General features: G+C 53.0%; 110 protein-coding genes, 1 tRNA gene, 1 other RNA gene and 1 pseudogene (2 of these 113 only partly in view). 62 read left to right on the top strand and 51 right to left on the bottom strand.

What is annotated here, in order from left to right:
- The 8 genes from bcsA to oxyR all read left to right on the top strand — a co-directional run.
- Positions 1-55 carry the 3' end of a UDP-forming cellulose synthase catalytic subunit gene (bcsA, locus tag AWR26_RS04465; protein WP_074922547.1) on the top strand. The gene continues 2063 nt to the left of window position 1, outside the view, so 55 of the gene's 2118 nt are visible here — the last part of the coding sequence; the start codon falls outside the window, past its left edge; the stop codon is at positions 53-55.
- Complete coding sequence (gene bcsB, locus AWR26_RS04460) at positions 45-2369, top strand: cellulose biosynthesis cyclic di-GMP-binding regulatory protein BcsB (RefSeq protein ID WP_064563894.1); 2325 nt, start codon at positions 45-47, stop codon at positions 2367-2369. The genes bcsA and bcsB overlap by 11 nt, the downstream gene beginning before the upstream one ends.
- Positions 2366-6064: a cellulose biosynthesis protein BcsC gene (locus AWR26_RS04455; protein ID WP_064563892.1), complete on the top strand. Its 3699-nt coding sequence runs from the start codon at positions 2366-2368 to the stop codon at positions 6062-6064. The genes bcsB and AWR26_RS04455 overlap by 4 nt, the downstream gene beginning before the upstream one ends.
- 12 nt (positions 6065-6076) lie before the next feature.
- A complete protein-coding gene (gene bcsD / locus AWR26_RS04450; protein WP_043956712.1) occupies positions 6077-6538 on the top strand; it encodes a cellulose biosynthesis protein BcsD in 462 nt (153 codons plus the stop codon).
- Positions 6539-6584: 46 nt separating this feature from the next.
- Positions 6585-7544 carry a sensor domain-containing diguanylate cyclase gene (locus tag AWR26_RS04445; RefSeq protein ID WP_064563890.1) on the top strand — a complete coding sequence of 320 codons (960 nt, stop codon included), beginning with the start codon at positions 6585-6587 and terminating at the stop codon, positions 7542-7544.
- Positions 7545-7579: 35 nt separating this feature from the next.
- Positions 7580-8509 (top strand): UTP--glucose-1-phosphate uridylyltransferase GalU, encoded by a 930-nt coding sequence (gene galU / locus AWR26_RS04440; RefSeq protein ID WP_064563889.1) that lies wholly within the window; start codon positions 7580-7582, stop codon positions 8507-8509.
- Between the two features lie 43 nt (positions 8510-8552).
- Positions 8553-9563, top strand: coding sequence for a glycosyl hydrolase family 8 (locus tag AWR26_RS04435; RefSeq protein WP_064563886.1), 1011 nt, complete (start codon positions 8553-8555; stop codon positions 9561-9563).
- Between the two features lie 212 nt (positions 9564-9775).
- Entirely contained in the window at positions 9776-10690 is a 915-nt protein-coding gene (gene oxyR / locus AWR26_RS04430; protein WP_064563884.1) for a DNA-binding transcriptional regulator OxyR, read from the top strand.
- A gap of 2 nt (positions 10691-10692) precedes the next feature.
- Here the strand turns inward: oxyR and AWR26_RS04425 are convergent, their stop codons facing one another.
- Positions 10693-11118, bottom strand: a complete 426-nt coding sequence (locus tag AWR26_RS04425) for a hypothetical protein (protein WP_064563882.1) — start codon at positions 11116-11118, stop codon at positions 10693-10695.
- Positions 11119-11574: 456 nt separating this feature from the next.
- On the opposite strand from AWR26_RS04425, the gene AWR26_RS04420 reads away from it, so the two are divergent.
- Together AWR26_RS04420 and AWR26_RS04415 are read left to right on the top strand one after the other, a co-directional pair.
- A complete protein-coding gene (locus AWR26_RS04420) occupies positions 11575-12291 on the top strand; it encodes a nitroreductase family protein (protein WP_082934070.1) in 717 nt (238 codons plus the stop codon).
- A gap of 200 nt (positions 12292-12491) precedes the next feature.
- A pseudogene (locus AWR26_RS04415) lies at positions 12492-12863 on the top strand (hypothetical protein); the annotation flags it as partial.
- A 43-nt stretch (positions 12864-12906) separates the two neighbouring features.
- On the opposite strand, the gene AWR26_RS04410 reads toward AWR26_RS04415, so the two are convergent.
- On the bottom strand, positions 12907-14028 hold the full coding sequence (locus AWR26_RS04410; protein ID WP_064563880.1) for a ribosomal protein uL16 3-hydroxylase: 1122 nt from the start codon (positions 14026-14028) through the stop codon (positions 12907-12909).
- A gap of 88 nt (positions 14029-14116) precedes the next feature.
- The gene (locus tag AWR26_RS04405; RefSeq protein ID WP_064563878.1) at positions 14117-15025 is read right to left on the bottom strand and encodes a LysR family transcriptional regulator; all 909 of its coding nucleotides are present in this window, start codon (positions 15023-15025) and stop codon (positions 14117-14119) included.
- Between the two features lie 101 nt (positions 15026-15126).
- On the opposite strand from AWR26_RS04405, the gene AWR26_RS04400 reads away from it, so the two are divergent.
- A complete protein-coding gene (locus tag AWR26_RS04400; RefSeq protein WP_064563876.1) occupies positions 15127-16194 on the top strand; it encodes an SDR family oxidoreductase in 1068 nt (355 codons plus the stop codon).
- A gap of 132 nt (positions 16195-16326) precedes the next feature.
- Here the strand turns inward: AWR26_RS04400 and AWR26_RS04395 are convergent, their stop codons facing one another.
- On the bottom strand, positions 16327-16908 hold the full coding sequence (locus AWR26_RS04395; protein WP_064563874.1) for a CGNR zinc finger domain-containing protein: 582 nt from the start codon (positions 16906-16908) through the stop codon (positions 16327-16329).
- Positions 16909-17045: 137 nt separating this feature from the next.
- Here AWR26_RS04395 and AWR26_RS04390 point away from each other — a divergent pair, with 137 nt between their 5' ends.
- The gene (locus tag AWR26_RS04390) at positions 17046-17927 is read left to right on the top strand and encodes an alpha/beta fold hydrolase (protein WP_064563872.1); all 882 of its coding nucleotides are present in this window, start codon (positions 17046-17048) and stop codon (positions 17925-17927) included.
- 36 nt (positions 17928-17963) lie between these two features.
- Here AWR26_RS04390 and AWR26_RS04385 read toward each other — a convergent pair whose 3' ends face one another.
- The gene (locus tag AWR26_RS04385) at positions 17964-18725 is read right to left on the bottom strand and encodes a class I SAM-dependent methyltransferase (protein ID WP_064563870.1); all 762 of its coding nucleotides are present in this window, start codon (positions 18723-18725) and stop codon (positions 17964-17966) included.
- A 109-nt stretch (positions 18726-18834) separates the two neighbouring features.
- Here AWR26_RS04385 and AWR26_RS04380 point away from each other — a divergent pair, with 109 nt between their 5' ends.
- Complete coding sequence (locus tag AWR26_RS04380; protein ID WP_064563868.1) at positions 18835-19614, top strand: helix-turn-helix transcriptional regulator; 780 nt, start codon at positions 18835-18837, stop codon at positions 19612-19614.
- Positions 19615-19657: 43 nt separating this feature from the next.
- Here AWR26_RS04380 and ymcF read toward each other — a convergent pair whose 3' ends face one another.
- A complete protein-coding gene (gene ymcF, locus AWR26_RS04375; RefSeq protein ID WP_071892965.1) occupies positions 19658-19846 on the bottom strand; it encodes a cold shock small protein YmcF in 189 nt (62 codons plus the stop codon).
- Between the two features lie 9 nt (positions 19847-19855).
- Entirely contained in the window at positions 19856-20068 is a 213-nt protein-coding gene (gene cspE, locus AWR26_RS04370; RefSeq protein WP_035887590.1) for a transcription antiterminator/RNA stability regulator CspE, read from the bottom strand.
- A 386-nt stretch (positions 20069-20454) separates the two neighbouring features.
- Here cspE and uxuA point away from each other — a divergent pair, with 386 nt between their 5' ends.
- The 3 genes from uxuA (at position 20455) to AWR26_RS04355 (ending at position 24316) form a co-directional block, all read left to right on the top strand.
- Positions 20455-21522: a mannonate dehydratase gene (uxuA, locus tag AWR26_RS04365; protein ID WP_064563867.1), complete on the top strand. Its 1068-nt coding sequence runs from the start codon at positions 20455-20457 to the stop codon at positions 21520-21522.
- Between the two features lie 61 nt (positions 21523-21583).
- Entirely contained in the window at positions 21584-22918 is a 1335-nt protein-coding gene (locus tag AWR26_RS04360) for a gluconate:H+ symporter (protein ID WP_064563865.1), read from the top strand.
- Between the two features lie 195 nt (positions 22919-23113).
- The gene (locus AWR26_RS04355) at positions 23114-24316 is read left to right on the top strand and encodes an MFS transporter (RefSeq protein WP_064563863.1); all 1203 of its coding nucleotides are present in this window, start codon (positions 23114-23116) and stop codon (positions 24314-24316) included.
- Positions 24317-24355: 39 nt separating this feature from the next.
- Here AWR26_RS04355 and AWR26_RS04350 read toward each other — a convergent pair whose 3' ends face one another.
- Genes AWR26_RS04350 through AWR26_RS04335 form a run of 4 tightly spaced genes read right to left on the bottom strand, consistent with a single transcriptional unit; the run spans position 24356 to position 26341 of the window.
- A complete protein-coding gene (locus tag AWR26_RS04350) occupies positions 24356-24628 on the bottom strand; it encodes a GNAT family N-acetyltransferase (RefSeq protein WP_043956696.1) in 273 nt (90 codons plus the stop codon).
- Between the two features lie 11 nt (positions 24629-24639).
- Positions 24640-24870: a 4Fe-4S mono-cluster protein YjdI gene (gene yjdI / locus AWR26_RS04345; RefSeq protein WP_007370286.1), complete on the bottom strand. Its 231-nt coding sequence runs from the start codon at positions 24868-24870 to the stop codon at positions 24640-24642.
- 36 nt (positions 24871-24906) lie between these two features.
- On the bottom strand, positions 24907-25419 hold the full coding sequence (locus AWR26_RS04340) for an AAA family ATPase (RefSeq protein WP_064563861.1): 513 nt from the start codon (positions 25417-25419) through the stop codon (positions 24907-24909).
- A gap of 28 nt (positions 25420-25447) precedes the next feature.
- Entirely contained in the window at positions 25448-26341 is an 894-nt protein-coding gene (locus tag AWR26_RS04335) for an oxidoreductase (RefSeq protein WP_405055553.1), read from the bottom strand.
- A 963-nt stretch (positions 26342-27304) separates the two neighbouring features.
- Here AWR26_RS04335 and AWR26_RS04330 point away from each other — a divergent pair.
- The 12 genes from AWR26_RS04330 to AWR26_RS04275 all read left to right on the top strand — a co-directional run bounded on the left by AWR26_RS04330 (position 27305) and on the right by AWR26_RS04275 (position 41288).
- The gene (locus AWR26_RS04330; protein ID WP_082934069.1) at positions 27305-28261 is read left to right on the top strand and encodes an HlyD family secretion protein; all 957 of its coding nucleotides are present in this window, start codon (positions 27305-27307) and stop codon (positions 28259-28261) included.
- A complete protein-coding gene (locus AWR26_RS04325) occupies positions 28258-29169 on the top strand; it encodes an ABC transporter ATP-binding protein (protein ID WP_064563857.1) in 912 nt (303 codons plus the stop codon). The genes AWR26_RS04330 and AWR26_RS04325 overlap by 4 nt, the downstream gene beginning before the upstream one ends.
- 29 nt (positions 29170-29198) lie before the next feature.
- Positions 29199-30308 (top strand): ABC transporter permease, encoded by a 1110-nt coding sequence (locus AWR26_RS04320; protein WP_167351138.1) that lies wholly within the window; start codon positions 29199-29201, stop codon positions 30306-30308.
- 767 nt (positions 30309-31075) lie between these two features.
- Positions 31076-31633 carry a fimbrial protein gene (locus AWR26_RS04315; protein ID WP_064563854.1) on the top strand — a complete coding sequence of 186 codons (558 nt, stop codon included), beginning with the start codon at positions 31076-31078 and terminating at the stop codon, positions 31631-31633.
- Between the two features lie 54 nt (positions 31634-31687).
- Positions 31688-32359 (top strand): fimbrial biogenesis chaperone, encoded by a 672-nt coding sequence (locus tag AWR26_RS04310; RefSeq protein ID WP_064563852.1) that lies wholly within the window; start codon positions 31688-31690, stop codon positions 32357-32359.
- 20 nt (positions 32360-32379) lie between these two features.
- Entirely contained in the window at positions 32380-34953 is a 2574-nt protein-coding gene (locus AWR26_RS04305; RefSeq protein ID WP_139227926.1) for a fimbria/pilus outer membrane usher protein, read from the top strand.
- A gap of 20 nt (positions 34954-34973) precedes the next feature.
- Positions 34974-35939, top strand: a complete 966-nt coding sequence (locus AWR26_RS04300) for a fimbrial protein (RefSeq protein WP_064563850.1) — start codon at positions 34974-34976, stop codon at positions 35937-35939.
- 227 nt (positions 35940-36166) lie between these two features.
- Positions 36167-36508 carry a hypothetical protein gene (locus AWR26_RS04295; protein ID WP_064563848.1) on the top strand — a complete coding sequence of 114 codons (342 nt, stop codon included), beginning with the start codon at positions 36167-36169 and terminating at the stop codon, positions 36506-36508.
- Between the two features lie 68 nt (positions 36509-36576).
- Positions 36577-37860, top strand: a complete 1284-nt coding sequence (locus AWR26_RS04290) for an HlyD family secretion protein (protein ID WP_064563846.1) — start codon at positions 36577-36579, stop codon at positions 37858-37860.
- Positions 37853-39967 carry a peptidase domain-containing ABC transporter gene (locus tag AWR26_RS04285; protein WP_064563844.1) on the top strand — a complete coding sequence of 705 codons (2115 nt, stop codon included), beginning with the start codon at positions 37853-37855 and terminating at the stop codon, positions 39965-39967. The genes AWR26_RS04290 and AWR26_RS04285 overlap by 8 nt, the downstream gene beginning before the upstream one ends.
- A gap of 13 nt (positions 39968-39980) precedes the next feature.
- Complete coding sequence (gene yjeJ / locus AWR26_RS04280) at positions 39981-40817, top strand: YjeJ family protein (RefSeq protein WP_064563841.1); 837 nt, start codon at positions 39981-39983, stop codon at positions 40815-40817.
- Positions 40818-41060: 243 nt separating this feature from the next.
- On the top strand, positions 41061-41288 hold the full coding sequence (locus tag AWR26_RS04275; protein ID WP_064563840.1) for a hypothetical protein: 228 nt from the start codon (positions 41061-41063) through the stop codon (positions 41286-41288).
- A gap of 187 nt (positions 41289-41475) precedes the next feature.
- Here AWR26_RS04275 and AWR26_RS04270 read toward each other — a convergent pair.
- The 3 genes from AWR26_RS04270 to AWR26_RS04260 form a co-directional block, all read right to left on the bottom strand.
- Positions 41476-41549, bottom strand: a tRNA-Gly gene (locus tag AWR26_RS04270).
- Positions 41550-41641: 92 nt separating this feature from the next.
- Positions 41642-42382: an amidase activator ActS gene (gene actS / locus AWR26_RS04265; protein ID WP_064563836.1), complete on the bottom strand. Its 741-nt coding sequence runs from the start codon at positions 42380-42382 to the stop codon at positions 41642-41644.
- A gap of 65 nt (positions 42383-42447) precedes the next feature.
- Complete coding sequence (locus AWR26_RS04260; RefSeq protein WP_064563835.1) at positions 42448-43347, bottom strand: LysR family transcriptional regulator; 900 nt, start codon at positions 43345-43347, stop codon at positions 42448-42450.
- 215 nt (positions 43348-43562) lie between these two features.
- Between AWR26_RS04260 and AWR26_RS04255 the strand changes: the two genes are divergently transcribed.
- From AWR26_RS04255 to idi, 4 genes are all read left to right on the top strand, one after another.
- The gene (locus tag AWR26_RS04255; protein ID WP_064563833.1) at positions 43563-45056 is read left to right on the top strand and encodes a UbiD family decarboxylase; all 1494 of its coding nucleotides are present in this window, start codon (positions 43563-43565) and stop codon (positions 45054-45056) included.
- Between the two features lie 10 nt (positions 45057-45066).
- Positions 45067-45654 (top strand): UbiX family flavin prenyltransferase, encoded by a 588-nt coding sequence (locus AWR26_RS04250; RefSeq protein WP_074922549.1) that lies wholly within the window; start codon positions 45067-45069, stop codon positions 45652-45654.
- A gap of 16 nt (positions 45655-45670) precedes the next feature.
- Positions 45671-46387, top strand: coding sequence for a DUF554 domain-containing protein (locus tag AWR26_RS04245; protein ID WP_064563829.1), 717 nt, complete (start codon positions 45671-45673; stop codon positions 46385-46387).
- A 118-nt stretch (positions 46388-46505) separates the two neighbouring features.
- Entirely contained in the window at positions 46506-47057 is a 552-nt protein-coding gene (gene idi / locus AWR26_RS04240; RefSeq protein WP_064563827.1) for an isopentenyl-diphosphate Delta-isomerase, read from the top strand.
- A gap of 47 nt (positions 47058-47104) precedes the next feature.
- Here idi and lysS read toward each other — a convergent pair whose 3' ends face one another.
- From lysS to xerD, 5 genes are all read right to left on the bottom strand, one after another.
- On the bottom strand, positions 47105-48622 hold the full coding sequence (gene lysS / locus AWR26_RS04235) for a lysine--tRNA ligase (protein WP_007370260.1): 1518 nt from the start codon (positions 48620-48622) through the stop codon (positions 47105-47107).
- A 9-nt stretch (positions 48623-48631) separates the two neighbouring features.
- Positions 48632-49730 (bottom strand): peptide chain release factor 2 gene (gene prfB / locus AWR26_RS04230; RefSeq protein ID WP_107147091.1). Its coding sequence is split into 2 segments (ribosomal slippage): positions 48632-49654 and positions 49656-49730, totalling 1098 coding nucleotides; the frame shifts between segments, so codons are not numbered across the junction.
- Positions 49731-49821: 91 nt separating this feature from the next.
- Positions 49822-51555 (bottom strand): single-stranded-DNA-specific exonuclease RecJ, encoded by a 1734-nt coding sequence (recJ, locus tag AWR26_RS04225; protein ID WP_064563825.1) that lies wholly within the window; start codon positions 51553-51555, stop codon positions 49822-49824.
- 5 nt (positions 51556-51560) lie between these two features.
- Entirely contained in the window at positions 51561-52274 is a 714-nt protein-coding gene (dsbC, locus tag AWR26_RS04220) for a bifunctional protein-disulfide isomerase/oxidoreductase DsbC (protein WP_007370257.1), read from the bottom strand.
- A 24-nt stretch (positions 52275-52298) separates the two neighbouring features.
- Entirely contained in the window at positions 52299-53195 is an 897-nt protein-coding gene (gene xerD, locus AWR26_RS04215; RefSeq protein WP_064563824.1) for a site-specific tyrosine recombinase XerD, read from the bottom strand.
- 100 nt (positions 53196-53295) lie between these two features.
- On the opposite strand from xerD, the gene fldB reads away from it, so the two are divergent.
- Entirely contained in the window at positions 53296-53817 is a 522-nt protein-coding gene (fldB, locus tag AWR26_RS04210) for a flavodoxin FldB (protein ID WP_064563822.1), read from the top strand.
- An 18-nt stretch (positions 53818-53835) separates the two neighbouring features.
- On the opposite strand, the gene AWR26_RS04205 is transcribed toward fldB, so the two are convergent.
- Both AWR26_RS04205 and sdhE read right to left on the bottom strand, forming a co-directional pair.
- Positions 53836-54252 (bottom strand): protein YgfX, encoded by a 417-nt coding sequence (locus AWR26_RS04205; RefSeq protein ID WP_043956668.1) that lies wholly within the window; start codon positions 54250-54252, stop codon positions 53836-53838.
- Positions 54233-54499 carry an FAD assembly factor SdhE gene (sdhE, locus tag AWR26_RS04200; RefSeq protein ID WP_064563820.1) on the bottom strand — a complete coding sequence of 89 codons (267 nt, stop codon included), beginning with the start codon at positions 54497-54499 and terminating at the stop codon, positions 54233-54235. The genes AWR26_RS04205 and sdhE overlap by 20 nt, the downstream gene beginning before the upstream one ends.
- A gap of 248 nt (positions 54500-54747) precedes the next feature.
- Here sdhE and ygfZ point away from each other — a divergent pair, with 248 nt between their 5' ends.
- Entirely contained in the window at positions 54748-55728 is a 981-nt protein-coding gene (gene ygfZ, locus AWR26_RS04195) for a tRNA-modifying protein YgfZ (RefSeq protein WP_064563818.1), read from the top strand.
- Between the two features lie 39 nt (positions 55729-55767).
- Here the strand turns inward: ygfZ and trhA are convergent, their stop codons facing one another.
- Positions 55768-56427, bottom strand: a complete 660-nt coding sequence (trhA, locus tag AWR26_RS04190) for a PAQR family membrane homeostasis protein TrhA (RefSeq protein WP_007370251.1) — start codon at positions 56425-56427, stop codon at positions 55768-55770.
- A gap of 348 nt (positions 56428-56775) precedes the next feature.
- Between trhA and AWR26_RS04185 the strand changes: the two genes are divergently transcribed.
- Both AWR26_RS04185 and bglA read left to right on the top strand, forming a co-directional pair.
- On the top strand, positions 56776-57504 hold the full coding sequence (locus AWR26_RS04185) for a MurR/RpiR family transcriptional regulator (RefSeq protein ID WP_007370250.1): 729 nt from the start codon (positions 56776-56778) through the stop codon (positions 57502-57504).
- A gap of 116 nt (positions 57505-57620) precedes the next feature.
- Positions 57621-59054, top strand: a complete 1434-nt coding sequence (gene bglA, locus AWR26_RS04180; protein ID WP_064563816.1) for a 6-phospho-beta-glucosidase BglA — start codon at positions 57621-57623, stop codon at positions 59052-59054.
- Positions 59055-59156: 102 nt separating this feature from the next.
- On the opposite strand, the gene AWR26_RS04175 is transcribed toward bglA, so the two are convergent.
- Positions 59157-60026, bottom strand: coding sequence for a LysR family transcriptional regulator (locus AWR26_RS04175; protein ID WP_064563814.1), 870 nt, complete (start codon positions 60024-60026; stop codon positions 59157-59159).
- 126 nt (positions 60027-60152) lie between these two features.
- On the opposite strand from AWR26_RS04175, the gene AWR26_RS04170 reads away from it, so the two are divergent.
- Together AWR26_RS04170 and AWR26_RS04165 are read left to right on the top strand one after the other, a co-directional pair.
- Entirely contained in the window at positions 60153-60899 is a 747-nt protein-coding gene (locus AWR26_RS04170) for an SDR family NAD(P)-dependent oxidoreductase (RefSeq protein WP_064563812.1), read from the top strand.
- A 139-nt stretch (positions 60900-61038) separates the two neighbouring features.
- Complete coding sequence (locus AWR26_RS04165; protein WP_064563810.1) at positions 61039-62490, top strand: MFS transporter; 1452 nt, start codon at positions 61039-61041, stop codon at positions 62488-62490.
- A 183-nt stretch (positions 62491-62673) separates the two neighbouring features.
- Here AWR26_RS04165 and gcvP read toward each other — a convergent pair whose 3' ends face one another.
- The 7 genes from gcvP to AWR26_RS04130 form a co-directional block, all read right to left on the bottom strand.
- A complete protein-coding gene (gcvP, locus tag AWR26_RS04160; protein ID WP_064563808.1) occupies positions 62674-65547 on the bottom strand; it encodes an aminomethyl-transferring glycine dehydrogenase in 2874 nt (957 codons plus the stop codon).
- Positions 65548-65720: 173 nt separating this feature from the next.
- A complete protein-coding gene (gene gcvH / locus AWR26_RS04155) occupies positions 65721-66110 on the bottom strand; it encodes a glycine cleavage system protein GcvH (protein WP_007370242.1) in 390 nt (129 codons plus the stop codon).
- A 26-nt stretch (positions 66111-66136) separates the two neighbouring features.
- Positions 66137-67231 carry a glycine cleavage system aminomethyltransferase GcvT gene (gene gcvT / locus AWR26_RS04150; protein WP_043956653.1) on the bottom strand — a complete coding sequence of 365 codons (1095 nt, stop codon included), beginning with the start codon at positions 67229-67231 and terminating at the stop codon, positions 66137-66139.
- 422 nt (positions 67232-67653) lie between these two features.
- Entirely contained in the window at positions 67654-68856 is a 1203-nt protein-coding gene (gene ubiI, locus AWR26_RS04145) for an FAD-dependent 2-octaprenylphenol hydroxylase (RefSeq protein ID WP_064563806.1), read from the bottom strand.
- Positions 68857-68871: 15 nt separating this feature from the next.
- The gene (gene ubiH / locus AWR26_RS04140; protein ID WP_064563804.1) at positions 68872-70050 is read right to left on the bottom strand and encodes a 2-octaprenyl-6-methoxyphenyl hydroxylase; all 1179 of its coding nucleotides are present in this window, start codon (positions 70048-70050) and stop codon (positions 68872-68874) included.
- The gene (gene pepP, locus AWR26_RS04135) at positions 70047-71360 is read right to left on the bottom strand and encodes a Xaa-Pro aminopeptidase (protein WP_064563802.1); all 1314 of its coding nucleotides are present in this window, start codon (positions 71358-71360) and stop codon (positions 70047-70049) included. The genes ubiH and pepP overlap by 4 nt, the downstream gene beginning before the upstream one ends.
- A 24-nt stretch (positions 71361-71384) precedes the next feature.
- The gene (locus AWR26_RS04130; protein WP_139227927.1) at positions 71385-71963 is read right to left on the bottom strand and encodes a YecA/YgfB family protein; all 579 of its coding nucleotides are present in this window, start codon (positions 71961-71963) and stop codon (positions 71385-71387) included.
- Positions 71964-72190: 227 nt separating this feature from the next.
- Between AWR26_RS04130 and zapA the strand changes: the two genes are divergently transcribed.
- The 3 genes from zapA (at position 72191) to AWR26_RS04115 (ending at position 73363) form a co-directional block, all read left to right on the top strand.
- Entirely contained in the window at positions 72191-72520 is a 330-nt protein-coding gene (zapA, locus tag AWR26_RS04125) for a cell division protein ZapA (RefSeq protein WP_064563800.1), read from the top strand.
- Between the two features lie 41 nt (positions 72521-72561).
- Positions 72562-72745, top strand: a non-coding RNA gene (gene ssrS, locus AWR26_RS04120) — 6S RNA.
- Between the two features lie 21 nt (positions 72746-72766).
- The gene (locus AWR26_RS04115; RefSeq protein WP_064563798.1) at positions 72767-73363 is read left to right on the top strand and encodes a 5-formyltetrahydrofolate cyclo-ligase; all 597 of its coding nucleotides are present in this window, start codon (positions 72767-72769) and stop codon (positions 73361-73363) included.
- 42 nt (positions 73364-73405) lie between these two features.
- Here the strand turns inward: AWR26_RS04115 and serA are convergent, their stop codons facing one another.
- Together serA and rpiA are read right to left on the bottom strand one after the other, a co-directional pair.
- On the bottom strand, positions 73406-74638 hold the full coding sequence (gene serA / locus AWR26_RS04110; RefSeq protein ID WP_043956642.1) for a phosphoglycerate dehydrogenase: 1233 nt from the start codon (positions 74636-74638) through the stop codon (positions 73406-73408).
- Between the two features lie 267 nt (positions 74639-74905).
- Complete coding sequence (gene rpiA / locus AWR26_RS04105) at positions 74906-75565, bottom strand: ribose-5-phosphate isomerase RpiA (protein WP_064563796.1); 660 nt, start codon at positions 75563-75565, stop codon at positions 74906-74908.
- A gap of 164 nt (positions 75566-75729) precedes the next feature.
- On the opposite strand from rpiA, the gene argP reads away from it, so the two are divergent.
- Complete coding sequence (gene argP / locus AWR26_RS04100) at positions 75730-76623, top strand: DNA-binding transcriptional regulator ArgP (RefSeq protein WP_064563794.1); 894 nt, start codon at positions 75730-75732, stop codon at positions 76621-76623.
- Positions 76624-76662: 39 nt separating this feature from the next.
- On the opposite strand, the gene AWR26_RS04095 is transcribed toward argP, so the two are convergent.
- The 8 genes from AWR26_RS04095 to tkt all read right to left on the bottom strand — a co-directional run bounded on the left by AWR26_RS04095 (position 76663) and on the right by tkt (position 86208).
- Positions 76663-77403, bottom strand: a complete 741-nt coding sequence (locus tag AWR26_RS04095) for an oxidative stress defense protein (protein ID WP_064563792.1) — start codon at positions 77401-77403, stop codon at positions 76663-76665.
- 94 nt (positions 77404-77497) lie between these two features.
- Positions 77498-78133 carry an arginine exporter ArgO gene (gene argO / locus AWR26_RS04090; RefSeq protein ID WP_064563790.1) on the bottom strand — a complete coding sequence of 212 codons (636 nt, stop codon included), beginning with the start codon at positions 78131-78133 and terminating at the stop codon, positions 77498-77500.
- A 138-nt stretch (positions 78134-78271) separates the two neighbouring features.
- A complete protein-coding gene (gene mscS, locus AWR26_RS04085; protein ID WP_007370229.1) occupies positions 78272-79132 on the bottom strand; it encodes a small-conductance mechanosensitive channel MscS in 861 nt (286 codons plus the stop codon).
- 186 nt (positions 79133-79318) lie between these two features.
- Positions 79319-80398 carry a class II fructose-bisphosphate aldolase gene (fbaA, locus tag AWR26_RS04080; RefSeq protein ID WP_007370228.1) on the bottom strand — a complete coding sequence of 360 codons (1080 nt, stop codon included), beginning with the start codon at positions 80396-80398 and terminating at the stop codon, positions 79319-79321.
- 198 nt (positions 80399-80596) lie between these two features.
- On the bottom strand, positions 80597-81760 hold the full coding sequence (gene pgk / locus AWR26_RS04075; RefSeq protein ID WP_064563788.1) for a phosphoglycerate kinase: 1164 nt from the start codon (positions 81758-81760) through the stop codon (positions 80597-80599).
- Positions 81761-81808: 48 nt separating this feature from the next.
- Positions 81809-82828: an erythrose-4-phosphate dehydrogenase gene (gene epd / locus AWR26_RS04070; RefSeq protein WP_064563785.1), complete on the bottom strand. Its 1020-nt coding sequence runs from the start codon at positions 82826-82828 to the stop codon at positions 81809-81811.
- A gap of 343 nt (positions 82829-83171) precedes the next feature.
- On the bottom strand, positions 83172-83921 hold the full coding sequence (locus AWR26_RS04065) for a phage antirepressor KilAC domain-containing protein (RefSeq protein ID WP_064563782.1): 750 nt from the start codon (positions 83919-83921) through the stop codon (positions 83172-83174).
- Between the two features lie 295 nt (positions 83922-84216).
- The gene (gene tkt / locus AWR26_RS04060) at positions 84217-86208 is read right to left on the bottom strand and encodes a transketolase (protein WP_064563780.1); all 1992 of its coding nucleotides are present in this window, start codon (positions 86206-86208) and stop codon (positions 84217-84219) included.
- Between the two features lie 279 nt (positions 86209-86487).
- On the opposite strand from tkt, the gene loiP reads away from it, so the two are divergent.
- Together loiP and AWR26_RS04050 are read left to right on the top strand one after the other, a co-directional pair.
- On the top strand, positions 86488-87246 hold the full coding sequence (gene loiP / locus AWR26_RS04055; protein ID WP_064563778.1) for a metalloprotease LoiP: 759 nt from the start codon (positions 86488-86490) through the stop codon (positions 87244-87246).
- Between the two features lie 374 nt (positions 87247-87620).
- Positions 87621-88889, top strand: coding sequence for an OprD family outer membrane porin (locus tag AWR26_RS04050; protein ID WP_064563776.1), 1269 nt, complete (start codon positions 87621-87623; stop codon positions 88887-88889).
- A 66-nt stretch (positions 88890-88955) separates the two neighbouring features.
- Here AWR26_RS04050 and speA read toward each other — a convergent pair whose 3' ends face one another.
- From speA to AWR26_RS25865, 3 genes are all read right to left on the bottom strand, one after another.
- Complete coding sequence (gene speA, locus AWR26_RS04045) at positions 88956-90932, bottom strand: biosynthetic arginine decarboxylase (protein ID WP_071892602.1); 1977 nt, start codon at positions 90930-90932, stop codon at positions 88956-88958.
- A gap of 8 nt (positions 90933-90940) precedes the next feature.
- Positions 90941-91123: an acid stress response protein YqgB gene (gene yqgB, locus AWR26_RS25885; protein WP_139227928.1), complete on the bottom strand. Its 183-nt coding sequence runs from the start codon at positions 91121-91123 to the stop codon at positions 90941-90943.
- A gap of 93 nt (positions 91124-91216) precedes the next feature.
- Complete coding sequence (locus AWR26_RS25865) at positions 91217-91360, bottom strand: hypothetical protein (protein ID WP_269467832.1); 144 nt, start codon at positions 91358-91360, stop codon at positions 91217-91219.
- A gap of 418 nt (positions 91361-91778) precedes the next feature.
- Between AWR26_RS25865 and metK the strand changes: the two genes are divergently transcribed.
- The 8 genes from metK (at position 91779) to ruvX (ending at position 98968) form a co-directional block, all read left to right on the top strand.
- Positions 91779-92930: a methionine adenosyltransferase gene (metK, locus tag AWR26_RS04030; protein ID WP_007370216.1), complete on the top strand. Its 1152-nt coding sequence runs from the start codon at positions 91779-91781 to the stop codon at positions 92928-92930.
- A 390-nt stretch (positions 92931-93320) separates the two neighbouring features.
- On the top strand, positions 93321-94715 hold the full coding sequence (locus tag AWR26_RS04025; RefSeq protein ID WP_064563772.1) for a sugar porter family MFS transporter: 1395 nt from the start codon (positions 93321-93323) through the stop codon (positions 94713-94715).
- A 79-nt stretch (positions 94716-94794) separates the two neighbouring features.
- A complete protein-coding gene (locus tag AWR26_RS04020; RefSeq protein ID WP_071892598.1) occupies positions 94795-95301 on the top strand; it encodes a SprT family zinc-dependent metalloprotease in 507 nt (168 codons plus the stop codon).
- A gap of 86 nt (positions 95302-95387) precedes the next feature.
- Positions 95388-96086, top strand: a complete 699-nt coding sequence (endA, locus tag AWR26_RS04015) for a deoxyribonuclease I (RefSeq protein ID WP_064563771.1) — start codon at positions 95388-95390, stop codon at positions 96084-96086.
- Between the two features lie 91 nt (positions 96087-96177).
- Entirely contained in the window at positions 96178-96909 is a 732-nt protein-coding gene (gene rsmE / locus AWR26_RS04010) for a 16S rRNA (uracil(1498)-N(3))-methyltransferase (protein ID WP_064563769.1), read from the top strand.
- A gap of 13 nt (positions 96910-96922) precedes the next feature.
- Complete coding sequence (gshB, locus tag AWR26_RS04005) at positions 96923-97870, top strand: glutathione synthase (protein ID WP_064563767.1); 948 nt, start codon at positions 96923-96925, stop codon at positions 97868-97870.
- A gap of 118 nt (positions 97871-97988) precedes the next feature.
- Positions 97989-98552, top strand: a complete 564-nt coding sequence (locus tag AWR26_RS04000) for a YqgE/AlgH family protein (RefSeq protein WP_007370209.1) — start codon at positions 97989-97991, stop codon at positions 98550-98552.
- Complete coding sequence (gene ruvX, locus AWR26_RS03995) at positions 98552-98968, top strand: Holliday junction resolvase RuvX (RefSeq protein WP_007370208.1); 417 nt, start codon at positions 98552-98554, stop codon at positions 98966-98968. Before AWR26_RS04000 ends, ruvX begins: the two co-directional genes overlap by 1 nt.
- Before the next feature lie 152 nt (positions 98969-99120).
- Here ruvX and AWR26_RS03990 read toward each other — a convergent pair whose 3' ends face one another.
- Positions 99121-99813 (bottom strand): IclR family transcriptional regulator domain-containing protein, encoded by a 693-nt coding sequence (locus tag AWR26_RS03990; RefSeq protein ID WP_064563765.1) that lies wholly within the window; start codon positions 99811-99813, stop codon positions 99121-99123.
- A 65-nt stretch (positions 99814-99878) separates the two neighbouring features.
- Between AWR26_RS03990 and AWR26_RS03985 the strand changes: the two genes are divergently transcribed.
- Positions 99879-102137, top strand: a complete 2259-nt coding sequence (locus AWR26_RS03985; RefSeq protein ID WP_064563763.1) for an FAD-dependent oxidoreductase — start codon at positions 99879-99881, stop codon at positions 102135-102137.
- Here AWR26_RS03985 and AWR26_RS03980 read toward each other — a convergent pair.
- The gene (locus tag AWR26_RS03980; RefSeq protein ID WP_064563761.1) at positions 102134-103114 is read right to left on the bottom strand and encodes a type IV pilus twitching motility protein PilT; all 981 of its coding nucleotides are present in this window, start codon (positions 103112-103114) and stop codon (positions 102134-102136) included. The two genes, AWR26_RS03985 and AWR26_RS03980, sit on opposite strands and share 4 nt — an antisense overlap.
- A gap of 17 nt (positions 103115-103131) precedes the next feature.
- Here AWR26_RS03980 and AWR26_RS03975 point away from each other — a divergent pair, with 17 nt between their 5' ends.
- From AWR26_RS03975 to hemW, 5 genes are read left to right on the top strand one after another with little or no spacing between them, the layout of a single operon-like run.
- A complete protein-coding gene (locus tag AWR26_RS03975) occupies positions 103132-103836 on the top strand; it encodes a YggS family pyridoxal phosphate-dependent enzyme (protein ID WP_064563759.1) in 705 nt (234 codons plus the stop codon).
- A gap of 18 nt (positions 103837-103854) precedes the next feature.
- Positions 103855-104421: a YggT family protein gene (locus AWR26_RS03970; protein ID WP_064563757.1), complete on the top strand. Its 567-nt coding sequence runs from the start codon at positions 103855-103857 to the stop codon at positions 104419-104421.
- Complete coding sequence (gene yggU / locus AWR26_RS03965) at positions 104418-104708, top strand: DUF167 family protein YggU (RefSeq protein WP_043956611.1); 291 nt, start codon at positions 104418-104420, stop codon at positions 104706-104708. The genes AWR26_RS03970 and yggU overlap by 4 nt, the downstream gene beginning before the upstream one ends.
- A gap of 8 nt (positions 104709-104716) precedes the next feature.
- On the top strand, positions 104717-105310 hold the full coding sequence (locus AWR26_RS03960; RefSeq protein WP_064563755.1) for an XTP/dITP diphosphatase: 594 nt from the start codon (positions 104717-104719) through the stop codon (positions 105308-105310).
- The gene (gene hemW / locus AWR26_RS03955) at positions 105303-106439 is read left to right on the top strand and encodes a radical SAM family heme chaperone HemW (protein WP_064563753.1); all 1137 of its coding nucleotides are present in this window, start codon (positions 105303-105305) and stop codon (positions 106437-106439) included. Before AWR26_RS03960 ends, hemW begins: the two co-directional genes overlap by 8 nt.
- A gap of 51 nt (positions 106440-106490) precedes the next feature.
- Here the strand turns inward: hemW and wzz(fepE) are convergent, their stop codons facing one another.
- The 4 genes from wzz(fepE) to trmB all read right to left on the bottom strand — a co-directional run bounded on the left by wzz(fepE) (position 106491) and on the right by trmB (position 109657).
- On the bottom strand, positions 106491-107681 hold the full coding sequence (gene wzz(fepE) / locus AWR26_RS03950) for an LPS O-antigen length regulator Wzz(fepE) (protein ID WP_244256226.1): 1191 nt from the start codon (positions 107679-107681) through the stop codon (positions 106491-106493).
- Positions 107682-107835: 154 nt separating this feature from the next.
- Positions 107836-108555, bottom strand: coding sequence for a YggN family protein (locus tag AWR26_RS03945; RefSeq protein WP_064563751.1), 720 nt, complete (start codon positions 108553-108555; stop codon positions 107836-107838).
- A gap of 56 nt (positions 108556-108611) precedes the next feature.
- On the bottom strand, positions 108612-108938 hold the full coding sequence (locus AWR26_RS03940) for a YggL family protein (RefSeq protein WP_043956605.1): 327 nt from the start codon (positions 108936-108938) through the stop codon (positions 108612-108614).
- On the bottom strand, positions 108938-109657 hold the full coding sequence (trmB, locus tag AWR26_RS03935; protein ID WP_043956604.1) for a tRNA (guanosine(46)-N7)-methyltransferase TrmB: 720 nt from the start codon (positions 109655-109657) through the stop codon (positions 108938-108940). Before trmB ends, AWR26_RS03940 begins: the two co-directional genes overlap by 1 nt.
- Positions 109658-109799: 142 nt before the next feature.
- Between trmB and mutY the strand changes: the two genes are divergently transcribed.
- The 4 genes from mutY (at position 109800) to AWR26_RS03915 (ending at position 113832) form a co-directional block, all read left to right on the top strand.
- Complete coding sequence (gene mutY, locus AWR26_RS03930) at positions 109800-110849, top strand: A/G-specific adenine glycosylase (RefSeq protein ID WP_064563748.1); 1050 nt, start codon at positions 109800-109802, stop codon at positions 110847-110849.
- 28 nt (positions 110850-110877) lie between these two features.
- Positions 110878-111153 (top strand): oxidative damage protection protein, encoded by a 276-nt coding sequence (locus tag AWR26_RS03925; RefSeq protein WP_007370193.1) that lies wholly within the window; start codon positions 110878-110880, stop codon positions 111151-111153.
- 104 nt (positions 111154-111257) lie between these two features.
- Positions 111258-112340 (top strand): membrane-bound lytic murein transglycosylase MltC, encoded by a 1083-nt coding sequence (mltC, locus tag AWR26_RS03920; RefSeq protein WP_064568949.1) that lies wholly within the window; start codon positions 111258-111260, stop codon positions 112338-112340.
- Positions 112341-112578: 238 nt separating this feature from the next.
- On the top strand, positions 112579-113832 hold the full coding sequence (locus tag AWR26_RS03915) for a nucleoside permease (protein WP_064563746.1): 1254 nt from the start codon (positions 112579-112581) through the stop codon (positions 113830-113832).
- Positions 113833-114013: 181 nt separating this feature from the next.
- Here the strand turns inward: AWR26_RS03915 and citG are convergent, their stop codons facing one another.
- Entirely contained in the window at positions 114014-114844 is an 831-nt protein-coding gene (gene citG / locus AWR26_RS03910; RefSeq protein WP_064563742.1) for a triphosphoribosyl-dephospho-CoA synthase CitG, read from the bottom strand.
- Positions 114822-115343 carry the 3' portion of a citrate lyase holo-[acyl-carrier protein] synthase gene (gene citX, locus AWR26_RS03905; RefSeq protein WP_064563740.1) on the bottom strand. The gene runs 18 nt beyond the window's last position, so 522 of the gene's 540 nt are visible here — the last part of the coding sequence; its start codon lies off the right edge, out of view — the gene reads right to left on this strand; the stop codon is at positions 114822-114824. Before citX ends, citG begins: the two co-directional genes overlap by 23 nt.

Genomic DNA, 115343 nt, shown 5'->3' with positions numbered 1-115343 from the left:
CAGCCAGATGAAGGTCGTCGCGAAAAAGCAGGAAGAGGTTAACAATGCGCTGTAAGCCTATCGCACTTGCTACCCTGCTTGCCTGTTCGGTGCATACTCCGGCGTTTGCGCTCTCAAGCGATAACGACGCGCCGCCGACGCTGCCAACGCCGCTTTCGCTGCAAGGAAAAACAGCTGTGCAGCCGCAGCAGGCGGCTGTGGCGAATACCAGCAACCAGAATATCGCCAGCACCCTGAGCTTTGGCGATATGGGCGCAACTGGCGGGCTGACGCTCTCCGGCCAGCAGTTGCAAAACGGGGTGTCGTTCAACCTGCCGGGCGATCTGGTGATCACCGACGCACACATCAGCCTGAATGTGCAGGTCAACCGCAGCGATGTCAGCGGCGAAAACCTGCAACTGATGCTGAATGGTCAGCCGCTGGGCGCCATCCCGCTCGATCAGTTGCAGCAGGATAAAGGCTACTGGCAACTGGATGTCCCGGCCTCGATGGTCGCCTCCAGCAACAACCTCAGCTTCCAGCTGAAAACCGGTGACGACATTATTAATAATGTCTGGAGCTGCCAGCGCCCGCTGCCTGCCGATTATAAAGTGACATTACAGCCGGAATCATCGCTGAACTATCAGGGATTGTGGCTGAACGTCCGCAAAACGCTGGGCACATTCCCGCGCCCCTTCGTCGATATCAAACAGACCAAAGATCAGGCGATCAGCATAGCTTACCCGGCGGCGCCGGATGCGGATGTGCTGACCGCATCAGCGATTGTCGCCTCGCAGTTTGGCGCATTAAGCAACGGCAAACCCAGCCGCTTTGACGTGCAGTACGATGCCCTGCCCGTTGGCAACGGCATTCTGATTGGCAAACCGGGCCAGACCATTGGCGGCGTCACCCTGCCGGAAACCAACGGTGCGGCATTGCAGGTGATTGATAACCCGCAAAACCCGGCCTGGAAACTGCTGATCATTAGCGGCCGCAACGAGATGCAGCTACGCCAGGCGGCGTGGCGTTTGACATTACCGGCGCTGCCGGACAGCGACACGCTGGATGTGCCGACACTGAAAATCGCCCAGCGAGCCGCCTACGATGCGCCGCGCTGGATCAACACTGAACATCCGGTTGCCGTGCGCTCGCTGCTGACGGATGAGAGTGCACTGATTGCCCACGGCGTCTGGCACGGCGAGAACCGTCTGCCGTTTCGTACCGCGCCGGATCTGTTCCTGTGGGATGGTTCCTCCGTACCGCTGCACCTCAACTACAGCTTTGCGCAGAAAAACTGGATTGACGATCAGGACTCCTTCCTCAACGTCAGCCTGAACGGCGAGTTCCTTAAACGTCTGCCGGTCAGTAAAGAGGGGATGCTGGCACCGGTGCTGTCGATGCTCGGTTTATCGCAGCGCCAGCAGAGCGCGGTGGTCAACATCGATCCGCGTGCCATTCTCGGCAGCAATCAACTCGGTTTCTGGTTCGGTCTGAAAGCGCAGAAAAACGCTCCCTGCAACGCCATGGCGGATGAGAACATCCAGAGCCGGATTGACGGTGATTCAACGCTCGATTTCAGCCGTGCCTGGCACTTCGGCAAGCTGCCGAACCTGGCGTGGTTCAGCAGTGCAATGTTCCCGTTCACGCGCCATGCTGACCTCGCGCAAACCACGGTGCTGATGCCTGCGCACCCTACGGTTGATGACGCCACCGTGCTGCTCAACCTGATGGCGCAATCCGGGCGCGACACGGGCGTTACCGCCAACTACTTGCACCTCTATACCGGGCTGCCCGGCCAGGAAGAGGCGCAACAACAGTTGGCCGACAGCGATGTGCTGGCGATTGGCAGCCTGAGCAACGGCGAGATGCTGAATCCGCTGCTGCAAAACAGCGCCTTTGCGTTGAATGAAAATACGCTGGAAGTGAAAACCGCCAGTGCCGTAAGCCGCGTGTTATCGCTGCTGCGCGGCGATCAGGCACGCACGGATATGGATGCGGCTGAGTATCTCAGCGACAACAATCAGTGGCGCGGCCTGCTGAGCCTGCGCTCGCCGTGGAACGCGCAACGCGTGGTGGTGATCGCAACAGCAACCGACAACCACCAGCTTTCGCAACTGGCGGAAGACATGAACAAACCGGCCTTTCTCTCCGCCGCCGGGGGGGATTTCACCGCCGTCAACAGCGCCGGGGACGTCAAAAGCTGGCGGGTGGGCGAGCAATTCACCAGCGGCAACCTGCCCGGTTATATGAAAATTTTGTGGTTCGCCAGCGAGCATATTTTCTGGCTGGTCGCCCTTGCCTGCCTGATTGCTGCGGTTTCCGGGCCGATGCTGTTCACCCTACTTCAGCGCCACGCCCAACAACGCCTGCAGGATAAAACAAAAAAATGAATACGCGTAAACAACTGACGCAGGCTTTTTACCTGCTGTGCCTGGTGGGCGCCAGCCATCCTGCTGCTGCCGATACCGCTGACGCCAGCGCGAATGCGGCCGCAGTGAAAAAACTGCTGGCGCAGGCCAGCTACTGGCACAGCAAAGCGCACGACGATATGGCCATCGATGCGCTGCAAAAAGTACTGGCTGCGGATGATAAGAATATCGACGCCATGTATCTGATGGCGCTTTATCAACTGCAGCAAGGCAACGTGCAGCAATCAGAAGTGTGGCGCAAAAAAATCGCCGATATTTCGCCGCAGGACCCGCGTCTGAGCGCGCTGACCAGCGCCAACACCCTGCGCAATATTCCGCAGGATAAACTCAACGCGGCGCGACAGCTTGCGAGCCGTGGGCAGATTAAAGAGTCTATTGCTGCCTGGCGCGCGCTGTTTAATGGCAATCCACCGCCGGATGACGTGGCGCTGGAGTATTACCAGACCATGGCCGGTGACAGCGCCAGTTGGGGCGAGGCGGTCGCCGCCATGCGTCAGCGTGCCAGCGTGATGCCGGACGACGAACCCACGAAAAAGGCGCTGGCGATGGCGCTCACTTATCAGGAATCCACGCGCCGGGAAGGGATCGCCCTGCTCAGCACGCTGGCTGCCGATGATAAAAGCGCCGACAAAGCCTTACAGCAAGCGCTGCTATGGCTGGATGCCAAAGCCAGCGATCTGCCAGCGTATACTGCCTGGGCGCAGCGCCATCCGGAAGACAGCGCGCCGATGGATCACTACCGTAAAAGCGTGGAAGGCGATGCCACCAAAGCGGGCTTTGATGCATTGAACGGCGGCGATCTCGGCAGCGCCAAAGATCGCTTCTCCGAAGCGCTGCAAACCCGCGCCAATAATGGCAATGCGCTGGCCGGGATGGGCTATGTCGCACTGCGGCAGAACAACTTTGCCGATGCCGAGAAATTCCTGCGCCGCGCGGCACAGGAAGATGCCAGCAACCTGAACAGCGCGCAGTGGATAAAAGATGCCGATAACGCCCGTTTCTACGCCGCGCTGGGCCAGGCCCGTAGCCTGAGCCAGAAAGGCAGCTACGACCAGGCACTGGCAAGTTTGCAGAGCGGCAACAGCAGCGATGAAAACCAGCAGCAGGCGGCGGGTATGTTGCGGGCCGATATCCTGCGGCGTCAGGGCAAGTTGTCGCAATCCGAAGAGGTGTACCGCCAGTTGCTGGCGCAGCGCCCACAGAATACCGATATCCGTACTGGTTTGTGGTGGGTGCTGAAGCAGCAGAATAAACAGGCAGAAGCAGACGCCATGCTGCAAACCCTGCCCGCCAGTCTGCGTACCCGTTACGCTGCCGTTGGCGATAACGGCGACAACGAGCGCAAAGCTGCGCAGGCTGCGTTGCAGGCAGGAAATAGCTCACGGGCGATGCAGATCCTGCAAAACGCCTCCGGCAAATACCCACACAATGTCTGGCTGCAACTCGATTACGCCCGCGCACTGCGCAAAGCGGGGCAGAAACAGCAGGCCTCGGCGTTAATGTCTGGCGTGGCGCAACGCGACAGCAGCAATAAAGAGGCGCTGTATGCCGCTGCGGTTTATGCCGCCGAAGAGAACGACTGGTCGCGCGCGCAAAGCCTGCTCGCCCGCGTACCGCGCAGCAGTTACAGCGCCGATATGAGCGCACTGAACACGCGCGTGCAGATCAACCAACAACTGGATATTGCCCGCAACTATCTGCGTCTTGGCAATGCGACAGCGGCGCGCAACTCGTTACTGGCGCTGCAACGTAATCCGCCGCAATCGCCGGTCGATGCGGGCCGTCTTGCTGAATTACTGATGCAGAGCGGCGACAGCGCTGGCGCGCTGCAACTGGTACGCAATAACCAGGCGCAGGGATTACACGGTTCGGTACTGGATTATGCCGGGCAGATCCGCGTGCTAAACCAGGCCGGGCAGTTTGCTGAAGCCGAAAGCTTGCTGAATGCGCCGGTATTGCAAAACGGTGCCAGCGAGCAGGAGATGAGCGCGATCCGCTTAGGCGGTTTGATCGTTCGCGCCGATCGCCTGCGGGAAAAGGGGCAAATCGGCAAAGCCTGGTCGCTGTTGATGCCGGAACTGCAAAACAATCCGACCAATACCGATCTGCTGCTGGCCGTGGCGCGTGTCTACCAGGCCGATCATATGGATGACAAAGCCACGGAAATCTATCAGTACGTGCTGCGTAAGTCGCCACGGGATAAACAGGCGCTGACCGGAATGGTGAATATGGCACTGGCCCGTGGCGATAACGACGAAGCGCGGCGAACCTTTGCCGGGCTGGAGCCGAGCCAGAATGCCGATTATATGCTGCTGGCCGCGCGCGTGGCGGCGGCCAACGGTGAAAACCAGCGGGCGATGTCGCTGCTGCGCACGGCCCAGTGGCATCTGCAACAGAGTGGTGATGACGATAGCGATGAACTGAGTTCGGTGATGTCGCTGCCGTCGCCAACGCGTCAGGCGCAGCTCACGGCAATGAGCGGTATCAACACCATGATGCGCGATCTGCAAGAGAAGAGCGCCACCTGGACCAGCGGCGGCATTTCATTGCGTAGCCGTAATGGCGAATCGGGTCTTGGCGCGCTGGATGAAGTGCAGGCACCGCTGATCCTCTCCGGTGCGGTGGGCGAAAGCACGCGCCTGAGCCTGAACGTCACGCCAACAGCGCTTAACGCTGGCGAGATGTCCGGTGAGGCGGCGAACCGCTTCGGTTCCGGGGCGCTTGAGCATGCGGAGAAACTAGCGGAAGCGGCGGCCAGCACCAGCACCACGACCACTTCGACCAATGCTTCCAGCCAGGGTTCGCAGCAGGCAAACGGCGTGGCGGCAAACCTCAGCCTGAGCGGCGACAGCTACAAACTGGATGTCGGCAGCACACCGACCGGCGGCGAGTTCACCCGTCTGGTGGGCGGCGTGGAGTGGAACCCGAAACTGACGCAGAACAGTTCGCTGAACCTGAAAGCAGAACGCCGTGCCGTCACCGACAGCCTGCTGTCGTATGTTGGGGTAAAGGATAAGAGCACCGGCGAAAGCTGGGGTGGCATTACTCGTAACGGAGTTTCGGCGCAGTACGCCTGGGATAACGACCTGATTGGGCTTTATACCCGTCTGGGCTTCGATACCTACGTCGGAACAAATGTGCCGACCAACCACGCCGTCACCGCGCAGGCGGGCAGCTATCTGCGGCCCTGGAAAACCAGCGACAGCGAGCTGAAAGTGGGGGTGAACGTCAACTATATGAACTTTGACCGCAACCTGAGCTACTACACCCTCGGCCAGGGCGGCTACTTCAGCCCGCAAGATTTTATGGCGGTATCGCTGCCGGTGACGCTGACGCGCCACATTAACGACTGGGATCTGACGCTCAATGGCGCGGTGGGTTATCAATCTTATAAGCAGGATAAGAGCGATTACTTCCCGGGCCACAGCAGCCTGCAAGCAGAATTAAACAGTTACGCCAGCGACGATGACGACGTGGACGCTGTCTACAAAGCCACGTCGAAAAACGGCATTGGCTATACGCTGGGCGTGGATGCGCGTTACCACCTCAGCGACAACCTGGCTCTCGGTGCGAACTTAGGGTACGACACCTTCGGCAGTTATAACGAAGGCAAGGCGTTGGTGTATTTCAAATATTACGTCGATCAAGACAAATAACCCGTGGGATAGATGATGTTTAGCAATCAGGACACTTATTTACAACGCAATTATCAGGCTGGCTGGCATGACCTGGTGTATCTGTTTTTTAACGAATACACCGAAGGCCGGGGTGATAAAGATCCCGAAGCCCTGAGACGTATCGGCCAGATGATGGCCCAGTGGTATCCCATCGATGGTGCCTCCACGGTGAACGAACTGGAAGCGAGCATTAACCGGGTGCTGGAGCTGTTCAACTGGGGCTTTGTCAAAATGGCACCCGCCCAGCGTGAACTGATCCTGCTGCACTGCGCGTGGCCGCATGCGCCGGAATACCGTGACGAAGCGGGCTGGCGCCGCGCCAGCGCCTATGTGCTGGAAGGTGCATATTCGCAGTGGCTGGTTTCACAGGGCGCGGGCAATCAGGTGCCGGTGCGCTGGAAGGATAACGCCACCGAAGACGTGCTGATTTTCCGTTACGCCATTAACGAATGACGTCGCAAAGGCATATCCACCCTATTTCAACGATCAGGTGACCATCATGTTTAATGAAATCATGGTTTCAGGCAGGAAACTTGAAATCGAGGCAGTTAATTATATGGAGGATAATGCCTTTGTTTCGCTGGTTCTCGATACCTCCGGCCAGCTTATTCACGCCAGCCCATTTTTCTATCAATTAACGGGTTTCAGCCGTGATGAAGTGCTGGGCAAAGTACTGTTTCAGTCGACGGATGAAACGGTGGCTATTTCACTGGCGATGGCGATTAATATTGCGAAAAAAAACGGCGATAACTGGCAGGGCGAAATATCGCAGCCGAAAAAAAACGGCGAGATGCTTTGGCTTGATACTCGCTTAATGCCGCGGCGCGATGAAAACGGTGAAATATTTGCCTTTATTCTGCTGGGATTTGATATTACCCGGCATATGGCAATCCGCGAGAAATTACATTTTCGCGCGCACAATGATGCATTAACCAAAACCCTGAATCGCCAGGGTTACTATATTCGCAGCCGCAAAAAAATCCGTGCCGCTAACGCGCGCGGGGCACAGATTGTGGTGGCGATACTGGATCTCGATAACTTTAAAAATATTAACGACGATCTGGGGCATGCGGCAGGCGATGAAGTGCTGCGCTGCTTTATCAGCCGGGTAAAACAGTGTATTTCCCGCACCACACTGCTTGGCCGGCTCGGCGGTGACGAATTCGCCCTCACCTATATTGATGGCGTTGACGAACCAGCCGGTCGCGGCGTGCTGCAATTAATTGTCGAAGCCACGCGCCAGCCGATGTATTTGCATTACCTGCAACAAACCGTGGAATTATCGGTGAGTATTGGTGTTGCCAGTTATCCGGAACACGGGCCGAATTTTTCCTCTATTTTAAAAGCCGCTGATACCGCCCTTTATAAAGTGAAGGCGCGAGGCGGTGATGATTTTATTAACTACCAGGTTCCAGGCGTAAATGAATCGGGTGGCATCATCAACAGCGTTGTGTGTTGATTTTTAAACAGCAAAATAAATAACAGGAAACAATTATGTTAAAGGCTGTAATCCCAGTGGCAGGGCTCGGTACGCGTATGCTTCCGGCAACCAAGGCTATCCCGAAAGAGATGTTACCGATCGTGGACAAGCCGCTTATCCAGTATATCGTGCAGGAGTGCTACGCCTGCGGGATCCGCGAAATCGTACTGGTTACGCACTCTTCCAAAAACGCCATCGAAAACCATTTCGATACCTCTTTTGAACTGGAGTCGCTGCTGGAATCGCGCGTGAAAAATCAACTGCTGGAAGAGGTGCGGACTATCTGTCCGGCGGGCATGAACATTATGCATGTGCGCCAGGGCCACTCGAAAGGTCTGGGCCACGCGGTGCTGTGCGCGGAACCGCTGATTGGCGATAACGACTTCGTGGTGCTGCTGCCGGATGTGTTGATCGACGACAGCCATTGCGATCTGTCGCAGGATAACCTGGCCGCGATGCTCGATCGCTTCACCACGACGGGCGCCAGCCAGTTAATGATTGAAACCGTTAACCACGAAGATGTTTCCCGCTATGGCGTAGTGGATTGTGGCGGCATCAACCTCCCGGCAGGCGGTTTTGGTCTGGTAAAAGGCATGGTAGAAAAACCGGCCGTTGATGAAGCACCGTCCGACATGGCGGTGGTTGGCCGCTATGTGCTGTCGAAAGCGATTTGGCCGCTGCTGCGTAAAACGCCGATCGGCGCAGGCGGTGAGATCCAGTTGACCGATGCCATCGCCATGCTGCTGGAAAACGCGCCGGTGGAGGCTTACGCACTGACCGGGAAATCTCACGACTGCGGCGACAAGATTGGCTATATGAAAGCCTTTGTCGAGTACGGCTTACGTCACGGCGCGACAGGCCCGGCTTTCCGCCAGTGGTTGCAGCACGAATTGACGTTAAAACCCGTGGCTGACGCCGTTGAACGCATCGCCGAAGCGGTATAACGACTGAGCCGGTAACTGCCCTATTTTCACCACAGGATGTCTCATGTTAAGAACCACCTGGCTCATGCCGTGCCTGCTATTGTCGCTGGCCATGACCGCTTTTTCAGCCCACTGTCAGGACAGCAACTGGGGGCTGTTTAAACAGAACTACCTGAGTCAGGATGGCCGCATTATCGACCATGAAAATGGCGATATTAGCCATTCGGAAGGTCAGGGATATGGCATGTTACTGGCCGTCGTTAACGACGATCCCGCCACATTTGAAAAAGTGTGGCGCTGGACGCGCAACACCTTATTACGTCCGTCGCTGTGGCTGTTTGCCTGGCGTTACGATCCGCACGAACGCAAAGTGACGGACGATAATAATGCCAGCGACGGCGACACATTGATTGCCTGGGCGTTATTGCTGGCGGGCAATAAATGGCACGATGAGAGTTATCTCACCGCCTCGGAAAATATTCAGGATGCGATTATCAACTGCCTGGTGATTGAACAGGATTCCCGGACATTACTCCTGCCGGGCCTGACTGGGTTTACCAAAGACGACGGGTATATTCTCAACCCGTCCTATTTTGTCTTTCCGGCCTGGGAGAGTTTCTGGCAGCAACGGCATAACAATATTTGGTTAAAACTGAAAAAATCGAGCCTCGAATTACTCACTAAAGCGCGTTTTGGTAAGAGCCAACTGCCCAGCGACTGGATTTTTGTTAAGAATAGTGGTGAAGTCATGCCTGCCGCGAACTGGCCGGCAAGATTCAGTTACGATGCGATTCGCATTCCGCTTTATTTAAGCCTCAGCGATGCGCAGCAGCATTCGACGGAGAATTTTCGTCATTTTTGGGCGGGCTACACTCGCAATGACACGCCCGCGTGGGTGAATGTCGCAGACAACGAACGGGCAAGTTATCCGATGTCTGGCGGCATTCTGGCGGTGCGTGATTTAACCATGGGCGACTATCCACAGATGGAAACGTCTTTGCGTTCGGGTGAAGGTTATTATTTGTCCGCATTACATATGTTGTCGTTATTTGCGGCTTCATTGAAGACGCATTAGTGGTATTACACGCAATGTCCGGTGCGGGAATGCGCTGGAGTCAGGCAGGATGCCGCTGAAAGTGAAAGCAATAATAAAAACCATCAAATCTCATGTACAGGCATGAGGGGGAAACCTGATGACCGAGTTGAAAATAATAAAACGTCATTTACACAGCACGTTGCTACAGGTGGGCTCTCAACGACGCGGAAATTTGCGCCCCGGGGACCATAATGAACATCCGTAATCTTGAGTATCTTGTCGCGCTGGCGAAGCACCGACATTTTCAGCGCGCTGCTGAAGCCTGCAACGTTAGCCAACCGACGTTAAGCGCTCAGTTGCGTAAACTGGAAAACGAACTCGGTTTACAACTGCTGGAACGTACGACGCGCAAGATCCGCTTTACGCAAACCGGGTTGCGGCTGGTTGAGCAAACCCAGGTGGTGCTGCGGGAGATTGAAGCGCTGAAAAATATGGCCAGCAGCAGCCACTATCAGAGCCTGATGCAGACGCTGGATGTCGGCATTATTCCGACGCTGGCACCCTATATCTTTTCCCATTTGAATGCCGTTTGCCGCGAGAATTTCCCGGAAATTGAGCTGGAGATCCACGAAGCGCAGACCAACCAGTTGCTGCATATGCTGGAGTCCGACACCATCAAATGCGCGATCATGACCTCCAATAAAGACACCAGTAAATACGTTGAACTGCCGCTGTTCGACGAGCCGCTGGTGCTGGGCGTCAGCCATCAACACCCCTATTCGCGCATGACCGAAATCGATATGGGGCATTTGAAAAATAATAAGATTCTGATGATTGATGATGGCAACTGTCTGCACAGTCAGGTGCTGCGCTACTGCTATCAGTTTGAGCTGGAGCCGGATTCACGTTTTGTGGCGATGCATCTGGAAACCCTGCGGCGCGGCGTGGCGTTTAACCGCGGCGTGTCGTTCTTCCCGCTGCTCTCCACCCAGCAAGGGAGTAACGAAAATATTCGTTATATTCGCTGTGTCAGCCCGGAACCGAAACGTAAAGTGGTGATGATATTTCATCGCAGCGATCCGATGCGTAAGAAATACGAAATTCTGCGTAACGCGATCGCGCGTTATATGGAACGCTACCTGGTCGACTATAACGCGATGGCGTAATGCTAACTTCGCGGCGCTGAAGCTGCGGCGGAATCTTGATTATGACGGCAATCTTGCGCCTGCAAGGTTGCCGATTTTTTTATTAGCCCCTGCATTAATTCTTCCGGTAATAACGTCCCCCGGTGGTACATCTCTTCGATATTCAGCCACAGGCTCACCAGCATAATGGTGTAATCCGCCACTGAGGCGGGCGCATGCAGAGGGGCCATAAAAGGAAAATGAACCAGCAGTTGCTGTTTATCCTCTTCCGTCACCACACCGTGATGCCAGGGCGCAGAGAGTTGGCGATAAACGTCGGCTTCCTCCAGCGAACAGGCCCAGCTAAGGCGCACGGCAATGGTTTTCACGAACGGCGGGATCGAGGCGTTTTGCTCCGCAAGCGGACCCAGGCCCGGTGTAAGACCGTAACAGTGCGATTCAGCGTTCATTTTTTTCCTCAATGCCTGGCGGGTAGCAAACTATATTTATCGACCCGTGCGAAAAATACTTTAGGCTTATTATTTAAAATAGAGAATAAAATGAAAATGATCCATACGGATTGTCTTAAATTTGAAAAAAAATCATATAAAGCAATGGGTTATTTTACAACCAATTATTGATAGCATCGATCCAAAATAGCCTTTTTGATTTATTCTATAAATTAAACCACGCCATTAATCGATTCACCTTCAGGATTATTGTGCTTATTTCATTATTTACGTGAAAAACTTTCCGCGCCATCTGTAAGCTGGATGACGTTATCGGCGAGCGGGTTCCGCACGAGGCGTTTTTTGCCGACAAATACCGCGCTTTATTCCATCTATTTGCTGCATCGACGGGCGAGATCCTGTGCTCTGATAACCTGATATTTTTCCCTTTGCCGCTCACAACAGGAACAGTGACTCATGGATCCGTTTCAGCAAATTTTGAAGTCTACGCTCGCCCGCACAGAGAGCGCGCCGCAGACCACCACGCCGCCGACATTGCCGGAAACGGAGCGCGTTCCCTGGAGTGCCACCGTCACGGCGGAGGATTTTCTGGCGCTGGCTAAAGCACGGCGCACCATTTATACGCTGGGCAAAGATCTGCCGGTCACCGAAGAGACGGTGATCGATACCATTAAAGAGGCGATTCGCCAGGCGCCGTCGGCGTTCAATTCACAAAGTTCGCGCGCGCTGATCCTGCTGGGCAAAGAACACGATCGCTTCTGGGGGCTGGTGCGCGAGCAACTGCGTAAAGTGATCCCGGCAGAAAGTTTCCACGCCACTTCCGACAAACTCGACGGTTTTACCGCCGCTGCCGGTTCGGTGCTGTTTTTCGAAGATCAGGAAGTAGTGACCGCACTGCAACGCCAGTACATCGCCTATGCGGATAACTTCCCGGTCTGGTCAGAACAGAGCAGCGGTATTGCCCAGTATGCTGTCTGGCTGGCGCTGACTGAGAAAAGCATTGGCGCGAATCTGCAGCACTACAACCCGCTGATCGATCAGGACGTGCGCGAGACATGGAATATTCCGCCGAGCTGGAAACTGCGTGCGGAGATGAACTTCGGCAGCATCATTGCGCCCGCCGATGAGAAGAGCTGGATTGATGACGACAGGCGTTTTATCGTCGCCAGATAATTCACTATAAATAGCTGCCTGCGGGCAGCTATTTTGTTTTTAGGGTAAATATTCAGTACAGCCTGTCGCGTAAAGCGAAACCCTCTTTTGGTGGTTGCTGAGTTAATTTCGTCACATAAGATGTTTCCAATTTCATTATTCATTGCTGAAGGAAGAAAAATGAACCTGCAAAGCATTTTGGGTAAACAGGTGCTGGGGGTGGTGTATTAATTACCCATGCGCAGGAACAACCGCATACGACGGTGCTGGCTTTTCTCTCGTCTTCAGATAACGACATATTTTTAATCACCTTCCCTGAGACATTTAAATCGAAAGTGCTGAAAAAAGATAACCGCTGCCTTTTCGCCATGGATGAGCGTGCAAATTATATTTTTGAGAATGCCATTCACTGGAATTACACCACCTTTGAAGGCCGCGCATTTTTAATTCCCAACGGCAGCCCGTTATTTCTGCAAGTTCGCGAAGCCTTTATCGAGAAAAACCCGTGGGAGATGGCCTTTTTCCTGCGTGAAGATCTGGAGATGTACCACATCAAGAGCGACCACCTGGTCTGCTCCGGCGAGAGCGCCTGACAGAAAACCCTCCGCGCCCATTGCGCGGCGCGGAGGGCGGAGCTTATTCGTCGAAGAACCAGTAGCCCTGATTTACCAGCCAGGCCAACTCTTCGGCAAAGTCCGGGTTATCCAGAGCCTTACCCAGCTCTTTCTGCCCGATCACCGTATAACGGCACAGCTCGTCGGCGGCCTGCGGCTCGCTCGTTTCCAGGCATTCGCTGTTCACAAAGAAGCTGTCGCCGATATGCAGCATGCGCAGCCCGCTCAGGCGGGTCAGCACCTGCCCTTCCTGCAACGCCGCAACAATCTCTTCGGCGCTGTAGTCGTCCGGCTCCGGCGACACATCCAGTTCGTGGCGCGGCGTGGTAATAAAGCTGCCAAACCACTGTTTGAAATGTACTGGATCGTTGATCATGTCGATCATCATGCCGCGCAGGCGATCGAGTTCATACTCTTCCACCCGTCCCGGATGTTCACGACAGGTTAAATCCGGATCGCTGTAGTGCTCGTTACCGAGATCGTTTTCCAGCGCGTAGTCGGCAAAGCTGCTGATCAGATCGCGACCGTTCGGCCCACGAAAACCGATCGAGTAGTTGAACGCCGTTTCGTGAGTGAAACCATCGTGCGGGAATCCAGGCGGAATGTAGAGGATATCGCCTGGCTCCAGATCTTCATCAATGATCGGTTCGAAAGGATCGACGTGCAGCAGCGCCGGATGCGGGCAGAACTGACGCATCGGTAGCTTATCGCCCACGCGCCAGCGGCGGCTGCCCATCCCCTGAATAATAAACACGTCGTACTGGTCGATATGCGGCCCAACGCCGCCGCCCGGTACGGAATAAGAGATCATCAGATCGTCAAAGCGCCACTCCGGCAATACGCGAAACGGCTTCACCAGTTCGGCGGACGGCGCGTGCCAGTGGTTTACCGCCTGCGCCAGCAGCGACCAGTTGGTTTCGCCCAGATGATCAAATGCTTCGAAGGGGCCATGCCACGCCTGCCATTGGCCATTTTTGTGGCTGACAATGCGGCTGTCGATTTCCGGTTCCATCGCCAGACCCGCCAGCTCATCAGGCGTAATCGGGTCAACGAAGTCCGGGAAGGCGCGCTTCAGAACGACAGGTTTCTTTTGCCAGTATTTTTCAAGAAATTCCGGCCAGTTCAGGTTGAGTTGGTAAGCCATGGATTCACACCAGTAAGAATGGACATCGGCAGATTATAAAGAGCGTGACGGGTTGCCCGCCTTGTCATTGGTCAAGCAGATGCAGGACTCATGATGGCGCGATATCCAGTTGGCTCAACACCGCAAGCAAGGCATCCACCTTCGGCAGTAGCTGTTTGCGTCGCGGCCATACCAGGGTCAGCGCCAGCCCCTCCGGTTGATGCTGGGGCAGGATCGCCACCAGCTCGCCGCGTTGCAATTGCGTATGCACCAGCCAGGTGGGTAACTGACCGACGCCCAGCCCGGCACAAATCGCCTGTACCTGCGCATCGACATCGCCCAACGCCATGCGCCAGGGTACCGTGCGCCACTCCGGGTAACCGTCGGCGGTGGTGAAGATCCAGGGTTTGCTACTGCCATCGACCCGCTCGTAAAGGATCGCTTTATGCCGCAACAGTTGCGCCTCATCCTGCGGCGTGCCTTCACGTTGCAGGTAATCGGGCGATGCGCAAAACACCATCTTTTCACGCCCAATGTGCCGACAACCCAGCGAGGCGGGCAGTTCAGAGGTTTGGCCGATACGCACGGCAACATCGATCCCCTCTTCAAACAGATCGACGAAGCGATCGGAAAAGGTCAGGCTGAGTTCGATCTCCGGGTGCTGCTGGCAAAAAGGGATCAGCAGTGGCATCACGCCCAGCCGTCCATAAGTGTTCGGTACCGCCAGCCGCAAACGACCAGAAGGGATGGTGCGGTGTGCCGCCAGCACCGATTCGGCTTCCGCCAGATCTTCCAGAATGCGCAGGCAAGTCTGGTAATAAGCCTGCCCGGCGTCGGTTAATTCCAGCCGCCGGGTGGTGCGCTCCAGCAGCCGCGAACCCAGCCGGGCCTCCAGACGGCTGACGCTTTTACTGATCGCCGACCCCGTCAGGTGCAGCCGTTCGGCGGCGGCGGTAAAGCTCCCTGCTTCGACGCAGGCGACAAAGGGGATGATATCTTTAAGACGTTGGTCGCGCATGGATTCGTGAATTCTGGTCAGCAATAGCGTGAATTAATACCAGAGATAAGAAATAAATTCTTCATTAGTCTGTACTCATCACGATAGAGGAGAACATTCATATGCAGAAGAAAGCATTAATTGTCGGCATCAGCGGTGTTATTGGCCGCGCGCTGGCCGAACAACTGCTCGGCGAAGGGTGGCAGGTTTCCGGATTATCACGCGGGCGCGGCGCTGTCCCCGCAGGCTGCACCAGCCTGACAGCGGATCTGACCGATGCGGCAGCCGTGGCTGCGGCGCTGCAAACGCAGCAACCGGATGCGCTATTTTTCAGTGTCTGGGCGCGCCAGGAAAACGAAAAAGCCAATATTCGCGTCAATGGCGCGATGGTGAAAAATGTTATTGCAGCGCTGGGTGAACGGCTGGCCGGGAAACACGTGGCGCTGGTCACCGGCATGAAACACTACCTCGGCCCGTTCGAGGCCTATGGCAAGGGCAATGTTCCGGTCACGCCGTTTCGCGAGGAACAGGGCCGCCAGGATGTGGAGAATTTCTATTATGCCCAGGAGGATGAAGTCTTCGCCGGGGCGCAAAAATATGGCTATCGCTGGAGCGTGCATCGCCCGCACAGCATCATTGGTTATGCCGTCGGCAATGCAATGAATATGGGGCTGACGCTGGCGGTTTACGCCACGCTTTGCCGTGAAAAAGGCTGGCCGTTTATCTTCCCCGGCTCGCCGGAACAGTGGAACGGTGTATCGGACGTGACGGATGCAGGCCTGTTGGCAGAACAACTGAGCTGGGCAGCGCAAAGCGAAAACGCGGCAAATGAAGATTTTAACGCCGTCAATGGCGACGTTTTCCGCTGGAACTGGCTCTGGCCACGGCTGGCTGCTTATTTTGCCATTGAATCTGCGCCCTACCCGGAAAGCATGCAACCGCTGGAAGGAAGAATGCAGGATGCGCAAGCCGCGTGGACAGAGATTGCAGCGAAATACCATTTGCGCGAGGCGGATATCAGTAAGCTTGCCTCCTGGTGGCATACCGACGCCGATCTTGGTCGTCCAATGGAAGCGTTCGCCGATATGAGCAAAAGCCGCAAAGCGGGCTTTACCGGCTATCGCAGCACGCTGGATGCGTTCACCGCGTTGTTCGATCGCCTGAAAGCGGAAAATATTATTCCGCGCTAAGGCAATGCCCGGAGGCGCAACGCGCTCCGGGCGCAGTGTCACGAAGCCGGGTTATTGATGCTTGCCGCTTACACTTCAATATCGTTGCCGTCGCGGATCACGAGTGTTGATGAAAAATTTACCGGTTATCTCTCAGCTTTTGGCGCGAAAACGGGCCACTTTCGCCCGGTTACCGCACAGCGCCATGCTGCACCAACGGCGGCGATGCGCTTTGGTACGGTCGTAAAACCAGAGTATGCACTCCGGATGCTCGCACTGGCGAACAAACTCAAATTGCCCGTGCGTGATTAGCTCTGCCGCCTGCTCGGCCACCGGTGCCAACGCCCGTAGCGGCGTATCCTGTTGATACAGACGCTGGATCTGTAACGCGCCTTCGGCGTCAGTATTCACCTGCAAAAAGCTCTGCGCCTGCGCCAGATAATCGTTAAGCTGCATCAGCGACGGCGTTTGGCCGCTTTTTTTCTCTTCTACCAGTTGCAGGATCAACGCGCGCAACTTACGCGCTTCAGCCAGCAGTTCTCCCGGCTTAGCAATAAATGTCGCTGGCAGTTTTCCCAGCCCGCTCTGTTGCAGCCAATTTTTGACATCCTCATCGGAGTGCCAAAAGTCGTGCGTGCCCTGCTCCGCCCAGGCCTGTGTATTGATAAAGTCCAGCGCGCTTTGCTCGGCGATAAACCACGGGCCTTCGGCGCTGGTTGTTGAGGATGTTGCCATGTTTGTCACTCCGCCGTCTCTTAATCTCGTCATTGTAACCGATAAAATTAATTTTACACAGTTACATTAATCCACCATACTCAACCCCGATGTAACCTCTTAAATATCATTTAAACGGTTTCAAGTGAGGTATTAATATGGCTGGCAACACGCATTTCCCTGTTCGTTATCAGTACGTTGACGCCGATGGCGTCCGGGTTTTCTACCGTGAAGCAGGTACGCCGGGTAACCCGGTACTTTTGCTGCTACATGGTTTTCCCAGTTCATCACATCAGTATCGAGAGCTGATCCCGCTGCTGGCGGATCGGTTCCACATCATCGCTCCGGATCTGCCGGGTTTTGGTTTTACGGAAGTGCCTGCCGAACGGAATTATGTTTACCGTTTTGATGCGCTGGCGGCGACGATGGTGGCTTTTGTCGATGCGCTGGATCTGCAACGTTTTGCGATGTATGTCTTTGATTACGGAGCGCCGACCGGTCTGCGTCTGGCGCTGCATTACCCTGAACGCATTAGCGGGTTAATTTCGCAAAACGGTAACGCCTATCTGGAAGGGTTGGGGGATGCATGGGCGCCAGTACGCGCTTACTGGGATGCGCCCACCGCCGAAAACCGCCAGGCGGTGAATGATGCAATTTTGCATTTAGAAGGCACGAAATGGCAGTATCTGCACGGCGTTAGCGATCCTGCGCAGGTTGCGCCGGAAGGTTATCAACTGGATGCACTGCTGATGGAGCGGCCGGGCAATAAAGCGATCCAGTTGGATCTGTTCCTGGATTACGCCAATAACCTGAAACGTTACCCGGAATTTCAGGCTTTCTTCCGCGCCTGGCAGCCGCCAGCGCTGATCATCTGGGGCAAACACGATCCGTTCTTTATTCCGCCCGGGGCTGAAGCCTGGAAACGCGATAACCCAAACGCAGTGGTCGAACTGCTCGATACCGGCCACTTCGCGCTGGAAACCCATGTCGGTTACATCGCGCAACGCATTCGCGAAGTCATCGGCGAAGCGCTGGGTTAAGGAAAGTCTGCGCCCACTTATCGTGGGCGCAGATTGTCAGGCCTGAGTCTGGAACATGATGGTGTCTGACGTAAACGAGCCGTCTTCGCCAATCTGGAAGTGCTGCTTCACCTCTTCCGACGTTTGCTGTTGCAGAAAGCGGATTGCCGCACGCAATACTTCCGGTGTTTTCATGCGTTCAACCCACGAACTGTATTCCAGCGCCAGGCGATCGGTTAACAGCTTATCGACCGTCATCCCGCTCTGCTGCGTCATTTGCAGCCACTCCGCCGCCGAGTAGTTGCGCACGTGAGACGGATCGCGCAGCACTTCGATGGTTTGCAGCCAGATATCCAGCACCGGGCGGCCCGGCGAGGCGATATCCATTAAAATAAATTTACCGCCCGGCTTCAGCACACGTTTTACCTCACGCAGCGCCAGCGCAACATCATGCCAGTGATGGGCAGAGTAACGGCTGATCACCACATCAAACGCGCCATCGGCAAAGGGTAATTGTTCCGCCGCGCCATGTACCGTGCTGATATTGTTCAGCTGACGATCGCGGGCCGCCTGGCGTACCACGTCGAGCATTTTTTCCGACAGATCGTAAGCCGTCACTTCACGGACGACGCCAGCCGCGACAAAACTGGCATGCCCGGCACCGCAGCCCAGATCCAGCACTGCGGCAGCAGGATTTTCGCTGAGCCACTCCGCCAGCCGCACCAAATCTGCGCCCTGCGCGTGAACCTGGCTGGTGAGGTAGGCCTGCGCCTGATCGCCAAACTGTTGTTTCGTTAATTCATGATGATTGACCGCCATTCTCTTGTTCCTTTTTTAGCACGACAAAAATTTGCTCTTTGCCGACTATACGACCCTCTTTATAGGGGTACAATATGGCTACTTATACTGGTATTAACGAGTACCACCCATGGAAAATACTCTCTTTGCCGGGCCAAAAACTCTCGGCGCTTTTTTACGTGCGCAGCGGGAAAAAACCGCGCCGGCCGATATTGGCCTGCCGGCGCAAGGTAGGCGGCGCACCCGCGGATTACGCCGGGAAGAAGTGGCGCAGCTCAGCGGTATCAGCACCACCTGGTATACGTGGATTGAACAGGGGCGCGACATTGTCGTGTCGCCGCAAACCCTGTCGAATATTGCCGGCGTATTAAAAATGACGCAGGCGGAGCGGAAGTATCTGTTCCACCTGGCGCTGCAAAACGATCCGCAGGAAGAGCATGTCATTACCGTGGAAGAATCGGTACTGGCGACGGTGAATCAGGTGCAGTGCCCCTGTTATTTGCTGGATGTCACCTGGAATATGGTGGCGTGGAATACGCCCGCTGAAGCGCTATTTAGCGGCTGGCTGGATAAGGATGCCCAGCCGAATATGATGAGTTTTATGTTTCGTCATCCCCTTGCGCAAACGCTGGTGGTTGACTGGGAGACGCGTGCCAGCCGGATTGTCGCGGAATTGCGTGCCGATGCGATGCACTATCCGCACGATCAGGGATTGAATCATTTAGTGCAGAATCTGAGTAACGACAGCGAACTGTTTCGCACCTTCTGGTCGCGCCAGCAGGTGGTGGTGCGCGAAGGGGGCGAACGCGTTTTTCATCATTCGCAGCAGGGGGAGTTGCATTTCCGGCAGATGACCTGGCAATTAACCAGTAATCGCGCGATCAAAATGATTATGTTAATGGCGGAATAATGCAGAATAAAAAAAGCAGATCAGAAATCTGACCTGCTCTTTTTTATTTACGGAATTCGACAGTATTCGAACCGGCCTGGATAAACGCGGCGATATTATCAAATGTGTTCATTGCAGATTTGCAAAAAATACATTTAGCACCGACCGGGTTTTTCTCAGTGACATCAAAACTGGAAATTCGGTATTGCGACCCGTGGCAGCACGGGCAGCGAAAATGGATACGATTCGTAATGGTAAATCCTTAGCGCGGAACCACGTTGGCCGCAGCCGGGCCTTTCGGACCGTTTTCGATAGTAAACTCAACCTCTTGATTTTCTTCAAGAGTACGGTACGCATTGCTCTGGATAGCAGAGAAATGTACGAATACATCTTTGCTGCCATCTTTCGGAGTAATGAAACCGAAGCCTTTCTCAGCGTTGAACCATTTAACGATACCGTTCATTTTAGTAGACATGCTTGTAACCTTCTATTTTGTTCGCCGAATGCGGCAGTAATGGTCTGAGACATTATTTTTTATCAGAGTGTAAAGCGAAGACCCAAAAAGAAGTAGCAAGGAGGTACTTAGAGATGAGAAAGACTTTAGTGAACTACTGGAGATAATGATTTATCAAACCGACGGCGCATTAACTCATGGTTGCCCCTATTACGCAAGCGTTAATTTAAAAAAATTTGTCAGCGCCTTATTTCTCCCACATAACCAAACACATCGGGCAATCGCCTGCCAACACCCGCAAACCAAACGGCTTATATGTGAAGCCGATCGCAAAATCAGGTACAGGCAAACGCTACTATCAATACTAGTATGGCAGTTGAGTGTTTCTTTTAGAGGTGGCAATGAGCATGCAAATGACAATGCGCTGGTTTGGACCAGTTGAAGACAAAATCCCGCTGGAATACATCCGCCAGGTACCCGGCGTCGAAGGGGTAGTAGGAGCGTTGTACGATGTACCGGTAGGTGAAGTATGGCCAAAAGAGAAAATCAACGCGCTTGCCGGGCAAGTTCGTGATGCCGGGCTTAAGATGGAAGTGATTGAAAGTGTTAATATTCATGACGATATTAAGATCGGTCTTCCCAGCCGCGATCGGCTGATTGCCAATTACCAGCAAACCATCCGCAATCTTGCAGAAGTTGGGGTAAAAGTCATCTGCTACAACTTTATGCCGGTTTTTGACTGGATGAAGACTGAGATGAATTACATGCTGCCGGACGGTTCACTGACGATGGCGTTCGAAAAGAAAGGCATCGATAAAACGCTGGATGAAGTGGTTAAAGAGGTGCTGGAGAACGCCAACGGCTTTGCGCTTCCAGGTTGGGAACCCGAACGACTGGCAAAAGTGCAGGAGTTGTTTGCTAAATATAAAGATGTCGACGATAAGAAATTACGCGAAAATCTGGTTTACTTCCTTGAGCGTGTTATTCCAGTTTGTGAAGAAGTCGGTATTAAAATGGCGATCCACCCGGACGATCCGCCGTATTCTATTTTTGGCCTGCCGCGCATCGTTAAAAATCGTGACGATCTCGACTGGATTTGTAATGCAGTCGATTCTGAAGCCAACGGTATTACCTTATGTACCGGTTCGATCGCCGAGGATCCGGATAATAACGTGTGCCAAATCCTGGCCGAATTTACACGCCGAAAACGTATTCACTTTGCGCATGTGCGTAATATTAAACTGATTAAAGATAAAGATTTCTATGAATCCGCCCACTTATCCCGCTACGGTTCACTGGATATGTACGAAGTCATGAAAGCCTTGCATGACAACGGGTTCGACGGTTACGTCCGTCCAGATCACGGGCGTTTCATCTGGGGCGAAACCGGCCGTCCAGGCTACGGTCTTTACGATCGAGCGCTCGGCGTAACCTATTTACACGGGCTTTGGGAAGCACTCGAAAAACAAAACTAATTTTATTCGGGCCGGTGGTTCCACCGGCTTTTCTTGATAGCCAATCCGTAAGGTATTCTCTATGTCCCCGTTGTTAGCCTTATTCTGGGTGCTGGTAGGTATTGCACTTTTGGTTGTTATGAACCTGAAATACAAATTTCATAATATTTTCGCACTGCTGATTGCAGGTATATTTGTCGCAATCATGGAAGGTATTCCACTCGATAAAATTGTGTCTGTCGTTCAGGACGGTCTGGGCAGTATTCTCGGCCACCTTGCGCTTATTATTTTGTTCGGCGCGATTATCGGTAAATTTATGACCGAATCCGGCGCCAGTCAGAGGATTGCCGATAGCGTTATTGAGCACTGCGGCACACGTTTTCTCACCGTTGGTTTGATGTTTATTGGCGTGATTTTCGGCATCGCCATGTTTTATGAAGTCGCCTTCCTGATTGCCATGCCGCTGGTATTAAACATCGCCCAAAAAGCCCATATTCCCTATATGAAACTGGTCGTTCCAACGGTGGTCGGCGCAACCATGGGACACAGTTTGTTCCCACCACAGCCAGGACCGGTTGCGCTGATTAGCGCGTTTAATGCCGATATTGTTCAGGTCTATCTGTATGGCGTCCTGGTCATTATTCCGGCGCTGTTTTGTGCAGGAATTTTGTTGCCAAAATATTTGCCGGGAATCAAAACGATTCCGCTGAATTCACTGCTAAAACCCGTAGAGGAAAAAACAGCGCAGGATCTGCCGCCCTTTAGCATCAGTATTTTGATTCCGCTGATCCCGGCGGTACTGATGATTGTGGCCTCGCTGGTAAAAGGCCTTATGCCCGCTGGCTCGGAACTGGTAAAAGTCTGTACTTTTTTCGGCAGCGCGGAAATTAGTATGCTGCTGGCAACGCTCGCAGCAATCTGGTTTCTCGGCATTAAACGCGGCATGACGCCGGACGGAGTAACCCATTGCGTCAGCGACGCGATTGCCAAAATTGCCAACGTCCTGTTTGTGATTAGCGCTGGTGGGATCCTGAAGCAGGTGATTGTGGTTTCCGGCGTTGGCAACCATATCGTGGACATTATGAGTAACGTTCCGCTATCACCGTTTATCGTGGCGTGGATTATCACAGCCATCATCCGCATTCTGACCGGGCAAGGCGCAGTTGCGGCAATTACCTCTGCGGGGATCGTCGCGCCGATGGTCAGCGCTTTTCATTTAAACCCCGCGTTGATGTGCCTGGCCGTCGCCTGCGGCAGTAATACCATTACGCTGATGTATGATGGCGGCTTCCTGCTATTTAAAGAAACCTTTGGCATCTCCATGAAAGACACCTTTAAAACCTGGGGATTGCTGGAACTGATTAACTCGGTTGTCGGGTTAGGCATGGTGCTGCTGCTCAGCCTGTTTATCGCCTGACGTTTGCACTTGGGGGAACAGGGAAGTCCCCATCACAATAATCCGCCCTTCTCATTCGCCATTTGGGATGCTACGTTTATCAGCAATAACATCCAAACCGGCCAGCCAATGTAACGACATCTCATTGTAAACACACTTTTTTCATCGTGCGGCGCATGCTGCACGCGGAGCTTTGTTTGCCTGAGAATGTTAACAATGAATACGTTATTGATGGTATTAGTGCAGGCACTACGCCAGCACCGCTGGCTGTGCCTTTTCGGCTGTGCGTATATTTTCTCTTCTGTCGGTAATGGGCTGACGCAGACCATTATTCTGGGCCAGCTTCTGCACTGGCACGCCTCTCCAGCGACGCTCACTCTCACCTATATGCTGGCGACGTTGCCCGGTTTTTTTGGCAGCCTCCTCGGCGAGCAGTTATGCCGCCACGTTCCACCGCTGCGCTTACTACTGCTAAGCGAGCTGGCGGGATTGGCCGGTTTACTGCTGCCACTGTATGGCCTGCTGACACACAGCATCCCCGCACTGCTGGCTTTGCAATCCATTGAAGCATTTGTCGCCGGATTATCCTGGCCCGCCATGAGCCTGGTATTCAAACGTGGTTTAAGTGCTGCGGAGCTGCCTGCGGCGACCAGCATGGAAACCGTGATCTTTGCCGCGCAGGTTCTGCTCGGAACCGGGATTGGCGTTGTGCTGTTCGGCAGAGTGTCGCCGCTCATCCTGCTCGGCATCGATGCCACAAGTTTTGTGTTGGCGATCGCGCTGTTAGGCATAACGTCTCGCTATTTACGGTTGCCCTCGGGAGATGCAGAAGAGATGCGTCGCAAAGTGCGCTGGAGCAGGTTATCCACTTTGCAGCAGCGAAGCCTGCTCATGTTGCCTGCTCTTGCCGCCGTCGGTGCGCCTGCGATGGCATTGTTGCCCGCGTTAATACAGCAAATTCAGCCAGATACCGCTGCCGGGCTGGCGCTGCCGCTGATTTTTGCCCGCAGCCTCGGACAACTGTGCGGTCCGCTACTGTTGAAGGCCAACCGGCTGGAACAGTACGCCGCGAGTAATCGTTATCTGCTCTGTTGTCTGCTGGCTTTTCTTGCCGCCTATTTCCTGTTGCCGGGATTATCGGCATGGACGACTGCTGCGCTGGTGATGATCTTTCTGGCGCATCTGGCGTCGAATGTCGTATTCGCTCTTGGAACCTTCAGCTTGTTGCATACATTCCCGGAAGAGTCGGTCTCTGCCGCCAGCGCAAAAGCGTGGCGCTGGCAGGCGATGAGTGCGGCTCTGGCAACACTGACGGCGGCGTTTTTGTCCGAAAAATGGGGAGCCGCGCAAGCGTTATACAGTGTATCGTTTATGGCGCTGACGCTGGTGATGGCGGTGCTGATTCGCTATCGACAGTAACGATGAAAGGTATGCACCGGCTAACACCGGTGCATATATTTATGCGCGGATATCGTCATATTCACGAGTTTTATCGAACTCGTGTTTGGCAAACGGGCACAGCGGAATAATTTTACGGTTCTCGGCCCGCATTTTTTCCACCACGCGCGCCACAAGCTGTTTACCCACGCCCTGCCCTTTCAGGCTGGGATCAACATCAGTATGTTCAATAATACTGAGATGCTCGCCCGTCGGCACAAATACAATCTCGGCAACCTGAACGCCCTGGGCGTCGTTGACGTAAAATTTGTTGTGACCTTCCAGTATTTCCATCTTTTTCTCCCTCAGTTATGGCGGTATTTGAGCGCACCGCTTGGGCAGGTATCAATCACGTTGATCACCGTCTCAACATCCACTTCGTCCGGAATGATCCACGGTTTACGTTTCAGGTTAAAAAGCTTCGCATTACCGCGTACACAGTTTCCTGAGTGTTTACAAATGGCCGTATTGAAGTAAACATCAATTTTTTCACCGGTATACACGCGATAACCCGCGTCCAGTAGATCTTTATCCACGACATTGCCTCCACTTTTTATCGGATGTTGAAGACATCATAACCTTGTTACATGATTGTGAATATCATGACGCAATATATGAAACCCTTCTTCAGCACCCGGCTCGACAAAATAGCGCGTGATCGCTTCAAACTGTGCATCAGAAGCAGCAAAATCGTGGTTACCCGCCGCATTCCGCCGCCGCAAGCGCGCTTTGCACTCCTCGTCAGCCACCGGCAAATAGTGCAGACAATGCGCCGCGCCTGAAGCGTGAATCAAAGACATCATCCATTGGCGACTGGCAAGCGTATTAGCGGGAAAATCCAGCACGACGCTGACACCCGCTTTAAGCAGCGCAACGGTATGCGGACCGATAGCGTTCCTGAGTTTTTCCGAGTAGTGAACATAGTCCGCCACGCTGCTCATCACATCCTTAAACAGCAATGCCAACCAACGATCTTCACTTAAGAGCACTGTACCCGGTGTTTTGGCCAGCTCAGCGGCAAGCGTCGATTTACCGGACGCAATTTTGCCGCACAGGATATGCAGGGTCGGTGCAGAATGCGCCATCGTTTCTCCTTTATATACGCGATTTTTATCAACCGGGCCCGTCGCTGGCCGCAGCAAGCAGCGGCACAATCAGATCGCTTAACGGCGTTGGAATACCGTGCTTGCGCCCATACCGCTGTATAACGCCATTACGGATATCCCACTCAAGCACTCGTCCGGCCTGGCGATCGGCGAGAATAGAGGTCCCCAGATCCGCCGGTGCACGATGAAAAACATCAACGATCTCCTGCGGCACGTCATCACTTAATACCGCACCTTCCGCACGCGCCACCGCAAGACATTCGCGCAAATAAGCTAATGCCACGTCTGTGATATCGGAGCGTGAAAACATTCCGGCGCGGCGCCCTGACAGCACCATCAAGCCTGCAACCGCATTCTGCAACAACTTGCGCCATGCAATGGAGGTGAAATCAGCAGCGAGATCGACTTCACAGCGCGTACCCTGCAACACCTCGACCACACGTTGGGCTGCTGGCGTATCAGGCAATGTCAGGCGCGGTTTAGCACGCAGCCAGACAGAGGCATCGGGTTCACGCTGTGCAGGGAACCATACCACTGATGGCAGAATCGTCGCACCGGCAACATAAGCGGCAAATTGTAATTTCTGCTCAACGCCGTTTTGTAACACGCAAACCACCGTATGCTCGTCGCACAAAACATTCAGCCAGGCCGCAGTGGCGTCCAGTTGCGTTGTCTTCACTGCGACAAACACCAGATCGAACGGCTGTTTGATTTCGGCAGGCTCGGTCAACACCGGTCCAGGTACAATAATGCGCCCCTCGTCAAAACGTAATTCGAGCTGCGGGTGCGCAGTACGTCCACAAATCACAGGAGTTCGACCTGATTCGTGCAGGGCCGCGACAATAGTCGTTCCGATGGCTCCCGGCCCGATGAGGGCCACTTTAGGATTTTCAGAAATCATGAACTTCCTCCAGTTGATCTTTTACTGCCCTTGCGTCTGTATAAAAGAATGAAAAACAATACCACCGGCAATCAACAGGCTGATAGATGCTCTGCTTATCACGCTCAAATCGACATCGTCTGGTGTTATGAATACGCTTAATCTAATACAACTTTTTTACAAGCGTACGCCAGATGCGCCCAGCAGCTTGTTTCGATAATGCGTTAAAGGCCTGCGATCGGCGCTGGACTCCTGACAGAATAGAGAAAAAAGCGTCAACAGCGCATTCGTATTTATTACCTGTTCATTCTCTCGAAAAAATCTTAATTATTAGTTCTTAAAACCTCATCACCAATTACACACAAACAATTAAGAACCATTTAAAAAATAACCTTAGTTTAGATTTGTAAAATATTCGTAACTATATAAAATCATGATAGAAAAAACCTCATAATAAACATCTGCGCATCATTCTAAACAGTCTATAAATGCTGTAAATGAAGTTTAATTTAATTGATCTCGTTACTCCGCCTGTAATATCATCCTGGTATTGCAACAGCTAAATTGTTACCTACTCTGTTTTTATGGATCTCAAAAACAGAGGTTGTCCCTATTGACATTTGACAAGGAAGATATTTGTGGGCGTATTTAGTTACAAACACCACGGAGAAGAAGAAACATCTTATTATTTTATAACGCGCTGATAATGTTAATAAATCATAACAATAACATTGATGATGGTTTCGCTGACAATCCGGGGTTTTATGTTACAACGAACAACCTTCGTTACGGATTGATGGAAAGCAGAGTGGCTCAATCTTATTGAGTCTCGACGCTCAGGCTCCCGACCTTGATGCGGAATCTATGTTAATTGAAGCGATGAATAATTCAGACTGGCCAGCAGCATCTGATAAAAAATCGAATAACATTACCAGTCTGAATAATACACCTAACATTTACTGAATTTATGAAATAATTAATGCCATGAAACTTTTTTCTCATAAAATGACTGCCATATATTGTATGGCATTGGTTTTTATCACCGGTTGCCGTGATGAAAATAAAAAAAATCTGCAAGGATATATTGAAGGTGAGTTCGTCTATATCTCGTCTGAAAGTTCCGCGCTGATTTCAAAAGTGATGGTTAAGCGTGGTCAGAATGTTGCGGCAGGACAGACATTGATTGTTCTGGATGATGATTATGAAAAAAAACAGGTCGAAATAGCGAATCAAACGCATGCGGGCGAGGTTTCGACTTTGGCCGATCTGGGCAAAGGCGGCCGCGATGCCGAACTGGATATTCTGAAAGCACAACTCTCACAGGCGCAGCATGACGCCGAAGTGTCCCGCTCGAAATTTAGCCGTTACCAAAAGCTACAATCCAAAGGCTACGTGTCCGAGCTGGAACTTGAGCAGTCTGAGGCAGATAACAAAATGAAATGGGACAGAGTGCAGGAATTGACCTCACAACTGAAAAATAAATCCCTGCCTTCGCGCGCCGATCAAATTGAGGCTCAAAAAGCCAGAGTGGAAAGCTCTTTATTGCAGGTCAAGCAGAGTCAAATCGCGCTGAACAAACGAATTTTACGCAGCGCCGCTAGCGCCAAGGTTTACGACATTATGTACCACACTGGCGAAGTGGCCTCGCCTGGCGCGCCGCTCATATCATTACTGCCGGAAGATACCATTAAAATCCGCTTTTTTGTCCGCAACCCTCAGCTTTATAAAATCACGCAGGGTATGCAAATCACAGTCAAAATCGAAGGTCGCGAAGAGCCGATAGCAGCAGAAGTGACCTATATTTCGCCCAAGGCTGAATTCACGCCACCGGTTATTTTCACCTCTGCGCACAAAGAGCGAATGGTCTTTATGATCGAAGCGATGCCGATCGAACCGGGCGAAAAGCTCCATCCTGGTCAGCCCGTCGAGGTCATATTATGATGGATTATTGCATCAAACTTCAGAACGTGAATAAGTCATTCGGGACCAAGCATGTCGTAAAAGATCTTACGCTGAATATCCCTACCGGAAAAATTACCGGTTTTCTCGGGCCAAATGGCAGTGGGAAAACAACAGCAATGCGCATGATGTGCGGTCTACTGAAGCCGGACAGCGGTTCAGGTAGCTGTTTTGATTTCGATATTTTTAAACAGCGAGAATCGATTAAGCCGATGATCGGTTATATGACGCAATATTTCTCACTGTGGGAAAATCTTACGGTCAGGGAAAACCTGCTATTTCTGGCCAAAATACGGAATATTCCCCAACCGATAAAACGTGTCGAAGAACTTATTAACGAATTTGCTCTTCAGCGCTTTCGTGATGTTCTGACGCACCATTTATCCGGTGGCTGGAAACAACGCGTCTCGCTCTCGGCCAGCATCTTACACGATCCGAAGATAATATTACTGGACGAACCGACGGCGGGTGTCGATCCGTATGCCCGGCGGGAATTCTGGAAAATTTTGCATTATCTTTCCAGCAAAGGCATGACCATTCTGGTTAGCACGCACTATATGGACGAGGCTGAACGCTGTAACCATCTGGCGTGGATGTCCTATGGTAATTTGCTGGCCTCCGGTTCGGCCGAAAGCATTATTCAATCCCAGGGGCTGACAACATTCGCTATTAAAGGTCCGAACCTGCACGATCTGGAATATCGCTTCAGTGATATTGACGAGATCGAGCAAACGGTGATCTTCAGCAATACGCTGTTTGTTACCAGCAAACAAAGCAACACACTCAATACTATTGTGGGTGCCTTACCCGATAACTACCACGTTGAAAAAACCGCCACCACACTTGAAGATTCATTCGCGCACTTGATGAAACAGGCTGTACCAATATGAATAATTTAAAATTGATATACGAGCGCGTCATGGCAATTATCGTGAAAGAGATCTTTGAGCTACGCCGCGACAAGGTCAGCTTGCTGATGATCTTTGCGATTCCTTTGATCAACCTCTGTATTATTGGTTTTTCGGTAAATACTGACCCTAAATTTGTACGCACCGCGCTGATCGATCACGACGTCTCATCCTTTAGCCGTACGCTGGTAACCGGGATGACCAATACGGATTATTTTGCCATCCAGCGAGTTACCAGTGAGCAAGAGGCCGATAAGTTATTCCGTGAAGGTGCAGTGCAGTTGGTCGTCATTATTCCAGCCGGGTTTTCCAGAGATCTCATCGCCGCCAGGAAGCCGCAGCTATTAGTCCAGACCGATGCCAGCGATCCCGCTGCCACGGCAAATGCTACCCAGGCACTGACAACACTGCTTAACGATGTATTCAGACACGATATGAAAAACTTACCGGGCCTGCAAAAAGAGAGCACACAACTGGTCGATGTTGTAGTGCATAAACTCTATAACCCGGAGGGAATAACCCGTCTAAATATCGTACCTGGGCTCGCGGGGGTCATACTCTCCATGATCCTGATTCTGATGACCAGTCTTTCCATCATCCGTGAAAGAGAGAAAGACTCCATCATGCACATCATCAATTCGCCAGTCACCGCATGGGAAATCATGCTGGGTAAGATTTTCCCCTATTTTTGTGTTGGTCTGTTACAGGCTGCGTTTATCGTTATGATGGCGGTTTACGTCATGGACGTTCCGGTCATGGGATCGTTTATTTCCCTGGCATTATTGTTAACGATTTTCATCATTCTCTGCCTGGCAATCGGCGTCATATTCTCTACGATCACGAAAAGTCAGCTCCAGGTGATGCAACTGGCTTCGTTTTACTTTTTATTATCGACCATGCTTTCCGGTTTCATGAACACCTTCTATGGCATGCCTTTCTGGTCGCAACTGTTGGGTTCGGCGCTGCCGCTCACATATTTTTTACGCCTTGTCAGAGGGATTATGCTGAAGGGCTACGCTCTGAATGAAATGGCACCGGATCTCATGTCGCTGTTATTTCTTACTTTATTTTTATCGTTACTCTGTTGCATTCTTTTTCATCGCGTGGTTAAAAAGCTTTAAATGATCATTGGTAAATGTGTTATCTGTTCTTGTTTTTTCCGTCCATAATGTGGTTGCGTGTTGCTCGCATCCGCCAATAATATGGAAAAGAACTCAAGCATCCGTTATGAAAATACATATCGGATGCTTACCACTCGTTCAGCCGCCCTCCTATAAAATGTCATCAAACTAAACACGTCCCTTTTTAGTTATCGCCCCCACGTTATTCCCCGTCTTTTAATAAGCTGTGACCAATCGCAAATCAAAATACCCAGCAGTATAAATCATCTGTTGATAGACCCTATAATTTACCATCGTAATATTTATCAACCAAATAAATATGTTAACTATAACAAACAGGCGAAAAAAATAAAATTTAGCCCACAAGCCATTATTAAATGAACTTAAATAAATATAAAAAACGCATGTTAAAACCCCCATCCCTGTCCACCACCACTCAAACTACCCACTGAAAAAGAAGATCTTTTTGAGATAAGAGATAATACAGATGATTTTGACAAGACAATAATTTTCTTAAAAATCGAGTAACTTAGAAAAGACATCTTTGCAATATAAAAAACTGCATATAGAATTCTCACTGCAATCACGAGATGATTCTGCGTAATGGAAAAGTCGTAGCTGAAAATCATAATTCCGCATAAAAAAAAGCGGCAATAAAAATTGATAAAACAGCCCACGATTACCTCTGACGCGCTACACAAATATATCTTTTATATACCTGATGATAATCAGTAGATTCGTCATCTTTATTAAACAAGGACTATGTTATGAAAAATCTGAAAACTACCGCACTGGCATCATTTGTTGTACTGGCATTATCTTCTATTTCTTCTGTAAGTGCAGCAGACGGTACAATTAACTTTACCGGTGAAATTACCGATGCTGGTTGTAATACTTCCATCAACGGTTCTGGTGCTTCTACCGGCGACGTTGATATGGGTAAAGTAGCAAAAACTGCATTTAAAGGCGTGGGTTCAACTGTTGACGGCGCTGCAAGCAGCACTGGCTTCACCATCGAAATGGAAGACTGCCCGTCCACTATCACTTCTGTGACCTTCAAATTTGATGGCCAGAACGAAAATGGCGACGATACTGTTCTTGCTCTGACCGCAGGCGCTAACTCTGCTACCGGCGTTGGCATCCAGCTGTATGATAAAGACCGTAACGTGATCCAGCTGGCTAAAGCTTCTGCACCGTATACCATCACCAACACTGGCGCAGGTACCACCAACTCTCTGCCGTTCTACGCTAAATACATCCAGACTCAGAATACAGTAACCACCGGTCCGGCAAACTCTGTTGCGACCTTTACTGTTAACTACTAATTAATTGCGGCCTGTTCCTTTCGGGGAGCAGGCCTCTTTTTTAAAGATGTAACTATGATAAAAATATCTGCATATACACTTTCCCTTCTCTTTTTATGCACGTCAGCACAGGCGGGTGTAGTGCTTGGCGGCACGCGCATTATTTATGAAGAAGGGAAAAAAGAAGTTTCCATCGACATTGAAAATAAAGGATCTGCCCCGTATCTCATTCAGTCATGGGTCGAAAATAAAGATGGCGTGAAAACGGGTGAGTTTTTAGTGACGCCGCCATTATTTCGTCTGGACGGTGATAAAAAGAATGCTTTGCGCATTTTTAACTTATCAAAAGAATTAGCCGGTGACAGAGAATCACTATTTTTTCTTAACGCAAAATCTATTCCCGGCGGAGAACCAGGCAACAATACATTACAGATTGCTATCCGCAATCGCTTGAAACTAATTTATCGCCCGCGCGCTTTACAAAAAGAGAGACCGGAGAACCGAACTGAGGAATTAAGCTGGACAAGAGTTGGCAGCCAGTTAAAAGTTACAAACCCGACACCGTATTATCAAAATTTCATGTTTATCAAAATCAATGATAAAGACATCGAAATGAAAGATAAAAATTATGCAGCTCCTTTTACAGATACCTGGTTTGATATTGGTGCCATCAACGGTAATCAAATTAGCTGGAAAATTATAAATGACTATGGTTCGGCTGGCCCACTCCATAGGAAAAATTTATAGTAATACACGAGGTTATAAAAATGAAAGATGAGTCTTTCAATGTCCATTATAAGGCTGGGTTAAGCCTGCTGATTCGTGTCACACTTGTGTCATTTTTTTTTTCGGACTGTGTCGCAGCTAAAAGCTTCTTCAACCCTGAATTTTTAAAAAACGGCGATCAGCAAAATGAAATTGGCGACCTCTCTTATTTTGACATGGGGCTGCGCCAGATCCCGGGAATCTACCGTGTTGATATATGGTTGAATGGTAAAGCAATTGAAACAAGCGACGTTGAGTTCATAGCCCAGAAACATGAGGCAAGCGATGCTATTGAGCTGGCACCCTGCCTTAATCTGCAAAAAATGATTTCGTTAGGCTTAAATGAAAATTACATTAAGCAGAATCCCTGGCTGGCAAAAGACCCTCAGCGTTGTGATATTCTATCACTCATCCCTGAAGCTACGGCACAGTACGATACGGAACTCCAGCGTCTTAATTTAAGTATACCTCAAGCTGCATTAGTCCGTAAAAATCCGAATATTGTTCCACCTGAACAATTTGACCAGGGTATTCCGGCATTTCTGCTGAACTATAAATTTCTGGCCAGTCAGACAAGTTCCAGGCAGACCTCTGCTAAACAGGATAGTTATCATTTGAACTTACGCCCGGGCCTGAATATCGGAGCATGGCGCTTACGCCATTATTCAACCTGGTCGAGAACAACCGATAAATATCGTAATGATGATTCATGGGATAATATTTATACTTATGCCCAGCGTGATATTATTCCATTACGTAGCTCCCTCGTGTTAGGCCAGAGTACCTCACCTGGTGATATTTTCGACAGCGTTGGTTTTACCGGTATCCAACTGGCGACTGACGATACAATGTCCCCTGAAAACATCACTGGTTATGCTCCGGTCATTCGCGGTATTGCTAAAAGCAACGCCAAAATCGTTATTCGGCAAAACGGTTACCAGATTTACGAAACCTACGTTTCTCCAGGTGCATTTGAAATTGATGATTTGTATCAAACAAACTCTAACGGGGATTTACACGTTACCGTTCAGGAGTCTGATGGCAGCCAGCAAATCTTCACGGTGCCTTACGCCTCACTGCCTGTCATGCGCCGCGAAGGCAGCCTCAAATACAGCCTGACCTCTGGCGTTTATCGCACCTACGATAACAGTATCGCTGAAACGCCATTTACACAGGCCAGCGCCAGCTATGGTCTGCCGTTTAATGCCACCCTGTATGGCGGGGTACAGGCAGCGTCGAAATACCAGGCGCTGGCTGCGGGTATTGGGAAAAATATGGGTAAGATTGGCGCAGTGTCAGTCGATGCAACGCAGGCATGGTCCACAAAAAAGGATGCCGAAAAAACCAGCGGCCAATCCTGGCGTATTCGCTACAGTAAAAATATTACCCAGACTGGCACCAATTTCGCTATTGCTGGTTACCGATACTCAACCTCGGGTTTCTATACGCTTGGCGACGTGCTGAATACATACCGTGACGATAACCGCAGGTATCAACTGTATCGCGTCCGTAACCGTACCGAAATGAATATCAACCAGAGTATTGGTGAGCGCCTGGGTTATATTTCACTGGGCGGAGTCATTGAAGATTTCTGGGATAATAATCGGCAAAACAGATCGATCAATACCAGCTATAGCAATAGTTGGAACAACATTAGCTACAGCCTTAACTATAGCTATGTGCAATCCATACAGAACAGAGGAAGTTTCGAGAAAAAATATAATGATCAGATTATTAGCCTGACGGTTAGTCTTCCTCTCGATCAGTGGTTGCATACAAATCATAGCCTCTATGCGTTTAATAATATGAATATCGCCAAACCTGGCGAGACCTCGCTTATGGTTGGCGTGGCCGGTACAGCGCTGGAAGAAAATAACCTCAACTGGAGCGTTCAGCAGGGTTATGGGAATAAATCGAATGCCAGCGGCAACCTCGATCTCTCTTACCAGGGAACCTACGGCGAATTGGCCTCCTCTTATGGCTACAGCCAGCAGTCACGTCGCTTCAGCTATGGCGTTTCAGGAGGAATGATCGTTCATGAACGCGGACTGACGTTAAGCCAGTCACTGGGCGAAAGCGTGGCTCTGGTTGAAGCGCCGGGAGCAGCAGGAACCAGCGTGTCAAATCATACCGGCGTGAAGACAGATTTCCGCGGCTATACCGTGGTGCCGTACGTCACCCCGTATCGTCTGAACGATATCGTTCTTAACAGTGAGACTCTTCCCGACAATATGGAGCTGAACAGCAACACCGCAACAGTTGTGCCAACTCGCGGCGCGGTTGTGCGTTCAAGTTTTGACGGCAAAGTGGGGATAAAAGGGTTTATCAGGCTGCTGGATCGCTCAGGGAAAATACTCCCCTTCGGTGCCACGGTGACCGTGCAGAATGCAGAAAATAACGTGTCCAACTTTGTGGGTGAAGAGGGGCAAGTCTATTTAACGGGTCTGAGCGATCATGGTTCTCTTTTCGCCAAATGGGGTAATGAAGCCAATAAGCAATGCAAGGCTTCTTACGATTTCCGTGACAGCCCTGCATCACCAACCGGCATCCAGCAAGCTGAAGCCATCTGCCAGTAAGATTTCAGGAAAGTTAAGATATGAAGAGATCTATTTTTATAACATTTTCACTAATGTTATCAATATTGCACTCTACGGCAATTTATGCTGCGGGATGCAGTGCGTTGGCTTCAGGTATAGGAGCGGATGGCAATAAACGCGAGTACCGTTTGAATAGCCCATTAATTGCCATTGACCCTAATGCTCCCGTGGGTGAAATATTATGGTCCCGTAACATTGATACTTCAGGGAATAAATGGGCCTGTAATTCTACAGCGCAGCGTCCATATGTATCAGCAATGGGCCCCGCCTACTCAACGGTTATTGGCAGCAATTCAAAGGGCAATATTTATGCTACTGGTGTAGAAGGACTTGGCATTCAGATTAGCGATCTTTATCAACCCAACAGATCGGTACCTAATAAAGCCTGGCCTACAGCGCCACAAACATTAAACTGGGCAAGTAATAGCTATACCCGTGTCGACTTTATTAAGGTTGGCAAGATTGGATCCGGAACGATGCCCAATGGTCCTATTGCGACCTATACGATGGACGGCGTCACCGTTATGACAGTTTCTGCATACAGTTCAACGATAAAAATTAAAAGTTGTACCATTGATGGCGTATATAATCGCACGATTAACCTGGGCAGGTTTAATGCGCGCGATATAAACCCAACATCGAAAGATGTTCCTTTTACATTAACTCTGGCCTGCCAGGCCGATTCTGTTCCGGTATATGTACAATTTGATGCGCTGAGTGGCAGCGGCGGCGATGGTTTATTAAACATTGATTCAACTGGTACTAACCCGGCAACAGGCGTTGCAGTAGAAATTGTCGATGCTTATAGCCATGCGCCAGTAAAACTTGGCCAGGAGAGTAAATACCACATGAACAGCGAAACAGCTATTTATATCTCACTTGCTGCCCGGTACAAAAAAATCGCATCCACCATTACTCCTGGACAGGCTAATGCAGGGATGACAATTACTATCAATGAACGTTAAATGCGGGTCGAAACCTTAACAGTATCGTCCCTGCTTAATAACGGAAATTATTATTGGCGGAATTTAAAGATGAAATGACTTGATTTCACAAAATTTAAGTTGCCTTTAAGGTAAGTTAGCTTAAAAAATAACGAACATCAGCGCGGGATCTATTTCTTGACGTTGAATTTTGTTAGTTGAAAAATTTGCAATGCAATTAACTGAAACATATAAAACTAAGGTAAATTATGAAAACATTATCTGTTCAAGAAATGAATAATGTCTCAGGGGCTTACTCCTGGAACAGCTGGACGTCTATTTTCAGCAACACTATTGAAGCGATTGCAAGTGCAACTTTAGGTGCTGCGGCAGGTTTTGCAATAGGTGCAACTATTGGTGGTAAACACGGCGGTGATGGCGGTGGCTTGCTGGGTGTTGGTGCAATTGGCCAGGGCGTTGGTATGGTTGGTGCTGGTGTCATCGGTGGTATCGCTGCTGCTATTGGCGCAACAATTATTGGTTTCGACAAAACCTGGGAATATTCTAAAAAATTCCTGGATGGCCTCTTCAGCGGCACTTTTGTTCCGTGATTAAGTTTTAATCCTGAATCCAGGCCCGACTTGTTCGGGCCTTTTTTTAACTTCCAGGTAATATGCCAATGGGCCAAAAATTATTCAGACAAGAAGCCGTCGATCACCAAAGAAGTTACTGGAAAGGCAAGGTCATTTTATTTAAAGGCGTATCACCTTTTATTATTTCAGCGTGCTGTATTGCTTTTATGGCAGTTCTTATCGCCATGCTTTGCTTCTTTAAATTCACACAACGCATCGATGTTGTGGGTGAAGTGATTACCCTCCCCCATCCATTGAATATTTCATCACCGCAACCGGGATTTATATCGCAACAATTTATTCAGGTTGGTGATACGGTTAAAAAAGGCGATGTACTCTTTGAGCTTGATGTTTCTAAAAGCACCAATGCGGGAAACGTATCCGATACAAATATTTCAATGATAAAAGCTAAAATTACCAATGCTGAAGAAATCATTAATAAACTGAAAGCGAACAAAGATGATTTTATCGCGACCACGCAACGGCAAATTCAGCGTTATGAGTATTCACTTACTGAAACGGATGGGCTGTTAGCTACGGCGAAACAGGGCTTAACAAAAATGGAAAGTGCGCTGCAGAACTACAATCAGTATCTGAAGAAGGGGCTCATTAATAAAGACCAGTACAATAATCAGCATTCACTTTATGTGCAGCAGCAGAATGCCTTTCAATCATTATCGACGCAAAAGATGCAGCTTGAACTGCAACTGACCCAGTCGCGTAGTGATATCACGGTTAAATCTGCTGAACTTGATAACCAAATTGCGGCGCAATATAACCAGCTAAGCGATTTTCAGTCTCAACTGATTGAAACAAATGCCAACGGCAAAATCCTGGTAAAATCGACTATTGGTGGACGGGTGGAATCCGTTGCGGTTACGCCTGGCCAGATGGTTGATGCAGGCAGCAGTCTGGCACAGATTAAGCAATTAACGGATGTTAAGTACTATTTATTGTTATGGCTTCCTGATAATAGTCTGCCGTACGTCAAAATCGGCGATACGGTCAATATTCGCTATGATGCATTTCCATCGGATAAGTTTGGTCAGTTTTCCGGAAAAATAAAATCAATATCATCAATGCCCGCGACGCGCAGAGAATTAGCAGAATACAGTATTGGTCAGTCAAACACGAACTCGGCACAGACGCTTTATAAAGCAATCATCGACATCAAACAAAAAGAATTCATCTATAAAGATAAAAAATTAGAATTATCAAACGGCCTTAAAGCCAAAAGCTTAGTTTTCATGGAAGAAAGACCGCTTTATCAGTGGCTGTTTTCGCCCGTATATAAAGTTGCGCAAAGTTTGACGGGACCTAATAATGAATAAAGATATTCTTGATTCTATTTTCAAGCGAATCAACTTTTCCATTAAGAATAAAGTACCGGTTATTATTCAGTCAGAAGCAACTGAATGTGGTAATGCCTGTTTAGCCATGATCTGCGGATACTATGGTAAAGATATTGACCTGTTTAATTTTCGTACTCACTATGGCTCGCCATCTCAGGGAGCAACGTTAACTGATCTTAACAATGTTGCGCTGAAAACAGGGCTTAAAACACGGGCGCTTTCGCTCGATATTGATGAAATAAAAGAGCTGCGTCTGCCTTGCGTACTGCACTGGTCATTAAATCACTTTGTGGTATTGGTGGCGGTAAAGGGCAAACGCTTCGTGATTAACGACCCGGCAATGGGTCGGCGCATTGTTCATCAGAAGGAGATGTCTGAGAATTTCACCGGCATTGCGCTTGAAGCATGGCCAGACAGCCATTTTAAACAGGAAAAACAGCGCTCGCGGCTCAAGCTGCTGGATTTAATGCGCAATATTGTTGGCCTGAAATCGGCGCTGAGCAAAATTTTTATGCTTTCCGTGGTCATTGAGGCGATTAACCTTCTCATGCCGATGGGTACGCAACTGGTCACCGACCATGTTATCACCGCCCATGACAGCAATCTGCTGCTGGTGATCTGCGCCGGGCTGCTGTTTTTTACCATATTTAAAACTGCGGTCAGCATGATAAGGGCATGGGTATCACTGAAGCTGAATACGCTTACGGATATCCAGTGGAAAACCAGTTTTTTTGATCATTTACTGAGCCTGCCGCTCGCCTTTTTTGAGAAGCGCAATTTGGGGGATATCCAGTCGCGATTTTCTTCTCTGGATACCATCCGCGCCACCTTCACAAATAACATTGTGATGGGAACGATCGACTCCATCATGACCGTGGGCGTATTGGTTATGATGAGTCTGTACGGTGGCTGGTTGGTCTGGGTCGTGCTCGGCTTTACCGTGTGTTACGCGGCAATGCGTATTATCACTTACAAATTTTACCGTACGATCAGCGAAGAGCTGATCGTTAAACGCGCGCGTTCGGGTTCCCATTTTATGGAGACGCTGTACGGTATCGCGACCATAAAATCGCTGAACCTTAAAAACCGCCGCTCTCAACACTGGCTCAATACTAATATCGACGTCAGCAACGCCAGCCTGCGACAGACGCGCTTTGATATGTTATTTGGCGGTATCAATACTTTTATCAACTCTGTTGATCAGGTTGTCATTCTATGGCTTGGCGCACTGATGGTGATGGATAACACCATGACCATCGGTATGTTTATGGCGTTTAATGCCTATCGTGGCCAGTTTGCCCAGCGCGCCTCGTCGCTTATTGATCTGGCAATGCAGTTCAAAATGCTGTCGCTGCATAACGAGCGTATTTCAGAAATAGTCTTCAGCAAACCGGAAGCGGAATCACCACCGAGAAAAGTTTTCGAGAACAGCGCTGGCGTACCGTTGCAGGTTCAGAATTTGTCGTATCAGTATGACAAACTGACCAAACCGGTGTTTTCCAATGTGAATATTAGCGTTGCCGCGGGCGAATCCGTGGCATTAATTGGTGCCTCCGGAATTGGTAAAACGACTCTGCTGAAAGTGATGTCCGGCCTGCTGACACCCGATCATGGTGATATTTTCGTCGGTGATTTTGACGTCAAAAAAATCGGTGTAAATAATTACCGTGCCTGTACTGCCTGTGTATTGCAGGAAGATCGTCTTTTTTCAGGTTCTATTGCCGATAATATTTCCGGCTTTGAAGATAATGCCGATCAGCAACTGATTGTTGAATGTGCCATAAAATGCAATATCCATGAAGAGATCATGCGCATGCCAATGGGTTACGAGACCATTATTGGTGAATTAGGCAGTGGCATCTCGGGTGGTCAGAAACAACGCTTATTGATCGCTCGTGCACTTTATCAGAAACCCAATATTTTATTTATGGATGAGGCCACCAGCCATCTTGATGCAAATAATGAAAGAATGATTAACAACGCGATTGAATCATTAAATATTACGCGCATTATTGTGGCGCACCGTCCGTCTACTATTGCCTGCGCAGACAGGGTTATTGATCTTTCCAAAATATCATCGCTGTAAAGGAGAATGATAAATGAATATGTTAAAGGGAATAAACACGGGAGTTATCAACTCGGCAGATGGTGTACCTGTAATTGCGCTGAAAATGATTGATTCTGGCGATAGCGAGCAGTTACTTTTATTACCTCCTGACCAGTTGCAGGAGGTGATGTTTGCTCTGTTTAGCTGCTACCGCTCATTACATCGGATCTACCAGCAATCGCCGGATCAGATCCGCGAGCAGGTGAACGCTCACTCACAATCGTTGAGTACCAATGTTCCGGCAATTTCTCTCGATGAGGTACAAAGTATCAGCGCTGAACGTTGCGTAACGAACTTTGTGCTCAAGCAGCGGCAGGACAGGATTAATTTCTTGTTTTTATTACAGAACAATGAAAATCTGTTATTGGCTTTAGACTATACGCAAATAGAATATGTTCTCAGTCTGCTGGCAAACACCATCCAGAACGCGGGTAACGAGCAATTAATGGCGCTGTGTTTGACTATGAATGACTTTATTCCGCTGTATGTCACCACCTTTAATAAGGATGAAAATAAAGGGATCGATTACAATCAATTTTCGGTGCCGGACTGGAAATCGGAGACTTTTGACACATTTCATTCTATTTTATTTATCCAGCCGGATGGCACAATTGCCTGTGGCGCGATCATTAAAGCAGAACCTGCATTCCCGGCAGGTCGCATTGAATTCATTGCACAAATTTTACTGCAGAATAATAAAATGCTCGTACCCTATAAGAATCACACTATGATTATCGATCATACCCGGCTGGATATACCTGTGGGCGATGAGAGTATGGAAACGCTATTACGCGCGCATATAGCTCATCGGACAACGAAACTGGGATAACAGGCTAACGGTGGAATATGGAGCGGTGAAGAAACATCACCGCTTCAAAAATTTTCCAGCCCACTATTTCGACAACGAGATGTTACGTTTAATGGCTCTCCAGCGCCTTTCCCTTCTTCATTACATCCGCAAACGAGCCAATCAGGAATCATCTTCAAATAATGCAGTTCTCACCATAGCCTTGATGTGGTCTTTCGATTAGGCTGTTTCCTTCCATGGACAGACAAGGAGAGCTTACTCGTCGTGGATAACATCCTGGTTTTGAAAGCAATCGTTGCGGCAATTCTTGCCCTGTGGGCAATTGATGTACTCAGAACAAAGCGAAGAAAAGAGCACAGCGACCGCGCTATTGCCGAGGCTAACGCCAGAGAACGCCATGACTGGCGCTATTTCAGATGGGGGCTTCGGATAATGCAGATCGCATGTGCGCTCTATTTCATCCTGTCAGCGATAAAATTCATACAGACGTAGTCGCATCAACTGGAGGCTGCAAGGTTAGGTAAATCGATTACGCGCCATTCTTTAGGGCACAATAACGAGACGTAACAGTTAACCGCAGAACGTAGTTCCTGGCGGCATATCATCAACAACATCGCTTCGCAGCCAGCGATAATCATGTTTCAGGGAAGCTTGTAGAATAAATACGGCAGGAGATTTCTGGAGCGGGCGAAGGGAATCGAACCCTCGTATAGAGCTTGGGAAGCTCTCGTTCTACCATTGAACTACGCCCGCGTCGAAGTGCGTAACGCATTATAGTCTTTACGCACCGTCTGGCAAGATACGCCTGCGCTAACAGGTTAATTTATCGTCTGTTCGGCGCATATTTAACATTTGGGTGGGCTGCCCTGCGGCGGTAAATAACGCAGCGGATCAATCGCTGTTGCCCGGTAGCGCAACTGGAAGTGCAAGCGAACAGAATCCGCATCACTGCTGCCCATGGTGGCGATCTTCTGCCCCGCCTTCACGTTCTGCCCGTTATTCACCAGCATCGTATCGTTGTGCGCGTAGGCCGTAATGTAATCTTCGCTGTGCTTAATCATGATCAGATTACCGTAGCCACGAAGCTGGCTACCAACGTATACCACCTTCCCTGCACCAGCGGCATAGATGGCTTGCCCGCGCGAACCTGCAATATCAATCCCCTTATTGCCGCCGTCGGAGGTGGAGTAACCCATAATCACCTTCCCGCTGGTTGGCCATCGCCAGCAACGTTGCCCTACCGGCGGCCATGAGGATTGCGGCACGGCGGAGGACGGCGTGACTTTAGCGGTTTTCGTGCTGGTTTTACCCGAGGATGCGCTGGCTTTAGAACCATTAACCTTCAACCTCTGCCCCACTTCGATGGTATATGGCGGCGAGATCCCATTCATACTGGCGAGATCTTTCACGCTGGTTCCGGTAATGCGTGAAATACGGTACAGCGTATCGCCCCGCTTCACCGTATAGGTGGAGCCGGAATAACTGCCTCCGGAAGAGGATTTCCCGGCGCAACCTGCCAGCAGCAAAGCGATCGCCAGGCAAAAGGCAATACGGAACGGGTTACTCATCAGGCGTCCTGCGCGCAAAACAGCTCCTCGATTAGAATAAATGGCGACCTATGATAGCAGCCACAATCCGGATGCCAATACTTTCACGATGAATGGCGCGGCATCGGATAGCCCTGAGCAATGATTTCCATCATTTCCGGCAGATACGGCATTGCCGGCATCTTCACCAGAGCCGGGTAAAATACCTGCGGCGACGGAAAAACATCTACTACGTGGCAGTTGATTAATTTAGCTGCATCCACCTCTGATGACGGCAGCAGCGTCGCCGCTGCGAGACCAGACTCAAGCCATTCCAGAATCACGCCTGGCTGGGTGATATGCATGATCACCCGCGGATTCCCACCCGCTTTACGGAACAGGTCGATTAACATCTCATACGTTCCGGCATCTTTTGCCCGGTGCAGCAACACCAGCGGAAATGCCGCCAGCGCCTGGTAATCAAATGGGCTCGCTGGCATTTCAGGCAAACACTGTTTGCTGATCACCGCAACCAGCCGTACCGGATCGAAGGAGACATAATCAAAACCTTCACTACGATAGGGGCGCTGGATCAATGCCAGATCGATTGCACCTTCGTTAAGCATGGTTTCCAGATGGCTGGAATCCGTTACCGAAATATTAATCTCCGCATCAGGATGACGCTTATAAAGCTCCAGCAACAATGGCTTGAAATACGATTGGAAAAGATGGGTTAAGCCGATTCTTAACTTGAATTTCTCTTTATTAGCAATAGCGACCGTTTCGCGGGCGGTGTCTTCAACCTGACGTAATATTTCGCATGCTTTACGATAAAGAAAATATCCAGCATCAGTTGGCTCAATACGATTTCCCTGGCGGGTAAACAGTGAAACCTGTAGCTCTTCTTCCAGTTCCTGGATCCGTTTACTCAATGGCGGCTGCGCCATATTCAGCACTTTCGCGGCCTGGCTTACGGAACCCTGCTCTACAACGCGGCAAAAATAGCGCAACCTTTTCAAATCCATACAGATCTTCTCCACGATCTCCCGGCGCTCAGTATCACACTTAGCGCAGAAAAGGAAAAGTCTGGTTTCTCAATCAAATTAGAAACCTAAATTTAACAATTTTATAAATAGTACTTTTTTGATCTGGTCTGAATCAGGAAAACGGTATTTGTTTAATGTTCACTGGAAAAATAAGGTAGCCACGACAGTAAACCCTTTTTTCGATGGAACAGACTATGTCAAATAGCACAAATAAAAATACCAGCGGCGTTACAGATTTACGCTCGGCGATTGAATTATTAAAAACACTGCCCGGCGAATATGTCGAAACCGATACTGAAGTTGATCCACACGCCGAACTTTCCGGTGTTTACCGTTACGTTGGCGCGGGCGGCACTTGCCAGCGCCCAACACGTAAAAACGGCCCGGTGATGATGTTCAATAAAGTGAAGGGCTTCCAGGATATCAGCGTGGCTATCGGCCTGAACGGCTCGCGTAAACGCGTCAGCCATTTTCTCAACTGTGCGCCGGAAAAATTGGGCCACCTGCTGAAAGATTCCGTGCAGAACCCTATTCCGCCAGTGCTGACCAAAGACAATGCCGTCTGCCAACAGGTAGTCCATCTGGCCAGCGACGCTAACTTCGATCTGCGCAAACTGCTACCAGCACCCACCAATACCGAAGAGGATGCCGGCCCGTACATCACAATGGGTCTGTGCTACGCTTCCGATCCTGAAACACACGAATCCGATATCACCATTCATCGCCTTTGCGTACAGAGCCGCGACGAGCTGTCGATGTGGTTAACCCCGGGCCGCCATATCGATGCATTCCGCATGAAAGCGGAAGCTGCCGGGAAACCACTGCCGATCTCGATCAGCATTGGCGTCGATCCTGCTATCGAAATCGCTGCCTGCTTTGAGCCGCCAACTACCCCGCTGGGTTATGACGAACTGAGCGTTGCCGGTGCCCTGCGCGGCAAGGCTGTAGAAATGGTGCAGTGTAAAACCATCAACGAACGCGCCATTGCGCATGCGGAGATCGTTATCGAAGGCGAACTGCTGCCGAACGTACGCCTGCGTGAAGATCAGAACACCAATACCGGTAAAGCGATGCCTGAATTTCCCGGCTATACCGGCGAGGCCAAAGATGCGCTGCCGGTAATCAAAGTCAAAGCCGTCACCCATCGCTACAATCCGATCTGGCGTACCACTGTGGGTCCAGGCGAAGAACACGTCAATATGGCGGGCATCCCGACGGAAGCCAGTATCCTTGATATGGTGGGCCGCGCAATGCCGGGCAAGCTGCTCAACGTGTTCGCACACTCTGCGGGCGGCGGTAAACTGCTGGCGGTGATGCAATTCAAAAAATTCTCCCCGGCGGATGAAGGTCGTCAGCGCCAGGCAGCCCTGCTGGCATTCTCTGCCTTCCCGGAACTGAAACACGTGATTCTGGTTGATGAAGACGTAGATATTTTCGACAGCGACGATGTGCTGTGGGCAATGCAAACCCGATATCAGGGTGATGTCGATACCGTCACGATTCCCGGGGTTCGCTGCCATCCGCTCGATCCCTCGCAGATCCCGGCTTACAGCCCGAGCATTTCACAGCCGGGCATGTCCTGCAAAACCCTCTTTGACTGTACGGTGCCATTCCATCTGAAAAGCCATTTTGAACGCTCGAAGTTTAAAGAGATTGATGTGAAACGCTTCCTGCCTGATTTCGAGTAAGGGGAACAATGTGGCGGCATCTCAACGCATCATTGTCGGCATTAGCGGTGCTTCTGGTTTTCAGTATGGCGTAAAGGCACTTGAGCTTTTACGTGCGCAGGATCTTGAAGTCCATCTGGTTATCTCAAAAGGGGCGGAAAAAACCTGTGAGCTGGAAACGGACTATCAGCTGGATGAGGTGCTGGCACTGGCAGATGTGGTTCACCCTATTGGTAATCTTGGCGCAGCCATTTCCAGCGGATCGTTTAAAACAATGGGCATGCTCGTTGCCCCCTGTTCTATGCGTTCGCTGGGATCCATCGCAAACTGCCTGACAGATAACCTGCTAACCCGGGCCGCCGACGTGGTGCTTAAAGAGCGCCGCCGTCTGGTGCTGCTGGCGCGCGAAACGCCACTTAACCTCGGACATATTCGCAACATGCAGGCGGTAACAGAAATGGGCGGAATTATTTTCCCGCCGGTTCCGGCGCTATACCAGCGCCCGCAAACCACTGATGAAATCATTACCCACAGCGTCAGCCGCGCGTTAGACCTGTTTGGTATTGATGTGAAAAACCTTCCGCGCTGGGGCGAGGGCAACCTGGCTCATAACGCGTAATCATGCAGGAAATATTATGTTAATCGGTCCTTATGTGAATGGCGTTGCCGTTATTGTCGGCGGTTTGCTGGGTTCACTCGTTGGCAAGCGTATTCCGGAGCGCGTAAAAGTGGCGCTGCCCCTGACCTTTGGTCTCTGTTCGGTCGGTCTTGGTATCAACCTGGTGATAAAAGTGAAGTTTATGCCTGCCGTGGTTCTGGCAATGGTGCTGGGCGCAGTCATTGGCGAAGCATTCTTTCTGGAAAAACAGATCGGTAGGGCGGCAGGCACAACGCGCGGCTTAATCAACCGCGTGTTCCCACCGGTTCAGGGCCTGAGCCACGATGAATTTACGGAGAAATTTGTCGCGATTCTGGTGCTGTTTTGCGCCAGTGGCACAGGTATCTTCGGTGCGATGCATGAAGGCATGACTGGCGATCCCTCCATCCTGTATATCAAAACGGTGCTCGATTTGTTTACCGCCGCCATTTTCGCCACCATGCTGGGCTTCTCAGTAATGACCATCGGTTTACCACTGATTGCCGTGCAGGTTGCGCTGGCAACGCTGGCGGTTTACATCCTGCATATGATCACTCCGAACATGATGGGGGATTTTTCCTGCGCGGGAGGGCTAATCATGGTCGCAACGGGGCTGCGGATTTGTAATATCAAGCCGTTCCCGGTGGCGAATATGTTGCCCGGACTGGTACTGGTAATGCCCTTTTCCGCTCTCTGGGCAAAACTTTTCGCCTGATAGTTGGTTATAATCGCGTTTGCCCGGTGGCGCTGTGGCTGGCTGGTTTGCAGGGATCGTGTTCCGTGTAAACTGGCTAAGTCCAGCGCCACCCGGCGTTTTATGTTCGGGAGTCGTTATGGGTACACAAGAGCACGTTATTTTAGTGAATGAGCAGGGAGTGGTAACCGGTACGCAGGAAAAGTACGCCGCACATACATCGCAAACGCCGTTACATCTGGCTTTTTCATGCTGGATTTTTAATGCCGCAGGGCAGTCTCTGGTGACACGGCGTGCATTAAGTAAAAAAGCCTGGCCAGGCGTCTGGACGAACTCCGTTTGCGGGCATCCGCAAAAAGGGGAAACCACCGAACAGGCCCTTATTCGCCGCTGCCGTTATGAAGTCGGCGCCGGGATCGGGCGCATTACCGCCATCGCACCAGAGTTCCGTTACCGTGAAACCGATCCTTCCGGCATCGTGGAAAACGAAATCTGCCCGGTCTTCGCCGCGCAAATCACAACGCCGTTGACGATTAACTACGATGAAGTGATGGAATATCAGTGGGTGGATCTGCAGGCGTTATTGCAGGCGCTCAATGCTACGCCCTGGGCTTTTAGCCCGTGGATGGTGGCAGAAGCAGCCACTGCGCAGGCCGCGCTCAGAGATTTTGTCGCCACATTGCAGGTATAAAAAAGCCCCGTCGTTGTTCACGCGGGGCTTTTTTTATCGCCGGGCGATTACTTCACCGGACGCATTGCCGGGAACAGGATCACATCGCGAATGGTGTGGCTGTTGGTAAACAGCATTACCATACGGTCGATACCAATGCCCAGGCCCGCCGTCGGCGGCAGACCGTGTTCCAGCGCGGTCACGTAGTCTTCGTCGAAGAACATCGCTTCGTCGTCGCCCGCATCCTTTGCTGCAACCTGGTCAGCAAAACGCTGCGCCTGATCTTCCGCATCATTCAGTTCGCTAAAGCCGTTACCAATTTCACGACCGCCGATGAAGAACTCGAAGCGATCGGTAATTTCCGGATTAACGTCGTTACGGCGCGCCAGCGGGGAAACTTCCGCCGGGTATTCCGTAATAAAGGTCGGTTGAATCAGATGCGCTTCGGCCACTTCTTCGAAGATTTCGGTCACGATACGGCCCAGACCCCAGCTCTTCTCAACTTTGATACCGATGCTTTCAGCAATTGCTTTCGCGCTGTCGAAGTTATCCAGATCCGCCATGTTGGTTTCCGGACGGTATTTCTTGATCGCTTCGCGCATGGTCAGTTTTTCGAACGGTTTGCCAAAGTCGAAAACTTCATCGCCGTAAGGTACTTCGGTTTTGCCGAGAATATTCTGCGCCAGCGTGCGGAACAACGATTCGGTCAGTTCGATCAGATCTTTATAATCCGCATACGCCATATAGAGTTCCATCATGGTGAACTCAGGGTTATGGCGAACGGAGATACCTTCGTTACGGAAGTTACGGTTAATTTCGAACACGCGCTCGAAGCCGCCAACCACCAGACGTTTGAGGTACAGTTCCGGCGCAATACGCAGATACATGTCCAGATCAAGCGCGTTGTGATGGGTGATAAACGGACGCGCGGACGCACCGCCCGGGATCACTTGCATCATCGGCGTTTCAACTTCCATAAAGTCGCGGCTCACCATGAACTGGCGAATACCGGCCAGGATCTGCGAACGCACTTTAAAGGTATTGCGGGATTCATCGTTAGAGATGAGATCCAGGTAACGCTGGCGATAGCGCGCTTCCTGATCCTGCAAGCCATGGAATTTATCCGGCAGCGGACGCAGAGCTTTGGTCAGCAGACGCAGTTCGGTGCAGTGAATGGAAAGTTCGCCGGTCTTGGTTTTGAACAGCTTGCCGCGCGCGCCGAGGATATCGCCGAGGTCCCATTTTTTGAACTGTTCGTTATATACGCCTTCTGCAAGATCATCGCGCGCAACGTACAGCTGAATACGACCGCCCACATCCTGCAAGGTTACGAATGAGGCTTTACCCATAATGCGGCGGGTCATCATGCGGCCAGCAACGGCCACTTCAATACCCAGGGCTTCCAGTTCTTCGTTCTCTTTGCCATCAAATTCAGCGTGCAGCTTGTCAGAGGTCTGGTCACGACGGAAATCGTTCGGGAACGGCACACCCTGCTCGCGCAGTTGCGCCAGCTTCTCGCGGCGGGTTTTCAGTTCATTGTTAAGATCGACTGCCGCGTCAGCGCCCTGTGCTTGTTGTTCAGACATGTTGGTTCCTCATAACCCTGCTTTCAAACTTGCTTCGATGAATTGATCCAGGCTGCCGTCCAGCACCGCCTGCGTGTTGCGGGTTTCAACCCCGGTACGCAGATCTTTGATGCGGGAATCATCCAGGACATAAGAACGGATCTGGCTTCCCCAGCCGATATCGGACTTGGTGTCTTCCATCGCCTGTTTCTCCGCATTTTTCTTCTGCATTTCCAGTTCATAAAGCTTCGCTTTCATCTGCTTCATGGCCTGGTCTTTGTTTTTATGCTGAGAACGATCGTTCTGGCACTGCGTTACCAGCCCGGTCGGAATATGGGTAATACGTACCGCGGATTCCGTACGGTTAACGTGCTGGCCGCCCGCGCCAGATGCGCGATAGACGTCAATACGCAGATCCGCCGGGTTAATCTCGATATCAATATCGTCTTCCACTTCCGGGTAGACAAATGCGGAGCTAAAGGAGGTATGACGACGGCCGCCGGAGTCAAACGGGCTCTTACGCACCAGGCGGTGAACGCCGGTTTCGGTACGCAGCCAGCCGTAGGCGTAATCGCCGATGATCTTGATGGTCACAGATTTAATACCCGCGACTTCACCTTCAGACTCTTCGATAATTTCAGTTTTGAAGCCGCGTGCTTCCGCCCAGCGCAGATACATGCGCATCAGCATGCTCGCCCAGTCCTGCGCTTCGGTACCACCGGAGCCCGCCTGGATATCGAGGTAGCAATCGGCGCTGTCATACTCGCCGGAGAACATGCGACGGAACTCAAGCTGCGCCAGCTTCTCTTCCAGCCCGTCCAGCTCGGCGACCGCTTCGTTAAAGGTTTCTTCGTCGTCAGCTTCTACTGCCAGCTCCAGCAGACCGGAGACATCTTCCAGCCCCTGCGACATTTGATCGAGGGTATCGACGATAGCTTCAAGTGAGGAACGCTCTTTGCCCAGCGCCTGTGCGCGCTCTGGCTCATTCCAGACGTCCGGCTGTTCCAGCTCGGCGTTTACTTCTTCCAGACGCTCTTTCTTGGCGTCATAGTCAAAGATACCCCCTAAGAACGTCGGAGCGCTCCGTGAGGTCCTGAATACGATTTTTTACCGGGTTAATTTCAAACATGGTCTGATTTCTTTTAATGGACTTGTCAAAATGCGGTGATAAGGGCGGGAGTTTACCGGATCCACGCCCTTTTTTGTAGCGAATACTGGCGCTAAAGTGGCCAGAGATTTTCGATGATAAGCTGTACGCTACGATTCCCGCGGAACTCGTTGACATCAAGTTTATAAGCAATATTCACCTGCCGCACGCCGTTGTCCGGCCAGCAGGTGGTATCGACGTTAAACGCTATGCCATCAAGCAGCGGGCCGCCACCGACCGGCTCGAGCATGACCTTCAGGTGACGCTCGCCCACCAGCCGCTGCTGCAACAGCCGAAACTCGCCATCGAACAGCGGCTCCGGGAACATTTGCCCCCACGGCCCGGCTTCACGCAGCATTTCGGCGACATCCAGCGTCATCTCTTGCGGCGTTAGCGGGCCGTCAGAAACAATCTCACCCTGCAACAGCGCCGGATCCAGCCATTCCGTCACCAGTTCGCCGAAGCGTTGTTGAAACTCTTCGAAACGATGCTCTTCCAGTGTCAAACCAGCAGCCATCGCATGACCGCCAAACTTAAGCATCATGCCAGGGTAGAGCATATCCAGGCGCTCCAGCGCATCACGCATGTGCAGCCCCTGAATTGAACGCCCGGAACCTTTCAGAACGCCATCGCCAGCAGGCGCGAAGGCAATCACCGGCCGATGAAAACGCTCTTTGATACGCGAGGCAAGGATCCCCACCACCCCCTGATGCCATTCAGGATGATACATCGCCAGCCCGCCGGGCAACGTATCGCGGCTTCGTTCAAGCTGCTCGCACAAGGTTAGCGCTTCGGCCTGCATCCCTTGTTCAATCTCTTTGCGCGTCTGATTCAGCGCATCCAGATCGTTAGCCAACTGACGCGCTTCGCCGAGGTTATCGCATAACAGCAGCGCGACGCCCACCGACATATCATCCAGCCTGCCCGCCGCGTTCAGCCGTGGGCCCAGCGCAAAACCCAGGTCGCTTGCCGCCAGTTTCTGCGCGTCGCGATTGGCGATTTCAAGCAGCGCTTTAATGCCAGGACGACAGCGCCCGGCGCGGATCCGGCTCAGGCCTTGCCAGGTGAGAATACGGTTGTTGGCATCAAGCGGCACCACGTCTGCTACCGTTCCCAACGCGACGAGATCGAGCAGTTCCGCAAGATTCGGCATTGCCAGACCGCGCGATTCAAACCAGCCGTTGTCGCGCAGAAAAGCGCGTAGCGCCAGCATCAGATAAAAAGCGACACCGACGCCCGCCAGCGATTTCGACGGGAAATCACAGTCGCGCAGGTTGGGGTTCACAATGGCTTCCGCATCCGGCAGGGTATCGCCAGGCAGATGGTGATCGGTCACGACCACAGGAATACCCAGTTCGTGCGCCCGCGCCACCCCGGCATGCGAGGAAATACCGTTGTCCACTGTCAGGATCAACTGCGCGCCGCGCGCATGCGCCTGATCGACCACTTCCGGGCTGAGACCGTAACCGTCGTCAAAACGGTTCGGCACCAGGTAGCTCACATTTTCACAGCCCAGCGCACGCAGCGCCAGGACGCTGAGCGCCGTGCTGGTTGCGCCATCGGCATCAAAATCACCGACCACGATAATGCGTAAATCTTCGCGCAGCGCCTGATAAAGGTGCGAAACTGCCTCATCAATACCGGTAAGTTGCTGCCAGGGCAGCATGCCTTTTACGCTGCGCTCCAGTTCGCTGGCCTTACGCACGCCGCGGCTGGCGTAGAGCCGACGCAGTAACGGCGGTAAGCCTTCCGCCAGTTCCGCAGAATCATCCACCTTACGGCGGCGAAGTTGTATCTGAGCTTTCACGCGTTTTATTTACCGCTGGTGGCTTGCTGATGTTTGTCGAGGAAGGCTTTCATCTCAGCCGGTGCCTGATAGCCCGGAACAAGGTAGCCATCGTTCAGCACAATGGCCGGTGTTCCGTTGACGCCAAACTGCACGCCCAGCGCATAGTGGTTAGCAATATCAATATCGCAACTGGCCGGTTTGATGCCTTTGCCATCCATCGCGTCATCAAAGGCTTTATTGCGATCTTTGGCACACCAGATCGCTTTCATCTGGTTTTCAACTTCACTCGGCACGCCCTGACGCGGGAACGCCAGATAGCGGACGGTGATACCCAGCGCGTTGTAATCCGCCATCTCACTGTGCAGTTTCTGGCAATAACCGCAGGTGATGTCGGTGAACACGGTGATCACGTGTTTTTCTTTCGGCGCCTTGTAGACAATCATCTCTTTTTCCAGCGCGTTAAGATGCGGCAACAGCATTTGCGTGGTGACATTCACCGGCTGCGCGCCGCTGACATCGTACATCGGTCCCTGGATAATATGTTTGCCGTCTTCGGTCACATACAGCACACCGCTGTTGGTCAATACCGCTTTCATTCCGGCGACGGGAGCGGGCAATATCTCAGAGCTCTGTACACCCAGTTTTGCCAACGACTGCTTGATAGCGGCGTCGTCGGCATGCGCAACGCCGGAAAAAGCCGCTGCCAGCAGGGTGAACATAATCAAACCATTTTTCATAAAACATCCTTTAATTATCAGCCATCACGCCCGCGGGTGATGCTGTTCATGAAGCTTACGCAGCCGCTCGGTGGCCACATGCGTATAAATTTGCGTTGTAGAAAGATCCTGATGCCCCAATAGCATTTGCACCACGCGCAGGTCCGCACCGTGATTAAGCAAATGCGTGGCAAAAGCATGACGTAAAACGTGAGGGGAAAGCTTTTCGCTGTCAATCCCCGCCAGCACGGCATAGTGCTTGATACGGTGCCAGAAAGTCTGGCGCGTCATCTGCTGAGCACGCTGGCTGGGAAACAGCACATCAATCGATACACCATTCAGCAGCCACGGACGCCCGTGTTCAAGGTAGTTTTCCACCCAGTACACCGCATTTTCACCCAACGGTACCAGCCGTTCTTTATTACCTTTACCAATCACCCGCAACACGCCCTGGCGCAGGCTAATATCGCTCATGGTCAACCCGACCAGTTCAGAGACGCGAAGCCCGGTGGCATATAAAACCTCAAGCATGGCTTTATCGCGTAACTCCAGCGGTTGGTCAACTACCGGAGCCTGTAAAAGTCTCTCAACCTGCGCTTCCGTTAAGTCTTTTGGCAGACGCTGCGGCAGCTTCGGCGAGGCCAGTTGCGCGCTGGGATCGTCACTACGGATTTTCTCCCGGTACAGGTACTGGAAGAGTCTTCGTACAGCGCTGAGCAGACGCGCTGAACTGGTAGCTTTGTAGCCGCCATCCACGCGTTCGGCCAGCAACGCCTGTAAGTCATCGCTTCTCGCCTGCATCAGACTACTTCCACGATGATGCAGCCACTCGGCCACACCTTGCAAATCGCGGCGATAGGCACTGAGCGTATTGTCCGCCAGATTGTTTTCCAACCAGAGCGCGTCAAGAAATTGTTCGATACGTGCGAAATCCTGCTCCATTGAAACGCCTCCGTTTCTCAATCGCTGCATTATGCCTGATAGCCGTACGATTCTGGTACACTGCTCACAAAGACACATCCGGAATTGAGACGTTTACGTTATGAATATTGGCCTGTTTTACGGTTCCAGCACTTGCTATACCGAAATGGCGGCGGAGAAAATCCGCGAAATTATCGGGCCGGAACTGGTGACACTGCACAATCTGAAAGATGACGCACCCGCACTGATGGAGCAATACGATGCGCTTATCCTCGGCATTCCGACCTGGGATTTTGGCGAATTGCAGGAAGACTGGGAAGCCATCTGGGATCAGCTTGATGACCTCAACCTTGACGGCAAAATCATCGCGCTGTACGGCATGGGCGATCAGCTCGGCTACGGCGAATGGTTCCTTGATGCGCTGGGCATGCTGCATGACAAACTGGCACCCAAAGGCGTGACGTTCATCGGCTACTGGCCGACGGAAGGCTACGAATTTACCAGCAGCAAACCGGTGATTGCCGATGGTCAACTGTTTGTCGGCCTGGCGCTGGACGAAACCAATCAGTACGACCTGAGCGATTCGCGCATTCAGTCATGGTGTGAGCAAATCCTGACAGAGATGGCGGAACGGCTGGTTTAAAGGCAGCCATTTCCCCTGTTAATGCAGCCCCTGCGCCGGTTTCTGTGATATTACCCGGCGCAGATCGCGCCACTCCTGCGCATCCATGCTGTCTGCCGCCAACCATAAATGTTGACGACGCCCATCCTCTTCACGGCGCAAGCGCAGCATCATTCCACTGCGTAACATCCACGGCGTTCCGATAATATCCCATTCCACGCCCTGCCAGCGCAGGCGGGAATCCATCAGCAGTTTGAGCTCGCCATGGCAGGCATTGATCCGCCGCTGGCTGCGCACGCAATCAAAAACCACCAGCGACAGCAACAGCAGCCACAGCGGTGTGTAACTCAAAGGCCAGGGCATCAGCAAAATGAGTGCTGCGCCCAGACCGTGGAGCAAAAGCGAGATCCATTGTGCGCGCCAGGAGACGCGTAACTCAGATTGCCACAGGACCACGATCCCGATTCCGTGTCTGGATTAACCGCACCATTTTTTGTAACCCCGCGTCCTGAGGCTCTCCATGATTCATTAACCAGTTGAATAAATCAGGATCGTCACTTTCCAGCAGACGAACAAACAGCTGTTTGTCATCATCGCTCAGCGTGTCGTACTCATGTTCGAAAAAAGGCATTATTGAGATGTCGAGTTCACGCATTCCACGGCGGCACGCCCAGTGGATACGGGCTTTGTTGTTAATATCCATGATCTTCTCCCTGCATCAGCATAATGGGCCCATTGTAACGTGTTTTTAATATTCCTTTTGCGGAATATTTCGCTTCGCGGGGCCGCTTCCAGAATTAATCGCACCCACTGCAAAAAATATCACTGTGCTGCGTAATGCTGCGCAACGCGTGCACAATGGCACAAAACGCATGCTTTATTACTTGCATTGAACAACGGCTCTTTTACCATTAAGAACCAACACAGCGTTAAGCTAATCAGGACATTATTATGCCTTTTACTCCGTTTCCTCCGCGTCAGCCGACCGCATCATCACGTCTGCCGCTGACGCTTATGACGCTCGATGACTGGGCGCTGGCAACGATTACCGGCGCAGATAGCGAAAAATACCTGCAAGGCCAGGTGACCGCAGATGTCACCACGATGACGGCTGAACAGCACCTGCTGGCAGCGCACTGTGATTCTAAAGGGAAAATGTGGAGCAATATGCGGTTGTTCCACTTCCAGGACGGTTTTGCCTGGATCCTGCGCCGCAGCGTGCGTGAAGCGCAGCTTCGTGAACTGAAGAAATACGCCGTATTCTCTAAAGTCGCCATTGCACAAGACGATGAACACGTGCTGCTGGGCGTGGCCGGCTTTCAGGCGCGCGCGGCGCTGGCGAATCTCTTTACCACCCTTCCGGACAGTGAAAAACAGGTTATTCAGGAGGGTGATACCACTCTGCTGTGGTTTGCGCATCCTGCCGAGCGTTTCCTGCTGGTAACCAGTGCCGCAACGGCGCAACAGGTGACCGAAAAACTGCGGGGCGAAGCGCAGCTTAATAACAGCCAACAGTGGCTGGCGTTGAATATCGAAGCAGGCCTGCCGGTTATTGATGCGCCGAACAGCGGGCAGTTTATCCCACAGGCCACTAACCTACAGGCGCTGGGCGGCATCAGCTTTAAAAAAGGCTGTTACACCGGCCAGGAGATGGTGGCTCGAGCAAAATTCCGCGGCGCCAACAAACGCGCATTGTGGTATCTGGCAGGGACAGCCAGCCGGGTGCCGGAAGCGGGAGAGGACCTTGAGTTGAAGATGGGAGACAACTGGCGCCGTACCGGTACCGTGTTGGCCGCGGTGCAGCTTGATGACGGGCGCCTTCTGGTTCAGGTGGTGATGAACAACGATATGGAACCCGGCAGCGTGTTCCGCGTGCGCGACGATGCGAATACGTTAAGCATCGAGCCGCTGCCTTATTCACTGGAAGAGTAAACGCGCTAAGCCGGGGCGAAAACCGCCACCGGCTTTAACTTAAAGCTGTCCGACGTACAAATAAATCGCCAGGAAGTGGCAGACACTGCCGCCCAGCACGAAGCCGTGCCAGATTGCGTGGTTATAAGGAATGCGTTTGCAGACGTAAAAAATCACGCCAAGCGAATAGACCAGGCCGCCCACGGCCAGTAGCGTTACGCCTCCAACCGACAGGCGCGTGGCAAGCTGGTAAATCACAATTAGCGACAGCCAGCCCATGGTCAGATAAGTCACCAGCGACAGCACTTTAAAACGATGGGCAATGGTGAGTTTAAATAAGATCCCCAGCAGGGCGAGGCTCCAGATGACAATCATCAGCCCACGCGCCAGCGGCGAGTCCAGCCCAACCAGCAGAAAGGGTGTATACGTTCCGGCAATCAGCAGATAAATGGCGCAGTGGTCAAATTTCTTCAGCCACGCCTTGGCACGCTGGTACGGAATGGCATGGTAAAGCGTAGAGGCGAGGAACAGCAAAATCATGCTGCCGCCATAAAGCGAGTAGCTGGTGATTGCCATTGTACTGGCCTTTGCATCTACTGCCTGTACCAGCAGTAGCACCAGCCCGACGATACCGAACACCAGCCCAATTCCGTGGCTAATGCTGTTGGCAATTTCTTCTGCCAGTGTGTATCCCTGTGCGATTAAGGGTTTCTTGGCCATAGCTAACTCCGGGAGAACTCAAAAAAACTTTGCGTTAATAGAGTAACTGAGAATGATTCCAGTGCACACCTGTACGCTAAAAAAAAATTCGTATCAATATATATGTAGTATTTAAGCCGACGACTGGCGTTACAACTGTTCAATCTTCTGGCAAGGAACATACGCCCATAAAACGTGAATGTAGGATGAAAGTATGAAGCGGAAATGACAATATGCAGGCCGCGAAATCAGATTCTTATGCCGGGGACAAAACTCAGGGCAAGCCAGCCAGAGTTATGGCAGCATGTAGTCACGCAATTACACGCTGGCTGGCAACGTTAACAGAGAGTAAAGGACACCACCGTGACGATGTTTACCCACTCCGCCATCGCCAGCCTCAATAATCTGGAGATGATGGTCTATCACTATGTGGTCAAAAACCGCGACAAAGTGATGTATATGACGATCCGCGAGCTGGCCGATGCGGCGGGCGTCTCCACCACCACGGTGCTGCGCTTTTGCCGCAAGCTTAACTGCGAAGGCTATTCGGAGTTTCGCGTCCGCTTCAAATTATATTTAGAGCAAAATGAGTTACCCCAGGCGAATTTTGGTGCCAGTGAAGTTATTAGTTTTTTTAAAAGCGTAAATAACGATGAATTTGATGCCCTGCTGAATAAAGCCGTCGATATAATATTATCTTCAGAGCGTATTATTTTTGTTGGCGCTGGAACATCCGGTGCACTGGCAAAATATGGCGCCCGTTTTTTCTCTAATATCGGAAAATTCAGCAACCATATCGACGATCCTTATTTTCCGGTCACCAATGATATGGCAAAAAATGCCCTGGCGATTGTCCTTTCCGTCTCTGGCGAGACCGAGGAGATCCTGCGTTTTGCCGGGCAATTCAGCCTGCATCACTGCAAAGTGCTGTCGATTACCAGCCACGAACAATCACGCCTGGCGAAACTGGCAGATTTTAACCTCTCCTGGCATATTCCTCCCACGCGTATTCCAGGCGGCTACGATATTACGACGCAGATTCCGGTTATTTATATTCTGGAATCACTGGGGCGTAAGCTGGCGAAGAAAATAGCATAAAAAAACAGGGCGTTTTTCTGGTGTAACAAATTACCCCGACGGCAATTTGTTATATCGTGACATTTAATTCACCTTTGTTAGACTCGTTAATAGCCAATATGACGAGAAGAGCAAAGATGAAAAAACTGACCTTACCAAAAGATTTTTTATGGGGCGGCGCCGTTGCTGCGCACCAGGTTGAGGGTGGCTGGAATAAAGGCGGCAAAGGCCCAAGCATTTGCGACGTGCTGACCGGCGGCGCGCACGGCGTACCGCGAGAGATCACCACCGAAGTAGTGGCCGGGAAATATTACCCGAACCATGAAGCGATCGATTTCCACGGTCACTACAAAGAAGACATCAAGCTGTTCGCCGAGATGGGCTTTAAATGCTTTCGCACCTCGATCGCCTGGACCCGTATCTTTCCAAAAGGGGATGAGCAGCAGCCTAACGAAGAAGGGCTGAAATTCTACGACGATATGTTCGATGAACTACTGAAATATAACATCGAACCGGTGATCACCCTCTCCCACTTCGAGATGCCACTGCATCTGGTACAGGAATATGGCGGCTGGACCAACCGTAAAGTGGTCGATTTCTTCGTACGCTTCGCGGAAGTGGTTTTCGAACGCTACAAGAGCAAGGTCAAATACTGGATGACCTTCAACGAAATCAACAACCAGCGTAACTGGCGTGCGCCGCTGTTCGGCTACTGCTGCTCCGGCGTGGTCTATACCGATCATGAAAACCCGGAAGAGACCATGTACCAGGTGCTGCACCACCAGTTCGTCGCCAGTGCCCTGGCAGTGAAAGCGGCCCGCCGCATCAACCCGGAAATGAAAGTCGGCTGTATGCTGGCAATGGTCGCGCTCTATCCCTTCTCCTGTAAGCCGGAAGACGTCATGTTTGCGCAGGAATCAATGCGCGAGCGCTATGTCTTTACCGATGTACAATTGCGAGGTTACTACCCGTCCTATGTGCTGAACGAATGGGAACGCCGCGGCTTCTCCATCAAAATGGAACACGGCGATGAACAGATCCTGCGTGAAGGCACCTGCGATTACCTGGGTTTCAGCTACTACATGACCAACGCGGTAAAAGCGGAAGGCGGCAGCGGCGATGCTATCTCCGGCTTCGAAGGCAGCGTACCGAACCCGCATGTCAAAGCCTCCGACTGGGGCTGGCAGATCGATCCTGTCGGGCTGCGCTACTCTCTGTGCGAACTGTATGAACGCTACCAGAAACCACTGTTCATCGTTGAAAACGGCTTTGGCGCTTACGATAAAGTCGAAGCCGATGGCAGCATCAACGATGACTACCGCATCGATTATCTGCGCGCACACGTTGAAGAGATGATGAAAGCGGTCACTTACGATGGCGTGGATCTGATGGGCTATACGCCGTGGGGCTGCATCGACTGTGTCTCCTTCACCACCGGCCAGTACAGCAAGCGTTATGGCTTTATCTATGTGAACAAGCATGACGACGGTACAGGGGATATGTCCCGCTCCCGCAAGAAGAGCTTTAATTGGTACAAAGAAGTGATCGCCAGCAATGGCGAAAAGCTGTGATGTTTTGAGGCGTTGCCGGATGCCAGTGGCACAAAGCATCGTGGGCTAACCAGAGCGGGACATGTTTTCTCTGTGGCGTGCTAAGTAGAATGGCACGCGGGTTCACGGTGCTCTCGTCGCCGGGTCGGCAAGCAGCGTATCGGCGATATCCAGCATGGCGCGTAAGCGGTCCATATGCCGGAGATCCTGGTGGTAGCCGACCCATATCTCTCTGGATGGCAGTTGCTCCTCAGTCTGAATGCGTTGCAGACCGGAAACAGCGTCTCCCAGCGGCCGTGGCAACACGGCCACCCCCATCCCCTGCAGGCACATTTGCGCCTGGACAGCCCGGCTTGTGCTGGTGAAAACACGCCTGGAGCGGGGGAATCTGTCGAGCAACCACGAGACATCAGGAAAATGTGACTGGGCGGTGTTCATCAGAATAAGCCCCACTGACGCCGGATCGTTGTGCAGTGTCTGTGCGGTTTCAGGCGTACCGTAAAGACCATAGGAAATGGTCATCAGGCGACGCTGGACAATGTCCGGCTCGGTAAAAGGCACGAGACGAAAGGCCACATCGGCATCGCGCCGGGATAAATTAAGTAAGCGGTAGCTGGCGATGACCTCCGGTACCACGGCCGGATGACGACGCGTCAATTCGACCAGCACCGGTGACAGCACATAACCCGCAAACCACTCAGCACATGAGATCCGCAAAATACCTTCGAGCCGTTGGTGATTACCCGCCAGGCGCCTTTCTAGTGCCAGCGCAGAATTTTCCATCGATTCCGCCAGGTTCAGCACCGTGTCTCCGGCATCGGTCAGCACCAGACCCTCACGCGTGCGGCGAAACAGCGGCTGTTGTGCCTCATCTTCGAGTGCTTTGATCCGTCGGCCCACCGTCGGATGGCTCACGCCCAGGCTTCGGGCGGCCTCGCCGAACGATCCCTTGCGGATCACCGCCAGAAATATCCGTACATCACTCCATTCCATATCCGCCCCCGTTCAAAAATGAACATCAAATATACATAAATGGCAGTTCCCTAACAATTATGCAGGCATCACCATAATGTCTCTTCACTGAACAGGCTGCTATGGCCTCATCCGGGATCTGAAAGTATGAACAAATTAAAAAACAAAGTTGCCATCGTCACAGGCGCATCCAAAGGTATCGGTGCCGGGATTGCCCGCCAACTGGCGGCGGAGGGTGCGAAGGTTATCGTCAACTACGCCACCGGCAAAACCGGTGCAGACAGCGTGGTTGCGGATATTGAAGCCGCAGGCGGAGAGGCCATGGCGGTCGCCGCAGACGTTACCAACCAGCGTGAGGTTGAGGCGCTGGTTAGCTCGGCGATTGAACATTTTGGGCGGCTGGACATTGTGGTGAATAACTCGGGAATTTATCAGTTCGCCCGGATCGAAGAAACCACCGAAGCGCTGTACCGCAAACAGTTCGACATCAATGTGCTTGGCCCGCTACTGGTCTGCGCCGCTGCCGTGCCGCATCTGGAGAAAGGCGGGAGCATCATCAATATCAGTTCGTTCGTCACACGCGTGTTCATGGCAGAGAGCGCTATTTATAGCGGCTCCAAAGGTGCCATTGACGCCATTACCGGCGTACTCGCGCGCGAGCTTGGTCCGCGCGGCATCCGCGTTAACGCCGTTAACCCTGGCCTTGTCGAAACGGAAGGTACGCACGCTACTGGAGCGATGGGTTCGGACTTCCAGACCTGGAACGAAGCGCAGACGCCGCTTGGTCGTATCGGTCAGGTGCAGGACATCGCGCCGATCGTCTCTTACCTTGCATCAGACGACGCAGGATGGGTGACCGGCGAGGTCATTATGGCGTCTGGCGGCATGCGCTAACGCGCCGCATTTCAATAAAGGCCGCCAGACAGTTCGCATGCAGGAAAGAGCCGGGATACCTCGCGCACCTGAATCCACATGTTTCATTTGTTCTACCCATTTTGCTTGATTGGAAACCGCAGGGTTTCCGGGAGGGGTTATGTCAGCACATAACATAACGCAAGCTGAACCTCGTCGCTGGGCGATGTTCGTTGTCTTATTGGTGGGAGCTTTCCTGCCACCGCTCGATTTTTTTATCGTTAATGTGGCGCTCCCGTCAATCCAGAGCGATTTAGCCTCTTCGTCTTCCGCGGAGCAACTGGTTATCTCATCGTATGCCGCAGTGTATGCGACCACGTTAATCACCGGCGGACGGCTGGGTGATCTGTATGGTCGTGGCAAGATGTTTTTCCTTGGGCTGATTGGTTTTGCGGTTGCATCACTGTTGTGCGGGATCGCCGGATCGCCGTGGGTGTTGATTGTCGGGCGCGCACTGCAGGGCGCTTCGGCCGCCGTCATGGCACCGCAGGCGCTCGCTTCCGTGCAGGCGATCTTTCCTGAAACAGAGAAGCCATTAGCGCTGGGATTATATGGTGCCGTGTTTGGCCTTGCCTCCGTTATCGGACAGGCGCTGGGCGGCATCCTGATTACATTGAACCTGTTCAACCTCGGGTGGCGGGCTATTTTTCTTGTTAACCTGCCAGTGGCGCTGTTGGTCATTGTTTTTGGTATTCCATTGTTGAAAGAGACACGGGCGCCACATGCCCGCAAACTTGATCCCGGCGGTATGCTGCTGGCAACAGCAACGTTGAGCGCGCTAATTATTCCGTTGATTGAAGGCCGAGAGGCGGGCTGGCCCTGGTGGACGTGGCTATTATTCCTTGCCGCTCCGCTGCTGGCCTCGCTTTTATGGCGTTATGAAATACGCCTCAGCCGTCATGGCGGCTCTCCGCTGCTGGATCCTGTCGCGTTACGTGCGCCGGGGCTGGGTTGTGGGTTGGCGATCGCGCTGTTGTTCTATTCCATCGCCGCATTCTTTTTGCTGTTCTCGGTTTATCTGCAAAGCGCACTGCATGTCGATGCGCTAACGGCTGGCCTGATTTTTCTGCCGTTTGGTGCCGGTTTTCTGATTGGGCCGTTGCTCACCCCGTACCTGCGGCGCTTTGCCGGAAATTATCTGAGCACGATCGGGATGGGATGCGAAACCGTCGGGTTAGCAGGCCTGGCATGGCTGGTGACCACCACGGCGACGGGCGCGACTCCCGCAATAACGCCACTCGCCGCGCTGCTGTTTATCACCGGTTTTGGCCAGGGTCTGGCGATGCCAATGCTGATGCGCATGCTAACAGGCCGCGTCGCACCGGAATTTGCTGGCATGATTGCTGGTATCACCAGCTCCGCTTTGCAAGTCAGTACTGCGCTCAGCGTCGCGGTGATGGGCGGCATTTTTTACAGCGTTGTGGGCGACAGCCATAGCGCGACGGATATCACCCATGCGTTTGTCGTCGCAGTCCTGACAATGGCGTGCTGCCTCGCTGCGGGAGCAGGGTTAAGTATCAGGCTTATCCGGCAACCTGTTGGGTTAACGCCTGTGACGAAGGGTTTTCCCTGAGCGGTTGAAGTTGCCCTGCCGTTGCAGAGTAAGACATCACGAGCAGCGCAGTATGTGAATTCTGGAAAGCATCCAGTTGCGCCTTTCCCGACCTGACGCAGCGCGCGTCACTACTGCAATCGTCACCGTTCCCCAAAAGAAAAGGGCGCCGAAGCGCCCTTAAAAAATAGATGAATCAGTGAATTACTGGTATTCGCTCATCGGCACACAGGAGCAGAACAGGTTACGGTCGCCGTAGACATCATCCAGACGTTTGACGGTTGGCCAGTATTTGTTTGCGAAGCCTGCCGGGAACACGGCCAGTTCACGGGTATAACCGTGGTTCCACTCCGCCACCAGTTCATTCTGGGTGTGTGGCGCGTTCACCAGCGGGTTATCTTCCAGCGTCCATTCGCCCTGCTTCACACGGTCGATTTCGCCACGGATCGCCAGCATCGCATCGATAAAACGATCCAGTTCGACTTTGCTTTCCGATTCTGTCGGTTCCACCATCAGCGTACCGGCAACCGGGAAGGACATGGTCGGAGCATGGAAACCGTAGTCGATCAAACGTTTAGCGATATCCAGTTCACTAATCCCGGTCTCTTCTTTCAACGGACGAATATCGAGAATGCATTCATGCGCTACACGTCCATCACGACCGGTATACAGCACCGGGAACGCCTCTTTCAGACGGCTGGCGATGTAGTTAGCATTAAGGATCGCCACCTGGCTGGCCTGCTTCAGCCCTTCCGCGCCCATCATCCGGATATACATCCAGCTAATCGGCAGAATCGACGCGCTGCCAAACGGTGCGGCAGAAACCGCCCCCTGGCGCGTCAACATGCCTTCGATTTGCACCACGCTGTGCCCCGGAACAAACGGTGCCAGATGCGCTTTCACGCCGATCGGCCCCATACCCGGACCGCCACCGCCGTGCGGAATACAGAACGTTTTATGCAGGTTGAGGTGAGAAACATCCGCGCCGATAAAACCCGGCGAAGTGATGCCCACCTGGGCGTTCATGTTTGCGCCATCGAGGTAAACCTGGCCGCCAAACTGATGCACCACTTCGCACACTTCACGGATTGTCTCTTCATATACGCCGTGAGTGGACGGATAGGTGACCATAATGCAGGAGAGGTTATCACCCGCCTGTTCAGCTTTCGCGCGCAGATCGGCAAGGTCGATGTTGCCATTTTTATCACAGGCAACGACTACCACCTGCATCCCCGCCATCTGCGCCGACGCCGGGTTAGTGCCGTGCGCGGAACTTGGGATCAGACAGATATCACGATGACCTTCGTTGCGGCTTTCGTGGTAGTGGCGAATGGCCAGCAGACCTGCGTACTCTCCCTGCGCGCCGGAGTTTGGCTGCATGCAGAGCGCATCGTAACCGGTGAGCTTGACCAGCCACTCGGAAAGCTGAGTAATCATTTGATGATAGCCTTCAGCCTGTTCCGGCGGGCAGAACGGATGCAGTTCCGCGAACTCCGGCCAGGTGATAGGAATCATTTCGGCTGCCGCGTTCAGTTTCATGGTGCAGGAGCCCAGCGGGATCATCGCCTGATTCAGCGCCAGATCTTTGCGTTCCAGAGAGTGCATATAGCGCATCATCTCGGTTTCGCTGTGATAACGGTTGAACACCGGGTGCGTCAGGAACGCATCATCGCGCAGCATCCCCTGCGGAATGGAACGGCTATCGAGCGCAACATCTTTGTCCAGCGCATCAATATCCAGACCATGATTGTCACCCAGCAGGACACTAAACAGTGCCAGCACATCTTCGCGGGTGGTCGTTTCGTCCAGCGTAATACCCACCGCGTTCAGAATGTCGCTGCGCAGGTTGATCTCTTGCGCCTGGGCGCGCGCCAGCACAGCGGCTTTATCCGCGACCTCAACGCACAGCGTATCGAAGTAGTGCGCATGACGCAGTTTCAGCCCCTTATGCTGCAAACCGGTAGCGAGAATGTCGGCCAGGCGGTGAATGCGGCCCGCAATGCGTTTCAGCCCTTCCGGGCCGTGGAACACCGCGTACAGGCTGGCGATATTGGCCAGCAGCACCTGTGAAGTACAGATGTTGGAGTTGGCTTTCTCGCGGCGGATATGCTGCTCGCGGGTCTGCATCGCCATGCGCAGCGCGGTGTTACCGGCAGCATCTTTGGAAACCCCGATAATGCGCCCAGGCATGGAGCGTTTGAATTCATCTTTGGCAGCAAAGAACGCCGCGTGCGGACCGCCGTAGCCCATCGGCACGCCGAAACGCTGAGCGGAGCCAAACACAATGTCGGCGCCCTGCTTACCTGGCGCCGTCAACTGCACCAGCGCCATAAAATCGGCGGCGACGCTGACCACGATTTTGCGGGCTTTCAGCTCCGCAATCAGCGCGCTGTAATTGTGTACTTCGCCGGTGGTGCCAACCTGTTGCAGCAGAACACCGAAAACATCCTGGTGATCCAGCACTTTGTCAGCCGCATCAACAATTACCTCAAACCCGAAGGTTTCGGCACGCGTGCGCACGACATCCAGCGTTTGCGGGTGCACATCATCGGCAACGAAGAAACGGTTAGCGCCTTTCAGTTTGCTCACGCGCTTCGCCATCGCCATCGCTTCAGCGGCAGCGGTCGCTTCATCCAGCAGGGAAGCAGAGGCGATATCCAGGCCGGTCAAATCCAGCGTCACCTGTTGAAAGTTAAGCAGCGCTTCCAGGCGCCCTTGCGATACTTCCGGCTGATACGGCGTATACGCGGTGTACCAGCCTGGATTTTCCAGCATATTACGCAGGATCACCGGCGGTAACTGCACTGCGGTATAGCCCATGCCAATGTAAGACTTAAAGCGCTTGTTGCGGCCCGCGATGGCTTTCAGTTCGGCAAGCGCGGCGAATTCGGTGGTAGCTTCACCCACCTGTGGCGGCGCGGCGAGCTGAATATCTTTCGGTACGATCTGCGCAATCAGGGCATTCAGCGAATCTGCCCCTACGGTGTTCAGCATCTCCTGCTGTTGCGATGCGTCCGGGCCAATATGCCTGCCGATGAATGCGGTGCGATTTTCAAGCTGGCTTAACGTCTGAGTCATGAGCGATGGTTCCTGAAACGTGCGGTGAATCGTATTCGGAAATTATCTGAATACGCTAAAGCATTCGCGTTGCAGGAAGTCGGCGATGCTGCAAATCCCCAAACGCTACATCAGTAAGTAACCGGGATGAGCGAGCAAGCCAACGCGCCTGCAACGTGAAGGATGACGCGTATTTATTCGTCTTCTAACAATGCGGCGTATGCCGTTGCATCCAGCAGCGCAGCAACTTCCGATTCGTCACTGGCTTTGATTTTGAAGATCCAGCCTTCGCCGTACGGCTCGCTGTTAACCAGCTCCGGAGAGTCATTCAGCGCATCGTTAACGGCTACGATTTCACCGCCAATCGGCGCATAGATATCAGAAGCGGCTTTTACCGATTCGGCAACGGCGCAGTCATCGCCAGCGCTAACGGTCGCGCCCACTTCCGGCAGGTCGACAAACACCATATCACCCAGCAGTTCCTGAGCATGTTCAGTGATGCCAACGGTATAGCTACCGTCTGCTTCTTTGCGCAGCCATTCGTGTTCTTTGCTGTATTTCAGTTCGCCCGGTACGTTGCTCATTTTATTCTCTCCAGATAAAAATTACGTTACGCGACAGCTTTGCCATTGCGCACAAAAACAGGTTTGGTCACTTTGACCGGCATTTCGCGGTTACGGATCTGCACAATTGCCGTTTCGCCAATCCCGGCCGGAACGCGCGCCAGTGCAATACTGTAGCCAAGCGTCGGCGAGAAGGTCCCGCTGGTGATCACACCTTTTTGCACGTTGCCGTGCACATCAGTAAAGTGCACCGGTAACTCATTCCGCAGCACACCTTTTTCCGTCATCACCAGGCCAACCAGCTGTTCGGTGCCTTTTTCACGCTGTTGCTCCAGCGCTTCACGACCAATGAACTGGCGATCCTGCGGTTCCCAGGCAATGGTCCAGCCCATATTGGCAGCCAGCGGAGAGATGCTTTCATCCATCTCCTGGCCATACAGATTCATGCCCGCTTCCAGGCGCAATGTATCGCGCGCGCCGAGCCCGCAAGGTTTTACGCCCGCTTTCAGCAGATCCTGCCAAAAGCTGGCAGCTTTTTCGTTCGGCAAAGCAATCTCGTAACCCGCTTCACCGGTATAGCCCGTGGTCGCGATAAACAGGTCGCCCGCTTCCACGCCGAAGAACGGTTTCATTCCCTCAACCGCGCTGCGCTGCGCATCGGTAAACAGGCTGGCGGCTTTCGCCTGCGCGTTTGGCCCCTGAACCGCGATCAGCGACAGATCATCACGAACGGTGATATCGATGGCAAAAGGTTCGGCGTGTTGGGTGATCCAGGAGAGGTCTTTTTCGCGGGTGGCGGAGTTTACAACGAGGCGGAAGAAGTCTTCGGTGAAGTAGTAGACAATCAAATCGTCAATCACGCCGCCCGAGGCATTCAGCATGCCGGTGTAGAGGGCTTTGCCGGGCTTCGTGAGTTTAGCCACATCGTTTGCCAGCAAATATTGCAGAAACTCCCGGGTGCGGCTGCCTTTCAAATCGACGATGGTCATGTGCGAAACATCGAACATCCCGGCATCGCTACGTACTGCGTGGTGCTCATCAATCTGCGAGCCGTAATGCAGCGGCATCATCCAGCCATGGAAATCCACCATGCGGGCACCGCATAACGTGTGTTGTTCATACAAAGGGGTCTGCTGAGCCATCTTGTCCTCGTCGAATAAGCTGCGCTATCACGTTTTTCGGCGGCGTTCATTTCGCCAAAACGACCAGCGTCAACGGCCATTTCGGACGCCGACGCAAACGTTATCTTTTGCCTGAACTTAACACTGAAAGCGGCACTTAACCATAAGAGAAAATGGGCCATCACATTAGCTTATGACCTGTTTAGCTAAAAACAGCAACAGAGTTTTGTGCCAGATAAAAACGAAATCATCCACATAAAACATCAATAAAGCGACGTAACTGCGCCTTATTTCAATATTTCACTCCGCAAAAACATCATTTTTTCTGCAGTGAGAAAAATCACACATGAGTAAATCTAATCCGAAAAACGAGGTGAAATTAGAATATTTCAAATGAGGCAGGAAGTCCCCTTCCCGTTTGAGGGAAGGGAAATGTGATGGGGTTAACGCAACCACTCCGGAAGGTCATTCAGGCCGAGCGCCTGGCGCAGCAGTTGTGTTTTTACCCCTGGAAGGGTATCCGCCAGTTTCAGACCAATATCACGCAACAGCTTCTTCGCCGGGTTCGACCCGGCAAACAGTTCGCGGAAACCCTGCATTCCCGCCAGCATTAGCGCCGCACTGTGCTTACGGCTGCGCTCGTAGCGACGCAGATAGAGATGCTGGCCGATATCTTTGCCTTCGCGGCGCAGACGGCGCAGCTCGGTAATCAATTCCGCAACATCCATAAAGCCCAGATTGACGCCCTGCCCAGCCAGTGGATGGATGGTATGCGCAGCATCGCCCACCAGCGCCAGACGATGACCGGCGAAGTGGCGCGCATAGCGACCGGTAAGCGGATAAACCTGACGCTCGCTTGCCACACTGCACAGACCAAGACGATTATCAAAGGCCACGCACAGCGCCTGATTGAACGTCTCATCGCTGGCCTGTTGTAGCGTTTTCGCTTGATCCGGCGGCAGCGACCAGACGATCGAACACAGATGCGGATCGTTCAGCGGCAGAAATGCCAGAATGCCATCGTTATCGAACACCTGCCGCGCGACGGCCTGATGTGGCTCCTCGGTGCGAATGGTCGCCACCAGCGCATGATGGTGATAATCCCAGTAAGTTAGCGGAATATCCGCTTTGTTGCGCAACCAGGAGTTCGCGCCATCCGCCCCGACCACCAGCCGGGCCGTGAGCATCGTGCCATCTTTTAAGGTGAGAAACGCGTCGTTCTCGCCCCAGGCCACCTGCTGTAATTCGGCGGGGGCAATCATGGTGACATCCTGACACTGCTGCGCTTTATCCCACAGCGCCTGATGAATCACTGCGTTTTCAATAATATAGCCAAGGTGAGGATAGCCCATGCTTTGGTCGTCAAAGGAGATGCGGCCAAAGCTGTCTTTGTCCCACACTTCCATGCCGTGATAGCGCCCTGCGCGGTGGGCAATGATGTTTGACCACACGCCAAGATGCGTCAAAAGTTTTTCGCTGGCGGCGTTAATCGCCGACACGCGCAGCGCCGGTGGTGCATCTTCCGCCAGCGGCTGCGGAACATTCTGCTCCAGCACCGCAACCCGTAAACCGCTCCCCTGCAACCCGCAAGCCAGCGCCAGACCTACCATGCCGCCGCCGACAATCGCAACATCAACACTCTGCACTCTTTGCTCCTTTGATTAACGGGCTACCCAACCGAGGGTGCGCTGCGCCAGTACATCGCGCGCCGGGGTAAATAGTTCCATCGCCATCAACCCGATATTGCGCCCGACGACAAGCGGCGCCCAGCGGTTGGCAAAAAGATGCACCAGCCCGTCGGTAACGCCTATGGTTGCACTTTTGTCCGCCTGACGCTGGTGACGGTAGCGCGTCAGCACCGGATAACAGCCGACATCTTTCTGCTCCGCCCACGCCTCTGCTAACGTTTCCGCCAGCGTCATGACATCGCGCATGCCGAGGTTAAACCCTTGTCCGGCAATAGGATGCAGCGTCTGAGCCGCATTGCCGACCAGCACCGCGCGATGAGAAACCGGCGACGACGCGTTAGTCAGCGTCAGGGGATAAACGCTGCGTTTTCCGGCGTGCTCAATTCGCCCCAGGCGCCAGCCGAAAGCCTTTTGTAGCTCATGACAAAAACGTTCGTCAGACCAGCCAGCTACCTGCTGCTGTTTTTCCAGCGGATGACACCACACCAGTGAACAACGCCCCTGCGACATGGGCAACATCGCCAGCGGCCCATGCTCGGTGAAGCGTTCGAATGCACGTCCCTGATGCGGAACAGAGGTAGTGACGTTGGCAATGACCGCTGCCTGGTGATAGGGGGTTTTCTGCCAGAGGATCCCCAGTTGCTCGCCCATGTCCGAACGTGAACCGTCCGCCGCAACCAGCAACTGGCCACTAATCAGTTCGCCGCTTTCCAGCGTTACCGATACTTGGTGCTCATTACGGGTCAAATTGCTGACCCGATCGGGGCAATGTAGCGTCACGCCCGGCGCATTTTGCAGCAAGGTAAAGAGCCGCTGGCCGATATCATGCAGTTCAACCACCTGGCCCAGCGCCTCAAGGTGATAATCCTGTGCATCCAGCGTGACAAAACCGGCGTGACCACGATCGCTGACATGAACGGTCGAAATGGGCGTTGCACAACGGGCTATCGCCTGCCAGATCCCGACGCGCGCAAGCTGCTGGCACGTGCCTGCCGCCAGCGCAATGGCACGGGCATCAAAACCAGGATGATGGTGAGAACCCGGCGCTATCGCCTCCACCAGGTGAACCGGTAATTTTCCCTGCGTCAGATGTGAAATGACCAGCGCGAGCGTCGCACCGGCCATGCCGCCGCCAACAATAATCACGCTCATGAACGGCTCGCCGCCATCAGTGCTTCAATATCATCCGCCTTTTTAACCACGCTGGCGGTGAGATTCTCGTTACCCTCTTCGGTAATAACGATGTCATCTTCGACGCGGATGCCAATGCCGCGATACTGCTCGGGAACATCTGCATCCGGGGAAATATAGAGGCCCGGCTCAACGGTCAACACCATGCCAGGTGCCAGCTCGCGCGAACGATCCTGACCGTAAACGCCAACGTCATGAACATCCAGCCCCAGCCAGTGGCTTAACCCGTGCATAAAGAATGGGCGGTGGGCATTTTTTGCGATCAATTCATCGATATCGCCCTGCAGAATGCCAAGCTTTGCCAGACCTGTGATCATAATGCGCACCACTTCGCCGGTGACGGTCTGAATGGAGGTTCCCGGACGGAATAGTTCTAGCGCACGTTCCAGCGATGCCAGCACAATGTCATAAATTTCACGCTGTGCCGGGCTGAATTTGCCGTTTACCGGGAAGGTGCGGGTAATATCCCCGGCGTATCCCATATATTCACAGCCAGCATCAATCAGCACTAAATCGCCGTCACGCATCTGGCTTTCATTTTCAGTGTAATGCAGGATGCAGCCGTTCTCCCCCGAACCGACAATGGTGTTATAGGACGGGAAACGCGCGCCGTGGCGGTTAAATTCATGCTGAATTTCACCTTCAAGCTGATATTCAAACATTCCTGGACGGCAAACCTGCATGGCGCGGGTATGCGCCAGCGCGGAGATCTCCCCGGCGCGACGCATCACTTCGATCTCTTCGGCCGATTTAAACAGACGCATCTCGTGGACGATCGGACGCCAGTCAGTCAGCGTGGCAGGCGCTGTCAGATTCTGCCGCGCGCCTTTGCGCAGCTTCTCCAGCGCAGTGAACAGGATATTATCCGCATACTCATATTCACCCTGCGCGTGATAAACCGCGTCGAGGCCATTGAGCAACTGGTAAAGGTGCGTGTTGATTTCCGGGAACGCCAGCGCACGGTCGACGCCCAGCTTCGCTGGCGCGGCTTCCTGACCAAGACGGCGGCCAAACCAGATCTCGGCGGTTTTATCACGCACGCGGTTGAACAGCACGCTATGGTTGTGGGTGTCATCGCTCTTTATCAGCACCAGCACCGCTTCGGGTTCGTTAAAACCGGTGAAATACCAGAAATCGCTGTTTTGACGATACGGGTATTCACTGTCTGCGCTGCGGGTCGCTTCCGGTGCGGCAAAGATCAACGCCGCGCTACCCGGAACCATCTGCGCCAGCAATGTCTGGCGACGACGGAGAAACTCAAGCTGTGTCATGACACCTCCTTCCTACAAGACGAATTAATGTAACGTCGGCTTACGCACTTCTGGCGCGGTCGGCTGCGGGTGCGTGAACGTGTCGTGGCATAGCAGCGCAGCGACGCGGACGTATTCGATGATCTCTTCAAGCGACATTTCCAGCTCTTCCTGATCTTCTTCTTCGTCATAACCCAGTTGCGCGATGTTACGCAAATCGTCAATCGCTTCGCCGGTTTCGCCAGTCACTTTGTCGAGCTTCGGCTGCGTGACGCCTAACCCAAGCAGGAAATGGTTTACCCAGCCGGCGAGCGCATCGGCTCGGTCGAAAACGCTGACGTCATCGCCCTCCGGCAAATAGAGTTGGAACAGAAAGCCGTCGTCTTCCAGTGAATCGCTGGTTGCCGCATGCATTGCCCGCAGTGCCTGTGCCAACTCATGACCAAAAGCCAGCCCGTCGTTAGTTAAATCATGCAGCAGCGGCTGCCAGGAGCTGTCATCGTTGCCACCGCAGATCATCCCTGCGATAAGCCCATGCATTTCAGCAGGAAGCAGCCCCACGCCCTGTTGGTTGAGCAACTGGCCTACATCGTTGTAACCAGGTATTTCGTTCTGTATAGACATACGCATTCGTCGTCGTTGGTGGGAATATTCATGATATGCTACCACTTTGGCCCCTGGTGATATACCCGTGATGCTTCACGTTACATGCCATTGCATGCGACATCAGTCATTAAGGTATAGACGCAAAAAACTTGAAAGTGCTCACCAGGCTAGCTTATAGTGTCGCCCCTTCGCAGCCCAGGACTCGGATGCGAAGGCAGAGCGCAGTCAAACAGCAGGAAGGTGGCATGTCTGCACAACCCGTCGATATCCAAATTTTTGGTCGTTCACTGCGAGTGAACTGCCCGCCTGAACAGAGGGATGCTCTTAACCAGGCTGCGGAGGATCTGAATCAGCGGTTGCAAGATCTGAAAGTTCGCACTAGAGTCACAAATACTGAGCAGTTGGTGTTTATCGCCGCGTTGAACATCAGCTACGAGCTGGCTCAGGAAAAGGCAAAAACCCGTGAGTACGCAGCCAACATGGAACAGCGTATCCGAATGTTACAGCAGACCATCGAACAGGCATTGCTTGATCAGGGTCGCATAACAGACAGGCCGGGGCCTAAGTTTGAATAACACTTCAGGATCAACTGTGGTAGAGTGATCGTGAAGACAAAATTTCTCTGAGATGTTTGCAAGCGGGCCAGTCCCCTGAGCCGATATTTCATACCACAAGAATGTGGCGATCCATGGTTGGTGAGCATGCTCGGTCCGTCCGAGAAGCCTTAAAATCATGACGACGCATTCACCTTGAACCAAGGGTTCAAGGGTTACAGCCTGCGGCGGCATCTCGGAGATTCCCTTCTTTTTCTACCCAAAACCATGACGCAACTTCCTGATTTTCCCTCTTCACGACAAGAAATCCGCAAACTTATCCGCCAGCGCAGGCGTGCGCTAAGCAGCGAGCAACAGGCGCATTTTGCCCAGCAGGCAGCCGCGCGCATGATGGCGTATCCACCCGTCGTGATGGCGCATACTGTGGCATTGTTTCTCTCTTTCGACGGTGAACTGGATACTCAACCGTTGATTGAACAGCTCTGGCGCAGCGGAAAACGGGTTTACCTGCCGGTGCTCCACCCGTTTAGCCCGGGCAATCTGCTCTTTCTGCATTACCACCCGCACAGTGAACTGGTGATCAATCGCCTGAAGATTCATGAACCGAAACTGGACGTGCGCGATGTCCTGCCGCTTAATCAGCTTGATGTGCTGATTACGCCGCTGGTGGCGTTCGACGAACAGGGCCAACGTTTAGGTATGGGCGGAGGTTTTTACGATCGCACACTGCAAAACTGGCGCACTTACAACTTACAGCCCGTGGGCTACGCGCATGACTGTCAGGGCGTTCAGGCTCTGCCGGTGGAAGAGTGGGATATTCCGCTGCCTGCGGTAATCACGCCATCAAAAGTGTGGGAGTGGTAGCAGGTTTCCCCTCCCCTGCGGGAGAGGAAACCACAATACTTATCAGAACAGCAGACGGGCGCGAATCGTTCCAGGAATCGCTTTCATGCTCTGCAACGCTTTCTGCGCGACGTCTTCATCCGCTTCGATATCAACCACGACATAACCCATATACGGCGTTGTTTGCAGGTACTGCGCCGCGATGTTGATATTCTGGCTGGCGAAGATTTGGTTGAGTGCAGTCAGCACGCCAGGACGGTTTTCGTGGATGTGCAGCAAGCGACGGCCACCGTGCATCGGCAAAGAAACTTCCGGGAAGTTAACCGCCGACAGCGTAGAACCGTTGTCAGAATATTTAATCAGTTTACCGGCTACTTCAAGACCGATATTTTCCTGCGCTTCTTGCGTTGAACCGCCGATGTGCGGCGTCAGCAACACGTTGTCAAATTCGCACAGCGGGGAATCAAACGGATCGCTGTTGGTGGCGGGTTCCGTCGGGAAGACGTCAATTGCCGCACCGGCCAGATGTTTGCTTTTCAGCGCATCGCATAGCGCCGGAATATCGACCACCGTGCCGCGAGAAGCGTTGATCAGCAGCGCGCCAGGCTTCATCAATTTCAGCTCTTCAACGCCAATCATATCTTTGGTTGACGGGGTTTCCGGCACATGCAGGCTCACCACATCGCTCATGTTCAGCAGATCGGAAAGATGTTGTACCTGCGTGGCGTTGCCCAGCGGCAGCTTACTTTCGATATCATAAAAGAAGACGTGCATCCCCAGCGATTCAGCCAGAATGCCCAACTGCGTACCGATATGACCATAGCCGATAATGCCGAGTTTTTTACCGCGCGCTTCGTAGGAACCGACTGCGAGTTTGTTCCAGACACCACGGTGCGCTTTCGCGTTCGCTTCAGGAATACCACGCATCAACAGCAACAGTTCGCCAATAACCAGTTCCGCCACGGAACGGGTGTTGGAGAACGGCGCATTAAACACCGGAATGCCACGCTTTGCGGCCGCGTCCAGATTCACCTGGTTAGTACCAATACAGAAACAGCCCACAGCGACTAATTTTTCCGCCGCCGCGATAACATCTTCAGTCAGTTGAGTACGGGATCGCAGGCCGATAAAGTGGGCATCACGGATGGACTCTTTAAGCTGCTCGGTGTCCAGCGCACCTTTGTGGAATTCAATGTTGGTATAACCCGCCGCACGGAGGCTATCCAGCGCTTTCTGGTGCACTCCTTCGACGAGCAGAAATTTAATCTTGTCTTTCTCCAGTGATACCTTTGCCATTTACCCGACCCTGTTTTTTGTCTTGACTGTGATGTTGTGCGAAATGCAATTTTCTTCAGTCAACATATCAAAAAAAACTATTGCAGCAATATGAACGTTTGCGTGCGCACTCTGAAGAAATGTCATCCAGCGGGAAATGGCAGATAAAAATGCTGTTAAAGCGAGGAATGATGGCAGGTAGTGCATAGCCAGCGGATAAATGTGACAGATATCACCAAATTTACCGATCGCGTTTTTTTACAGGGAGGCGAGCGCCTCCCCGTCAGATCATTTTATGATGGTTTTCACACCGTCGGCGGTGCCGATCAGCGCCACATCCGCGCCACGATTGGCGAATAACCCTACAGTGACTACGCCCGGGATGCTATTGATGCTGTTTTCCAGCGCAATCGGATCGATGATCTCCATCCCATAAACGTCGAGGATCACGTTGCCGTTATCGGTGACAACGTTCTGACGATATTCCGGACGACCGCCCAGCTTCACCAGTTGACGCGCAACGGCGCTGCGAGCCATTGGGATAACCTCCACCGGCAGCGGGAATTTCCCCAGGATATCAACCTGCTTGGATGCATCAGCGATACAGATAAATTTATCCGCTACCGAGGCGATAATTTTCTCACGCGTCAGCGCTGCGCCGCCGCCTTTGATCATCTGCATCTGGCCGTTGATTTCGTCCGCGCCATCAACGTAGATACCCAATTTATCCACTTCGTTGAGATCGAACACGGTAATGCCAAGGCTTTTCAGTTTCGCGGTGGAGGCATCCGAACTGGAAACCGCACCTTCGATCTGGCCTTTCATCGTGCCGAGCGCATCAATAAAGTGCGCCGCAGTGGAGCCAGTGCCTACACCGACAATGGTTCCGGGCTCAACATACTTGAGTGCTGCCCAGCCCACTGCTTTTTTGAGTTCATCCTGCGTCATGGTCGTTCGCCTGTGGTGTGAAATTTCAGGCGCATTATAGACCACCCTTCCCCTAAATGTCCCTGTGACCAGTGTCACATTACGCGACGTCCAATTTCGTCTGATTCTAATAAAAATTTATGTCATAGTGCTGAGTAATCATTTTTCAGGAGATTGGCCGAGCAATGAAACGTCCGGACTACAGAACCTTACAGGCGCTTGATGCGGTCATTCGTGAGCGTGGGTTTGAGCGCGCCGCGCAAAAACTGTGTATTACTCAGTCCGCCGTGTCGCAGCGCATAAAACAGCTCGAAAACATGTTCGGCCAGCCATTGCTGGTACGTACTGTTCCGCCGCGCCCCACCGAACAAGGGCAAAAACTGCTGGCGCTATTGCGTCAGGTTGAGCTGCTGGAAGAGGAGTGGCTGGGCGATGAGCAAACGGGTTCGACGCCGCTGCTGTTGTCGCTGGCGGTCAACGCCGACAGCCTGGCAACCTGGCTGCTGCCTGCGCTGGCCCCGGTGCTGGTGGATTCCCCCATCCGGTTGAACTTGCAGGTTGAGGATGAAACCCGCACCCAGGAGCGACTGCGTCGTGGTGAGGTGGTTGGCGCGGTCAGTATTCAGCCGCAGGCGCTGCCGAGCTGCCTTGTCGATCAACTTGGCGCACTGGATTACCTGTTTGTCGGTTCCAAAGAATTCGCCGAACGCTACTTTCCTAATGGCGTAACCCGCTCAGCGCTGCTGAAAGCCCCGGCGGTGGCGTTCGACCATCTGGATGATATGCATCAGGCATTTTTGCAGCAGTATTTCGATTTACCGCCGGGCAGCGTGCCCTGCCATATCGTGAATTCATCAGAAGCGTTTGTGCAACTGGCGCGCCAGGGCACGACCTGCTGTATGATCCCGCACCTGCAAATCGAAAAAGAGTTGAAGAGCGGCGATTTGATCGATCTGACGCCAGGCCTGTTACAGCGCCGTATGCTCTACTGGCACCGTTTTGCGCCGGAAAGCCGGATGATGCGCAACGTGACGGATGCGCTGCTGGAGTATGGACACCGGGTATTAAGGCAGGATTGATCAGAGAACCTCTCCCCGACCGGGGAGAGGACGAACAACTTACTTCGCCGCGGTTGCTGCCGGCTGTTCAGCCTGAGCTGGCTCAAGCTGGAACACCACATCAACCTGATCGTCAAACTGAATCGTCGGCTGCTCGTAGGTTTCCTGTGCGGAAACCGGCGCGGCATCCGCTTTCATCATCCGCACCATTGGGCTGGGCTGATAATTAGAAACATGGTAGCGAATGCTGTAAACCGGGCCGAGTTTGGCATTAAAACCGGCTGCCAGCTGCTGCGCCTGACGGGTCGCATCATCAATCGCCGCTTTGCGCGCTTTATCTTTGAAGGACTCCGCTTGCGCAACACCCAACGACACGGAGCGAATCTCATTCAGACCCGCTTTCAGCGCGCCATCCAGCAGTGAGTTAAGTTTATCCAGCTCGCGCAATGTCACTTCAACCGTACGCACAGCGCGATAACCTTTCAGGATGCTTTTGCCGTTCTGGTAGTCGTAATCTGGCTGGGTGCGTAAGTTTGCGGAATTAATGTCTTTTCTGGCGATACCATTTTGCTCAAGGAAACTCAGGTATTGCGCAACGCGGTCATCGGCCTGTTTTTTCGCTGATGCGGCGTCTTTAGCGGCGACGTTCACTTCGATCGCCAGCGTGGCGATATCCGGAGTTGCATCCACGCTTGCCGTGCCTGAGGTGACAATATGCGGGCCGTCAGGCAATTCGTTTGCCTGTACTGCCATTGCGCTAAAACCGACTGCCGCCGCCAGGGCCATCACTTTAAATTTCACAGTTGCTCCTCCATGTTGCGTTAATACGTCCGAATACGCAGACGCCTTGGCAGCAAGCTTAGCGGCTCAGCGTGAATTGTCCATCGGACTTACCCTAACTGAATAATCCCTGTACATGATGAATACCTTCATGTGCAAGCTGGAAGGCAATAAACCACATTACCAACCCAACCACAGCGTTGATTAGCTGCTGCGCTTTCGCCGTGCGCAAACGAGGAGCAAGCCAGGCGGCGAGCAACGCAAGGCTGAAAAACCACAGGAAAGAAGCGCTCATCGTGCCCAGCGCGAACCAGCGCTTTGGCTCAGCATCCAGTTGGCCGCCGAGACTACCCAGTACCACAAAAGTGTCGAGATAGACATGCGGGTTGAGCCAGGTAACCGCCAGCATGGTCGCAATGATACGCCAGCGCCCCTGGCGTAATGCTTCGGCGCTTGCCAGTTCGAGATGACTACTCAGTGCCGTTTTCAGTGCGCCAAAACCGTACCATAGCAGAAACGCCACACCGCCCCAGGTCACCAGCGCCAGCAGCCACGGGGATTGCATCAACAGCGCGCTGCCGCCAAACACGCCAGCGCAGATCAGCACCACATCGCTCATCGTGCATAAAAAGGCAGTCATGATGTGATACTGCCTGCGGATCCCCTGGTTCATCACAAAAGCGTTTTGCGGCCCAAGCGGCAGGATCAACGCGGCCCCAAGCATAAGGCCTTGAAAGTAATAAGATAACACGTCGTAATTCCGTCAGATTGTTTCGGAAGCAGACTATAGCGCGGGAACATCATTAGCGGAAATTGATAATTTTAATCGCTAAGTAGCAATGCTAATGTTGATGAGCAAAAAGAAGGCCGGCGCTGCCGGCCCCATATCTTACTGCTCTGTCTGCTCATGAGAACGTTTGAGGTTTACGTCCATCTGCGGGAACGGGAAGCTGATGCCGTTCTCGTCAAAGCGACGTTTGATCAGCTCCAGCACATCCCAGTAAACGGCTTGCAGATCGCTGCTCTTACTCCAGACACGCACCACAAAGTTAATGGAGGACGGCCCCAGTTCATTCAGACGCACCGTCATTTCGCGATCTTTGATGATGCGTTCATCAGCCTGGATAATTTCAGTCAGAATGCGTTTTACCTGGTCGATATCAGAATCGTAAGCCACACCGATAATAAACTCGTTGCGACGTACCGGCTCACGAGAGAAGTTCACGATATTTCCGGCAATGATTTTACCATTTGGGATCACCACGATACGCCCGTCCACCGTACGCATAGTGGTGGAGAAAATCTGCACCTGCAACACGGTTCCGGCAACGCCGCCCAAATCGACATATTCCCCCGAACGGAACGGGCGGAAAGTCACCAGCAGCACGCCAGCGGCGAGGTTCGAAAGTGACCCCTGCAACGCCAGACCGATGGCTAAACCGGCGGCACCCAGTACGGCAATCACCGAGGCCGTCTGCACGCCGACGCGGCCCAACGCGGCAATCAGGGTAAAGGCAATAATGCCATAGCGTACCAGCGCGGAGAGAAAATCAGCTACGGTGGCGTCGATGTGTCGCGCAACCATCACGCGATTTACCGTATTCGAGACAATACGCGCCACAATCATACCGACAATAATGATGGCGATAGCCGCCACAATGTTAACGGCATAGCTCAGCAGCAGCGCCTGATTGTTCACCAGCCACGAGCCTGCGTCGTTAATGCTGTCAACAACGTTAAGATCTTCCATTCGTGCTTCCTTATGTTGTTCCAAAATGGGAAAACCACCCCTTCAAGCAAGGAGAGATCCCTAAAGGGTAAACAAAAAGCCGCATTTACGCCAAGTAGATCACACTTTGTGCTCTACGCCAGCTTATTGAAATGGCAATAAAAAAGGCCCGCATTTTGCGGGCCTTTTCAGATAAAGCAGCGAAGATTACAGAACGTCTACTGCATTCAGTTCTTTGAAAGCCTGCTCCAGACGAGTCACCATGCTGGTCTGCGCTGCACGCAGCCATACACGCGGATCGTAGTATTTTTTGTTCGGCTGGTCAGCGCCTTTCGGGTTGCCCAGCTGGCCCTGCAGGTAGCCTTCGTTTTCTTTGTAGTACTTCAGGATACCTTCCCAGGTCGCCCATTGGGTGTCGGTATCAATGTTCATTTTGATAACGCCGTAGCTTACAGAGTCTTTGATTTCCTGAGCAGTAGAACCGGAACCGCCATGGAATACGAAGTTCAGGCTGTTGTGCGGCAGGTTATGTTTTTTGGAAACATATTCCTGAGAATCGCGCAGGATAGTCGGGGTCAGTTTCACGTTACCCGGTTTGTAGACACCGTGTACGTTACCGAAGGAAGCTGCGATGGTGAAACGCGGGCTGATTTTGCTCAGCTCAGTGTAAGCGTAATCAACGTCTTCCGGCTGGGTGTACAGTGCAGAAGCGTCCATATGGCTGTTGTCCACGCCATCTTCTTCACCACCAGTACAACCCAGTTCGATTTCCAGAGTCATGCCCATTTTGGACATGCGAGCCAGATATTTGGAGCTGATGGCAATGTTCTCTTCCAGAGACTCTTCGGAAAGGTCGATCATGTGAGAAGAGAACAGCGGTTTACCGGTTGCTGCGAAGTGTTTTTCACCCGCGTCCAGCAGGCCGTCGATCCACGGCAGCAGTTTTTTCGCGCAGTGGTCAGTGTGCAGAATAACCGGAACGCCGTAATGTTCTGCCATCTGATGAACATGATGCGCGCCAGAGATTGCGCCGAGGATTGCTGCACCCTGAGGCACATCAGTTTTCACGCCTTTACCGGCAATAAACGCAGCACCGCCGTTAGAGAACTGAACGATAACCGGTGCTTTAACTTTGGCAGCAGCTTCCAGAACGGCGTTGATGGAATCAGTACCCACGCAGTTAACCGCTGGCAGAGCAAAGTTGTTTTCTTTAGCTACCTGGAACACTTTCTGAACGTCATCACCAGTGATCACGCCAGGTTTTACGAAATCAAAAATTTTAGACATGTACGTAGTCCTGTATCTTCGGCCGTTTCAGCTCGTCATAATTCGTGCTGCCAGTGCGCTGGCTTCTCTCGCGCCTCCAGTGACTCACTATGGCGAGTTTTTGGAGTTTCGCTGCGCCACCTTCTGGCAGCGCGAATTAGTTAGAGCAACAATTGAATCGTTTTGAAAAACAGGCGGGGTTATCCCGCCTGAACAATTTTACTTCTTAGCACGCTCTTCGAGCATGGCTACTGCAGGCAGAACTTTGCCTTCCACGAATTCGAGGAATGCGCCGCCGCCAGTAGAGATGTAGGAAATCTTGTCAGCAATACCGAACAGGTCGATAGCAGCCAGAGTGTCACCACCGCCTGCGATGGAGAACGCGTCGCTGTCGGCGATAGCGTTAGCCACGATTTCAGTACCTTTACGGAAGTTAGGGAATTCAAACACGCCAACCGGACCATTCCACAGAATAGTTTTGGCATTTTTCAGGATTTCAGCCAGTTTTTCTGCAGATGCATCGCCCAGATCCAGAATTTGCTCATCATCTTTGATGTCATTGACGGATTTCAGGGTTGCCGTTGCGGTTTCAGAGAACTCGGTAGCAACGCGAACATCAGTCGGAACCGGAATATCGCAAGTACCCAGCAGACGTTTTGCTTCGTCAACCAGATCCGCTTCGTACAGGGATTTACCTACGTTGTGGCCCTGGGCAGCAACGAAGGTGTTAGCGATACCGCCACCCACGATCAGCTGGTCAGCAATTTTGGACAGCGAGTCCAGAACGGTCAGTTTAGTGGAAACTTTAGAACCGCCGACAATAGCAACCATCGGACGAGCCGGTTCTTTCAGCGCTTTACCCAGCGCTTCCAGTTCGTCAGCCAGCAGCGGGCCTGCGCACGCTACGTCAGCGAATTTGCCGATACCGTGAGTAGAAGCCTGCGCACGGTGAGCAGTACCGAATGCGTCCATAACGAATACATCGCACAGCGCAGCGTATTTTTTCGACAGCGCTTCGTCGTCTTTCTTCTCGCCTTTGTTGAAGCGAACGTTTTCCAGAACAACCAGTTCACCAGCAGCAACTTCAACGCCGTCCAGGTAATCTTTAACCAGACGAACCGGGTTGGAGAGTTTGTCTTTCAGATAGTTAACAACCGGCAGCAGAGAGAATTCTTCGTTGTACTCGCCTTCGGTCGGACGACCCAGGTGGGAAGTTACCATCACTTTCGCACCCTGCTTCAGCGCCAGTTCAATAGTTGGCAGGGAAGCACGGATACGCGCGTCGCTGGTGACTTTGCCATCTTTAACTGGCACGTTCAGATCAGCACGGATGAAAACGCGTTTACCAGCCAGATCCAGATCGGTCATCTTAATTACAGACATGGTGAATCCTCTCAATGATTCTTAAAGTTTTGCGAGCGCTGTCGCGCCCTACCTGAAACCAATAGCCGACATTGCTAACGTCGTGTCGAGCATTCGGTTAGCAAAGCCCCATTCGTTGTCGCACCACACAAGGGTTTTAATAAGGTGCGCACCACTGACCCGCGTCTGAGTACCATCAACAATGGCGCTGTGCGGATCGTGGTTAAAATCGGTTGAAACCAACGGTAATTCCGTATAATCAACTATACCATGAAATGTTCCACGCGCTGCTTTTTGCAGCAACATGTTGACTTCCATAGCTTTTACAGGTTTTTTCACCGTTACGCTCAAATCGATCGCGGTCACGTTAATTGTCGGTACGCGCACCGCTATCGCTTCAAATCTGTCATTAAACTGCGGAAAAATTCTCGTGATGCCCGCCGCCAGTTTGGTATCCACCGGAATGATCGACTGGCTGGCCGCACGCGTACGCCGCAGATCGGGGTGGTAAGCGTCGATCACTTGCTGGTCATGCATCGCGGAGTGGATAGTTGTCACCGTTCCCGACTCAATGCCATAAGCATCGTCGAGCAGTTTTATGACCGGAATAATACAGTTTGTCGTACAGGAAGCATTAGAGACCAAACGGTCTTCAGAGCGAAGGGTTTCCTGGTTGACCCCGAAAACAATTGTTGCATCGAGATCGTGGCTGCCAGGGTGGGAAAAGAGCACTTTTTTCGCGCCCGCCGCCAGATGCGCCTCGCCATCCTCACGGTTGCCGTATACGCCGGTACAGTCGAGCACAACATCCACGCCCAGTTCGCGCCACGGCAGCGCCGCAATTGAGCGCTCATGCAGGATGCGAATTACATCGTCGCCCACAAACAGTTGCTCGCGCTCCTGGCGAACATCCCAGGCAAAACGCCCGTGGCTGGTGTCATATTTCAATAAATGCGCCATGCCCACAGCATCGGCCAGTTCATTGATTGCCACCACGGTGATTTCCGCCCGACGCCCGGATTCATATAAAGCACGAACCACGTTGCGCCCAATGCGACCGAAACCATTAATCGCTATGCGTACGGTCATAATTCTCCTGCAAGGCTAGCTAGCCTGAAGTGGATGACAGAGTAATCCAGCCACCACAGAAGGGGAATCCTCGCCTGCCTCAAACTGCGTCTGTTTGGTTAATTGTCGAACATTTAATCGACTGAAACGCTTCAGCTAGAATAAGCGAAACAAGGAATAAAAGGAATGATTGTCCAGACGGTTTCGCCAGTAATCTGACTTGCATCACATTTTCGCAGGAATAATCAGTGCGGCCAGAAAGTACTTTCATGAGGGAAATAACTGACAGAAAGAGGATGAGCGCAACAAAGCGTCCCTGCATGATTGGTTTATGAAGAAAAGCAAATTCCTTTTCCGACGTTGATTAAAACCAGCTATGCTCTGGCGCCTTCGGCTCGGCTCGTTCTTCGCGCGGCATCTCAACCGGCAGCGAAGAGAGTTGTTTAGCCCACAGATCGGCCACCCACTTCACACCCTTCGCGGTGAAACGCGCCTGAGACCAGCTACGTTTGTTTTCCCCGACACCGTCATGGACGGTGAAGTAACCTGCATCAATATGGTACGGCTGTGGCATCAACGCGCCGTTTACACGCTGCATAATATTGCGCTCAAGCAGAAAGCTGCGGAACAGAGACTCTTTCACGCGCAGCATCTTGCAAAGCTGACGAAAACCAAGCGACTCTTCAACCCTGACATAGCGATCAAAGAACTCCGCCTTTGGCGCTGAGAGAGCAAGCAACTCTTCCGCTCGCTGACGCTTTTCATACTGCTCAGCCCAGGCGCGCGCTGCGGCGGCAGGATTCGTAAAATCGGGCAGACTGATAAGCTTCTCTTTCTCCTGCCAGCGATCGAGCATCTCTGCCGTAAAGGCCGGTGAGAGGCGTGAAACCGTCAGCAATGAGTCGCGTTTATTAAGCAAAAATTCTTGTCGCATCTCGCCTTCTCGCTCGTACGAGTGCTCGTTCACCGGCTGGGAGAGCCGCTGCGCGGTTTCCAGACTTTTGACCATCCGCTTCACTTCGCCATGCGTCACGCCTGTCAATTTTGCAATTTCACGGCTGCTGATTGTTGCCAACACTGGCTGAGAATTGAGATTGTCACCAGGAATTATCATAGGTTCACTCCTTACTCACATTCACCCTGGATAATTTGCAGAATTATTATACAACTTACTGGATGCATATCCAGTATATTTTTCATGCATGGATCAATGCCGTTTTAATCGAGTCATTAAGAAGAGAGTATTGGGTCAGAAAGCAGAAAATTAGGGGGATAGCTGAATAGCAGATGGCGCCTCGCTTATCCGGTCTACATTTTCCGCAACCTTGTAGACCTGATAACGCTTAAGCGCCATCCGAAATGACTTTTGATGCAGGCCCGGCAGGCGAAGCGCCGCCGGGCAAGAGTGATTACAGCAGCGCTTTCGCTTTTGCCACCACATTGTCAACGGTGAAACCAAACTCTTCAAACAGCAGTTCTGCCGGAGCAGATTCGCCGAAGGTGGTCATGCCCACTACCGCGCCGTTCAGGCCGACATATTTGTACCAGAAGTCCGCAATGCCGGCTTCGATAGCCACACGCGCAGAAACTGCTTTCGGCAGCACAGATTCACGGTATGCCGCATCCTGTTTGTCGAAGGTGTCGGTCGACGGCATGGAAACCACGCGCGCCTTCACGCCTTCGGCAGTCAGTTTTTCATAAGCAGCGACCGCCAGTTCCACTTCGGAGCCGGTAGCGATCAGGATCAGTTCCGGCTGACCGGCACTCTCTTTCAGCACGTAGGCGCCACGGGCGACATCTGCCAGTTGCTGTGCCGTACGCTCCTGCTGCGCCAGGTTCTGACGGGAGAGGATCAGCGCCGTCGGACCGTCTGCACGTTCAACGCCATATTTCCATGCCACTGCGGATTCCACCTGGTCACACGGACGCCAGGTACTGACGTTCGGGGTCAGGCGCAGGGAAGCCACCTGCTCGACCGGCTGGTGCGTCGGGCCGTCTTCGCCCAAGCCAATGGAGTCGTGGGTGTAAACCAGCACCTGGCGCTGTTTCATCAGCGCCGCCATACGCACCGCATTACGGGCATATTCGACGAACATCAGGAAGGTCGAGGTGTACGGCAGGAAACCGCCATGCAGCGAGATACCGTTGGCAATCGCCGTCATACCGAACTCGCGCACGCCATAGTGAATGTAGTTACCGGCAGTATCTTCGTTAATCGCTTTCGAACCGGACCAGAGAGTCAGGTTGGATGGCGCCAGGTCAGCGGAGCCGCCGAGGAATTCCGGCAGCAGCGGGCCGAAGGCTTCAATGGCATTCTGCGACGCTTTACGGCTGGCGATTTTCGCCGGGTTAGCCTGAAGCTTCTCGACAAACGCCTGCGCTTTGGCATCGAAATCAGACGGCAGTTCGCCCTTCATACGGCGAGTAAATTCAGCGGCCTCCTGCGGGAAGGCTTTGGCATAAGCGGCGAATTTGTCGTTCCACGCCGCTTCTTTGGCCTGACCGGCTTCTTTCGCATCCCACTGCGCATAGATTTCAGACGGGATTTCAAACGGCGCGTATTTCCAGCCGAGCGCTTCGCGGGTCAGGGCGATTTCAGCATCGCCCAGCGGCGCGCCGTGGGAATCGTGGGTACCGGCTTTGTTCGGCGAACCGAAACCGATGATGGTTTTGCACATCAGCAGCGACGGTTTATCGGTGACAGCACGGGCTTCTTCCACCGCACGTTTGATGGCGTCCGCATCGTGGCCGTCAATGCCGCGCACTACATGCCAGCCGTAAGCTTCAAAGCGTTTCGCGGTGTCATCGGTGAACCAGCCTTCAACATGGCCATCGATGGAGATGCCGTTGTCATCGTAGAACGCAATCAGTTTGCCCAGTTTCAGCGTACCGGCCAGGGAGCAGGCTTCATGGGAGATGCCTTCCATCATGCAGCCGTCACCCATAAAGGCATAGGTGAAGTGGTCAACAATGTCGTGCCCAGGACGGTTGAACTGCGCCGCAAGGGTTTTCTCCGCAATCGCCATGCCCACGGCGTTGGCAATGCCCTGACCCAGCGGACCGGTAGTGGTCTCCACACCCGCGGTGTAACCCACTTCCGGGTGGCCCGGCGTTTTCGAGTGCAGCTGACGGAAGTTCTGCAGCTCGGACATCGGCAGGTCATAGCCGGTGAGGTGCAGCAGGCTGTAAATCAGCATCGAACCGTGGCCGTTGGACAGCACAAAGCGGTCACGATCGGCCCAGGCCGGATTCGTCGGGTTGTGGTTCAGAAAATCACGCCACAGGACTTCGGCGATGTCCGCCATACCCATCGGGGCACCCGGGTGACCGGATTTGGCTTTCTGTACCGCGTCCATGCTCAGCGCACGAATAGCATTGGCAAGCTCTTTACGTGATGACATTTTGACTCCAGATCGGACTGTTAAGGGCTGTTCCCGTAACGACTTGACGACAGCGCGTTTTGGGCTACGCCGGAAAAAAGTGCCAACAATGTAACCCAAGCGGCATGCCATGTACATGGAGCATCCTTTTGCCGATTCAGAAATCTCTGGAAGCCGCTCGCATGTTGCGCAATCTCCTCGCCTCGCACTCTGACTCTTCCTTATACTGACAATCTGCAGGTTCGTCTTGAGCCGGCGTAGTTAGCAGCATATTGACTCAACCATTACGGAAAATAACAAATGAAAATTCGCCCGCTTCTCTTTGCTCTGGGAATAACAACCGTCCTTGCCGGTTGCCAGAATATGGACTCAAATGCTTTTCTCAGCTCCGGCGCGGAGGCTTTTCAGGCCTATACGCTGAGCGATGCGCAAGTAAAAGCATTAAGCGATGACGCCTGTAAACAGATGGACAGCAAAGCAACCATCGCGCCCGCCAGCAGCACCTACAGCCAGCGCCTGACTAAAATTGCTGCAGCGCTCGGCGATAACATCAACGGCCAGCCGGTCAACTACAAGGTTTACGTGGCAAAAGACGTGAATGCTTTTGCCATGGCAAACGGCTGTATCCGCGTCTACAGCGCGCTGATGGATATGATGACCGACAACGAAGTTGAAGCGGTGATTGGTCACGAAATGGGCCACGTTGCGCTGGGCCATGTGAAAAAAGGGATGCAGGTGGCGCTGGGCACTAATGCGATACGCGCAGCCGCAGCATCGGCAGGCGGTATCGTCGGCAGCCTGTCGCAGTCGCAGCTCGGCGCACTGGGCGAAAAACTGGTCAATTCACAATTTTCCCAGCGCCAGGAATCCGAAGCGGATGACTACTCCTACGATCTGTTGCGCAAACGCGGCATTAACCCGGCAGGGCTGGCGACCAGCTTTGAGAAACTGGCAAAAATGGAAGAGGGTCGGCAGAGTTCGATGTTTGACGATCACCCGGCATCGGCGGAGCGTGCGCAGCATATTCGCGATCGCATGGCCGCAGACGGAATTAAATAATCACATTGGGAGGCAATATTGCCTCCCTTTTTGCTAAGACTGAAAAATATTCACTCCAGACAAAACGCATTAATTGCCAAAATAATCGCACAGAACGCTAAATATAAACCACACTGACACAAGCGTATTATTTTTTGAAAATTTATCCCGCAGCAATTTATTTCGCATAGCACAATTACGAACATATTTTCCCACTTATATAGAGGGAAATGTCCAGATAATAAATAATCTACCCCCCTGCCCTGTTACTTTCCTGGACAAGCTGATGGCAAGCCTGCCGCGCGTAGACAATAATTGCTTTCGGGATCGTTTCAGGTAACTATAAATCAGTAAGTAGTTTCTTTTGGCATTCGACAGACAGAGAAGTTCCCTCAGTGAAAAAACAATTATCCTTACTCGCTTTAAGTATTATGCTGGCAGCTCCGGTATTTGCCAGTCAGCAATCCTCCAGCCAGGGTTTTATTGACGACAGTCATTTAGATCTCTTTTTACGCAATGCTTATATCAATCGTGATTATCGCAGCGGCGCAGATAATAAAGCGGAATGGGGGCAGGGATTTATTACTACCTTTCAATCCGGCTTCACTCAGGGATTGGTAGGTTTTGGTGTTGACGGCATTGCGCAATACGGAGTACGCCTCGACGGCGGCCGTGGCCGCAGCGGCGCAGGCGGTATCGACTTCTTTGCTCAGGATAATGATGGCAAAGCAAAATCCGATCTGGCGAAATTTGGTGCGACCGCCAAAATGCGCATCTCCAATACCGTACTGAGCTATGGTACCCAGCGCCCGGAACTGCCCATCCTGAATGCCGACAGCTCCCGTTTACTCTACGAAACCTATACCGGTACGATGCTGACCTCGAAAGAGGTTGAGGGTCTGGAAGTGAACGCCGGTTACTTCACGGATGAGCAGCGTAAAAGTGATGACAGCCACAACACCGGGCTGAAAAGCCTGAGCTTCGGCGGTGCCAGCTATCAGTTTAACGATCAGTTCAGCGGTGCGCTCTATGCATCCCGCGTGGAAGACGTACTGAATAAGCAGTACCTCGGTCTGAATTTTAAACAGCCGTTCAGCACCGGTCAGCAGGTGGTTCTGGATTTCAACGGTTATAACTCGCGTCTGGATCAGGGTTACGCAGATAGCCAGAATACCGGCCGCAGCAACAGCATCTGGAGCCTGGCCGCCAGCTACATTTGGGATATTCACACCTTCAAACTGGCGTACCAACAGAGCAGCGGCAGCACCGGCTATCACTACGGCAGCTACAAAAACGTGGGCGGCGTTGGCGATGGTGGCAACACTATCTGGCTGGCGAACTCCTACTGGTCTGATTTTAACGGTGAAGATGAGCGTTCGTGGCAGGCGTCTTACGGGCTGGATTTTGCCGGTCTCGGCTTACCGGGTCTGAGCTGGACGACCGCCTATGTGCGCGGCGACAACATCAAAACCGCCGAAACCAGCAACGGTAAAGAGCATGAATGGTTCAACCAGCTTCAGTACCAGGTGCAGAGTGGTCCGGCGAAAGATCTGAAACTAAAAGTGCGCTACTCCGTACTGCGCGTTTCCGGCAATGCCAGCGATTACAATATTGGCGGCAATGAAGTTCGTCTCTACGCAGAATATCCGTTCAACGTATTCTGATAAAAAAATCCCTTCCGCGCCTGCTGGCGGGGAAGGGATTCATTTCATCACAGCGTCATTACTGCGTTATTCGTCTTCCAGATAGGTGTAACCGTAGAGACCCGATTCGAACTCTTCGAGGAACTGCTGTTGCAGCGCTTCGTCCAGACCGGTCTGCTTCACCTGATCGCGGAACTGCGTCAGTAACGTATTCGGATCGAGCTGCACATACTGCAACATATCCGCCACCGTATCCCCTTCGTCAGACAGTTCAACTTCCACACTGCCATCCGGGAAGACAAACACGTCAACCGCTTCGGTATCACCAAACAGGTTATGCATGTTACCGAGGATCTCCTGGTACGCGCCCACCATAAAGAAGCCCAGCATTGGCGGGTTCTCCGGATCGTATTCCGGCATCGGCATAGTAGTCGCGATGCCGTCGCCATCCACGTAATGATCAATGGCACCGTCAGAATCACAGGTAATATCGAGCAGCACCGCGCGGCGTTCCGGCGCATGGTTCAGCCCTTCCAGCGGCAATACCGGGAACAGTTGATCGATACCCCAGGCATCCGGCATCGACTGAAACAGCGAGAAGTTGACGTACATTTTGTCCGCCATACGTTCCTGTAGTTCGTCGATAATCGGGCGATGCGCTCGGTTGCTCGGATCGAGCTGCTTCTGCACTTCATGGCACATATTCAGATAGAGCTGCTCAGCCCAGGCGCGTTCTTGCAGGCTGAAAGTGCCAGAGGAATAGCCGACATGAATATCATGCAGATCCATCTGACTGTCATGCAGCCATTCACGCAGAGAACGGCGGGTGCCAGGCTCATGCATCTCCTGCCAGGTTTCCCACATGCTTTGCAGCGCACGCGGCGCATCTTCCGCTGGTGGAGTCGCTTGCGTGTACTCGTTACGCTCAACGCCAATAATGTTAGAAACCAGCACGGTGTGATGCGCCGTCACCGCGCGGCCGGATTCGGTGATCACCGTCGGATGCGGCAAGCCATGCTCTTCGCAGGCATCGCCAATCGCCCAAATGATGTTGTTGGCATACTCATTCAGGCCATAGTTGACTGAGCAGTCGGACTGCGAGCGCGTACCTTCATAATCCACGCCCAGACCGCCGCCGACATCGAAGCACTGGATATTGACGCCCAGCTTATGCAGCTCGACGTAGAAACGCGCCGATTCACGCACGCCCGTCGCGATATCACGGATGTTGGCCATCTGCGAACCGAGGTGGAAATGCAATAACTGAATGCTGTCCAGACGTCCGCGCTCGCGCAGGATCTCTACCAGTTGCAGCACCTGCGTTGCCGCAAGGCCAAATTTCGATTTCTCGCCGCCGGAGGATTGCCATTTGCCGGAACCTTGCGATGCCAGACGCGCGCGTACGCCGAGGCGCGGCACCACGTTCAGGCGTTCAGCTTCTTCCAGCACGATGGCGATTTCGGTCATTTTCTCAATCACCAGATAGACCTTGTGGCCCATCTTTTCGCCAATCAGCGCAAGACGAATGTATTCACGATCTTTATAACCGTTACAAACAATCACCGAACGGGTCATGCCGGCATGTGCCAGAACGGCCATCAATTCCGCTTTGGAACCGGCTTCCAGCCCCAGCGGTTCACCGGAATGGATCAGGGATTCAATCACACGGCGATGCTGGTTCACCTTGATCGGGTAAACCAGGAAGTAATCGCCGTTGTAGCCGTAGGATTCACGCGCGCGTTTGAACGCGGCATTAATCGAGCGCAGACGGTGTTGCAGGATCTGCGGGAAGCAGAACAATGCAGGCAGACGTTGCCCCTGTGCTTCACGTGCTTTTACCAGCTGTGCCAGGTCGACACGGGCTTCCGGGACGTCCGGATCCGGGCAAACGCTGATATGGCCCAGCTCGTTGACGTCGTAGTAGTTATTGCCCCACCAGGCAATGTTATAAGTACGAAGCATCTTGCTGGCTTCCTGGGAGCTCATCGCAACCTCCTGCATGGAACGTAGTACACCCTGTTCGCCTGCTGACGAAGGCGAAAACGAAGACATGTCGTCAGACATAGCGAACCTCAATCTATAAAAGTGTATACCCTGCGCACATCACGCTGAGCGATTGCCGAAGCGCGAAGAGACACAGGTATAAAATAGTTGACTACTATCGCAGTGACACATAGCGATAACAACCCATAAACAGCCTGGCTTAGCCTGATTTCAGCCCAACACCACGCCTGTGCGACCGGTTTCTTTTTCATATCATTGTAAAACACGCATCCGAACGTCTGTATGACAGCCCGGCGAAACCACGAGAAAACCCCTGTATTAGCAGGAGAGCCCTTGTTCAGGTATCACAACGCCTTACCGGCCCTGGAGTCCTGGGAAGCGCCGAAATGGGTATAACATCGGCAGGTTTGCAGATTAGAAATGCAGGTTGCGGGGAATAAACGCACGCCAGAACGGCGCGACAGATTCTGCGGAAAACAACGGTTCATTATTTCTTATCACCTCCAACGCAAGCCATAGCGACCTGCGACAAGCCAAAGCCCTGAATCAACTGCTTAACCCGGCTGGAAGTGGCGACATGGCGTTTTGACCATGCGCTTTTTTTTAAGAGCCGCGCGCGGCGTTTTATACCGACAACGGGGTGAAAATGCAAAATAAAAAAGCTATGTTTGCCGCATTGTCAGGAAAAATTTCCGTCACTATTTGTGTCAGGATGAGGTCAGGATCAAAAAAAGGCTGGCAATGGGTTCAACAAGTGACCTAAAATAGCCATCCAGATGTTAATCCATCCAGATTGATTAACTCTCAGACTTCTTGTGCCATCATCTGCAATCTGCGCCGCCAGGCGTGAAAACATCCGGGCACAGAATTCGAGCTAACCGTATTACTCCAGGGTGAAAACTTACTATGGCAAAACACCTTTTTACGTCCGAGTCCGTTTCTGAAGGGCATCCTGACAAAATTGCTGACCAAATTTCAGACGCCGTGCTGGATGCCATCCTCGAACAGGATCCGAAAGCGCGCGTAGCATGCGAAACCTATGTTAAAACCGGTATGGTGCTGGTTGGCGGTGAAATCACTACCAGCGCATGGGTCGATATCGAAGAGATCACCCGTAACACCGTGCGCGAAATCGGCTATGTGCACTCCGACATGGGCTTTGATGCCAACTCTTGTGCCGTACTGAGCGCCATTGGTAAGCAATCTCCGGACATCAACCAGGGTGTTGACCGTGCCGATCCGCTGGAACAGGGCGCTGGCGACCAGGGGCTGATGTTTGGTTACGCGACCAATGAAACTGACGTGTTAATGCCAGCACCGATCACCTACGCCCACCGTCTGGTAGAGCGTCAGGCTGAAGTGCGTAAAAACGGCACCCTGCCGTGGCTGCGCCCGGACGCAAAAAGCCAGGTCACTTTCCAGTATGATGATGGCAAAATCGCCGGCATCGATGCTGTCGTTCTGTCTACGCAGCACGCTGAAGAGATTGACCAGAAATCGCTGCAGGAAGCGGTTATGGAAGAGATCATCAAGCCGATCCTGCCAGCCGAGTGGCTGAACGCATCCACCAAATTCTTTATCAACCCGACCGGCCGTTTCGTTATCGGCGGCCCAATGGGCGATTGCGGTCTGACCGGCCGTAAAATCATCGTTGATACCTACGGCGGTATGGCTCGTCACGGTGGCGGCGCATTCTCCGGTAAAGATCCGTCGAAAGTGGACCGTTCCGCAGCGTATGCCGCACGTTACGTGGCGAAAAACATCGTTGCTGCGGGTCTGGCCGATCGTTGTGAAATTCAGGTTTCCTACGCTATCGGTATCGCAGAACCCACCTCCATCATGGTGGAAACCTTCGGTACGGAGAAAGTGCCGACCGAACAACTGACGCTGCTGGTCCGTGAATTCTTCGACCTGCGTCCGTACGGTCTGATCCAGATGCTGGATCTGCTGCACCCGATCTACAAACAAACCGCTGCATACGGTCACTTTGGTCGCGAAACTTTCCCATGGGAAAAAACCGACAAAGCCGCCCTGCTGCGTGAAGCTGCCGGCCTGTAATAATCCGCTGACAGTTTTCTTCTAAAGGCCAGCCTCGTGCTGGCCTTTTGCATTTCTCGTCCGGTTATTTTCGCCGTCTATACTGTTAACGCCTGCCTGATATTTTTCTGAAAGCGATTACACGTCACCGCTTCGCTGATTTTTTTCAGAGTTTTCCTTTTGAAAAAGGAGTGAAGCAGAGTTGTTACATTACGTTTCGGCTTAGTCTGAAACTTCTCCCTGGCACTCACCTTCCAACGTAAACAATCCTATAATATTTAACACTTTTATTTACATTACCGACTTTAGCGGAATGTAATCGATTACACTCATGTGATGTAAATCACGTAATTTTGCCGGTAACTGGCCTACTTTTGTCACCGGAAAACCAATACACCAATGGAGGGCATCATGCCTGACAATAAAAAACAGGGGCATTCAAATAAGGCGATGACCTTTTTTGTTTGTTTCCTCGCTGCACTGGCAGGGTTACTTTTTGGTCTGGATATTGGGGTTATTGCGGGTGCGCTGCCCTTTATCACCAAAGATTTTCAAATTAGCTCACATATCCAGGAGTGGGTGGTCAGTTCAATGATGTTCGGCGCCGCCGTCGGCGCTGTCGGCAGCGGCTGGCTCTCCTGGCGCCTGGGTCGTAAAAAAAGTTTGATGATTGGCGCCGTACTGTTTGTCGTGGGTTCGCTGTGCTCTGCCGCCGCGCCGAATGTGGAAGTGTTAATTATTTCCCGCGTGCTGCTTGGCCTGGCGGTTGGGATCGCCTCCTATACCGCGCCGCTCTATCTTTCCGAGATCGCGCCGGAAAAAATTCGCGGCAGCATGATCTCAATGTATCAGTTGATGATCACCATCGGGATTCTCGGCGCGTATCTCTCGGACACGGCCTTCAGCTACAGCGGTGCATGGCGCTGGATGCTGGGCGTGATTATCATTCCGGCGATTTTGCTGCTGATTGGCGTCTTCTTCCTGCCGGACAGCCCGCGCTGGTTTGCCGCCAAACGCCGTTTCCACGATGCAGAACGCGTGCTATTACGCCTGCGTGACACCAGCGCGGAAGCGAAAAATGAGCTGGAAGAGATCCGCGAAAGCCTGCAAGTGAAACAGACCGGCTGGGCGCTGTTTAAAGAGAACAGCAATTTCCGTCGCGCGGTGTTCCTCGGCGTGCTGTTGCAAATCATGCAGCAGTTCACCGGTATGAACGTCATCATGTACTACGCGCCGAAAATCTTTGAACTGGCGGGTTACAGCAATACCAACGAGCAGATGTGGGGCACCGTTATCGTTGGTCTGACTAACGTGCTTGCTACCTTTATCGCTATTGGTCTGGTAGACCGCTGGGGACGTAAACCGACGCTGGTGCTGGGCTTCCTGGTGATGGCCGCCGGGATGGGTATTCTCGGTACGATGCTGCATCTGGGCATCCACTCACCTTCCGCGCAGTACTTTGCCGTCGCCATGTTGCTGATGTTCATTGTGGGTTTTGCCATGAGCGCCGGTCCGCTGATCTGGGTGCTGTGCTCCGAAATCCAGCCGCTGAAAGGCCGCGACTTCGGTATTACCTGCTCCACCGCCACTAACTGGATTGCCAATATGATCGTCGGCGCAACCTTCCTGACGATGCTGAACTCGCTGGGCAATGCCAACACCTTCTGGGTTTACGGCGCGCTGAACCTGCTGTTCATCGTACTGACCCTGTGGCTGGTGCCGGAAACCAAACACGTTTCGCTGGAGCACATCGAGCGTAACCTGATGCGTGGTCGTCCGCTGCGCGAGATCGGTTCCCACAATTAACCCTTCAGGCTTCCTCTACGGAGGAAGCCTCTGTTTTGCCTGTTGCACTCGCGCTTCGCCGATCCTATTCTCTGCAACTATGAAAACTCCCCGTCTTCCCATCGCCATCCAGCAAGCCGTCATGCAGAGCCTGCGGGATAAACTTGCCCTTGCGAACCAGAAACTGGGGCGCAGCTATCCCGAACCTAAAGTGGTGTATCAACAGCGCGGCACGGCTGCGGGCACCGCCTGGCTGGCGGATTACGAAATCCGTCTCAACCCCGTGCTGTTGCTGGAAAACCAGCAGGCATTTGTTGAAGAAGTGGTTCCGCATGAACTGGCGCATCTGCTGGTGTGGAAACACTTCGGTCGCGTTGCGCCGCACGGTAAAGAGTGGAAATGGATGATGGAGAGCGTGCTTGGCGTCCCTGCCCGCCGCACGCACCAGTTCGAACTGGAATCGGTACGGCGCAATACTTTCCCATATCATTGTCGATGCCAGCAACACCAGCTTACGGTACGCCGACACAACCGCGTACTGCGCGGCGAGGCGGTTTACCGCTGTGTACGCTGTGGCGAACCGCTCATTGCCGACGCGACTAACTGAATCCATTAAGAAATTTTCTGCTCTTACTGATTGCATCAGACAACGCCTTCCGCTACGTTGCGAACTCGTTTCACAGGGAGTTCGCTATGTTTCGTCTTTTCTCACTATTCATCACATTGTTCGCCATTCCCGCTTTCGCAGCGGAGGGCATAAACAGCTTTGCCCAGGCAAAAGCGGCGGGAGCCAAAGTTAACGCCGACGCACCGGGCGACTTCTACTGCGGCTGCAAAATTAACTGGCAAGGTAAAAAAGGAGTGGTTGACCTCGCTTCCTGCGGTTACAAGGTGCGAAAAAATGAAAATCGCGCCAGCCGCATTGAATGGGAGCATGTGATGCCTGCGTGGCAGTTCGGCCATCTGCGCCAGTGCTGGCAGGATGGCGGTCGGAAAAACTGCGCCAAAGATCCGGTCTACCGCAAAATTGAAAGCGATATGCACAACCTGCAACCCGCCGTTGGTGAAGTGAATGGCGATCGCGGCAACTTTATGTATAGCCAGTGGAATGGCGGCGACGGCCAGTACGGCCAGTGCGGTATGAAGATTGATTTCAAAGCGAAGCTCGCTGAGCCGCCAGCCCGCGCCCGCGGTGCGATTGCCCGTACCTACTTCTATATGCGCGATCAATATCAGCTCAACCTTTCACGCCAGCAAACGCAACTGTTTACCGCGTGGGATAAGCAGTATCCGGTGACGGACTGGGAATGCACGCGCGATGCACGCATTGCCGAGGTGCAGGGCAACCACAACCCTTACGTGCAGCGCGCTTGCATGGCGCGAAAGAGCTAACCTACACTAGCGACAATTGATTATCGACAGGTGCAGCGGCCCACTTTCCCCCCATGAGCCGCTGCATCGCCTGACAGACGGAATTTCAAACATGCGTATTCCCCGCATCCATCACCCTGAACCTCTTCAGCCGGGCCATGAAATCGCGCTGAGCGAAGATGCCGCCAACCACGTTGGCCGCGTGCTGCGTATGGGGCCGGGCCAGGCTATTCAACTGTTCGACGGAACCAACCAGGTGTTCGATGCCGAGATTGTTCGCGCAGATAAGAAAAGCGTGGTGGTGAACATTTTGCGTAGCGAAGTGGACGACCGTGAATCCCCGCTGCATATCCATCTGGGCCAGGTGATGTCGCGCGGCGAAAAGATGGAATTCACCATTCAGAAGTCGATAGAGCTGGGCGTAAGCCTCATTACGCCACTTTTTTCTGAGCGCTGCGGGGTTAAACTGGACGCCGAGCGCCTGAACAAAAAGCTCCAGCAGTGGCAGAAAATCGCTATTGCCGCTTGCGAACAGTGCGGTCGTAACCGTATTCCGGAAATTCGCCCGGCGATGGATCTGGAAGCGTGGTGCGCCGAAGAAGATGCCGGTCTGAAACTGAACCTGCATCCGCGCGCCAGCCAGAGCATCAACACGCTTCCGCTGCCGGTTGAGCGCATTCGATTGCTGATAGGCCCGGAAGGCGGCCTCTCTGCTGATGAGATCGCCATGACCGCAGGCTATCAGTTTACGGACATTTTGTTAGGGCCACGCGTACTGCGTACAGAAACTACGGCGCTTACCGCCATCACCGCGCTTCAGGTCCGCTTTGGCGACCTGGGTTGAAAGGAGAAGCAGAATGATCAAGCTTGGCATCGTGATGGATCCCATCGCGGACATTAACATCAAAAAAGACACCAGCTTCGCCATGCTGCTGGAAGCACAGCGCCGCGGCTATGAGCTGCACTATATGGAGATGGCGGATCTTTACCTGATCAATGGTGAAGCCCGCGCCCGCGCCCGCACGCTTTCCGTCGAACAGAACTACGACAAATGGTACGAATTCGGCAGCGAGCAGGATATTGCGCTGGCCGATCTGGACACCATCCTGATGCGTAAAGATCCGCCGTTCGACACCGAATATATCTACGCCACCTATATCCTTGAGCGTGCGGAAGAGAAAGGCACGCTGATCGTTAACAAGCCGCAGAGCCTGCGCGACTGTAATGAAAAATTGTTCACTGCCTGGTTCCCGGATCTGACGCCGGAAACGCTGGTTACACGCAACAAAGCGCAGTTGAAAGCGTTCTGGCAAAAGCACACCGACATCATCCTTAAACCGCTGGACGGCATGGGCGGCACGTCGATTTTCCGCGTCAAAGAGGGCGATCCGAACCTGTCGGTGATTACTGAAACGCTGACCGAACTGGGTAGCCGTTACTGCATGGCGCAAAACTATCTGCCAGCGATCAAAGACGGTGACAAGCGCGTGCTGGTGGTTGACGGTGAACCGGTGCCTTACTGCCTGGCACGCATTCCGCAGGGCGGCGAAACCCGCGGCAACCTGGCGGCGGGCGGCCGCGGCGAACCGCGTCCGTTAAGCGAAAGTGACTGGGCGATTGCGCGCAAAGTTGCGCCGGTGCTGAAAGCCAAAGGGCTGATTTTTGTTGGCCTGGATATCATCGGCGATCGTCTGACCGAAATTAACGTGACCAGCCCGACCTGCGTGCGTGAAATTGAGGCTGAATTCCCGATCTCCATCACCGGCATGCTGATGGATGCCATCGAAAAACGTCTGGGTAAATAATCTCAGCGCACAGGGCGGGAAGGATCCCGCCCATGACAGCATTGCCAGGTGACAGCTCTGCGCTTTCCCCCCATACTAGGCTGTCGCTTTTTTGAACCAGGAAACAGAACCTCTGACAATGAATTTACAGCATCACTTTCTTATTGCCATGCCTGCTCTTCAGGATCCTCTCTTTCGGCGCTCGGTAGTCTATATCTGCGAGTACAACGACGAAGGTGCAATGGGGCTGATTATTAATAAGCCGCTGGAAAACCTGAAAGTTGACGGTGTTCTGGAAAAACTCAAAATCCAGCCAGAAGCGCGGGATCCGGCCATCCGCCTGGACAAACCGGTGCTGCTGGGCGGCCCGCTGGCGGAAGATCGTGGTTTTATCCTGCATACGCCGCCCGCCACATTCGCTTCCAGCATTCGCGTTTCGGATAATACCGTGGTCACCACCTCACGCGATGTACTGGAAACCCTTGGAACGGCAGAACAGCCGAGCGAAGTGCTGGTCGCGCTGGGATACGCCTCGTGGGAAAAAGGGCAACTGGAGCAAGAGATCATGGATAACGCCTGGCTTACCGCCCCGGCCGATCTCAACATTCTGTTCAAAACGCCGATCGCCGACCGCTGGCGCGAAGCGGCAAAACTTATCGGTATCGATATCTCCACTATGCCTGGCGTAGCGGGGCATGCCTGATGAGCGGAACCTTGCTGGCCTTTGATTTTGGCACCAAAAGCATTGGCGTCGCCATTGGGCAACGCATCACCGGCACGGCGCGTCCGCTCACCGCGCTGAAAGCGCAGGACGGCACGCCAGACTGGAAGCTTATCGAAAAACTACTGAAAGAGTGGCAGCCAGAAACGGTCATCGTCGGTTTGCCGCTCAATATGGATGGCACCGAACAGCCGCTGACGGCGCGCGCACGCAATTTTGCCAATAAAGTGCACGGTCGTTTTGGCGTGAAAGTTACACTGCACGATGAGCGGTTAAGTACTGTAGAAGCGCGTGCCGGTTTGTTCGAACGCGGCGGTTTTCGCGCCCTCGACAAAGGCAGCGTTGATTCCGCCTCCGCCGTGATCATCCTCGAAAGCTATTTCGAGCAGCACGCCTGATCCTCGCTTCAATTCAGTTGTGTAACAACTTCTTCTGAAAAAGCCGCGCCTCGACCGCGGCTTTTTGCCGATCGTTTTCACAGTTTCCGCCTGCCCTTTTTGCATTTCCATTATTGTTTCTATAAAAGAAACATAACAGAGCAATAAATCTGTCAGGCCTTTTCCGTCAGATGGCTGACCAGCGTATGAAGCGCCTGCAAGCGGGTTTCGACTTCAGCGTCTTCGATGTTCCACATCCCGGCAAAGGCCAGCGCCGCAGAGTGCGCGCCGAGGGGTTTGGCCATCGACACTTCGCCGTCGTCATGATGCCAGACCACATGCCCCTGCTGACGCTGAAGAGCGACATGTGGGCCAAGCTGCTGCCACTGCTCGTCGGTAAAGCGTTTTTGCAGTTCATCATCGCTTTCCGCCGCCAGCAGCGACATGCCGATGACAGATTGCCAGGCGGGCAGCATATGAAAACCGGCCAGCGCCTGGCTGACCTGGCTGCCGGGTTCGGAGTGATAGATATAGATGACCTGATCCTCCCACAGCACGCCCATCGCCACCACGATGTCTTTCGGGGCGTGGCGTTCTAGCAGAGGGAGCGCCTGGGAGAAAAGCGCCGAGCCGCGAATCGCCTGCGCCGCCAGCGCATGGATGCCAGGCCCTGGCAGATAGCGGCGCTGAGCATCCTGCATGGTCAGGCCGATCGACGCCATGGTCATCAGCAACCGGTTGACGCGCGTGGTGTTAATGCCCATCAGGCGCGCCAGCTCGCGGCAACCAATGGCGCGACCACTGGAAACCAGGTACTGCAGGCAGCGGATACCGTCAATCAGGCTTTGGTTTGGTTGTGAGGACATTCAGGATTCGCTTATCAGATTGCTCAAAATTCGATTTTACCGTCAGTAAAGAAGGATACAAGGTTATGAAGATCTTTCCCCATAGCGAGGCGAGAACCTTTCCGACGCAGCATCTGCGCTGCGATCTGTTGGTCGCAGGCGGCGGGCTTGCCGGTCTTTGCGCCGCTCTTGCGGCTGCCCGCGACGGTTTACAAGTGGTGCTGATTCAGGACAGGCCAGTGCTTGGCGGGAATGCTTCCAGCGAAGTAAGGCTATGGGCGAATGGCGCCACGTCGCATATGGGGAACAATAACCGCTGGGCGCGCGAAGGCGGCATCATGGGCGAAATCATGGAAGAGAACCTTTGGCGCAACAAAGAGGGCAACCCGGTGATGTTCGATCTGGTCCTGCTGGATTTGGCAAAAAGCCAGCCGGGGTTAACGCTTCTGCTGAATACCGCCGTTTATGAAGTAGAAAAAGAGCAGCAGCGCATTACCCAGATCAAAGCCTTCAATCCGATCAACGAAACCTTTTATCGCGTAAATGCAGCGCAGTTTTGCGATGCCACCGGCGATGGCGTACTGGGTTTTCTGGCGGGCGCTGAATATCGCGAGGGCGCGGAAGAGGCACAAGAACTGGGCGAGAAGATGGCGCCGGGGGATCATTTTGGTCATAAGCTGGGCCATTCGATCTACTTCTACACCAAACAAACTGATGGTCCGGTCAACTTTGTACCGCCCTCTTTTGCACTGCAAGATATTACCGAAATCCCGCGCTACAAGCGGCTGACATCAACGCTGAACGGTTGCGATTTATGGTGGCTGGAGTGGGGGGGCCGCCTGGATACCGTGCATGAAAGCGAAGAGATCAAATGGGAACTGTGGAAAATCGTCTGGGGCGTTTGGGATCATATTAAAAACTCCGGCAACTTCCCGGAAGCCGCCAATATGACCATCGAATGGGTGGGCGCAATTCCTGGCAAGCGCGAAAGCCGCCGCTTCCTCGGCGATCATTTACTGTGCCAGCAGGATATTATCGAACAACGCGATCACTACGATGCCGTGGCCTACGGCGGCTGGTCGATCGACCTGCATCCAGCGGATGGCGTTTACAGCACACACGACGGTTGCCGACAGTTTCACAGCAAAGGCACCTACACCATTCCATTTCGCTGCCTTTATAGCCGCTCGCTGGACAATCTGTTCCTCACCGGCAGGTTAATTTCCGCCTCCCATGTCGCGTTTGGCAGCGCCCGCGTGATGTGCACCTGCGGTCTGCTGGGGGAAGTGGTGGGACGCGCCGCCGCACTTTGTAACACAGAGCGCCTTACCCCGCGTGAACTGGCGGAGCCTGCGCACATCGGCCTACTGCAACAGCAGTTACAGGCTAACGGCTGCTATATTCCGCGACGCTGGCTGAACGATCCGGCGGCCGGAGCGGAGGTCAGCGCCAGCAGCGAATATCAACTGACTGAACTGCCTGCCAATGGTCGCTGGCACGCATTAACCGGGCGGATGGCGCTGCTGCTGCCGGTACAGGCTGGCGCAAAATTGCCTGATTTCGCGCTGTTTCTACGGGCCAAAACGCCGCAAACGCTGGCAGTATCCCTGCTTGGCAGCGCGCGAGCCGGAAATTTTACCCCCGATTATCAACACGATGAGTCTGTGTTACAGGTTTCCGGCGAAGCCTGGCACACCTTGTCATTCCGCTGGAAGAGCGAGCGCGATCAGTATCTGTTTATCGCTTTCGACGCGCAGGATGCGATCGAGATCGCCCTGACGGACACGCATCTGCCCGGCATGATGACGGTATTTAACAGCCTGAATGCACGCGTAGCGAAACACACTCGTCAGGTTGTCGATGGCGATTATGGCGTCGATGAGTTTGACTTCTGGCTGCCGCGCCGTCATCCGCAACAAATTATGCCAGCCCTGCGCTTTAGCCAACCGTTAACAGCCTGGAGCGTACAGAATGTGCTTAACGGACGCCTGCGCCCGGAGCAGCAAATCAATGGCTGGACGCCAGATGCTCATGATCCAACGCCGAAGATCGTCTGGCGTTGGGCCACACCGCGCCAGATCCGTCATCTGACGCTGGTGCAGGACAACGATTTTGATAACGCCATGGAGTCGGTGCAAATGGGCCATCACTACGCTGTTACGCCACACTGTATTACGCACTACCGCCTGTGGGCGGACGATAAACTCCTGGCTGAAGTGCGGGATAATCACCACTCCGTCTGCCAGCACCGGTTCCCCGAACCGCTGACGGCATTGAGCATTCGGCTGGAAATCCTCGCGACTGCGGGCGCCCTGCCTGCGGTTTATTCGCTAAACGTGCGTTAAAGCCAGCCTTGCTGAACGCGTTGTTGGTGGCTTTGTGCAAAGGTCTGCATGCCCGCCTGCTGCCCGGTCTGCATCACGCCGGGCAATTGGTGCGTTTTGCCTTCGCGAATCAGATTCGCGACCGCCGGAGAGTTAATCAGCAGCTCAAACAGTGCGATCCGCCCTCCCCGCGTGTCTACTTCCAGCCTCTGCGCCAGCACCGCTTGCAGGCTTCCGGCCAGTTGGCTGCGCACCGGATCTTTCTCCTGCGCCGGAAACGTATCCACCAGACGTTCTACCGCCTGCGCAGCACCACGCGTATGTAGCGTTGCCAGCACCAGATGCCCGGTTTCCGCGGCGGTCAAGGCCAGACGGATAGTTTCGCTGTCGCGCAGCTCACCCAGCAGGATCACATCGGGATCTTCACGTAGCGCCGCACGCAAACCAGCAGCGAATGAGCAGCAGTGCTGGCCGATCTCCCGCTGCTGGATCAGGCACCGCTTGCTGGTATGGACAAATTCGATCGGATCTTCCAGCGTCAAAATATGCCCGTCATGATGTTGGTTGAGATGATCAACCATCGCTGCCAGCGTCGTGGATTTGCCGCTGCCGGTGGCGCCGGTAACCAGAATAAGCCCGTTATCCCGCTCCAGCAGCGTGTTCAGCGCGGCGGGCGCATCCAGTTCTGCGAGCAACGGGCTGCTTTGCGCCAGCAGTCGCAGCGCCAGCGAGACACCCTGATGATGGCTGAACGCGCCAGCACGCAAGCGCTGTCCGCGCGCGGTGGTCAGGGCGAAATCAACCTGCCCCTGTTCCCGCCATTGCTGCTGTAGTGCGCTGCTCAGATGCGCATTGATAAACCCGCTGACGTCAGGCGTGGGAAAAGGCGCAGGCACCAGCCGTCCCTGCTGTCGCCAGCGCGGTGGACAATGACTGCACAGGTGTAGATCCGAGACATTATGCTTTACACTAAGCTCCACTATTTCATCTATATCCATAACGCTATCCTGGAAACATGAACGATATTGCGCATAACCTGGCACAGGTCCGGGACAAAATCTCCGCTGCCGCAACACAATGCGGCCGTGCTCCAGCAGAAGTTACGTTACTTGCAGTGAGCAAAACTAAGCCTGCGAGCGCTGTCGCAGAAGCCATCGCCGCCGGACAGCGCGCGTTTGGGGAAAACTATGTTCAGGAAGGGGTCGATAAGATCCTTCACTTCCGCAAGGCGGGCGTGGATGACCTGCAATGGCACTTTATTGGGCCGTTGCAGTCCAACAAAAGCCGTCTGGTAGCCGAACATTTCGACTGGTGCCACACCATCGATCGTTTGCGCATCGCCAGCCGCTTAAGCGAACAGCGCCCCGCCGACCTGCCGCCGCTGAATGTGCTGATTCAGGTCAACATCAGCGACGAGCAGAGCAAATCGGGCATTGCCCTCAGCGAGCTGGATGCGCTGGCGGCACAGGTCGTTGAATTACCGGGTATTTGCCTGCGAGGTTTGATGGCTATCCCCGCGCCGGAAACGGAGTACGCGCGGCAGTTTGCCGTAGCACGGCAAATGGCTGTAGCATTTGAAGCGCTCAAAACACGTTATCCAACGGTGGATACCCTGTCGCTGGGCATGACGGACGACATGACCGCCGCGATTGCGGCTGGCAGCACGATGGTGCGCATCGGGACAGCCATTTTTGGTGCGCGCGATTACACGAAAAATTAAGGAATACTGAGGAACGCCATGAAGACGTTGACTTTCCTGCTCTCGACAGTGCTTGAACTCTATACGATGGTTCTGCTGTTGCGCGTCTGGATGCAGTGGGCACGCTGCGATTTTTACAACCCGTTTTCGCAGTTTGTAGTGAAAGCTACACAGCCGATTGTCGGGCCGCTGCGCCGTGTCATTCCGCCGCTGGGGCCGCTGGATAGCGCCTCGTTGCTGATCGCTTTTGTACTCAGTCTTATCAAAGCGATCGTGCTGTTTATGGTGATCACGTTCCAGCCGATCATCTGGATCTCCGCGCTGCTGATTTTATTGAAAACCATCGGTCTGATGATTTTCTGGGTACTGCTGGTCATGGCGATCATGAGTTGGGTTAGCCAGGGCCGTAGCCCAGTCGAGTACGTTTTAATACAGTTAACAGAACCGCTGCTGCGCCCAATCCGCAATCTGCTGCCAGCGATGGGCGGCATCGACTTTTCGCCGATGATTCTGGTGCTGCTGCTATACGTCATCAATATGGGCGTTGCGGAGCTGCTGCAATCCACCGGCGATATTCTTCTGCCGGGGTTGTGGATGGCACTATGAGTGCCGTTTCTACCTGTGAAGAGGGGCTGGTTTTGCGGCTGTACATTCAGCCGAAAGCCAGCCGCGACAGCATTATCGGCTTGCATGGCGACGAACTGAAAGTCGCCATCACCGCTCCGCCTGTAGACGGCCAGGCAAATGCGCACCTGGTCAAATACCTCGCAAAGCAGTTTCGCGTGGCAAAAAACCAGGTGGTGATTGAAAAAGGCGAGCTGGGCCGCCATAAGCAGATTAAAATTACCCACCCGCAACAGATCCCGACGGAAGTCGCGGCGCTAATCGATTAGGATCCACTATGCAAAAAGTTGTCCTCGCGACCGGTAATGCCGGTAAAGTGCGCGAGCTTGCCTCGCTATTGAATGATTTCGGCCTCGACGTGGTCGCTCAAACTGAACTGGGCGTTGAATCCGCAGAAGAGACCGGGCTGACGTTTATTGAGAACGCCATCCTTAAAGCCCGACACGCGGCGCAGGTTACCGGTTTGCCCGCCATCGCTGACGATTCTGGCCTGGCGGTTGATGCATTGCAGGGCGCTCCGGGGATCTATTCGGCGCGCTATTCTGGCGCGGATGCGACCGATCAGCAGAATCTGGAAAAGCTGCTCGATGCGCTGAAATCTGTTCCGGATGAACAACGTACCGCACAGTTCCACTGTGTGCTGGTCTATATGCGCCATGCGAACGATCCGACGCCACTGGTATGTCACGGTAGCTGGCCTGGCGTGATCGCGCAGCAGCCGGCAGGCAATGGCGGTTTTGGCTACGATCCAATTTTCTTTGTTCCTTCCGAGGGGAAAACCGCGGCGGAACTTACCCGCGAAGAGAAAAGCGCCATTTCCCATCGCGGTCAGGCGTTAAAATTGTTACTGGAAGCACTGCGTAATGGCTGATTTGCCACCTCTGAGCCTTTATATCCATATTCCCTGGTGCGTGCAGAAATGTCCGTACTGCGACTTCAACTCGCACGCGCTGAAGGGCGAAGTGCCGCACGACGATTACGTTCAGCATCTGCTGAACGATCTCGATGCTGACGCGCCTTGGGCACAGGGACGTGAAATAAAGACCATCTTTATTGGTGGCGGCACTCCGAGCCTGCTTTCCGGCCCGGCGATGCAAGCGCTGCTGGATGGCGTGCGCGCCCGGCTGCCGCTGGCGGCCGATGCGGAAATCACCATGGAAGCCAACCCGGGCACCGTGGAAGCGGATCGTTTTGTCGATTACCAGCGCGCGGGCGTAAACCGTATCTCCATCGGCGTGCAAAGCTTCAGTGAAACCAAGCTTCAGCGACTCGGGCGAATTCATGGCCCGCAGGAAGCCAAACGTGCAGCGAAACTGGCAAGCGGGCTGGGATTGCGCAGCTTTAACCTTGATTTGATGCACGGCCTGCCGGATCAGTCGCTGGAAGAGGCGCTGGACGATCTGCGTCAGGCCATCGAACTTAATCCGCCGCACCTGTCGTGGTATCAACTGACTATTGAACCTAATACGCTGTTTGGCTCGCGCCCGCCGGTGCTACCGGATGACGATGCATTGTGGGATATTTTCGAACAGGGGCACCAGATCCTCACTGCGGCTGGCTATCAGCAGTATGAAACCTCAGCCTATGCGAAACCGGGTTATCAGTGTCAGCACAACCTCAACTACTGGCGCTTTGGTGATTACCTGGGCATTGGTTGCGGCGCGCACGGCAAAGTGACCTTCCCGGATGGTCGCATCCTGCGCACGGCGAAGACCCGCCATCCGCGTGGGTATATGCAGGGAAAATACCTTGATAAACAGCACGATGTTGAAGCGCAGGATAAACCGTTCGAATTCTTTATGAATCGCTTTCGCCTGCTGGAGCCTGCGCCGCGTGCTGAATTCACCCGCTACACCGGGCTGGATGAAAGTACGATACGCCCGCAGATCGAGCAGGCGCTGGCATTAAATTATTTGCATGAATGCGACACGTACTGGCAAATAACCGAACACGGTAAGCTGTTTCTCAATTCCCTGCTTGAGTTATTTCTGACTGAATAAAAACTTTGGTCCTCTGCACGGAATGCAGAGGGCCAAAGTGCTACAGAAATATTACTGATCCCGTTGCTGAAAAGCGTGTCGCACTAATACCACCGCGCTGGCAACAATCCCACCGCACAGCGCGGCTAAAATAATAAAGAAGACTTTCCCCGCCCCCTCTTCTTTTGTAGGTAAAGATGGGGAAAGCTGATATTTAAACGGCGTAAAAGTAATATCTTTAATATCCAGCTTTTCCAGTTCCGCCAGACGATGTTCGCGATAACGGAAATCCGCATTAAGCCAGGTAACATCGGCAATCGACTGTTCGATTTTAAGCTTTTCAGCAATGCCATCAGCCCCTAAAGCAATGGAATAATCAGGATCATCCTGTACGGATTGCCCATTACTGTAAACAGGACGTTTAATACCGGCAGCATTGGCCACTTCCAGCGAGTAAGATAATCGCTTCAACTTAGTGTCATGGAGCGCATTCATCCGCTCACGCTCCATCGCCAGCGATTCCCGCTCGGTATCCTTTTTTAAATCCACCTCTTCACGCAGATAATCTACTGTCTCTTTAACAACCAGCGCAGAAATATAATTGATGTAGCTGTTAAGGATTTCCTTAGACTCGCCAGCCGTCGGGGCGGTGAAGCTTAGCGTCCAGGACTGGTAAGGCACATTATCAGCGCTTTTCCCTGGCGTGTTATTGACTGCCTTGATCTTCCCGGCCAGCAGAACAATACCGCGGCGCAACTCTTCGGCGTCAGGATTAGAGGCCATCAACTTACCGGCCACCAGCGGAAACGATGCCAGGAACTCTTCACGCAGCGATTCAGAATTAAACTTTTTCAGGAACAGGTTAAATACTTCTACCTTATCAAGAGAAGGTTTAACGTTGAGAACCTGCAAAGTAGAAAGGGTCTTTTGCAACTGGCTCCATTGTGGGTTTTCTGCTGGCGTGATTTCTGCCTGGCTGGTCCATTTTGGCGTTAATAACGCACTAATAAAGAATCCCACCAGAGAAAATATCAGAATAGTCGAGATAATGATTCGCTTACTTTCCCACAAGGTACTCATTAAACCGAGCAGATCAATCTCCGTATTTCTGTCCCGCTCAGGAAAGTCTTTATGAATTGAGGCGTCATCTTTCGATTGAATATGTAGTGATGTCATACAGGTAATCATCGAGTCCATGATGTGAAGTTTGATATTATCACCAACATGAAAACTCTCAAAGTAAAATAACCCCCCTTGTTTCAATCACATTAACACCCATAGCAAACCACCTTAATTAATATTATAAGGCAGATTAAAAGCCTTTCAGCAATATAATATAGCGAGCAAAATAAGAAACCCGACCAATATAGCCGGGCTTTATTTGACTATTCCGAAAATAAAAAACAATAACAGTGGATCACTTTAATCCGGCGGTTAATGCTTTGCGATTTTCTTCCAGCGAAACGACGCGCTTACAAACGTCTTTGCCAAACTGCTGGAAATCCGCTTCCTGGTTTTTCCATTCATCCTGAATAGCCGTCTGCAAACCACCGAGGCTCCCCAGCACGCTCTGTAGCGGATTACCACCGCTCTTCAGCACGGCTTTAGCCCCCATTTCATTGATGCTGTCCTGCAAAATGCCGCCCATTGCCTGATTCACCAGTTGCTGACCATTGGCGCGCACTTCATCAATCGCTTTGTAGTGGAATGTCAGGCCATCGCTGCGATGTTCAATAATGCGGTTCATCTGATCTTTCAGCTGCGCATCCAGCTTGGTCAGACGGTTGCGCATGCTGCTATTCTCTCCCACCTGTTTGACAATGATCGTATCCAGCGCCGCGCGGCTTTTCTCCACGCGGCTGCGCGCGCCATCGTCAATCCATGGCAGAGCGCTGCGCAATTCAGCCTGGTAATCCTTCGCCTGCTCGCGCTGCGCTGCGGTTAGCGAAGGCTGCTTGCCATTAAACATGACATTGCCGTCCGGGGTGATCACCAGGTTACCGTTCTCACCTTTCACCTGCACGGTTTGCGGGCTGATGATCACATCGTCACGCGGCGTCACACCACATTGATAATCAGCCTGAGCCGCAAATGCGGTAACCGTAAGAGCCGCCGCCAACAGCGTTTTGCGCATCATAAAAAAACTCCTGTAGAGACAAAACGGGCCAGCTAATGCTGGCCCCTTATGCTTTATTAGTCCCACCAAACGTCGAAAAGTTCGCTGACGCGTACCTCGCTCAGTTTGCGGTCTTCCAGCCACTTACGCACAATGGCCTGATGTTCTTCGGTACATTTACCGATTTCCTGCAAACAAATCAGACCGTCCCAGGCCAGATAACCACTGCCATCAAACGCCAGCTTATTCGGTTCGATCACTTCCTGAATAAAGTCATCAACGGTTTTATCGATCTGCTCTTCGCTGGTGCCTTCCGGAAAACGCCATGCAACGGAAAAACCCAGTTCCTGGAACTCGTCGATATGCATTTTTTTACGCAAGCGACGACTGCGGTTTGTTGCCATTATTTCACCCTCTCGAACATTAAGTCCCATACGCCGTGACCAAGACGGTGGCCACGCTGTTCAAATTTAGTCACTGGACGCGAATCCGGACGCGGCACAAAGTCATTCGTCGCCGACAGGTTTTTATAACCGTCGATAGAGGACATCACTTCAAGCATATGTTGCGCATAGGCTTCCCAGTCAGTCGCCATATGGAACACGCCGCCCAGCTTGAGCTTGCTTTTCACCAGTTCAGCAAACGGTACCTGAACGATGCGGCGTTTATTATGACGCGCTTTATGCCACGGGTCAGGGAAAAACAGCTGCACCATATTTAAAGAATTGTCAGGAATCATTTTATGCAGCACTTCGACCGCGTCATGGCACATCACGCGCAGGTTCTCAACGCCCTCTTCATGCGCAGAAGAGAGACAAGCGCCGACGCCCGGCGAGTGCACTTCAATGCCAAGAAAGTTCTGTTCCGGACGCATTTTCGCCATCTCCACCAGCGAAGCGCCCATGCCGAAGCCAATTTCCAGCGTAACCGGCCCCGTGCGGCCAAACAGCGCAACGAGATCCAGCGGCTGTTCGCTGAACTCAACGCCCATCACCGGCCAGTAATTTTCCAGCGCGTGCTGCTGCCCCTTGGTCAGGCGGCCCTGGCGACGGACAAAGCTACGAATCCGGCGCAATGGGCGGCCGTTTTCATCAAATTCCGGTGAAATGACGTCGTTATTCATAAAGTGATCTGCTCGTGAGAGTGTTCAGGAAACGGGCATTATCCAAAGTTAATCGCATGATGCAAGCACCGGAAAGTTCCGGTTTACAGGCCAACGCCTCTGTGCTGCAATCTTTGCCCCTGACAACGCGATTCTGGTGACCATGCAAGCGTCTCAATTTTCAGCCCAGGTTCTGGACTGGTACGATAAATACGGGCGAAAAACCCTGCCCTGGCAAATTGAAAAAACGCCTTACAAAGTATGGCTGTCGGAAGTGATGTTGCAACAGACGCAGGTTGCAACCGTTATTCCTTATTTTCAGCGCTTTATGGCCCGTTTCCCGACGGTGACCGATCTGGCGAACGCTCCGCTGGATGAAGTGCTGCATCTGTGGACCGGGCTCGGTTACTACGCCCGCGCCCGCAATCTGCATAAAGCCGCACAGCAGGTGGCGAACCTGCACGGCGGTCGTTTCCCGGAAACCTTTGATGAAGTGGCCGCGCTTCCCGGCGTTGGCCGCTCCACCGCAGGCGCGATCCTCTCCCTGTCACTGGGTAAACATTTTCCCATCCTCGACGGTAATGTTAAACGCGTGCTGGCACGCTGTTACGCCGTTGCGGGCTGGCCGGGTAAAAAAGAGGTGGAAAAGCGGCTGTGGGATATCAGCACTGAAGTCACACCGGCAAAAGGGGTGGAGCGCTTTAACCAGGCGATGATGGATCTCGGTGCTATCGTCTGCACTCGTTCCAGACCAAAGTGCGAATTGTGCCCGTTGCAAACAGGCTGTGAAGCAAAAGCGGCGCAGTCGTGGTCCCAATATCCCGGTAAAAAACCCAAACAGACGCTGCCTGAACGCAGCGGCTATTTCCTGCTGATGCAGCATGACGGCGAAGTTTATCTTGAACAGCGTCCGCCCAGCGGGCTGTGGGGCGGTCTGTTCTGTTTCCCGCAGTTCAGCGATGAAGCGGGTCTGCGCGACTGGCTGGCACAGAGGAACATTAGCGCCGATAATCTCAGCCAGCTTGTGGCGTTCCGTCATACCTTCAGCCATTTCCATCTGGATATTGTGCCTATGTGGCTTGGCGTGTCCTCGTTTTCATCCTGCATGGATGATGGCGCGGGTCTCTGGTATAACTTGGCGCAACCGCCATCCGTCGGTCTGGCGGCTCCCGTGGAACGCCTGATACAGCAATTACGCGCCGAAGCGAAGTAGCGCGGCGCGCAAGTAGAGAGGATTTTTTATGAGCAGAACTATTTTTTGTACCTTCCTGCAACGCGAAGCAGAGGGGCAAGACTTCCAGCTCTATCCGGGCGATCTGGGTAAACGCATTTATAACGAGATCTCGAAAGAGGCCTGGAAGCAGTGGCAGCAGAAGCAAACCATGCTGATTAACGAGAAAAAGCTCAACATGATGAATACCGAGCATCGCAAGCTGCTGGAACAGGAGATGGTGAATTTTCTGTTTGAAGGTAAAGACGTGCATATCGAAGGCTATACGCCGCAAGAGAAAAAATAAGCAGCTGAACACCTGCACGGCTGGCAATGTCGCGAAACAGGGAGATATTGCCAGCGCCCGGGCGTCACAGGCGCGTTCCTCCCAATACAACTGCATCCGGAATGATGAAAAAATTTTTAGCGCTAGTGATGATCGCGCCGTTACTGATTTCTTGTTCCAGCTCTAACAAATCGGGCGAAGCCTATAACGAAGCCTGGATTAAAGACACTAACGGTTTTGATATTTTGATGGGGCAGTTCGCCCACAACATTGAGAATCTCTGGGGATTTAACGAAGTCCTGATTGCCGGGCCGAAGGACTACGTCAAATACACCGACCAGTACCAGACGCGCAGCCACATCAACTTTGATGAAGGTACCATCACCATCGAAACGATCTCCGGCACCGATCCGGCTGCACATCTGCGCCAGGCCATTATCAAAACCCTGCTGATGGGTGACGATCCGGGATCTATCGACCTCTATTCCGATACCGATGATATTCAAATCTCGAAAGAACCGTTCCTCTATGGCCAGGTGCTGGATAACAACGGCGAAGCGATCCGCTGGGAGTGGCGCGCGGCGCGCTTTGCGGATTACCTGCTACAAACCCGGCTGAAAAACCGCAGCAACGGCTTACGCGTTATCTATAGCGTAACGCTCAACCTTGTGCCGAACCATCTGGACAAACGTGCGCATAAATATATCGGTATGGTACGCCAGGCCTCGCGGAAATATGGCGTCGATGAGTCGCTGATTCTGGCGATTATGCAGACTGAGTCGTCGTTTAACCCGTATGCGGTGAGCCGCTCTGACGCGCTGGGCCTGATGCAGGTGGTACAACACAGCGCCGGGAAAGATGTCTTCCGCGCGCAGGGCAGATCAGGTACGCCGGATCGCAGCTATCTGTTCGATCCGCAGAGCAATATTGATACCGGCACCGCGTATCTGGCGATGCTGAATAATATTTATCTCTCCGGCATCAGTAACCCGACATCCCGGCGTTATGCGGTGATCACCGCCTATAACGGCGGTGCGGGCAGCGTACTTCGCGTCTTCTCCAGCGATAAAGTGCAGGCCGCGAATATCATCAACACCATGACTCCAGGTGATGTTTACCAGACCCTGACCACCCGCCATCCGTCGGCGGAATCCCGTCGCTATCTCTATAAAGTCAATTCGGCGCAGAAGACCTGGCGTCGCAACTGATCCTGTGCCTCTTTCGTGCGTTTGTGCGAAAGAGGCATAAGGTATTCGTCTGCGTGATGCAAACGGTTGCGCTAAAGTGTGATATCCGTCACCATATATAAATGCAATCAGAGGAAGTTTGCATTTTTATGTCGGGCATAACAAATTCACCGCCCAGGTGATGATAGAATCCTGACACATAACAATATTAATTGTGCCCATTCCAACATCTGTCCGTCTCCTTTGTGAGGAAATTAGCATGAATCTTAAGCTGCAGCTGAAAGTCATTATCTTTCTGCAGTTCTGCCTGTGGGGAAGCTGGCTGACGACGCTTGGCTCGTATATGTTCGTCACGCTGAAATTTGATGGTGCATCCATTGGTGCGGTGTATAGTTCGCTGGGCATTGCCTCGCTGCTGATGCCGCCACTGCTCGGTATCATTGCCGACAAATGGCTGAGCGCGAAATGGGTTTATGCTCTGTGCCACCTGGTCGGTGCGATCACCCTGTTTATTGCCGCAGGTGTTACCACGCCGGGCGCGATGTTTGCCATTATTCTGCTGAACTCGCTGGCCTATATGCCAACGCTGAGCCTGGTAAACACCATCTCTTACTTCCGCCTGAAATCCGCCGGGCACGATATCGTTACCGATTTCCCGCCAATCCGTATCTGGGGCACCATTGGCTTTATCCTGGCGATGTGGGTGGTGAGCTTCTCCGGCTTCGAACTGAGCCATATGCAGCTCTATATCGGTGCCGCGCTGTCGCTGGTGCTGAGCCTGTTCTCTCTGACGCTGCCGTACATGCCGGTGGCGAAAAGCACCGAGAAACAGACCTGGGTGGAAATGCTGGGTCTGAACGCTTTCGCGCTGTTTAAAAACAAGCGCATGGCGATCTTCTTCATCTTCTCAATGATGCTGGGCGCCGAGTTGCAGATCACCAACATGTTCGGCAACACCTTCCTGCACAGCTTCGATGCCAACCCGCTGTTTGCTGATAGCTTCATCGTGACCCATGCGTCAGTAATGATGTCTATTTCGCAGATTTCCGAAACGGCCTTCATCCTCGCGATTCCGTTCTTTATGAGCCGTTACGGCATCAAGAACGTAATGATGATCAGTATCTTCGCCTGGGTGCTGCGTTTTGGTCTGTTCGCCTATGGCGACCCGACACCGTTCGGCACCGTGCTGCTGGTGCTGTCAATGATTGTCTACGGCTGCGCATTCGACTTCTTCAACATCTCCGGTTCGGTGTTCGTTGAGAAAGAGGTTAACCCGGCAATCCGCGCCAGTGCGCAGGGTATGCTGCTGATGATGACCAACGGCTTCGGCTGTATCCTCGGCGGTATGGCCAGCGGTAAAGTGGTAGAGATCTACACCACCGCAGGCGTTACCGACTGGAAAACCGTATGGCTGATTTTTGCCGGTTATTCGCTGGTACTGGCTTTTGCCTTCGTGACACTGTTTAAATACAAACATGTGCGCGAACCTGCGGCAGTCGCGCAGAAAGCGTAAGACAAAGAACCCGGCCTGAGCGCCGGGTTTTTTTATGCCTTTTTAATACCTTCGGCCTGTTCCGGCCGGGTAAATCCACAGACCGGAGAATCCAGCGCCATCCGGCAATGGTTGCAGCCGCTATCTCAATCGACTTATCCGTGCCGGAAAGCCCGGTTGAATAACGCCGCCCGATGCAGCGCTATGGAAGTTGCGCCAACACGTACGCGACCGCCAGCAAATCGGCGCTGCCGCCGGGGCTTAAGCGTCGGGACATCAGCGCCCTGTCCATTTCAGACAACGCATCGTTATCCCAGCCGACCGCCAGTAAAGTCGCCGCATAATCCTGCACATAGCGCAGCCCGGCAATGCCGCCGCGCGACACCAGATTGCTGTCCGGGTTTGCCGCCATCAGACGCAATAATGCATGCTGCAGCCGCCGTTCGCCCTGCTCCTGATGCCAGAACGGCAATACTGCGCGGCGCACGGTGGCAAAACCCTGTTCGGCCTCGCCGCGCGCCCCGGTAAGACCATACTCCAGAAACTGTTTCTCGCCTGCCGTCACGGCCTGCGGCCGGGCCGCCAGTTCACGCGCCACCAGCCCGCGACAAATTTCACTGACCTGCCGGCACAACGTTTCGGCCTGTAGCGGTCGACGTTGTCCCTGCAGTCGTCCGGCGGCAAAACAGAGCAGACCCAGCGAAAAAATTCCGCCTTTGTGGGTATTCACCCCACCGGTGGCAGCAAACATCGCCTGTTCGCACGCAATGCCGGCCGGTCGCAGCAGGCGCAACTGGACACCTGCCGCCTTGTGGGCATGTTCACGCCCGGCCTGCTCAAAGACGGAAAACCATGGCGTGATGGCCGCAATGCTGCGTAAAAACAGCGCATGATCCATATCCTGGTGCGAGCCGTTGTTCGCCCGGTCCACCAGCCCCGGTTTCGGCGTGAGATCCAGTTCGAGGCGCAGCGCCCGGGCAGCAAGCTCCGGTACGCTGATAACCACGGATTCAGTCGCGGGCAAACCAGCCATCAATCAGTTTCTCCACGCGGGCAACCACTTCATCTACCGGGTGGCGGCGCGAACGCGCGCAGCCGTGCGCCGGCTCATCGCATACCAGGCAACGGCGCGTAGTCAGATCCAGTGAATGCCGTCCGACCTGTCCCGCCTGCGGGCACAGCACATCAAAGTCCCACAGACGTCCCAGCGGATGCGTCTGTTCCATCTCAACGCACTGCGCCTTGATTTCCACCGCCGGATGCGCAACACACCACAGGGCTTCTGCGCCGGTCGGCAGCCACAGCACCTGTCGGTCCAGCACCTGCCAGCGGTTCTGCCACAGCAGTTGATCGCAGGCCTGTAACGCCACTCCCATAGTATTGCGATAGCGAATACTGTCTTTTACCGCGCCAGGTGTCACCAGCGTCAGTGAAATGACCGGTTGTTGATAGTGAGCGAGCCAGTCAGCCTGACGCGCTGCACGGCTGTCTTTCGCCGCCAGCAGCGCTTCAAGGCTGACGCCCGGTCGAAC

Origin of the sequence: Kosakonia oryzae (assembly GCF_001658025.2) — a bacterium.
In the GTDB taxonomy this organism is placed as follows: Bacteria; Pseudomonadota; Gammaproteobacteria; order Enterobacterales; family Enterobacteriaceae; genus Kosakonia; species Kosakonia oryzae.
Note: the sequence above shows the minus strand (reverse complement) of the source record. Positions and strands in the feature narration are given on the sequence as shown.

What these genes read in the sequence shown, in the direction of transcription:
- mutY (WP_064563748.1), top strand. Translation starts at nt 109,800, where the DNA reads ATGCAAGCGTCTCAATTTTCAGCCCAGGTTCTGGACTGGTACGATAAA.
- uxuA (WP_064563867.1), top strand. Translation starts at nt 20,455, where the DNA reads ATGCAAATGACAATGCGCTGGTTTGGACCAGTTGAAGACAAAATCCCG.
- AWR26_RS04445 (WP_064563890.1), top strand. Translation starts at nt 6,585, where the DNA reads ATGTTTAATGAAATCATGGTTTCAGGCAGGAAACTTGAAATCGAGGCA.
- AWR26_RS03975 (WP_064563759.1), top strand. Translation starts at nt 103,132, where the DNA reads ATGAACGATATTGCGCATAACCTGGCACAGGTCCGGGACAAAATCTCC.
- AWR26_RS04175 (WP_064563814.1), bottom strand. Translation starts at nt 60,026, where the DNA reads ATGGAATGGAGTGATGTACGGATATTTCTGGCGGTGATCCGCAAGGGA.
- gcvT (WP_043956653.1), bottom strand. Translation starts at nt 67,231, where the DNA reads ATGGCTCAGCAGACCCCTTTGTATGAACAACACACGTTATGCGGTGCC.
- metK (WP_007370216.1), top strand. Translation starts at nt 91,779, where the DNA reads ATGGCAAAACACCTTTTTACGTCCGAGTCCGTTTCTGAAGGGCATCCT.
- AWR26_RS04290 (WP_064563846.1), top strand. Translation starts at nt 36,577, where the DNA reads ATGGGCCAAAAATTATTCAGACAAGAAGCCGTCGATCACCAAAGAAGT.
- xerD (WP_064563824.1), bottom strand. Translation starts at nt 53,195, where the DNA reads ATGGAGCAGGATTTCGCACGTATCGAACAATTTCTTGACGCGCTCTGG.
- gcvP (WP_064563808.1), bottom strand. Translation starts at nt 65,547, where the DNA reads ATGACTCAGACGTTAAGCCAGCTTGAAAATCGCACCGCATTCATCGGC.
- AWR26_RS25865 (WP_269467832.1), bottom strand. Translation starts at nt 91,360, where the DNA reads ATGAACCGTTGTTTTCCGCAGAATCTGTCGCGCCGTTCTGGCGTGCGT.
- AWR26_RS04335 (WP_405055553.1), bottom strand. Translation starts at nt 26,341, where the DNA reads ATGATTTCTGAAAATCCTAAAGTGGCCCTCATCGGGCCGGGAGCCATC.
- AWR26_RS04065 (WP_064563782.1), bottom strand. Translation starts at nt 83,921, where the DNA reads ATGATAATTCCTGGTGACAATCTCAATTCTCAGCCAGTGTTGGCAACA.
- ruvX (WP_007370208.1), top strand. Translation starts at nt 98,552, where the DNA reads ATGAGCGGAACCTTGCTGGCCTTTGATTTTGGCACCAAAAGCATTGGC.
- AWR26_RS04260 (WP_064563835.1), bottom strand. Translation starts at nt 43,347, where the DNA reads ATGGATTTGAAAAGGTTGCGCTATTTTTGCCGCGTTGTAGAGCAGGGT.
- AWR26_RS03960 (WP_064563755.1), top strand. Translation starts at nt 104,717, where the DNA reads ATGCAAAAAGTTGTCCTCGCGACCGGTAATGCCGGTAAAGTGCGCGAG.
- AWR26_RS04400 (WP_064563876.1), top strand. Translation starts at nt 15,127, where the DNA reads ATGCAGAAGAAAGCATTAATTGTCGGCATCAGCGGTGTTATTGGCCGC.
- AWR26_RS04025 (WP_064563772.1), top strand. Translation starts at nt 93,321, where the DNA reads ATGCCTGACAATAAAAAACAGGGGCATTCAAATAAGGCGATGACCTTT.
- bcsD (WP_043956712.1), top strand. Translation starts at nt 6,077, where the DNA reads ATGATGTTTAGCAATCAGGACACTTATTTACAACGCAATTATCAGGCT.
- bcsB (WP_064563894.1), top strand. Translation starts at nt 45, where the DNA reads ATGCGCTGTAAGCCTATCGCACTTGCTACCCTGCTTGCCTGTTCGGTG.
- galU (WP_064563889.1), top strand. Translation starts at nt 7,580, where the DNA reads ATGTTAAAGGCTGTAATCCCAGTGGCAGGGCTCGGTACGCGTATGCTT.
- mscS (WP_007370229.1), bottom strand. Translation starts at nt 79,132, where the DNA reads ATGGAAGATCTTAACGTTGTTGACAGCATTAACGACGCAGGCTCGTGG.
- AWR26_RS04020 (WP_071892598.1), top strand. Translation starts at nt 94,795, where the DNA reads ATGAAAACTCCCCGTCTTCCCATCGCCATCCAGCAAGCCGTCATGCAG.
- AWR26_RS04355 (WP_064563863.1), top strand. Translation starts at nt 23,114, where the DNA reads ATGAATACGTTATTGATGGTATTAGTGCAGGCACTACGCCAGCACCGC.
- AWR26_RS04165 (WP_064563810.1), top strand. Translation starts at nt 61,039, where the DNA reads ATGTCAGCACATAACATAACGCAAGCTGAACCTCGTCGCTGGGCGATG.
- AWR26_RS04185 (WP_007370250.1), top strand. Translation starts at nt 56,776, where the DNA reads ATGTTTACCCACTCCGCCATCGCCAGCCTCAATAATCTGGAGATGATG.
- loiP (WP_064563778.1), top strand. Translation starts at nt 86,488, where the DNA reads ATGAAAATTCGCCCGCTTCTCTTTGCTCTGGGAATAACAACCGTCCTT.
- pepP (WP_064563802.1), bottom strand. Translation starts at nt 71,360, where the DNA reads ATGACACAGCTTGAGTTTCTCCGTCGTCGCCAGACATTGCTGGCGCAG.
- tkt (WP_064563780.1), bottom strand. Translation starts at nt 86,208, where the DNA reads ATGTCATCACGTAAAGAGCTTGCCAATGCTATTCGTGCGCTGAGCATG.
- yjeJ (WP_064563841.1), top strand. Translation starts at nt 39,981, where the DNA reads ATGAATATGTTAAAGGGAATAAACACGGGAGTTATCAACTCGGCAGAT.
- AWR26_RS04360 (WP_064563865.1), top strand. Translation starts at nt 21,584, where the DNA reads ATGTCCCCGTTGTTAGCCTTATTCTGGGTGCTGGTAGGTATTGCACTT.
- AWR26_RS04350 (WP_043956696.1), bottom strand. Translation starts at nt 24,628, where the DNA reads ATGGAAATACTGGAAGGTCACAACAAATTTTACGTCAACGACGCCCAG.
- AWR26_RS04390 (WP_064563872.1), top strand. Translation starts at nt 17,046, where the DNA reads ATGGCTGGCAACACGCATTTCCCTGTTCGTTATCAGTACGTTGACGCC.
- rsmE (WP_064563769.1), top strand. Translation starts at nt 96,178, where the DNA reads ATGCGTATTCCCCGCATCCATCACCCTGAACCTCTTCAGCCGGGCCAT.
- AWR26_RS04170 (WP_064563812.1), top strand. Translation starts at nt 60,153, where the DNA reads ATGAACAAATTAAAAAACAAAGTTGCCATCGTCACAGGCGCATCCAAA.
- rpiA (WP_064563796.1), bottom strand. Translation starts at nt 75,565, where the DNA reads ATGACGCAGGATGAACTCAAAAAAGCAGTGGGCTGGGCAGCACTCAAG.
- AWR26_RS03925 (WP_007370193.1), top strand. Translation starts at nt 110,878, where the DNA reads ATGAGCAGAACTATTTTTTGTACCTTCCTGCAACGCGAAGCAGAGGGG.
- cspE (WP_035887590.1), bottom strand. Translation starts at nt 20,068, where the DNA reads ATGTCTACTAAAATGAACGGTATCGTTAAATGGTTCAACGCTGAGAAA.
- lysS (WP_007370260.1), bottom strand. Translation starts at nt 48,622, where the DNA reads ATGTCTGAACAACAAGCACAGGGCGCTGACGCGGCAGTCGATCTTAAC.
- argP (WP_064563794.1), top strand. Translation starts at nt 75,730, where the DNA reads ATGAAACGTCCGGACTACAGAACCTTACAGGCGCTTGATGCGGTCATT.
- fbaA (WP_007370228.1), bottom strand. Translation starts at nt 80,398, where the DNA reads ATGTCTAAAATTTTTGATTTCGTAAAACCTGGCGTGATCACTGGTGAT.
- trhA (WP_007370251.1), bottom strand. Translation starts at nt 56,427, where the DNA reads ATGGCCAAGAAACCCTTAATCGCACAGGGATACACACTGGCAGAAGAA.
- AWR26_RS04435 (WP_064563886.1), top strand. Translation starts at nt 8,553, where the DNA reads ATGTTAAGAACCACCTGGCTCATGCCGTGCCTGCTATTGTCGCTGGCC.
- AWR26_RS04000 (WP_007370209.1), top strand. Translation starts at nt 97,989, where the DNA reads ATGAATTTACAGCATCACTTTCTTATTGCCATGCCTGCTCTTCAGGAT.
- AWR26_RS04410 (WP_064563880.1), bottom strand. Translation starts at nt 14,028, where the DNA reads ATGGCTTACCAACTCAACCTGAACTGGCCGGAATTTCTTGAAAAATAC.
- AWR26_RS03980 (WP_064563761.1), bottom strand. Translation starts at nt 103,114, where the DNA reads ATGGATATAGATGAAATAGTGGAGCTTAGTGTAAAGCATAATGTCTCG.
- dsbC (WP_007370257.1), bottom strand. Translation starts at nt 52,274, where the DNA reads ATGAAAAATGGTTTGATTATGTTCACCCTGCTGGCAGCGGCTTTTTCC.
- AWR26_RS04340 (WP_064563861.1), bottom strand. Translation starts at nt 25,419, where the DNA reads ATGGCGCATTCTGCACCGACCCTGCATATCCTGTGCGGCAAAATTGCG.
- serA (WP_043956642.1), bottom strand. Translation starts at nt 74,638, where the DNA reads ATGGCAAAGGTATCACTGGAGAAAGACAAGATTAAATTTCTGCTCGTC.
- AWR26_RS04380 (WP_064563868.1), top strand. Translation starts at nt 18,835, where the DNA reads ATGGAAAATACTCTCTTTGCCGGGCCAAAAACTCTCGGCGCTTTTTTA.
- AWR26_RS04325 (WP_064563857.1), top strand. Translation starts at nt 28,258, where the DNA reads ATGATGGATTATTGCATCAAACTTCAGAACGTGAATAAGTCATTCGGG.
- AWR26_RS03945 (WP_064563751.1), bottom strand. Translation starts at nt 108,555, where the DNA reads ATGATGCGCAAAACGCTGTTGGCGGCGGCTCTTACGGTTACCGCATTT.
- yqgB (WP_139227928.1), bottom strand. Translation starts at nt 91,123, where the DNA reads ATGAAAAAGAAACCGGTCGCACAGGCGTGGTGTTGGGCTGAAATCAGG.
- oxyR (WP_064563884.1), top strand. Translation starts at nt 9,776, where the DNA reads ATGAACATCCGTAATCTTGAGTATCTTGTCGCGCTGGCGAAGCACCGA.
- AWR26_RS04285 (WP_064563844.1), top strand. Translation starts at nt 37,853, where the DNA reads ATGAATAAAGATATTCTTGATTCTATTTTCAAGCGAATCAACTTTTCC.
- gshB (WP_064563767.1), top strand. Translation starts at nt 96,923, where the DNA reads ATGATCAAGCTTGGCATCGTGATGGATCCCATCGCGGACATTAACATC.
- speA (WP_071892602.1), bottom strand. Translation starts at nt 90,932, where the DNA reads ATGTCTGACGACATGTCTTCGTTTTCGCCTTCGTCAGCAGGCGAACAG.
- ubiH (WP_064563804.1), bottom strand. Translation starts at nt 70,050, where the DNA reads ATGAGCGTGATTATTGTTGGCGGCGGCATGGCCGGTGCGACGCTCGCG.
- hemW (WP_064563753.1), top strand. Translation starts at nt 105,303, where the DNA reads ATGGCTGATTTGCCACCTCTGAGCCTTTATATCCATATTCCCTGGTGC.
- AWR26_RS03970 (WP_064563757.1), top strand. Translation starts at nt 103,855, where the DNA reads ATGAAGACGTTGACTTTCCTGCTCTCGACAGTGCTTGAACTCTATACG.
- AWR26_RS04305 (WP_139227926.1), top strand. Translation starts at nt 32,380, where the DNA reads ATGAAAGATGAGTCTTTCAATGTCCATTATAAGGCTGGGTTAAGCCTG.
- AWR26_RS04420 (WP_082934070.1), top strand. Translation starts at nt 11,575, where the DNA reads ATGGATCCGTTTCAGCAAATTTTGAAGTCTACGCTCGCCCGCACAGAG.
- AWR26_RS03940 (WP_043956605.1), bottom strand. Translation starts at nt 108,938, where the DNA reads ATGGCAACAAACCGCAGTCGTCGCTTGCGTAAAAAAATGCATATCGAC.
- bglA (WP_064563816.1), top strand. Translation starts at nt 57,621, where the DNA reads ATGAAAAAACTGACCTTACCAAAAGATTTTTTATGGGGCGGCGCCGTT.
- trmB (WP_043956604.1), bottom strand. Translation starts at nt 109,657, where the DNA reads ATGAATAACGACGTCATTTCACCGGAATTTGATGAAAACGGCCGCCCA.
- mltC (WP_064568949.1), top strand. Translation starts at nt 111,258, where the DNA reads ATGAAAAAATTTTTAGCGCTAGTGATGATCGCGCCGTTACTGATTTCT.
- sdhE (WP_064563820.1), bottom strand. Translation starts at nt 54,499, where the DNA reads ATGGATATTAACAACAAAGCCCGTATCCACTGGGCGTGCCGCCGTGGA.
- epd (WP_064563785.1), bottom strand. Translation starts at nt 82,828, where the DNA reads ATGACCGTACGCATAGCGATTAATGGTTTCGGTCGCATTGGGCGCAAC.
- AWR26_RS04330 (WP_082934069.1), top strand. Translation starts at nt 27,305, where the DNA reads ATGAAACTTTTTTCTCATAAAATGACTGCCATATATTGTATGGCATTG.
- endA (WP_064563771.1), top strand. Translation starts at nt 95,388, where the DNA reads ATGTTTCGTCTTTTCTCACTATTCATCACATTGTTCGCCATTCCCGCT.
- AWR26_RS04425 (WP_064563882.1), bottom strand. Translation starts at nt 11,118, where the DNA reads ATGAACGCTGAATCGCACTGTTACGGTCTTACACCGGGCCTGGGTCCG.
- AWR26_RS04130 (WP_139227927.1), bottom strand. Translation starts at nt 71,963, where the DNA reads ATGTCTATACAGAACGAAATACCTGGTTACAACGATGTAGGCCAGTTG.
- AWR26_RS04385 (WP_064563870.1), bottom strand. Translation starts at nt 18,725, where the DNA reads ATGGCGGTCAATCATCATGAATTAACGAAACAACAGTTTGGCGATCAG.
- AWR26_RS04455 (WP_064563892.1), top strand. Translation starts at nt 2,366, where the DNA reads ATGAATACGCGTAAACAACTGACGCAGGCTTTTTACCTGCTGTGCCTG.
- AWR26_RS03990 (WP_064563765.1), bottom strand. Translation starts at nt 99,813, where the DNA reads ATGTCCTCACAACCAAACCAAAGCCTGATTGACGGTATCCGCTGCCTG.
- idi (WP_064563827.1), top strand. Translation starts at nt 46,506, where the DNA reads ATGGGTACACAAGAGCACGTTATTTTAGTGAATGAGCAGGGAGTGGTA.
- citG (WP_064563742.1), bottom strand. Translation starts at nt 114,844, where the DNA reads ATGGCTGGTTTGCCCGCGACTGAATCCGTGGTTATCAGCGTACCGGAG.
- AWR26_RS04245 (WP_064563829.1), top strand. Translation starts at nt 45,671, where the DNA reads ATGTTAATCGGTCCTTATGTGAATGGCGTTGCCGTTATTGTCGGCGGT.
- yggU (WP_043956611.1), top strand. Translation starts at nt 104,418, where the DNA reads ATGAGTGCCGTTTCTACCTGTGAAGAGGGGCTGGTTTTGCGGCTGTAC.
- fldB (WP_064563822.1), top strand. Translation starts at nt 53,296, where the DNA reads ATGAATATTGGCCTGTTTTACGGTTCCAGCACTTGCTATACCGAAATG.
- AWR26_RS03915 (WP_064563746.1), top strand. Translation starts at nt 112,579, where the DNA reads ATGAATCTTAAGCTGCAGCTGAAAGTCATTATCTTTCTGCAGTTCTGC.
- zapA (WP_064563800.1), top strand. Translation starts at nt 72,191, where the DNA reads ATGTCTGCACAACCCGTCGATATCCAAATTTTTGGTCGTTCACTGCGA.
- AWR26_RS03985 (WP_064563763.1), top strand. Translation starts at nt 99,879, where the DNA reads ATGAAGATCTTTCCCCATAGCGAGGCGAGAACCTTTCCGACGCAGCAT.
- AWR26_RS04315 (WP_064563854.1), top strand. Translation starts at nt 31,076, where the DNA reads ATGAAAAATCTGAAAACTACCGCACTGGCATCATTTGTTGTACTGGCA.
- AWR26_RS04320 (WP_167351138.1), top strand. Translation starts at nt 29,199, where the DNA reads ATGGCAATTATCGTGAAAGAGATCTTTGAGCTACGCCGCGACAAGGTC.
- AWR26_RS04405 (WP_064563878.1), bottom strand. Translation starts at nt 15,025, where the DNA reads ATGCGCGACCAACGTCTTAAAGATATCATCCCCTTTGTCGCCTGCGTC.
- AWR26_RS04255 (WP_064563833.1), top strand. Translation starts at nt 43,563, where the DNA reads ATGTCAAATAGCACAAATAAAAATACCAGCGGCGTTACAGATTTACGC.
- AWR26_RS04300 (WP_064563850.1), top strand. Translation starts at nt 34,974, where the DNA reads ATGAAGAGATCTATTTTTATAACATTTTCACTAATGTTATCAATATTG.
- AWR26_RS04295 (WP_064563848.1), top strand. Translation starts at nt 36,167, where the DNA reads ATGAAAACATTATCTGTTCAAGAAATGAATAATGTCTCAGGGGCTTAC.
- AWR26_RS04115 (WP_064563798.1), top strand. Translation starts at nt 72,767, where the DNA reads ATGACGCAACTTCCTGATTTTCCCTCTTCACGACAAGAAATCCGCAAA.
- gcvH (WP_007370242.1), bottom strand. Translation starts at nt 66,110, where the DNA reads ATGAGCAACGTACCGGGCGAACTGAAATACAGCAAAGAACACGAATGG.
- AWR26_RS04395 (WP_064563874.1), bottom strand. Translation starts at nt 16,908, where the DNA reads ATGGCAACATCCTCAACAACCAGCGCCGAAGGCCCGTGGTTTATCGCC.
- pgk (WP_064563788.1), bottom strand. Translation starts at nt 81,760, where the DNA reads ATGTCTGTAATTAAGATGACCGATCTGGATCTGGCTGGTAAACGCGTT.
- ygfZ (WP_064563818.1), top strand. Translation starts at nt 54,748, where the DNA reads ATGCCTTTTACTCCGTTTCCTCCGCGTCAGCCGACCGCATCATCACGT.
- AWR26_RS04310 (WP_064563852.1), top strand. Translation starts at nt 31,688, where the DNA reads ATGATAAAAATATCTGCATATACACTTTCCCTTCTCTTTTTATGCACG.